The sequence below is a fragment of the Candidatus Pelagibacter sp. HIMB1746 genome, from assembly GCF_052047555.1.
Taxonomy (GTDB): Bacteria; Pseudomonadota; Alphaproteobacteria; order Pelagibacterales; family Pelagibacteraceae; genus Pelagibacter.
Genome location: NZ_JBNAJZ010000001.1, coordinates 56,987 through 172,329, shown reverse-complemented (window position 1 = coordinate 172,329; position 115,343 = coordinate 56,987). Strand labels below are relative to the sequence as shown.

The following is a 115,343-nucleotide window of genomic DNA, read 5'->3' as shown; positions in this document are numbered from 1 at the left end:
ATACTGATTTTTGATCTTTATTAGTTGCTTCAGATAAAACTTTTTTAAATGAAGTTGGTGCATCAGTTAACAAAACTTTATCTTGAGGTCTTTTAGGACCAGAAATAGTTGGTACAACTGTGGACATGTCCAAAGAAATTACATCAGTAAATTCTAAATCATTACTTGCCCATAACCCTTGTTCCTTCGCATATTTTTCAACTACTTCAACGGTGTGCTGATCTCTTCCTGAAAATTTTAGATATTTTAAAGTTTCATCATCTATTGGAAAAAAACCACAAGTAGCACCGTATTCTGGAGCCATGTTTGCAATAGTTGCTCTATCTGCAAGAGTTAGATTTTTTAATCCATCTCCATAAAATTCTACAAATTTTCCAACAACACCTTTATCTCTTAACATTTTAACCACTGTCAAAACAAGATCTGTTGCCGTTGTACCTTCGGGCATTTTATTTTTAACTTCGAAACCAATCACTTCAGGTATCAACATAGATATAGGTTGGCCTAACATTCCTGCTTCTGCTTCAATACCACCTACTCCCCAGCCTAAAACAGAAAGTCCATTAACCATCGTTGTATGGCTGTCTGTGCCGACAAGTGTATCTGGAAATATATATTTCTCACCTTTAAATTCTTCAGACCAAACTACTTTAGATAAGTATTCTAAATTTACCTGATGACAAATTCCTGTTCCTGGAGGGACAATTCTAAAATTATCAAAAGCTTGTTGTCCCCATTTTAAAAATGAATATCTCTCACCATTTCTATTGAATTCTATATCTACATTTTTTTCAAATGAATCTGCTTTTGCAGATTGATCAACTTGAACAGAATGATCAATTACAAGATCAACTGCTGATAATGGGTTGATTGTATTTGGATCTTTATTTTTTTCTTTAACAGCCTCTCTCATTGCAGCTAGATCTGCAACAGCAGGAATTCCTGTATAATCTTGGAGCAAAACTCTAGCTGGTCTATATGCAATTTCAGTTTTTGATTTTTTTGTTTCCAACCAATTTTTAATTGCTTCTATTTGAGATTTTGTAACACTCAAATCATCTTCGTATCTCAACAAATTTTCTAATAAAACTTTTAGAGATTTTGGAAGTTTATTAATTCCATCTAGCCCATTTTTTTCTGCTTCGCTTAATGAATAATAATTATACTCTTTGTTGTTGATGTTAATTTTTTTAAGAGAATTATAAGAATTTTTGTTTCCTGGTGTCATATTTTATAAATAAAAAGTTATTATGCTTGTTAAAAGAAGCAGTGACATAGCATAATTAAAATAATTAATAAATTTCTGATTTGTCGCAAATTTCCTAAAGAATTTACCCAAAAATGTCCAAAGAGTTATACTCGTTACTGAAACTAATAAAGCCATAACAAGAATTTGAGTCGTATAACTCACAAATGTTTCTCCTGGGTTTATATAAGTAGATACAAGAATTATAGATGCAATTACACCTTTTGGATTTAGAAACTGAAAGATAAAAGTTTCATGAAATTTAATTTGATTTTTATTTTTATTTTCTTGATTTGATGGACCTGAAAAAGAAATTTTATAAGCTAAATAAATCAAAAATATAGTTCCTAAATATTTTAATATTTCTTGAATTAAAGGATAAAGCTTAAATATATTTATCAAACCTAAAGCTAGGCATAATAATAAAAATGGAAAACCTAGTGTAACCCCGATTATATGTGGAAGTGTTCTAACTATACCAAAGTTAAAACCAGAATAAAAAGCTACAAAGTTATTAGGACCAGGTGTAAATGCAGCAACAATTCCAAATAAAGTTATCGAAAGAATTTCAGGATGCATTGCTAAGCAATTGGTAAACCATTCTCAGCTTTTTGTGATGGGTGTACTAAAGTAACTTTCCCTTCAGCATCTATTGCTCCTAAAACTAATACTTGTGAAACTACACCAGCAATATTTTTCTCAGGAAAATTACAAACTGCAATGACCTGCTTCCCTTTTAAATTCTCCTCATTATAATAATGAGTAATTTGAGCTGATGATTGTTTGATGCCAATTTCACTTCCAAAATCTACTTCAACTACTAAAGATGGTTTTCTAGCCTTTTCATTTTTTTTAACTGAAATTACAGTACCAACTCTAATATCTACTTTGTCAAAAATGTCATAGGTAATTTGCTCTTTAATCATAATATAATATAGTGTTTTAAGTTTATGAGTATAGATAACAATTTATATGAAAAATCAATCAAGATTTTAACTGACTTAATTGCGTTTAAAACTATCTCAGGCCAAGATAATAGTAATTTGATTGATTATTGTGAAAACATTTTAAATAACATCGGAATAGATACTTTCAAAGTTTACGATGATGATAAAAAAAGAGTTAATCTTTTTGGAACTTTAAAAGCAAAAAATCAAAGCTCAAAAAAACCAATCATATTATCTGGACATACTGATGTGGTTCCAGTTTCTAAAGGTTGGAACACCGATCCATTTGTTGCAACAATTAAAAACGATAAACTTTATGGAAGAGGTTCATGTGACATGAAAGGTTTTATTGCATGTACACTTGCTTATGCACCAATCTTTAAAGAAAGTAATTTAGATAGAGACTTACATTTCTGTTACACGTTTGATGAGGAGACTGCATGTATTGGTGCTCCTTTATTAATAAAGGAATTGAAAAAAAGAGATATCAAAAATGGAATTTGTATAATTGGTGAACCAACTAAAATGAAAATTATAGATGCCCACAAAGGTATGAATGAATACACGGTTCACTTTGGAGGACTTGCAGGACATAGTTCAAAACCACATTTAGGAGTAAATGCTGCAGAATATGCTACTAGATATGTTGGAAAACTTTTAGAAATAAGAGAACAGTTAAAAAAACGAGTTAAAGAAAATAGTATTTTTGATCCTCCACATTCAACATTATCAATTGGAGGCATTAAAGGTGGTATTGCTCATAATGTTATTGCAGACAAATGTAGTGTTGAATGGGAAACAAGGCCAGTTGTCAAAGAAGATGGAGAATTTGTAACAAATGAAATTGATAAATATGCAAATGAAGTACTTCTACCAGAAATGAAAAAAGTATTTCCTGATTCTTATATTAAAAAAGAAACAATTGGTGAAGTGGTTGGTTTTAATAGATTAGATGAATCTGAAGCATGTGAATTTGTATCAAATATAACTGGTGATAATTCAAGGGAAGTAGTTTCTTTTGGAACAGAGGCTGGTTTATTTCAAGAACTAGGAATTAGTACAGTTGTTTGTGGACCTGGATCTATAGAACAAGCTCACAAAATTGATGAGTTCATAGAATTAAATGAAATGAAAAAATGCCTTAAATTTTTAGAAGGTGTAAAAGATAAATCGGTAAATTAACTCCAACCACCTACTGCTTTAACCTCTAAAAATTCTTCTAAGCCATGTTCGCCAGCTTCTCTACCGATACCAGAATGTTTGAAACCTCCAAATGGTGCATCAACAGCAATACCAGCTCCATTAACATCTACCATTCCAGATCTTAATTTTCTGGCAACTCTTTGAACTTTTTCAGAGTCTTGAGTTTGAATATAGTTTGTTAATCCATAAGAAGTGTCATTTGCAATTTTAATTGCTTCTTCCTCTGTTTCAAATGGGATAACTGATAAAACAGGTCCAAAAATTTCAGTTCTTGCAACATCCATATCGTTATTTACATCTGCAAAAACAGTTGGTTTAACAAAGTAACCTTTATCTAATCCATCAGGTTTACCTATTCCTCCAGCGACTAATTTTGCTCCTTCATCAATACCTTTTTGAATTAAAGTTTGAATTTTATTGTATTGAGTTTCTGAAATAACTGGACCTATGTGCTCTCCTTCTTTTTTAGGATCACCCACTTCAAAATTTTCAGTATATTTTTTTAATCTCTCTATAGCTTCATCATACATTGATTTTTCAACCAACATTCTTGTTGGGGCATTACAAGATTGTCCAGAATTTCTAAAACATCTTAAAGCACCTCTTTCAATTGCTTCTGGATCAGCATCTTTGAAAATTATATTTGCGCCTTTACCACCTAATTCTAAGCTTACTCTTTTAAAATCTTTAGCAGCATTTTGAGAAATCAAAGCTCCAGCTCTTGTTGAGCCTGTGAAAGAGATCATATTAATATCTGGATGGCTTGTAAGAGCATCGCCTGTTGTTGCTCCATCGCCATTAACTAAATTAAACACACCTTTTGGAAATTTTACCTCATCAATAATTTCAGCAAGTATCATTGATGAAAGTGGCGCTAATTCTGATGGCTTTAATACCATTGTGCAACCTGCCGCAATTGCTGGCATTACTTTTAAACAAACTTGGTTCATTGGCCAATTCCAAGGTGTTATTAATGCACAAACACCTTTAGGTTCATAAATTAATCTTTGGTTAGGAGCGTGTTCTCCCAATGGTTTTTCAAATTCGAAATTTTTCAAATATCTGATAAATGATTTAATATGACTTGCTCCTGTTCCTGCTTGTAATTTTGTGGCAAAATCTTTTGGTGCACCCATTTCAAGAGTTATGGCTTCTGCAATATCTGCCCATCTTTTCTTATAATTTTCATAAAGTTTTTCTAATAATGCAATTCTTTCTTCTTTAGAGGAAAAAGCCCAAGACTCATAAGCATCTTTTGCTGCACTAACTGCTAGATCAACATCTGCTTTATTTCCCAAAGTAATTACAGCACAGTTATCTTCTGTAGCTGGATCGATTACTTTAATTTCTTCAGCGCTGTTTGGTTTAACCCAAGCACCATTAATATAAAAATTTTTTTTATCTAACATGATTTAAAATTATCCTTTCCTTATGATTTTGCAAATAAATTTGTTAATTCGTAAACTATTGTTGCAGCTGCAAGAGATGTAACTTCAGCATGATCATATGCTGGTGAAACTTCTACTACATCAGCTGAAACTAAATTTAATCCAGACAACCCCCTTAATACATTTACCATTTCTCTAGTTGTCATTCCTGCAATTTCTGGCGTTCCTGTACCAGGTGCAAATGCGGGATCCAAAACATCAATATCTATAGATAAATAAAGTGGATTATCTCCGACTCTTTTTCTAATTCTTTCTGCAATTTTATCTGTTCCTTCAGTTTGAAATTCATCACAGTGAATTATTTTAAAACCAAAACTTTCATCATTTTTTATATCATCTCTGCTGTAAAGAGGTCCTCTTATTCCCACATGCATTGAGGCGTCATCTAAAAATAAACCTTCTTCTCTTGCTCTTCTAAATGGAGTTCCATGTGTATATGGAGCACCGAAATAAGTATCCCAAGTATCTAAGTGAGCATCAAAATGAACTAAAGAAACTGGTCCTTTATTTTTTTTATTAATTGCTCTTAACAATGGCACTGCAATTGTATGATCACCGCCTAGACTAATTATTCCACCTACTTTATTTAATAGATCAGTTGCCCCTTCTTCTATTTGTTTAATAGCTTCATCAATACTAAATGGATTGCATGAAATATCTCCAGCATCAGCAACTTGTTGAATTTTAAAAGGCTCCACATCATAACTTGGATGATAATTTGTTCTTAAATGTCTAGATGCTTGTCTTATACTCTGAGGACCAAATCTCGCCCCTGGTCTGTAACTGGTTCCAGCATCAAACGGAACACCAACAATCGCTACATCACAGCTCTCAACATCTCTCAATTCTGGTAATCTTGCAAAAGTACTTGGGCCAGCATATCGAGGTACTTTTGTTCCACTTACTGGTTGAATAGGATTTTTGTTTCTTTCTTTTGTCATTTTTTAATAATCTAAGATAATATTATCTAATCTAATTCGTCTATAATAAATTAATGAAAATTATTATTTTATTCATCTTAATATTTCAATTTTCACATGTAAATGCTGATGAAATATACAATCTAATCAAAATTCCGAACTTGGAAATCTATAAACTAAAAAATGAGAACAATATCCGTTATTTAAATACAAAAGGAGATTTTAAAATAGGAGTAGATGACAACATTACTTGCAATAAGACAAATCAAGAAAATCTTAATACAAAATTTCCAACAATTGAGAAAAATATTAAAAGATACAATTCTAAATTTCTTAAAAAAATAAATTTAAAATATGTTGTATTTTGTGAAGGTTTATTTATTTCGAACATCAATACTGGCGGAATACCAGATAATAAAAATAGAACTTTAATATTAGACATAAACTTTAACGAAAAATATTTTGAAAGAATGATTCATCATGAAATTTTTCACATGATTCAAAATAGTTATGAGGATGATTTTAATGATCAAAAATTTTCTTTATTTAATAATTCTGATTTTGAATACGCTGAATGTTCCACTTGCTCAGATAGATTGAATTTAGATTTATATAAAAATACTAATGGTTTTTTAACAGAATACTCTAAATCAATTCCATCAGAAGATATGGCTGAAATCTTTTCTTTTTTAATGGTTAATAAAAATTTGATTGAAGAGAAAATAAAAAAAGACTCTATATTAAATAATAAGGTTAATTTTATTAAATTAAATATATCTAAAATCGATGAAAATATTTTATGATTAAAACAATTAAGGCATCAAAATCAGAAAAAATTTTATTTATTTTTTTAATAGTTTTGGCTGTTTCTGCTTTTTCATCTTTTTTTTTATTAAAAAGTAAATGTCTATTTATAGACAGCAATGATTTAAATACATTAAACTTTAAAAACCCAGATAATATTGCGGTAATGAATTTAGAATGTGGAAATGTTATTATTGAGTTATATCCCGAAACCTCTCCTAAAGCTGTTGAAAGATTTAAAATATTAATTAAAAAAAAAATGTATGATGGTTCAGCTTTCTATAAGGTGGTTGAAAATACTTTGGTGCAAGCTGGTGATCTTGAATTTGGGAACATTAAATATTTAGATTACTCAAAAATTGGAAGTGGAAAATCAGGATTAGGATTATTAAAATCAGAACTTAGTGATGATTTTGAATTTACTGAAGGTAGTGTTGGTTTTGCAAGATCAACTGAATTTGACTCTGAAGATAGTGAATTTTTTATTACGTTGAAAGATATTCCAATTTATCAAGGAGAATACACTCCGCTTGGAAAAGTAAAGTTTGGTATAGATATTCTTAAGAAAATTAAAACAGGGAATAAAGCAATCTATGTACTAAGACCTGATTATATAAATACTTTTAGAATGTTAGAGACTAATTAACTAAAGGTTTTCCAGTTGAAAGAGTGTGTTTAATTCTTTCTTGAGTTTGTTTAGTTTCTATTAATCTCATAAAAGAATCTAACTCTAATTTATATAGATCATCTTCTGATAAAGTTTTATCTAAATTTGTATCACCACCACTTAAAACATTTGCAAGTTCTGTTCCAACATGCATTCCATGATCTAATATAATTTTTTCATTATATAATTTCTCTAAAACTTTAATCATCTTCTCTTTCAAAGGTTTGCCTGATAGATTAAATTTGCACTCTTCTGGAGGAACAAAATCGTTGTTTTCATGGATAAGTTTTCTAGCCTCCTCAAAAAGACTGTTTCTATTCATGATTTTTCTATCCTCTGGTTTTAAATATTTTAAAGGCTCTGCTTCTACAGGGGAAGTTGCAGTTTTCGCGTATCCAATGATATCGAAAACTTTTAAAGGTGCATAATCAGGATCAGATTTTGCTTCTTCTGTTTGTGACCATCTCCATAACATTTCTTTACATCCACCTCCAGCTGGCACCAATCCAACAATTGTTTCTACAAGACCAACCACAATATTTGTGTGTGATGCAACAAAGTTACTTTGAACTAAAACTTCAAAACCACCACCTAAAGTAAGACCTGAAGGTGCAGAAACTACTGGATGCTTAGAATACTTTAATGTTTTGCAAGTATCCTGAAAGTATTTAATAAATTTTTCTATAGATTTGAAATCATTCTTGTCTGCAAAATTCATCGTATAACTCAAATTCACACCTGCAGAAAATTGCATACTTTCATTCATAACAATAAGTGGTTTGTCAGTTGCATTTTTTAATGCATCCATTGAATCATAATCTAATGCACAAGCTTTTGTAGTAAATTCGACAATATTAAAATCTTTAAAACGGTGAATTTCAGCAGAATTATTTTTGTCTACTTTTATTGCTGTTGGTCTAATTTTTCCTAGTGTTTCGATATCAGTATATAATTGTCTTTCTCCATAAAAGTTTTCATCTTTTGACTTAGATAAATTTTCTAAAAATTTATTATTTTCAAAATTATCTATCCTTGAAAAAAAGTTTTCAACTCCAATTGATTTTAACATTTCAAAAGGACCCATTGCCCAATTGAAACCAAGTCTCATTGCTTCATCTATATCGTTGAATTTGTCTGTAATTCCTGGAACTAAAGAAGACGCGTATTTAATTATTTTAGAAATTACTTCCCAAGCATATTCTCCATATTTATCTTTTCGATTAATTAAATTATTAATATCTACAGTTTCAACTCCTAAGTCTATTTTTTTGGAGGTTGTATATTCACCTGTTTCTAAATTGATAGCCTCTAATATTTTTTGGTTTCCACTTTTATTCATTCTGTAAAAACCACCTTTTCCTTTTCGTCCAGTGTAACCATTATCAATCAATTTTTTTACAAGTGGTATTTCTTTTGCAACAATTTGAAATTCATCATTGTCAGAAAGTTCTTTAATAAAGCTTTTTAAAACATCAGCCATCAAATCAATTCCAATTAGATCATATAAGCCAAAAACTCCTGTTTTAGGTATACCCATTGGTCTTCCAAAAACTGCATCAGCTTCTTCAATTGATAATTTCATTCTAAATGCTTCTGTCATTGCTACCTGCATTGCATAAACACCTATTCTATTTCCTAAAAAACCAGGAGTATCATTGCAAACAATAGCTCCTTTACCTAATTCAATTTCACAAAATTTTTTAAGAGAATTGATTTTATTTAAATCATTATTTTCATTTTTTACAATTTCTAATAATCCCATGTATCTAACTGGATTAAAGAAGTGAGTTATGCAAAAATCCTTTTTTTCTTCTTCAGTTAATTTTTCAGATAAAACTTTAATTGGGATAGATGATGTGTTTGATGAAACAATTGCCCCCTGTTTTCTGTTCTTAAATATTTTTTCATAAATATTATGCTTTATATCAATTCTTTCAACAACAGCCTCAACAACCCAATCAGCTTCTTTTACTACATCGAAATTGTCATTAATATTTCCAACTTTAATATTTTCAATTTTGGTTTTATCTAAAAGTAATGGAGGTCTTGATTTGTGAATTCTGTCTCTAGCTTTTTCAGATATTTCAGTTGTTAAATCTAAAAGAGTTACAGGTACATTTGCGTTACACAGGTGCGCTGCAATTCCACTACCCATCGTACCAGATCCAATAACAACTACTTTTTTTATATCCATAAATAATAAACTTTTATTGAATTAATCAAAAACTTGAAATAAGACAAATTTCCTGATTAATTAAATTGGTAAGCTATATAAATTAACACAATATTAAAGAGAAAAATGTACAATTCAGTAATAGCTGGTTACTCCAGATCACCTTTTGCAATGGCAAATAAAGGAAAATTAATAGATATAAAACCAGTTAATCTGCTAGCTGAAGTAATAAAAAATCTTGTTTCACAATCAAAAATTAATCCAAAAGAAATTGATGATGTTGTTATTGGTTGCGCTTTTCAGGTTGGTGAACAGTGTTTTAATATTGGAAGATTAGTAACTTTTTTATCAGATCTAGATATGAGAGTTCCTGGTATGTCTGTAGACAGATGGTGTGGATCTTCAATGGAGGCAATTCATATTGCGGCAGGAAAAATAGCAATGGGATCAGGTAAGATATTTATTTGTGGAGGTGTTGAAAGCATGACTAGAGTTAGAACTGGCTTTGATCCTTTACCCTACCCTTATTCTGATGAAGAAAAACAAAATCCACATTTATATTTATCTATGGGAATTACTGCTGAGAATGTTGCAAAAAAATATAATATTTCAAGAACAGAACAACAAGAGTTCTCTTTAGAAAGTCATAGAAAAGCAAATGAAGCCCAACAAAAAGATAAATTCAAAAGTGAAATTACTAAGATAGGTGATTGTGAAACAGACGAAAATATTAGACCTAATAGTACAATGGAAAAACTAGATAGTTTAAAGTTAGTATTTGATCAAAATGGAACGGTAACAGCTGCAACTTCATCTCCTCTAACTGATGGAGCTGCTGCAACACTGATATGTGAAGAAAATTTTGCTATAGAGAATGATTTAGAAATTCTTGGTAGAATAAAATCCACTGCTGTTGAAGGATGTGATCCAAACTATATGGGCTTAGGACCAATTTCAGCAACTAAAAAAGCTTTGGATAGAGCTAAAATTTCAATAAAAGACATTGATATTGTGGAGTTAAATGAAGCTTTCGCATCTCAATCACTAGCTTGTATCAAAGATTTAGAAATAGATATTAATAAAGTAAATTTAGATGGGGGTGCAATTGCTTTAGGACATCCTTTGGGAGCAACAGGTGCAAGGATAACAGGAAAAGCTGCACAACTTTTAAAAAGAGAAAATAAAAAATACGCTCTTGCTACTCAATGTATTGGTTTAGGAATGGGAATTGCAACAATAATTGAAGCAATTTAATTTTATCTATTAATTCCTCTTAATCTTTCAGATCTTCTTCTTAATAATTCTGCACTAATTAAAATTAAAGTTGAAAGAATAATTAAACATGTTGCAACAGCTAAAATTGTTGGACTAAGCTGCTCTCTTAAACCAGTCCACATTTGTACTGGAATTGTAGTATTTTCTAAACCAGCAAGAAATAAAACTACAACCACTTCATCAAATGAAGTTACAAATGCAAATAAACCTCCTGAAATTACACCTGGTAATATCAATGGAAGAGTAATTTTCATAAAAGTGTTTACGGGGTTGCTTCCTAGGCTTGATGCCGCTCTTGTTACACTATGATCAAATCCTGATAATGTTGCAGTTACAGTAATTACAACAAATGGAGTTCCTAGGATTATATGAGCAAAAACTATTCCAGTATGTGTTGCTGCTAAACCAACTTTTGCCATGAAAAAAAATATTGCAACACCTGATATAATTAATGGAACAATCATTGGTGAAATTAAAGTAGCCATTATAATTCCCTTATAAGGCATGTGCCTACTGCTTAAACCTAACGCAGCTAGTGTCCCAAGTATTATCGATCCTATCGTTGCAAATATTGCAATTATAAAACTATTTTTTGCAGCTAGTCCCCATGGGTTTTTGGTTCCATAAACCATATCCTTGTACCATCTTAGAGAAAAGGCATCAGGATCAAGATTTTTCATTCCTTCAGAAAAAACTAAAAATTCTTCAGCATTAAAAGATAATGGAAATATTACGAATAAAGGTGCAACTAAAAAGAAAAATACAAAAGCACAAATAGCTAAATAAACATAATGCCAAATTCTATAACGAGTTTCTGTATAACTTGGTAATGCCATCTTTATCCTAATTTAATATTATCAACTCCAACTAATTTGTTATAAATCCAATACACAACTAAAACTCCAGTTAACAACATCAATCCCATTGCAGATGCAAAGCTCCAGTCTAAAGTTGTTTTCATATGGTATGCAATCTGGTTACTTATCAAAGTTCCAGAGGCGCCTCCTACTAATGCTGGAGTAATGTAATATCCAATTGCCAATATAAATACTAATAAACATCCCGCTCCTATACCTGGAATAGTTAATGGGAAATAAACTTTCCAAAAAGCAACAAAAGGTGTTCCTCCTAAAGATTTTCCAGCTCTCATTAAGCTTGGAGAAATTGTTTTCATAACACTGTAAAGTGGAAGAACCATAAAAGGTAACAATATCTGTGTCATCGCCACATAAGTACCAACTTTGTTGTACATCATTTCAGGCCTCTTATCGTCTGCAACTAATCCTATCATGACAAAGAAATCATTAACGACTCCTTGTTGCTGTAATAAAATCATCCAACTTGCAGTTCTGACCAATAATGAAGTCCAAAATGGGAGAAGAACACAAATCATTAATAGATTTGAGTACTTCATTGGCAATGTTGCTAATAAATGAGCAATAGGATAACCCATTGCAAAGCAAAATAAGGTTACAAAAAATGCAATTTCAAGCGTTCTTAACCATAAAATTCTATGAATTCGTCTATCTTCATCTACTTGAGCGATACTTCCATCGGCAGCATAATACATATCCATACCTTTTAGATATTTAGCTAATGTATATGGTGGCGCTGTCCTTTTTATAGCTTGCCAGTACTCAACTTTACCCCAGTTTTTATGGACCTTCATCATCTGTTCTTTGATACTAGCGCTTTCGTCAATCTTTTTTCGTTTAATATTCCTAAACAATCTTTTAGTTGTTGAATTAAAACCATTTTTTTCTTTATTTAGTCTTTGACCAAGTTTTCCGTGTTCTTGTTTTTCAACAAGAGCTTTGTAGTCATAATAAAAAGCAGAAAAAACTTCTTCGGGAGGTAGTTCTTGTCCATCCCAATTTTCCATTTCCTTAAATGTTTTAGGAAGCATATTTGTAATCATTTTGTCATCAATACTTCTCGTAAACATTTCTCCAATTGGAAATATATAAGTGATGACTAAAAATAATAACAAAGGAGCAACTAGAAGAAAGGCTTTAACCTTATTCTTCCGTTCGGCTTTCTTCAAACTGACCTCTAATGGTATTCCGTCAGTTGTTAAAATTTGTTTTGCTTCAGAGCTCATAAAAAAATAGGGCGGTTAATTAATAACCGCCCTAAATATATTATATAAATTCAGTGATTAAAACTGAAATTATAGGCCTGCTTTGAAAGCTTCCCACTTCTCACCAATCTCTGTTCCATAGTCAGCCCAGAAGAATGGGTCTACTAAGAAATAGTTTTTAGTGTTAGCAGGAGCAGTTGGCATTTGAGGCATCATTTCTGTTTTGCCATCTTTGTACCATGGCTCACCAGCAGTGATTACATCAAGAGAAGATTTTCTCCATGGAGCGTATGCAATGTACTTCGCGCTACCAGCTAACATTTCAGTGTTAGTCATCATAGCTAAAGCTTTTTTAGCATTCGCTTCATCTGGACCACCCTTAACTAAAGCAAAGTATTCGTAGTCAAGACCTTGACCATCCCATACTTGTTTAATTGGAGCACCTTCACCAACTTCAGCATTAAAGAATCTTCCGTTCCAACCAGTTGCCATAACAACTTCACCAGCAACTAATAATTCAGGTGGTTGAGCACCTGCAGACCAGAATACACATCCACCATTTGGATCTGTACAAAGTTTCTTAATTTTGTTTAACGCTCTGTCGATTCCACCGTCTTCTAAAAGTTTTCTGTAAACTCTAGTTCCGCCGTCACCTAACTTCACGCCATCCGCAGCTAAAGCAATTTCTAAATTAGTTAAAGCACTAGTATAGATTGCTCTTTTTCCTGGGAATTTTTTAGTGTTAAAGAAGTCTTTAATTGACTTAGGCTCTTTACCACCGAATGCTCTTGTATCAAAAGCATAGTTCCAAGAATACAAGATGTTTCCTACAGCACATTCACTAGGCATTTCTGTGAAGAAGTCTTCACTTGCAGGAGTTCCATCTGGAGCAGCTGGGAAATCTTTGTCAAAATCAAATTTAACAAATAAACCTTCATCACATCCGTTAATTGTATCGAATGCAAATAAGTCTATGATATCCCAAGTAATAGCACCTGCTTCTTTTTGTGCTTTAATTTCTGATAAACCACCAGAGTAATCAACCCAGTTGATTTCTACTCCTAGTGCCTTAGCAGTTGGATCACCATACCCTAACTTTTGAGACTCTGTATAAGCTCCACCCCAAGATGCAACAGTAACTGCAAATGCTGATGAAGTTATTGAAAGAGCAAAAGAAAGAGCAAGTAATAATTTACTTAATTTTTTCATTATTCCTCCGTTTAAACGTTAATATAAATTAATTTATATAAATAAAGTACACCAAAATGAGCAAGTGAAGTCAACAGCTCATTTTATCTAATGTTATTTTGGATATTTAATTAAAATTATTTAGGATCTAAAGCTCTAGCATCAACACTGTTCCAACCAATATTGATATCTTCTTTTACTTTTAGCTCAAGGTTAGAGGTGCTGTTTGGTACTTTTAAAATGAACTCAGAACTACCAAGTAAGTCTAATCTAACTCTTGTGTGGTCACCATGGTAAATTACTTCCTCAATTTTTCCAGTGAACATATTATCCATTTTATCAGTTGGATTTATCAACGCTCTTTCTGGTCTTAAAGATACTGTAGTTTTTTCACCTTTTGATTTTACTGAAATAGGATTAGCTAATATTTCTGCATTACCTAATTTAACTTTACATTTATCCTTATCTATATCAGAGACCTCGCCATTGAATGTATTATTTTCACCAATAAATTCTGCAACAAAAGAATTTACTGGTTTCTCATATAGTTCTGCTGGATCAGATAACTGTTGAACTTTACCATCATTAAACACAGCTATTCTGTTTGACATCGTAAGAGCTTCACTTTGATCATGAGTAACATATACAACAGTGACACCAATGCTTTCATGGATATGTTTAATTTCATACTGCATGCTCTCTCTTAAATTTTTATCTAATGCACCAAGTGGCTCATCCATTAAAACAACAGCTGGATCAAACACAAGTGCTCTTGCAACTGCAACCCTTTGTTGTTGTCCTCCAGAAAGTTGTGCCGGCATTCTAGATTCAAATCCATTTAAAGAAACCATCGACAAAGCTTTATCTACTTTTTTATCAATTTCATCTTTTTCAACTTTTCTTACTCTTAAAGGAAAGGCTAAATTCTCATAAACTGTCATGTGAGGAAACAGTGCATAATTTTGGAACACCATGCCAATTCCTCTTTTGTGAGGCGGAATGTTTGAAATAATATTTCCGTCTAATAAAATTTCTCCATTAGTTGGAGTTTCAAATCCAGCTAACATCATTAGACAAGTTGTTTTACCTGAACCAGATGGCCCAAGCATCGTTATAAATTCACCTTCAGCAATATCTAATTGAAGATCTTTAACGACGAGTACTTTACCGTCATAACTTTTATCTACTTTATCAAATTTTACGAATTCTGGATTTTTTGACATAAAATTGATTATTAAACATTTGTGAAAGTAGAATTCAATAGTAAATTAACTCTTGATATGAAGCTCTTTTGGAAAATTACAAAATAACTCTGAACCATTTTCTGTAACCCTAATAGCCTCAGACGCCTCAACACCCCAGTCACCAAATTGCATCACAGCAATCATATGAAAACAAACATTTGGCTGAAGAACTGTTTTGTCTCCTTTATATATATTAAGAGTATGCTCTCCCCAATCAGGAGGGTAGCCAATTCCTATAGAATAACCAGTTCTTGATTTTTTTTCGATGCCGTATTTATCAAGTATTTTCCAAAAAGCTTGTGCAACATCATCTACCGTATTTCCTGCTTTAATCGCTTCAATTCCTGAGTTTAAGGCTTCAATAGTTTTATTCATCGTATCGATTTTTAATTGATTGGGTTTTCCAAGTAACACTGTTCTAGCCATTGGCGCATGATATCTTTTATAAACTCCAGAAAGCTCAATAATTGTTGCTTCTCCCTCAACAAATTTATCTTGAGTAGCGGTCAAATGTGAAGCAGAAGTGCCTTTTCCTGTTGGAAGTAGAGTTGCAATACTTGAATATTCTCCTCCAAATTCTTCTGTCCCATAAAAAAGCGCTTTTTGAATTTCACCAACTGCATCACACTGCCTTACACCAGGTTTAATAACTTCCATTGCAGTTTTCATTCCTTGTTCTGAAATTTTTGCAGCAGATTTCATGTAATTTATTTCTGCATCAGATTTTGTAAATCTTGCCCAATTCACCAATCGATCACTGTCTTTGATTTTGGCATTTGGCAAACCTTGTTTTATTTTTTCATAACAAAAAGCTGTAAAATAGTGAGCATCCATTTCTAAGCCGATTGATAGATTGTCCCATTTTCTCTCTTTGATAATTTCAACCAATCTATCGTAAGGATGTTTTGGCCAAGTGTGAATGTACTCTTCGTCATACACTAAAATATTTTCATCTTTTAAATAAGTTTTTATGTAAGCTCCTCCTGCATCTTGAGCTCTAACAAAACATAATGGCTCATCAGCATTTACATGAACAATAGCGCATTGAGCATAATAAAAAGACCAAGCGTCATAACCAGTTAGATAATATAAATTATTTGTGTCATGAGAAATTAAAAGTTCGATGCCTTTTTCTTGCATCATTTTTTGAACTTTTTTTAATCTTTGTTTATATTCTTCTTTAGTAAATGACATTAGTTTGCCTCAAATAGTTTTCCAAATCCCTCAACAGAGTTATTTTTATTTATTTTTACAAGTGTATCCCAAATTAATGCTTGATTACTAGATAAAACTACTGTGTTTAATTTTTTTTCAAGCTTATCAATAATTGGCAACACGGGTAATGCTGTACACGAAACAAACAAAGCCTCTGCCCCATTTAAATCAATTTTAGATAATACTTCATATAAATAATCTTGATCTACTTTACCAATGTCATAATCAGCTTCGATATCAAAGTAAGAATTAGAGGTAATTTCAAATCCCTCTGTTTTAAAATAATCTAAAACCTCATCATTTAGTTTTTTACTATAAGGTGTGAACAAAGAAATTTTATTTATATTTAATTTTTTTAAAGCTTTAATTGCTGCAGTGCTAGGCGTTGTAACATCAGCCATTGGTTTTGCTGCTTTTACTTTTTGTTCAATAGAATTATATCCAGCTGCAATGGTCCCAGAGGTACAACCATAAACAACACAATCAATATCTTGATCTGGTAAAATATCTTTTGCAACTTCAGTTACTTTATTAGACATTTTAATCAGGTTTTCTCGAGTTAATGGATTGTAACACTCAATACGGTTAACAAAAAAATCAATTTCCCTGTCTTTTATGACATTAATGAAATCTCTCTCAATCATAAAATCACTTGCAAGAGCTATTAAGCCAACTCTTGGATTAGATTTACTAATATATTTTGGATCTATTTTTGTTGAATTCATATTTTAAAAGATGAATATATCAGAAGTTCTTTAATAATCATTAATATTAAATTAACGACATGAATTTAAAAGATACCTTCATTGCATCGTTGGTTCCTATTTTTTTAGGCTTTGGATTTGTCATTGCAAAACCAGCATTCGAATCTTTTCCACCAATTTTATTAATGGGTTTAAGATTTGTATTTGCGGCATCAATTTTAGTCTGGTGGTTTCCAGTACCAAGGGGCTACTTGCTAAAAATCTTCATAGCTTCTTTAGTAGCTAATACTCTACAGTACAGTATTACTTACTCAGGTTTAGACTTGATTGATGCATCTTCTGCAGTTTTATTAGTTCAAATGGAAGTACCGTTTGGAGTTATTTTTGCTTACTTTATGCTTAAAGAGAAACCAACAGTTAGAGCTTTAATTGGTATTGGTATAGCGTTTATCGGTGTTTACGTTTTAACTGGATCACCAAATTTAGATGGAAAAATTATTGGTATTGGATTGACGATACTAGGCTCAGCTATTTGGGCTCTTGGGCAAGTGATGGTGAAACCTTTAAGTAAAGAAATAAATCCTTTGGCATTAGTTGCTTGGATGGCATTATTTTCTGGTCCAATTTTAATATTACTATCAGCAATCATTGATGGAAATACTATAAATTATATCACTAATGCAAAAATTGATCATTGGATAATTGCAATCTACATTGGTTTTATAATGCAGCCAGTAACATATGGTTGTTTTTATTATGTCATAAAAAATAATCCTATTTATAAAGTTCTACCAATTGTAACTATGGGAATTCCTCCAACTGGATTGTTGGCTGCAATTTTTCTTTTAGGAGAAGAACCAACCAAAGAACTATTCATTGGTGGAGCAATAATAATTGTTGGTGTCATATTAATAGTTTTTACAAAAAATAAAAAAGAAGAGGTAAAATAATGAAGATAGGTTTTATTGGTTTAGGAAATGTGGGTGCTAAACTTGCAGGAAGTTTATTAAGAAATGGGTTTGACTTAACAGTAAGAGACGTAGATCAAAATTTAACAGATCAATTTAAAAGTTCTGGTGCAAAAGTTGCAAACTCTGGAAAAGAACTTGCAGAACAAGTTGATCTTATAATTACTTCTTTGCCATCTCTAAAAGTAAGCGCAGAAGTTATGGAAGCTGAAGATGGAGTACTTCAAGGCCTTTCTGAAAATAAAATCTGGCTTGAAATGAGCACTACTGATGAAGCTGAAGTAAAGAGAATTGGAGAAAAAGTAATTGTAAAAAATGCTATACCTTTAGATGGCCCTGTAAGTGGTGGTTGTCATAGAGCTGCAACTGGAAATATTGCAATTTTTGTAGGTGGTGAAAGAAAAGCATTTGAAAAAATTTTGCCTGTTTTAACGGTCATGGGAAGAAAAGTGTTACATACTGGTGAATTGGGTACAGCAAGTACTCTCAAAGTAATTACAAATTATTTAGCTTCAGTGCATTTGGTAGCTTTAGGAGAGGCTTGGACAGTTGCTAAAAAATCTAACCTAGATCTTGAAAAAACATTTAAAGGGATTGCTGCATCCTCAGGTAATTCATTTGTTCACGAAACAGAAAGTCAAGTAATCTTAAATGGTTCTTATAATATAAACTTTACAATGGATTTAGTTTTAAAAGATACAGGATTATTTGATGATCTTGCCAAAAAGTTAAATGCTCCATTAGAGATATCTCCAAAAATTGTTGAGATATTTAAAGATGGACAAAAAAAATATGGATCTAGAGCCTGGTCTTCTATGATCGTAAAAAGGATGGAAGATTTAAACAATATTGATTTTAGAGCCAAAGGTTTTCCAGAAGAATTAGTTGATAATGAGCCTGAGGAAAAAGGATATGAAATCTAAATTGTATGCTAAAATAAAATTATGTTAGATAAAAGAAAATTTTATATTGATGGTGAATGGGTAGATCCAATTAAAAAAAATGACTTTGATGTTATCAATCCATGTAATGAAGATCCTTGTGCAGTAATTTCTCTAGGGTCTACAGAAGATACAAATAGAGCAGTAAAAGCTGCAAAAACAGCATTTGAAACTTGGAAAGAAACCTCAAAAGAGGAACGAATTAAATTATTAGAAAAATTATTAACTATTTATAAAAAAAGATTTAATGAAATGGCAGAAGCTATTTCATTGGAAATGGGTGCTCCAATGGATTGGTCAACTGATGTTCAAACAGCATCAGGAAGAGATCATTTAGAAGATTTTATATTAAGACTTAAAAATTTTAACTTTGAAGAACATTTTGATGAAAAATCAAATAACCATATTTGTTATGAACCAATTGGAGTTTGTGGATTAATAACTCCGTGGAATTGGCCAATAAATCAAATTGCTCTTAAAGTTGCTCCAGCATTTGCAACTGGTTGTACAATGATTTTAAAACCCTCAGAAATTGCTCCGTTATCAGGAATGCTATTTGCTGAAATGATTGATGAAGCTGGATTTCCAAAAGGAGTTTTTAATTTAGTAAATGGTGATGGTGCTGGAGTTGGAACAGATATTTCAAGTCATCCTGATATTGATATGGTTTCTTTTACAGGTTCAACAAGGGCTGGGAAATTAATTTCTAAAAATGCTGCTGATACAATTAAAAGGGTTTGTTTAGAACTTGGAGGCAAAGGTGGAAATATTGTTTTTGCTGACAGTTATAAAGATGCAGTTAGAGATGGTATCAGAAATGTAATGAGTAATTCAGGACAATCATGTGATGCACCTACCAGAATGTTGGTTGAAAAATCTATTTATGAAAGAGCAGTAAAAGAAGCCGTTGATGAAGCTAATAAAATTAAAGTTGATCAAGCAACTAAAAAAGGTGATCACATTGGTCCTGTAATTTCAAAAGTTCAGTACGATAAAATTATAAATCTTATTGAAAGTGGAATTTCTGAGGGAGCAACTTTGGCTGCTGGAGGACCAGAATTGCCAAATGGTTTAAATAAAGGATATTTTATCAAACCAACTATTTTCACAGATGTTACTAATGAGATGAGAATTGCAAAGGAAGAAATCTTTGGGCCTGTTTTATCAATTATTCCGTTTGATACTGAAGATGAAGCAGTGAAAATTGTAAACGATACTTCTTATGGTTTAGGAAATTATATTCAAACCGATGATAAAGAAAAAGCACATAGAGTTGCTAAAAAATTAAGATCAGGATGTGTATATATAAACGGTAATGCAGCTGATGTTGGAACTCCTTTTGGTGGTTACAGACAATCTGGAAATGGTAGAGAAGGAGGAGTTTGGGGATTAGAAGAATTTTTAGAGGTAAAAAACGTAACTGGTTGGAATTAATTTGAATTTCTCAAATACCTTAATCTTCCAATAATTTCATCACGATCCATGTAATATCCTTGAAGGTGCCTATGACCTGAATTTGGATCAAATTCAGTTCTCCCATGAAGCAACCTTCTATTGTTGAAAGTAAATATATCTCCTGGCCCTAATCTAAATTTAATTTGAAATTTATCATCGTGTAATAAATTTCCAAATCGATGATGAGCTTTATAAACTTTGTCCATTAAATCAGGATGGCAATCTAAAGCATCCATAGTTGCAACACTAAATCTAATATCATGATAATCATTATCTTTAGTTAAAGAAATTGCTGGAGCGTAATAACTTCTTACTGACTCTTGTGTATAATCCATATCTCTAAATTTAAGGTGAACATTAACTAGTGTATCAAAAATTTCCTTTTCATTTTTTCTTAAATAATCTGCTACTGCAAATCCATCTACAGCTGAGGAATCTCCTCCACTTGCAGAATTAACTAAACAGTGAAGAAATTGATATCCTGGAGGTGTTTCAAACCAAGGTAAATCCATATGATTTCTAAGAGCATGAGCTGTGTAGGCAGAATTATTTGGTTTTGGAATATTAATTACCTCAAATGGAGTTTTAAAAAAAGTTTCTCTAGTATGACTAATTCTATTTAAAACTTTAAACCCAGAGTTCTCATCTGTCGGTGCATTTTTTACAATTGCAATTCCAGTATGATGCAAAAGTTCCAACCATTTTATTAATCCTTCATCTGAATTAATAATCTCATCATGATCAATCTCTACAGTTTTTAAGTGATCTTGAAGAGAATTGTCCCAAAGCTTGTAGGGTGATTTGTATTCTAAATTGTTTTTAATTGTATAACAATTATCTCTCAGCCATTTTTGATCATAATAACTAACATGATCTCCTTCACTCCACTCAATTTGGAGCTTACCATCATTGTTCAAAGAAAATTTTTTAGGATTTATATCTTTAGATACTTTGAGAATGTTAAACATTCTATGACGAGAATCTTTATCATGTGCTGTAGGACAATTGTCTCTTAACCACAAATAATTAAACTTACTTTTTTTTCCATCACTCCAATCAACTTCTAAATTAGTAGAATTTTTAGTTATATTTTCAATTTTATAATTTTGTTCCATCAACTTTTATAATCTGAATTTTCACGATCTAATTTTCTTAATAAAGCAGCCCACTCTGTTTTTCCATCATAATTATAATCATCTGAACTACTCATATTGTCCCAAAAATAAGCAGCTTTTTGTTTGTCTATTTCATGTTTACTTAATCCCATAGATAAGTTTTTAACTTGAACAGTGCATGCTTGTTCTAAATAATAAGCTCTAAAAAATGCTTCTGCAGCAGTTTTACCTACCGTGTAGTATCCATGATTTCTTGTAATTAAAATATCGTGCTTGCCTATAAGATTTTCAAATTTTTTTCCAAAATCTTTGTCCTCAACAAATTCATAATCGATATATCCAATTAAATGATTTAAATAGACTGCTGCTTGTGAAAGATGCATCAAACCTTCTTTAGTTCCTCCAACTGCCATAACATCGTTAGCGTGTCCGTGAACATAAAAGTTAACATCAGAACGTGAATTAAAAATCCATTGTGCAAGATTAATACAACCATCATTTAACCATGGTCCATCTGAATTTATTTTTCTTCCATCTTTATCAATCTTTACTAAAGAGGATGCTGTAATCTCTTCATAAAACATTCCATAAGGATGAACAAAAGAACAATCTTTATCTTCAGCTGATCTAGCTCCTGCACATTGATTAGCTAAATCAGTCATCCCATACATGTGTAAAATTCTATAAAGTGCTGATAGTTCGCATCGAACATCATGATCTGATTTGCTCATAAATTGAATGATTATTTAAATGACTAACAAAATCAAACAAAATCGAATTTAGAAAAATCAATTAAAAGTTGTATAGAAATTGTTTTACATTGTGCGCCATGAACTGTTAGAACTTAATTGATGTCAAAAATCGAAATCAACAACGTTTATAAAATCTTTGGTAATAATCCAAAATCAGTACTTCCAATGGTGAAGGAAGGTTCAACTAAAGACGAAATATTAGAAAAAACTGGGCATACAGTTGGATTAGATAATGTTTCTCTTAAAATTGAAGAAGGTGAAACATTTGTTTGCATGGGTCTTTCGGGCTCAGGAAAATCTACATTAATTAGACATTTAAATAGACTTATAGATCCAACTGATGGTGAAATTTTGGTTGAAGGCACAAATGTGATGTCGCTTGATAAAGAAAAGCTAATTGAGTTTAGAAGACACAAAATGAGTATGGTCTTCCAAAGGTTTGGTTTATTCCCACATAAAACAGTTTTACAAAATGTTGGATATGGTTTGGAAATGCAAGGTAAGTCTGAAGATGAGAGAAATAAAATCTCAATGGAAAAAATTGATGCTGTTGGATTAAATGGATTTGAAAATCAATATCCAAATCAATTATCTGGAGGAATGCAACAGCGAGTTGGTTTGGCAAGAGCATTAGCAACAGATACGGATATAATGTTGATGGATGAAGCTTTTAGTGCTCTAGATCCACTAATAAGAAGTGATATGCAAAAACAACTTATTGATCTTCAATCAGAATTAAAAAAAACAATTGTATTTATTACTCATGATCTTGATGAGTCATTGAGATTAGGTGACCATATTGGAATTTTAAATTCTGGAAAATTAGTACAAGTTGGAACGCCAGAAGAAATTATAATGAACCCTGCAGATGATTACGTAAAAGCTTTTGTTAAAGATGTGAATAGAGCAAAAGTAATCAAAGCAAAAATAATTATGAAAAATTTAAATGAGTCTGAAAATATAGATAAATCAAACGTTATTAAAGTAAATGAAGATCAATTTATTGAAGAATTTTTACCTCAAATAGTTTGTTCAGACTCAAATTGTGAAGTAGTTGATAAGAACGGTAATATTAAGGGTTATATTACTAATCAAGAATTACAATCTTCTTTAACTAAATCTTAAAATAATTTTATTTAGCAAATCTTTTATATTTTGGAAGTTTGTCATTGATTTGATAAAAATCTGATTTTGAACTTACAAATATATTTCTAAAAGTTTTTAGTTTTGTTTTACCATCAAACATTCCTGCAGAAATTGAAACATTGTCAGATTTATCAACTTTAAAAAATATACTTGCTCCACATTTATTGCAAAAACCTCTCTTGGAATTCTTAGATGACTTAAACCATTTTAAAGTAGTTTTGTTTAAAAATTTAAGTTCTTTGTCTTTAATATTTGTATAGGCACCAAATACACCATGAGTTTTCCTACATTGTACACAATGGCAATTTGATACACTTCTTAGTTTATTAAGTGTTTTAAATTTTACACCTTTGCATAAACAACTGGCTGTTAATACTTTTTTCATAAAAACTTTATTATATGATATTAATATTAAATTAAAAAATTAAATGTCAGTTTTTCTTAAAAGCTTCAATATCACAAAGAACTGGGTTGATTATAATAATCATATGAACATGGCTTATTATGTTTTAATATTTGATGAAGCATGGGAAGTGGCACTTGAAAAATTTAAAATGGGAGCAAGTGCAGCAAAAAATCTTAATAGAAGCACTATGGTTGTTGAAACAAACACTAAATATCTTAATGAGGTCAAAGAAGGTGAATCCGTTGATATAAACCTTGCTTATTTTGACCATGATAAAAAACGATTACATTTAAAAATGGAAATGATTACAAAAGAGACAAAAAAAATCTCGGCATCAATGGAATGGATATCTCTATATATTGATCTCAGCAAAAGAAAGGTGACAGAATTCGAAGAAGAAAATTTGAAGTTGATGGCTTCTTTTATAAAGGAAAATAAAGCTGAATTTTCAAATGAAAATCTTTTATTCTCTTCAAAACTGAAGAAATAATTAAATATTATTCATTATCTTATTTTGGTATAGGTGCGAAATGAGTACCGACAATAACTCTAAAGGAATTATTCTTATTATTATTGCAATGACTTTATTTGCAATGCAGGACTCACTAATCAAATTTATATTTGAAAAAGCAGCATTATATGAAATTTTTTTTGGCAGATACTTTGTTGCTGCAATTTTACTGTTTTGCTACATCAAATTTAAAAAGCAAAAGGTTAGTTTAAAAACTCACTATCCAATATTAACTTTGGTAAGGGTAGTTTTACACTTTTTGGCTTTTTCAGCATTTTTTATTTCTCTAACTTACATGCCATTAGCAACAGCTAATGCACTTTTTTTCTCCTGCCCTTTTTTTGTATCAATTTTTGCTAAATTTTTTTTAAAGGAATTTATTGGAATTAGAAGATGGTCTGCAATTGTATTTGGTTTTATTGGTGTGTTTATAGTTTTAGATCCAAATTTTTCAGATTTTGAATACAAAAGTCTACTTCCAGTTGGATGTGCATTTTTTTATGCAGCCTCTATGACAATTACAAAATATACCTCTGACAAAGATGATGTAAACACTCAACTATTTTATTTCTATTTAATTGCGCTCATATTATGTGGAGCTATTTATCTCTTTATGGGCAATGGTCAGTTTAACAATTCTAATTTTGATCCAACAACTCAATTTATTTTTAGAGAATGGTTTTCTAACTTTGATTACACATGGAAATTTATATTATTTTTTGGTGTAGCAGCATCAATTGCTTTTCTTTGTATATTTTCTGCATACATAGTTGCATCTCCATCGGTTGTTTCTTTGTTTGAATACTCTCTAATTATAATGTCGATGATACCAGGGTATTTCCTATTTAACGAGATTCCATCTGGAAGAACATTTTTAGGTGTTGCCTGTATAATAGCGGCTGGAATATACATATATTTAAGAGAGAAAGTCAGAGAGCAGTACATTGCTACAGAAACACCTGTTAGAAGATGACCAAAAATTATATACCCACAATTAATATATCATCACTTATAAAAAATAATTTCGAGACCCTGAGTGCGTTAAAAGCAATTAGAGAAATTGAGAAAGCTTGTGTAAATATAGGTTTTTTTCAAGTGACTGGACATGGTCTTAATTTGAAAGAAATTAATAAAATATGTGGAATAGGAAACAAGTTCTTCAATTTGTCAGACAGTAAAAAAAGGAAATTATCACCAAAAAAATGGAATAAAAAAAATAGCAATCTTTACAGAGGTTATTTTCCAAATGATGTAAATGGAAAAGAAGGTTTGGATATAGGAGATTTAAAAATTACCAAGAAATATTCTTCAAAAACTAGAAACCAATACATTGAATATTTAGATCTAAATAAATGTTTTAACAAAACTTCTATTAAGGCTTTGAATAAATATTTTGAAGATATTTACAATTTAAGTGAAACTTTATTTAAAAGTGTAATTAAATTAAATAAACTTGATCCAAATATTTCAAAAAAAGCTTTTTCAAGGTTAAAAACTTTAAGTACTTTAAGATTTAATTATTATCCAAATCAAACAAGGCCAGTGGAGATATCAAAACAAGATGGAGTTGCACTTGGATGTGAAACGCATGTAGATAGTGGAATATTTACAGTTCTATACCAAGATAAAAAAGGTGGTCTTCAAGTACAGAATAGAAAAACGAAAAAATGGTATGATGTGCCATTTAATAAAAAAGCTTTGGTAGTTAATACAGGAAGAGCTTTAGAGTTTTTAAGTAAAGGTAAATTTAAAGCTACAAATCACAGAGTACTATGGAATAAAAGCAAGAGACTTTCCGTTCCATTCTTCTTTGAGCCCTCTTATGACTTTAAAATGAATAAATCTTTCCTTAATTCAAAAAAATATTCTAACACAGGTATGATTTATGAAAAATTTTTAAATCAATCTTTAAAAAAATTTATCGAATACCAGCGTTAAAATAATTTAAGTCGTTGAAAAATTATTATTACATTTTATAAACAATTCAGTTTGATGTCTAAAGTATTTGATTTATTCATAATAGGTGGCGGTATAAATGGAGCTGGTATAGCAAGAGATGCTGCTGGAAGAGGTTTGTCGGTATGTTTAGTTGATAAAGGTGAGATAGGAGGCGCAACTTCTTCTTGGTCAACAAAATTAATTCATGGTGGCCTTCGTTATTTAGAAAATTATGAATTTAAATTAGTAAGAGAGTCTCTTAAAGAAAGAGAAATTGTTTACAGAATTGCAAAAAACATCTCAAAACCAATTCCATTTATTATTCCTCATACTGATAAAATTAGACCAGCATGGTTAGTTAAATTTGGTTTGCTTTTGTATGATAATTTGGGTGGAAAAACTAGCATTCCAAAATCAAAAAGATTAGATCTTAATAAAAAATTTCCAAATATTCTTAAAGAAAAATACAAAACAGGTTTTCAATATTATGATATTCAAATTGATGATAAAAAGTTAACAAAATTAAACGCTCAAGATGCAAAAAGAAATAAAGCCAAAATTCTAGAATACAACAAGGTTAAAAAAGCTGAAATTATTAACAATGAATGGGTCATTAGTCTTCAAAATAGAAAAAAAATAAAATCGAAAGTTTTAATAAATGCGTCTGGACCATGGATAAATGAAACTTTGCATAAAAATATAAAAATAAAATCTAAAAATAAAATAAGATTAGTTAAAGGAAGTCACATCATTACTAAGAAATTATATAAAGAAGATGTTGCATTTACATTTCAAAATACAGATAAAAGAATAATATTTGTAATTCCTTATAAAAAGCAATTTTCATTAATTGGAACAACTGAGGTGGAAGTTAAATCGCCAGAAAATACTGTAATATCAAAACAAGAAACTCAATACTTAATTCGGTCCGTAAATAATTATTTAAAAAAACAAATTAGTAAAAAAGATATAGTTGATACATATTCAGGAGTAAGACCTTTAATAGAGGATTTTAAAGAGGCCTCAAAAGTTACAAGAGATTATGTTTTTGATTTACAAATTGTAAACAAATTACCACTTTTAAACATTTATGGAGGAAAACTTACTACATACAGAAAGTTATCTGAGAAAGTCCTATTAGACCTTAAAAAGTTTTTACCCAAAACTAAAAAAGGCCCATGGACAGATAAAAAGAAGCTTTTTTAGATTTCCACTGCTATTAAAAAGTGATATCGTTATTTTATAAAGCGATACATAACTCGTCGTTAAAATCAAAGATTTACGAAAGTGGGATCGGTCGAAAATTCTAGACTTCCCTCTATAATCTATACTTTCCCTTTACGCCTGTGTTTACGTGAGTTTTGAAGCATGTTGTGCGATCAGTCTTCTAAACAAATGTAAATTGTAAGGAGAAAAGATATGTCAAAAGTACATAGATCTTTGGTAGCGTTGGATTTTACAAATGCTGCAATTAAAGAAATCAAAGCTGCTGATTTCGACTTTAAAAAATCAAACTGTATTGAATTAAACTTTAAGTTATCTAAAGGTGACATACTGTATGGCTTGAAGCTGCGAATACTTAAAAGTGGTGAAAAATCATTTTATCTTCATGGCAGATTTGACAATAAACGTTTTATGCCAATTAAAATTGGTAACTTCAAAAAGGTACAATGTAAGCAAGTAAGCGCAATTATTGCAGAAGTTGCTAACGGCACCACTTGTATAAAAGATGATAAAGGTCAGGATAAATTTATTCCAAATAAAAGTGATAATAATAAATGGAATATTAATCCTGGTATCTACCTAAAGGAAAAGCACAAAAAAATCACAGAGAGTTTTAAAGAAGTTGTTACAATTCCAACTATCAAAAAGTGCATAATAGAAGCTTATATAGATCACCTTCCTAGAGTATATAGAGAGGGAACACTAAATCTTAGCACTATGCGAGATATTACTAGAGATCTAATTGGCTACAATAAAAGAACTCAGTTTCTAAAATTCTCAGATGATAATGGTAAAGGCAGAATGACCTTTAGAGAAAGACCACATTTGGTAAACGAAGATGTTGGATTTATCAAAAACGTGAAACCCATCACCAACTGGGATCAATTCTTTAAAAAATATCCACCAGGTGATCCAAAACACTTTTGGAAAGTAGATCCTAAACAAAGACCAAATTATTCTGGTGCTAGGTCACTTATAGATGACAAGTTGTCAGAACACTTAGTGACAGACCTAAGTTATGGCCTGATGCGTAAATTTCTAAATAGATTTAACAGTTTTGGTAGAAAACGAAGTGCAAAAAGATCACTAGGTTGGCTTCATAATTATGCAAAAGAAAAAGGATATCTTGGAGATAATCCTGGTATTAACCCAGCGCAACTAATAGTTATTAAGCGACCTGAAGTTAGTGCCTGTAGATCTACGCAATATAATCAATTTATTTTTACCATTGATGAATGCAGAAAAATTGAAGAAGCTTGTATGCAACTTCGTGAGTATTTTCCTATTGCAGCAGAGTTAATACTATTTCTTATGAAAACTGGCAGAAGGTTTAGAGAAGTTAGTAGACTTAGATTGAGCTACATAAAAGAGAGAAAAATCATAATGCCTAGTTCAATTACTAAAACAAATAATGAGTCTTTTATTAGTAAAACCAAAGTAGTGCAGCAGATAATAAATTTGATCCAGCAGCAAAAGCACAGAATTGGTATGGAGAGGATGCAAGAAGTGCCTTGGTTGTTTCCATCTATAATGGTTACAAAAAATAACAATGATGCACCAGATTATTTAGATTCTTATGAAACAAGAATTAAAACTGTAACTAGAGCTTGGAATGCCATCAAAGAAGAAGCTGGTATTGCTAAAGGTGCAATAAAATCATTTAGAAAAACTTATGCAACACTTGCAGAAACTAAACTGGGTAACAAAAAAGCTGCAATGGCATTAACTGGTCATGAAGATGAGGACGTATTTGATGAAGCTTACTCACACCAGTATGAAAACGAAGTTATCCACAATGCTGATCAAGTAAGTGATTTGTTTGACTTTACTGGTAAGACTTTAAATTGAATGTTATCTTGTTTTAATGATTTGGATAGTATTAATTATTTTAGCAGTAATTGGGTTTGCACTAAAAAAATCAGATTTAGATAGAAAAGAAAAGTTATTAGTTGTGTTTGGTGTTGCTGGTGTACTACTAGTTATCGCTTGGTCAGGAGGCCATATATAATGGCGTGGCCTGTAATAATAGTTTTTGCTATTTTCTTCATAGGAATTGCTTGGCTTGCTTTTGTCGATAATAAATCTGGCGAAGAAAAAGAAAAATTAGAAAATAGCTCAACACACAAAATAGTAATAGGTATTGCAATTCTTATTGGAATTATTTTTGTTCTAGGAACAGCATTTGGGTAATAATGGCCTGGTATAATATTAATAGCTCTGATGGTATTGCAAAAGAATTTGATAAAAAAAATAGAATAGCCCGTTGTGGTTTTTGTGGAAATGAGAAAAAGATTAAAACAGACAAGAAGATCTATTTTTCAGAATTCGAAGTAGAAGATCAGCCCATTTGTTTTGACTGTTATCACCAACACAGCAAAAAGGCCGTTGCTAAATGATACTAGTTGAATTGCCTTTTGCTTTTGCATCAATGGTTTTTTTAGTTGGTATATACATGTTTCTTGTGAGTTTGTTTGTTCATAAGAAATTTGATCGTGATGCTATTTTTATGAGTATAGGTGGTTTTATATTTGGAGTGATTTATCTTCACATAATTAAATATACTTTTATTGAAGGTATCTTTTTCAGATGTCCTGATATTCGATTTTTCTGTAGCTAGAACATGAGAAAAAAGAAAGAAAATTACTGGAAAATTTTATTAGTATTTTGTTTATCATTTTTCTTTGGATTAAATTTTCCTGATATTGATTTGTCATTAATGTTTATACTAAGTCACAGGTCAATACTTACTCATGGAATAATTCTACCTTTAATTTTTTACATTTACTTAGTGAAAAAATCAAAAATAGATAAAACACTCATAGATATTTTTTATGCAGGTATTCTTTTGGGAATTACAATTCATTTATTGGCTGACTTAGTGCCTAAAGCTTATATTGGATATGCTTTAATTAAACTGCCATTCAATATTAGTATTGGTAAGGAATTATCAATTTTATGGATGAGCTCTAATGTTTTGGCAGCGCTAATAATTACAACTGATTTAGTTTCGAAAATTGAAGTAAATAAATTGATGAAAATATTTATCTACATTTTACCGTTAATCGTTGGAGGTGCTTATATGCTAAATGAAAATGATCCTTATTTTAAGTTATCTATTTTATTTGTTGCTTCAGCCTTTACAGGTTACAGAGTTTATAAAAAATGATTTTTGAGTTATAATTAAATAAATGTCTTTGGAATCTATTTTTATTCTTTTAGGAGTAAAGTTTTTTATTATTACTTTAATTTATCTTTTTATTAATAGAAAAAATAAAGAGGATCTAAAAAAACATCGTGACTAAGGTTACATATTTAAATAGTCATCTAGATAAATTTAGACCAAAAAAAGGTCCTCCAAAAATTACAATAAGATATGAAGAGATAGATGGAATATTTCATACAGGAGGCAGATTTGGAATGACCAAAGAAGTTCAAAAAATTCTAATTAAATCGTTTAAAGAGAAAAAAGATTTTAGAGAAGTTCAAAAATTAATTTCTGATAAAACTGATAAAGTTTTATTATACTCTCTGATAACTCTGTATTGGACTATGTTTAATATTTATTATTACAACGATCAATTTGAAGATGTGATAAGTGATTGTCTAAACGCAATTGATGAAAATATGCCATTATTAGAAAGTCCAAGATACTGTAAGAAAGTATATTTTTATATTAACTCCTTAGATTTAGTAAAATAAATGGGATTTTTTGATTTTTTTAAAACCGACAAAAAAAGAAATTTACGAAAAATTAGAGAGAAGATTGAGCAGAAAAAAAACTTACAGCTAACAGAGTGGATTGATGATGTAAGAAAAATCTGCAGTGAAAAAGAAACAATTGAAATTGTTAGATATTACAATTTAGTATTCACTCAATTAAAGATTTCAGTATTTACACTTTTAGCTCCTGTTAATTTAAAGGATAAAAATAAGCTGGAAGAATTTTATTCTCATAAATTTTCAATTGGATATTTATACAGTTTTCTTCTCTCACTACTGCAGTTTGAAGATTTTATGAGCAAAAAGGATGATCAATTACTTGAGATAATATTACCTGCCATGATGTGTCAGATATTTGAATTCAATAAAGAGAAATCTCTTAAAATTTACCACTCAACAGTTGAAGAAGTGAATAATAACCAATCTTCTGAAAATGATTTTTTTTCTAAAGGAGTTGATGCAGCAATCAAAGATTGGGAAAAGTTTGTAAAAGAAGATTTCAAAGGTGTAATAGGTGTTAATTTTTCCTACCATGTTGATGAATTGAAGAAAGATTTGGAGTAATATACTATTGATTAAATTCAATTTTGTTTGATATATTTAGATTATGGACATAACAAAATTACCTAAAGATCTTAAGAAAAAATACGAAGACAAGGTAATAGACAAAGCTATCGAAAAAACTGATTACGATTTAAGCGTTAATAATAAATCACCAGAAGATATTTCAGAAAAGAAATACGAAGCAATGGTAGCAAGAAACGTTGAAGTAATTAAAGCTAGTCATAAAGAAAAAGGATGGAAATATTTGTCAACTTTTATGGGAATAACTTTTCTTGGTAATATTCTTAAAGGAAATATTGCGGGAGCATTTGGATTTGGTGACGATGAAGATGATCTAGATGCTTAAATCTTTTAGAGATTTATTTATTTTAAAGAAACTTTATGATTTATATAATTGGATAAAACCAAGATTATTAAGTTTAATAGTTTTAATATTTTCAATAATTCTAATTACATATTTACATTCCGAATATATCTCTTGGGTAGAACTGTCAGAAAATAAAAAATTTCTAACATTATCTTACATAATTAAAAACATTTTAATTTTACTAGCTGTAATTATTTTTATTTTTTTGAATAGAAGCAAAAAAGTAATTGAAGTAAAAAAAGACTATAAACAATTAAAAGCTGAAAAAGCTCAAATGGAAAAAAAGAGAGACCATATAAAATCTATCAAAGAAAAAGGTGAGCTAAAAACTGAATATCAAAGAATCTTAGAGGGAACTGACGAAAAAGATTAAATGAAAAAACTTCTATCGATCCTGGTTCTTAGTTTGTTGTTTGGGGGGAGTGCTTATGCAAAAATTGGAAAAGGGGAAATACAACTTAGTGAAAAAGTGACAAATGACTTTATAAAATTTCTAAGAAATGAATATGCAAACTATTTCATGGTAACCCCTGATGGTAACAATTCTCTATATACAATTTGTGGTGCCGAGTTTTGCAAAGGTGGAATGGGTAAAGCTCTGAAATGGTGTAAGGAAGATTATGGTCAAAAATGTTTAATTTTTGCACAAAGAAAAAAACAAACTAAAATTATAAGATGGAACAAAGCAGACTATTCATTTCCTAAAGATGATTGGAATTATAATGTCATGGTTAATGTAGAATATTTAAAATCTGACAATAAAGGAATTAAACAAAATATTTCAGACGATCAAATTAAAGGAGTTTTGAATAATTTAGGCTTTATAAATTTTAATAAGGCAGTTGCTTCAATAGATACTAGTAGTTCAACACAAAATAAAAAAAGAAACAAGGGGGATGAATATTTTTGTGTATGGACAGGAACAGGACAATATACAAATAAAATCTGGTTCACTCATAGTTCAGATTATAAGAATTATACCAAATATTATGGTAGCAATGATGACTGTAGAGATGCAGCTATTTATATAATTTACAAAAAACAAAATGAAAAATTATACAAAAAGTTAATGTGGAAATTTAAAAGTGCAGCCGAATTAACTCATCCAGCAAAAAAATTAAGTAAGAAGCTATATGCTCAAGTAAAAAATGAAATTCCAGTGAATGACATTAAAGAAAAAGAAGATGTTCAAAAAACAACTGTAAATGAAGATGTAATCATAAAACCTAAAACAGAAAAAACAATTACTCAGCAACAACAAAATCAGATTGATCAAATAAAAGAAATGTTTGATATTGGAGCATTAACCAAAGACGAGTATGATGCTGCTGTAAAAAGAGTTTTGAATTGATGATTAAAATTTTCAAAAATATTATTATGTGGGGAATTTGTTTTACCCTGTTAGCTCATAATAGTGCTTGTGTAAGTATTGCAACTGGAGCACTAGATGGAGCAATTGAAAAACAGGAGAGAACAAATCGAATTAATACCACTTCTAAAGCTCTAGGATTTGATCAAAGAGAATTTAACGATTATCATAGTAAATTAACTCGTGCGTATGAATGCATGGAAAAAGTGGATGCAAGTCCTAAATATTATTCATTATTTTTAAAAAGCCCTGAAAATAAATCTTATAAAAATTATTCAGATAAAAGTTTTATAACCAATAATGAAAGAGTTGCGCTATCAAGCTATGTTTCATCGACAGAGATTTGTTACGATTTAGCAAGGCAAGATAGATACCAATCTCCATTAGTAGTCGAATTTAAAACCATAATAGATAGAGCAGTTACTCAGATGCTTATTATTTATTCACGTTTAGACAATGGTGAAATAAATTGGGGGGAATTTAATAGACAAGCAGTGGAAATTTCAAACCAAACAGATCGACAAACTGATTTGTGGAACTCCAAAATGCAATCTACTTCATATCAAGTAGCAAACCTAGTTGCCTTACAAGAGGAACAAATAGCTTTAAATAGATATAGGCAAGATATCAAAAATGAATTCAGGAAAAATCGACAAGAACTTCAGGCTATGCGTAATGATATTAGAAGAATGAATAATAGAAACAGATTATTAGAAATGTGTTCGAGGTATCCTGGTACTTATATGAACTGTCCATAATTAATATTTCACAATTAGACTCTCTGTTCAGGATTTGTTATTATAAACAATGTCTAATCCTTTTATTTTAATAGCTAGAATACGTGTCAAAGAAGGTAAGGTTGAAGAATATCTTAAGATAGCAAAAGAAGCAGATGACGCCGTTAATGAGTCAGAACCAGATATGCTTATTCATACTTTTGATCAAGATCCAACAGATCCTTTAGAATTTACGTGGAGTGAAGTTTACCGAAACAGTGAAGCTATGGTGCATCACCTTAATAATCCTCCCGTTCAAGCCTATGTTGAAAAACATCAAGAGATTGCTGACAGATTTGAAATAGAAGTTTATGGGAATATTACAGAAGAGACTATAAAAGCAATTGAAGATACAAATGTACCTTTCAAGCATTTTAAAACTACTGAAGTAGGATATATTAGAAAAAAATTTTTTGATAAGTGAAAAAACTTCTATCGATCCTGGTTCTTAGTTTGTTGTTTAGTGAGACTGGTTATGCAAACATTGTTGATCTTTACTGTAAATATACTGAGGGTCATATCACTGGAAAAATACCTTATCCATTTCATGAGGATACTGAGAAAAACACACAATATTTATCCATAAGCCAAAGTGGTTTTGAAGATTACAAAATCAAGTTAGATGCGAAGAAGGAAAAAATTGTTGAAGCACCAAAATATAGCTCAGACGGATCCACATATATGTTTGGTGATGATTTAATTTTTTGGTACGCTGTACCTTCATCGGAGTCCAGACTTGAAATAAAATTTACATTAAATCGTTACACAGGACGATTAACAGAAGATCACAAAAATTATAAATATGGGGATACAGAGAATAACTATTGGATGAGTCTTATCTACGACTGCTCGCTAACTAAAAAATTATTTTAAAATGAAAAAATTTAGATTTATTTTTATTATTTTTTTACTGTTCTTGTATGGGTGTGGTGATAGCGACGAAGTTAAAGTAAAAAAACATAACTGTAATAATTTTTCACAAAATTTAACAATTGATATTCAAAAATGTATTGAGGATCAAAAATATTATGAGGAACTTACATTTGAAAACAATGTATTTCTTACAAAAAAAAGACTAGATGAATTTAATAATAAAGTAGATGAGTTTAATTCAATCAATATTGGAGTTAAACATAAAGAGTATAAATTATTAAATATACAAGAATTTTTAGAGAAAAATAAAATACAATCCGACAAGGATAGAATATTCATAAAAAACATAGAAAGAAAAAAAATAAAATTTAATACATATTTTGAAGTATCTATGCTTGAGGATGAAAAAAAATATATTATTTATTTTTATGATTATTTTAGAAATCTAATTTCAATAATCAAGAAAGAGGATAAAAATTTAAAAGAACCTTTATTAAAATTTGGTAATTTTCAAAATATTGAAATAGAAAGAAAATTTGAAACCCTGTTAGATAATAAATTTCGAATAGGAAGTACTATATATTCAATTCCTTTAAAAAAAAATAATGCAACAATTTATGGTTATTTTCTTAACACTGAATACACAGGCTTTGATGCTGCAATTAAAGACTTAAACTTAATTATAAATAAAAATAAAAATAGCGATAACAAAATAGAAGATTTAAAAATCACAGCTTCAGAATTTTTTATAACTGATATAGAATTGAATAAAATTACTTACACTGAAGAAGAAGTGCGAAAAATAATTAAAGATAATGAATTAGCAAGCTCACTTTTAATTAATCAATTGTAATATAATGAAAAAAAATAGTTACTTGAAAGATCAATTAGATGACGTGAAGCAATATGGTTATTTAAATCATATAGTTGGAATTCTTTTTACAATTTTCTATTTACATGTTTCAAAAAAATTACAGTTAGAATTAAGTATTTTTGCCTGTGTGTATTGGTATGTTGCTTGTTTAATGATGGGTCATTTTGCTGTTCACAACGTAAACATGCATAAAGGGAAAAAATGGAAGTATAAAAAAACTAAGAATGATACTTATTTTGCTATTCCTGTTGCAGGTGGAATTAACCTTATCACTTATGGAATACCAATTATGATATTAGATTATCTTTTTAAATTTTTATAAAAATGAAAAATAATACTTGGTTAGATTTTTTTAAAAAAACATTAAAAGTTTCAGGAATTATTTTGCTTATTTTATTAATAATAATTGGATATCTAATTTATAGAGGAGCTACACATGACTCCAAGACTTATTTGGAATGTACCAACAATGAAAGTAATGCTATTTCTTACTTGGCATTTAATGATTATAGAATGTTTATGTCTTGGGATGAATTAAACGAAGAGTTTAAACATTCCTATACTATAGAAGAAATTAATAAAAAATATATTAAAGCAAGAGCTTATGCCTCAATTGATGATAATAAAAAAACTCTATCTCTATCTAATGATAGTAATAAAGTAGAGTATGTTTACAAAATGATTTGGCAACTAGATAGAGAAACAGGTTTGTTGGAGGCTTATTTTGAAAACACTACAGAGGAAAAGGTAAAAGATGGTAGGCAATGTAAAAAAATAAATAAGAAAGATTTACCTATAACAAAAGTTGATCAAAAATTTTAATATGAAAAAATTCATATCAATCATTGCTTTTTATTTGTTTTTTTACGTATCCGCATATGCAGAAAATATTACAATCAAATGTATTGATGAAAAGAGAAGTGTAGAAGAAAATAGAGCAGTAAGTTTAATTTTAAACTTTGATGAAGGTGGAGATTGGATAATTTTTAACGGTAATTCAAAAGAATTTTCTGGTAGACAAGATAATGGATTAGGTACGGAGTTAACATCTATAGAAATAACTAAAGATAAAATTTCTTATTTCAATAGCGTAGAAAGTATGGATACACACATGCAAATTATTATTAATAGATTTGATGGAAGTATGTATCAATATGGCAAATTAAAAGGTGAAAAATATGATTTCAATTATATGTGTGAAAAAACTGAAAGGAAATTTTAATTGCTAGAAGTGATTGTAGCCATAGAACTTGTAGCCTTGGCTTATGCAATATATTCTAGTAGCCAATGAAAATAATATTTTTAATGTTTATTTGTATGTTTTTAACAAATGAAAGTTTTGCCAATGAAATTAAAATTCCTAAATTTAAATCTAAAGAAGATGTTTTTTTTTGTAAACATGATAGTGGAATTGAATCAATGTTAGCAATCACAAGAGATAAAATGATCATGTATTATCAAGCTAAAGGTGAGAGATCAGCTATAGTCATAGATCAGGGAGATCGATATACCGCTACTTTTGAAGATTTTAAAATGATCTTTTTTAAAAAAACAAGCACGTGGGCTAGAACATATAATGATGGAATTCAAAGTTTTGGTGTTTGCAGGAAATTGAATTAATAAAAAAAGTGAAGAACAAAAACTAACAGCCACAATCCTATCATAATTAATAGTGCTAACGACATTCCAATTTTTTTATAGATAGGCCATTTTTTAAAATTTTCTGAGAAATGCTTTACACCCATAAAAATTATATATGGATAAAAGAGAAAAAACCCAAATATGATTAGTCCATAAAATAGTAGGTCGCTTATTAGAGTTAAATCAAAGTCTAAAACTTTATTAAATATTTCTCTTAGTGTCATAACATAGGATTGGTTTAAATTCTTTTATCTGTGTCATCAAATTTACCTTTAGCTACGATTAAATCATACAATTCCTCAGCATTTGGACCAATTTCACTTGTGATGGTTTTTGATAAATTGAATGCTTTGTTAAAATCAACTAAAGAAATATTTTTCTTTTTACTTTCATGGTCAAACATCAACATTAGTCCTTTCAAATCTTGTGAACAGGAAACTATAAATTTAAATTTTTTAAAATCAGAATTACGATATTCTTCAGCTTCAATAATTGGTAAACATTTATGGTTTCCTATTTCTAATACAACCTGGTTTTTAAAATCAAAAGCACCTTCGTTTTGCTTTGCAAAACTTGCATCTAGTTCAATTTTATTTTTTTTCAAAAGATCAACTAATTGTGAAGTTGTAGTCTTCTTTTTTATTTTTTTTAAAATATCACAAACTTTATGAAACTTTTTATGTATATCATTTGCAAGTTCTTCCATTTCGCTTGAAGCAGTTTTCTTTTTTTTAGAGTTCTCTGGTTTTGGATCAAATTTTTTATTGTATTTTAGATCGCTACCACCATAAATATTTGCAAATACCCTCCTGCACTCCATATCCAGATCCAATAGTTTAGACATATTGTGTTGACTATAACCAAATGTCCATAATCTCATGTTTTCTGTTTCTAGCGAATAAATTATTTCATTAACTTCTCTAGGATTATTATTGAATGATTTAGCAAATTCTAAAAAATTAGTATTTCTATCTAATCCCTTTTCAAATTCTTCTTCTGAGCCTTTTATTAATTTATTTCTCAACCACTTAAACATTTTAAAATAAACCCATCTTCCATATGATTATTGTGTAAATTATTAAAACAACAATTCCCCCACCTCTCAGTCTCCAAAAAGGATTTTTTATTCCAAGAAGTCCACCAACAAACCAGAATACTTTATTGTAAAAAAATATTATTAGCGCGGCTATAGGTAAAAAAATTATTACACCTGCTGTTGTCGAAAATATTAATTCTATCCACTCCATCTATCTGACTTAATCTTTCTATAATAGTATATAGGAAAATATAGGATCAATAGAATTTTTTGAAAAATATTTTTTTTACAAGTCCTCTCCACTTCAGCAAGTTTTGAAGGTTTATCTATATCCAAATCTTAGTATTTAGAGCTTATATTAGGTACCCTAATTTCAGTTTTTCCCCCTCCCCCTCTTTTAAAAAGTTGATTTTCTGAAACCAATGGGGCCCGATACAGTTGACATTGACTACGTCAAACTATACTGACGATCTATGAAAGATATAGATGAACTTATTAAATATCTAAAAGAAAACGATATTGATCCGAAGGTTGCACTTAATGTAATAAAACGAGAGTTTGCTACTGATAAAGCTGGTCATAAAAAGACAGTCTGGAAGATGATTAAGTTCCAACTTTATATCTGGCAGAGAATGAAAGATCCAAATACTACTAGAATTAATACAGTAACTAATCTAGTGAATTCAGGTCAGTATAAGAAAGCTTATGAACAGTTTCCAAACCCCCCTTTTGATGCAGAAAAAGAAGTACATAATTTAACTAAATTAATCTCTGATAAGAGACAGGATAAATTCTTTATATCTAAGAATTTCACACACTACGGAAGACCAAATCAAAAGCTACCTCAAGCTCTTATAGATAAACTCAGGTAAACTGAGTCAATTTTGTTGATAATCTTTACACCTGTTCAGGGAATGTTCCCTTTCTTTATTTTTTTAAAATGATAGCTACTCCGATAGAAAAAGATTGACGTCTTTTTTTAAATAACTATATTAGAAGACGTTGAACTAAGATCAACGAATAAGTAAGTAAATATGATAAGTGTACAATCTATACCTATAAAATTCAAAAAACCTTTTCTGACAATGAAGCAGTTATGCTCTGAGTTGTCTATTCAATATAAAACTTGTGAAAGGTGGATTAAAGAAGAAAAAGAAAAAGGGTTTGGAGAATTTTTTATTGAAGGTGTGAAATATAGTGTAGTGCCAGGTCGAATTAAAATTCCTGGTGTTAGAAATTATATATGGAACGCTAACGTATTTTACCTCTACTATTTTTTACCTAAGATTAACGGACTAGACAAACCACAATTAAAAGATGGTGAGTTAATCTTTATATCTAAACCAGAAAACAGAATAGGAGTAAATTAATGAACGTAAAAGATCTAATAACACCTGTAGGTATCGCAAACTATCCATACGTAACAGGTCAAGGTGATACAGCTTTTAGTAGTGAAGGTCAGTACCATGTTAAAGTTACAATTACAAAAGATGCTGCTGAACCTTTAGTGCAAAAAATAAAAAGTTGTATTGCTGCAGAAGTTGCAGATGAGCACAAAAGAAAACCTGGTATTGAAAAAATTAAAAGAGCACCATTACCATTTAGAGAAATTGGAGATGATCAAATAGAGTTCAAATTCAAATCTAAATTTAAACCTAAAATTATTGACAAGAAGAAGTTACCACTAGGTGAAGATAAAACTGTTTGGTCTGGTACTACAATGGCTGTTAAGTTTGATGCTAGTAGTTACAATTCAGCTTCACTTGGAGTTGGCTGCACTCTTCGATTAAAAGGTATTCAAGTTGTTGACCTGGTCGAAGGATCTACAGCAACAGAGGGGTTTGAGGAGATAGCATAATGGAAAAAATGATATTTAATAAAACCAAAAATATTTGGAAACACAATGACGGAGGTTTAAAAGAAAGTAGATTTAAATCTAAGAGACAAAGAGGTGATTGTGTAATTAGATCAATAGCACTAGCAACTGATCAACCTTATGATCAAGTGTTTGATGCATTATGTGATATCGCAAAAGAGACTGGATTTTTACCAAATCAAGAAGATACTTATGAAACTTATCTAAGAAGATTAGGCTGGAAAAAACATAAGCCGCAAAGAACCTTTGGTGGCAGCCTAAAAAGATTAGAGAATTTTAATTCTGAAGGTAAGACATGTATTGTAAGAGTTCCACGTCACCTAGTAACAATTAAAGATAATTTAATCTTAGATAGCTGGGACTGTAAGTTCTATTCAGCATGTTCGTATTATACAAAGGAGTTGGATGCCTAAAGCTATCCTCCCAACAACCCATCACAAAATTGTAGAGAAGATCCGTAAGGAACTTCGTAAGCAACCAAAGTTGGTTGACTACAATCCATTGACTGATGACAAAACCAAATGGATCGTCCTCAATGGTAAATTTCACAAGTTGTTCGATTATGGAATTGAAAGATTCTTTTTGGAACGAATAAAAAAGGAGACAAACTAATGAAGGAAACATTAAACCAAATAGATAAAAAGATGGAAGCTAAGAGTGATGGATCAGTTGCCAAAATATTAAATAAACTAGCTGAATCAAAACTAGTAGCATCAAAACTGGATGATTTAACACCTGAGGGACTATTCCTATCTGTAAGACAAAACTTGAAACAGCGATATGAGGAAGCTGTTGAAGGTGGCTTTGAAGGAACTGAAGAGGAATTTATAAAAACTATACCTTTAGATGAGCTTAGACAGATGCTTAGTGATGGAGGAAAAGTCATTGATTTTGCTAAAGCAATAAAAATGAGAGGTGAAAAGCCAATACGTAAATTAGATCTAGCTGGTCAGTTTACGCCTGGTCGAACTTTGGAAAGTTTAAGTCCAGCTGAAAGAGAAACTGTAAACATGCTGCTGAAGATGACACTAGGTAAAGATAAGGATTAACATGAGTAAAGAAAAAGATGAACCTGTTGTAACATCTAAAGTTGACAAAAAGAAAACTGAAGGTGCACTAAATGCATTTGGTAAAGAGTTAATAAAAAATGCAGTTATTTATGATGGTATTAATCCAGCAGATATGATCGTGCATTATGATCCAGCATTGTCTAAACCAAATTCACCAGTATTTAGAAATAATAAAAGAGACATTGTTTATGGAAATATAAATGAAGCTCGTCAACACAATGCTATTTGGGAAACTTATGATGATAAAACTCAAAGTATTAAAAGACAACTAAATGAAAGACCAGGTGTTAAAAGACCATCCCCTACTACACCAAAACCTTTTGTAAAAAAACCTGTTGCCGCATCAACTGCAACATTTAAATCAAACTCATTTGAAAAACCTAACGTCAGCTATCAGTTAGCAGAGTTAAAAGAAATGTTTAAAGAAACACCAGAACAGAAATCACAGAGAGAAAATTTTGAACGAATTCAAGAGCAAAACAAAAGAGAGAAACTTAGACTGGCAAATAGTGGCATAAGTTATCTTTTAGGTGGTGCTCAGAATATAGAAAGACATGAAAGAATGAATGCAATGTTTAATCCAAAAAAAAATAAGGAGAAGTAAGTGGCTTGTAAGTACAACTTTCATAGTATTTCTTTGAAGAATAAAACTTATTCTGAATTAAATGAGATTGCTGCAGAGATTGCACCAGGTGAAAATCTGAGTCAGTCGAAGACAGTAGAAAGTCTGGTTTTCTTTTATAGATCACTTCATCCTAAAACGAAGGAGTCTATAAATGACAGTAAGTCAGAACAAAAAACCAGCTGCTAAAATTGAAAATTCTAAATTAGCCAAATTTTTTAGAAAATATTTTAATAAACAGCAGCAACATATAAATCAAATCTACTTAGATAATGAGCTATTGGCTAAAATGCTTATGGAATATGCGGATGCATATCTCAGACTGTATAATGAGTATCAGGAGAACCTATCAGTCTACAAAAAAAATCAGAAATTATTCCAAAAGCAACTAAGAGACTTTGACACCATGATGTCTTTTGCATGGTCAGCTGATGAAATGGGTATCGATACTAAGTCAGATGTCATCACCTTTACTAAAAAAGAAAAGCTTAAATATATACAAGACTACACCATAGAGTTTGACCAGACACTGATGGAGAGTGGCAAGAAAATTGAAAAATTGAAGCTTATCAAAAAAAAGAAGGAGGCCAATGACTGAAGCATTTTGGACACCTGAAAAAAAAGCTGACTACAGAAAACTCTTAGAAAGAAGAGAAAAAAGAAGAAAATATCATCGTGATTACATGAACCATCACCGAAGAAACGGAAGGTATATCGTTAAGTATATCAAAGGTGAAGGTAAGCGATATTTCAAAACTACAGATGACTACATCAAATATTTAAAAAGTAAAAGGAGACGTAAGTAATGCCTAATCTAGAAGAAGTAAAAAAATTTTCAGAAATATTTAAAGGTGCAATAAATAAACATGGCACCTTAGATTATATCGACAAAGTAACTGGAAAAAAGAATGCTCATGAAGAGTCTCAACCTTTTCCTTATGAAGCACACCTAAGTGGTCAACTTAAAGGTTTGTCACCTGTTAATGAAGAGACTTTGATGTGTAGCTGGGGTGGTATCGATATAGATCTTCCATTGTCAGTAGATAAATTTCCAGGTGAAATTTGGAGTAAAATTGGAACTAGATTTTTTTGTTTTTTAACACCTAGTAAAAGATGGAGAGTTTTAGATTTCTTTGATGAACCAATGCCAGTGGAACAGGCTAACGAATACGTTAAAAATTTAGAGGCAGAAGTTGCCAAAAAACTTAATATTAAAGTAGATACTGTTTCAACAGCACCTACAATTCCTAGTGAAAAAGGTGCAGTCGGCAGATGGTTCTTCCTACCCTATTCATTTGATTATGACGTTTGTTATTCACCAGGTGGAAATCCATTATCATTACAGCAATTCTTCTTTAGGTATAAATACAGAAGTCATCCAATTGTAGTCGCTGCAGTTGGCATGACAGGTAAAGGAGAAGTAGGAAGCAGATCAAAAGCATTATTCAATGTTGCACTCTATAAAAAACATTTTGAATGTGACGTATCTTTAGAAGAGCTGAACCTGCAATTTGCTACTAAGCTTAATGAAAGAGATTTCTTAAAAGAAGAAAAACATGTTTTAAAAACCTGTGAAAAATATGACCAGAAATATTTTATCAATGGTCAAAGTAAATGGATAAAAGAAATGACGGGTCATAGACCTTGTTTAGACGCAAAAGGTCTTGTCGTCATTCCTGATGGACTTGTTGCTGCACACATTTATATTTTAAGCAGAACAGGTTGGTATGAAACTAGTGATCAACAATTTCTTTCAAAAGAACAACTGAACGACTGGTATAAATCTGAATACAAAGATTTTTCAGGTGAGCTGTTAAAAAACTCAGCTACAACAAAAGTTAAAAGTTACTTCACCCATCCTGGTCTACCACCAGGAGTCGTTTATATTGAACCAGGTGAAATCAAGGGATTTAAACCAGGTGAATATTTAAATATTTATCAAAAGCCTGATTTAAAAGCAGTGAAAGGTGAATACCAGCAGTTTGATGACTACTATTGTTACCTGTTAGGTGAAGACAATTGGAAAATAGAGAAACAAAAACTGGCATTTAATTTAAATGCTGAAAGTGAGCACCAGCACTACTTAGAGACTGGCTATGGTGGACTTAAAACTCAATGGTTCTCTATCTGGCACTCAAAAGCTCATGGCGTTGGTAAAGGTCTGTTCGCACTATTTGTACAAGCTATGTTCGGCCCCGCTAATGTTAGAACCAATGTAAAATTTGATCAGTTAATAGATGGTCACTCTACTATTATCGATGGCGCACAAACCATCTTTTTAAATGAAGTTGCTCTGAACAACACATCTAAAATGAAAGATAAATCTGAAAAAATAAAAGACATAATTACTGAGCCAGAAATAATGGTAAATCCTAAATTTAAAGATCCTGTCCATATACCTAATTTAGCTAACTTCTACATGTTTTCTAACTCAGATAAACCAATGCATATTGCTGGAGAAGACAGACGAACATTTGTCATTGATATTGATAAACCTAAAGAGCAAATAGTGCAGCGTCTTGCGCAAGATAAAGATGCAATTCTTAAAGCTATTCAAGATCCTTCAGCGTTTAAATACCATCTTTTAAATGACATCACTTACGACAGAAAAATGTTTTTTGAAGATGCACCAATGAACAAAGCTAAAGAGAATATTATCTATGCTAATAAAGATGACTTCGTCAAAGTAATGGATGAGTGTTTTGCAGATAAAACATTTCCTTTTTGCTCTGAATGGACAAAAAAATACAATGGTGATCTTGATGAATACTGGTCTTATGAAGGTTTTCTAAATACTAAAAAAACCTTCTTTGCTCTAAAAAAACATCAAGATTTTAAAAATCTATATTTCAATCTCGAGAGTGTTGAATCTTATTTAAAAGATAATTGCTGCAAGTGGCCTAATGGTAAGCTGACAGTGCAACTTAGATGCGCTAACGGAAGTAGACCTCGAGTTTACCTAATGGAACATCGAGAACATGAAGGTAAACTTATTACTGACATGACTGATAGAGAGCTTGGAATTCTTTATGAAACTAGGAAAGGATTTGATGTTTGTTAATGACACCTACTAGTAAAAAAAGAAAATCAGCTCTGCTGCAGAATATGGTTAGAGATAAAATTCTCAAAAGTTTTCCGCATTTAAAAAAGAAGGATGTTCTAACAGCAGCTACAGGTCAAAATGGACCTGATATTGTGTTGTCTAAGGTTGCTAAAAAGCTGGTTGGTGTACAGTTCGAATGTAAGAACCAGAACAAGATGAAAACTATCTATGACTGGTACAAACAGTCAGCTAAAGGTAACCATAAGTTGATGCCTTGTGTGGTTATGAAGATGAACACAAGAGAACCTATTGTAGTAATATCAATGGAAGATTTTTTTGATCTCATAAAATAATTTCTCATGTCTCACTCACTCACCCACTTTTAGAAAACCTCTTTGTTTTGTGAGGGATGCATGAAATATATAATCCTATTAATGAAAAACCCTTGAGACAGTTGAGACAGCTGAGACAAGTACGTGAAATAAAGCTTAATGGATCAATGTTTACTCACATGTCTCAGAAGATATTTTTAAAGGACTAATAGAGTTAGTAAAAATGGTGCACGTCCAGTAAGATGGGGATGTAATTCAAGGTAACCAAAATAACTAAATAAATGACTACAAATAAGAAGTACAACTTAACAAGATCAGACTTTGCGAAAAAGCTAGGTATTACAAGGGATACTTTAAAGAAGAGAATGAAGCGAGGTCACTATGCAGACGTCTATATCGTAAAAGAGGGGAAATATTTTTTTAACGGGGATACAGGAGGCTGTCCTATTAAAGTTAATTCCCCAACTTTAAATCGTCCCCACGTACCCAGAAAACGGAACAGAGGTAATCACTTTACAAGTACAAATCCAAAATATTCAAACCAACTAAGACAACATAATGAAATGAAGATGTTGGCTAAACTAAAACATAATGTTGATCCTGAAGTACAAGACTTAATTCCTGAAGCAGTGGAACTGGCTAAACAGAAAAAAAGAGAGAGGCTGCAGAAGCAGCTAAACACACCTATAGTCAGACCTTACAGTAATGGTATTGAAAATATGAGTAAGACACATATTCAAACACTTGGTCTTGAGCCTATTAGCTCACAGCCTCGAGGTACAATTCCATTTAAAACTGATTATAAAGAATTATTTCCACAACCAAAAAATGAGTATGACAGCTACCTAGAAGAGAACGATGTTCAGCCTACCAGGAAGCTCTATTGGTGACACTTTAGGTTGACCTATAGTTTAAAGCAAAATTCCAGGACTTATATTCGTTGAATTTCCAGCTGCTATTTCTATATTGAATTTACTTACAATTTACTTACGTTTGCTGCAGCTGATGCCAGTTGGTTGCAGCAGACCTTCAAAACGTCATAAAAAAGAACATAGAATCATGGTGAAACACCCTTGGTCGACCTCCAGATAACTATTTGTCTTCCTAGAGATCTCTAAAAGTGTTATGGTTATTGAAGAAGAACGTACACATAACTCAGCGCTAGACATAGCGAAAGCGGGATCGGTCGTCTTTAAATTAACTTTTAAAGGAGGCTTTATGAAATTTGGTTATTTTTGCAACACCACTAACTGGACACACAAACCGTATCATCAATTATTAGACGAAACTAAGGAAATCACAGAATATTGTGATCAAAATAATTGGAACTCTATTTGGTTTACTGAACACCACTTTAATCATGAAGGAATGGAGTCATGCACTAACCCAATAATGATGGGGGTAGATGCAGCTGCAAGAACAAAAAATATTAGAATAGGACAAGCCGCAAATGTAATTACATTTCATAATCCTATAAGACTAGCAGAGGATATTGCTACACTAGATCAACTTTCAAAAGGAAGAGTTGAGGTAGGTGTTGCTAGAGGAATTTACGGTAGAGAAGCAATCAATTTGAACAAAGAAGCTGATCTTAAAGACCAGGCAAAAAACTTCAGATTGTTTGCTGAAACACTTGAAGTTCTAAAAAAAGCATGGAGTGAAAAGTTTTTTAGTCATCAAGGTGAGTTTTATACATATCCTTCTCCAAATTATGTTTGGCAACATGACATGAGTCCACCAAGTGAAGAATTTATGAATATGGAAGATAACACGATGAAAAAAATTAGTGTTTTACCACAACCTTTTCAGAAACCTTATCCTCCTATTCATCAAGTAGTTGATGGAATTAGATCAATTGAGTGGGCAGCTGAGAATAATATAAATATTATAATGTGGATACCAACAGTTAAAGCTCTAAAGGCAAAATTTGAAGCTTATAAAAATAAAAGATCTGAGGTAACCAAAAAAAATATTCCTTTAGGTGAAGGTGTATCTCTTGTTAGAGACATGTTTGTAGCTGATACAATGGAAGAAGCTAAAGAAAAAGCTGGTGAACACATGGTAAATTATATGCGTTGGGTTTGTCATTGGCGTGGTCTAGGCAATCATATGGATCCAGGTGAAGAACTTCCAGAGACCAAAGGTAAGCTGGATTTATTAAATTATGAATTTTTACACAAAAGAAATATGTTATTTGGAACGCCTGAATATGTTATTGATAAAATTCATGAATTAAAATCTGAATTAAATTTACAAAACTTGCAAGTTTGGTCAAACTTTCCTGGTGTTAAACATAAAGATTGTATGAAAAGTATTAAACTTTTTACAGAAAAAGTGATGCCTCATTTTCAAGATAATTTAGGTACTGAAGTTAAAAAAGTTTCGTGATCAATTCCAAAAAAAAAATAAGCGGTGGTCAAGCTGCCGTTAGAGCTCTTAAGAGAGAAAAAACTAAACATGTTTTTGGTTTAATTGGTTCTGCAACAATGGAAATGTTTGATGCTCTTTATCATGAAAAAAGTATAAAATTTATTGGAGTTAGAGACGAAAGAACAGGCACTCATATGGCTGATGGATATGCAAGAGCGTCTAATAAGCATGGTGTAATTATTGCAGGCCAAAATGGACCAGGTGCAACAAATTTAGTGACCGGGGTAGCGCAAGCAAAAGCCGCTTTCTCTCCTGTAGTTGCGATTGCAGGTTCTTACTCAACAAAAGATAAAATGGAAGATGCTTTTCAAGGCTTAGATCAACAATCCTTGTTTGCTCCAATTACAAAAAAGACTTGGACTATAAAAAATTCTAAGATTGTTCCTAAAGTAATTGGCGATGCATTTGATTTATCAATGAAACCAAGAAGAGGACCTGTTTGTATCAATCTTCCAAGAAATATATTAGCGGAAAAAAATACTTACAATATTAGTTTAAATAAACCTTCGTTCTCAAGTGAAAGTAATCTTAAAGCAAATAAAGAGAGGATAAATAAAGCAACTAAATTGCTACTGAAATCAAAAAATCCAACAATAATTGTTGGGGCTGGAATAAAATATAACTCAAAATATAGAGAAGTTATTAAATTGGCAGAATTGCTTAATATTCCAATTGTTACAGCCGCAGGTCATGGAGATGCCATACCATTTAGTCATAAATTAAATGCAGGGCAAATGGGACCAAGAGGCAATCCTGTTGCATCAAGATTAGTCAAGGAAGCAGATATTATTTTGGCAATCGGTACTCGACTAGGATTTAATTCAACATTTTACTCTTATGAAAATATAAATAAAAAAGCAAAAATAATTCAAATTGAATTAGAAAAAAAAATGATTGGAAAGTATTTTCCAGTATCAATAGGAATTCATGCAGATGCTGCAACAGCCACTGTTCAATTATATAAAGAAATTAAAAAAGAAAAAATAAAATTAGATGTAAAAAAATGGACTGATTTGTATTTTAAAGAAAGAAAAGAATTTTTAAATAAGAGAGAAAATGAAAATTTAGGAAAAAATTTTCCAATCCAACCAAAAGGTTTGTTTAAACAACTAAGAAAAGTATTACCTAAAAATTCAGCGATCACTTTAGATGCAGGAACCTTGTGCTTACAAGCAACAGACGCTTTAGAATACTATGATCCCCCTTCTCTATTTACACCTTTAGATTTTGGCCTAGTTGGTTTCTCTTTCGCTTGTGGACTTGGAGTTAAAGTTGCAAAACCCAAAAAAACAGTTGTAAGTTTGATGGGCGATGGTGGTTTTGGAATGACTATTTCTGAATTAAGCACAGCTGTTGAATATGGAATAAATACAACAACTATAGTGATGAATAATCAAAGTTGGGGAGCCGAAAAAGCTTATCAAAAAGATTTTTTTGGTAAAAGATATTTAGGTGCTGATATAACAAGTCCATCTTTTGATAAAGTTGCCGAATTATATGGGGCAAAAGGATTTAAAGTTAAAAAAGTTTCTGAAATAAATGAAGCAGTTAGAGCAGCAATTAAAAGCAATAAACCTTCTGTGATTGATGTTGATGTAGATCCGAAAGCATTATACAGTTTTAGAAGAGATAGTTTTCAACATAGAATTAAAAAATGAAATTAGAACTAAGAAAATTTACAAAATTTGTAGACAAAACTTTTATTGAAGGAAGCAAGGAAGCAAAAGAGCCTGTATTATTAGTATCTGTTGCTGCAGTTTTTAAAAATCCATGGCATGGTCAAGGATTCGTTGAGGACTTAAGACCAACTATTTTAGATCTAGCTCCTAAGTTAGGTGATTTACTTGTTCCAGAATTAATAAAAGAAATAGGATCTCCAGAAAAAATACTAGCATATGGTAAAGCAGGAGTAGTTGGACTGGATGGAGAAATTGAGCATGCATCAGCTTTTATTCACACTTTGAGATTTGGAAATAAATTTAGAGACGCTGTGGGAGGCACATCTTATTTAAGTTTTACAAATACAAGGGGACCAGCTGGATCAAAAATTTCTATTCCAATGATGCATAAAACAGACTCTGGGTTAAGACCTTATTATCTAACACATGAATTTACTATACATGATGCACCATTTAATGATGAGGTGGTAATTGCGATAGGTGGAGCATCTAGTGGAAGGGCACACGCTAGAACAGGTGATCGATATCAAGATATGAAAGAAATGGGAATTGAACCCAAATAAATCTTGATGACCACTGGAACTACTACTTCTGGAACTTTTTACTCATACATAAAAAAAGACCAAGAAATTCCAATTGTATTTGTTCATGGTGTAGGTTTAACCCACGAGATTTGGAAACCTCAATTAGATTTTTTTAATGATTATAGTACTCTTGCATATGATATTCTTGGTCATGGAAAATCATCTTTAGATAAGGAAATAATTTCATTTGATGACTTTTCTGATCAATTAATTGATTTAATTAACCACCTTAATATAAAAAAAATTCATTTGGTTGGTTTTTCAATAGGTTCTTTGATTGCGAGAAATTTTGCTATCAATCACAGTTCACATTTACAATCACTAACTCTTTTATGCTCAATATATAAAAGGACCGAAGAGCAACAAAAAATTGTAAATCAAAGATTTGAACAAGCAAAGAAAGATCTTAAATTGTCAAGACAAGCTCTTAAAAGATGGTTTACAGACAAGTATATTGAAAACCATCCAAGTATTTATGATAAAATTAGCTCTATTTTAGCAGCTAATAATATGGATCATTTTCTGAAAGTTTATGAGCTGTTTGCAAAACATCAAAATGATGAAGATTTTAATAAAATTCAAAATCACACTTTAGTTATGACTGGAGAATATGACATTGGCTCTACAGTTAAAATGTCTCAAGAATTAAATGCTTTAATACCAAAAAGCCAATTAAAGATAATCAGGGATGGAAAACATCTTTGTGGTATTGAGTGTGCCGATGATGTAAATTCAACTCTTAACAATTTTATCAAAGAAAATGAGTAAACTTAAAAAATATCAAATGTATATTGATGGACAGTGGGTCGATGCTGAAAACAATAAAACATTTGAAACTTTAAACCCTGAAAATAACGAACCTTGGGCAATTGTTCCCGAAGCAAGTGCTAATGATACTGATAAAGCAGTTAAAGCTGCGCAAAAAGCATTCGAAGGTGAATGGCCTAAATTACTTCCTAAGGAAAGAGCAAAATTTTTAAGAGCTATTGGAGACCAGTTAAGAGAAAATGCAGAAATGCTTGGGGAAATAGAAACAATAGATACAGGAAAATTGTTTAGAGAAACAAAAAAACAAGCAATCTATATTGCAGAATACTATGATTACTACGCAGGTTTAGCTGATAAAGTTGAGGGTACAGTTTTGCCAATTGATAAACCGAATATTCAAGCAATAACCACTAGAATACCTATAGGTGTGGTAGCAGCCATTATCCCTTGGAACTCACAAATGTTTTTAACTGCTACTAAATTAGCTCCAGCACTAGCAATGGGAAATACTGTTGTAATTAAATCATCAGAACTAGCACCTGCGGTATTATTTGAATTTGCCAAATTAATTGAAAAAACTGGGATACCCAAAGGAGTGATAAATATCATAACTGGATTTGGAGACCCATGTGGAAAAACTTTAACAACGCATGATTTAGTTGAAAAAATTGCTTTCACAGGTGGACCAGAAACCGCAAGACATATAATTAAAAATTCAGCAGAAAATCTTTCTGAAGTGAGTTTAGAACTTGGAGGAAAAAGTCCAGTGGCTGTTTTTGATGATGCTGAGCAAGAAAATGCAATAAATGGAATTACAGCAGGAATTTTTGGAGCAAGTGGTCAAAGTTGTATAGCTGGTTCAAGACTTTATATTCAAAAAGGTATCTATGAAGAATTTTTAAACAAACTTTCTGAAAGAGCTTCTAAAATAAAAATAGGAGCACCTATGGATCCTGAAACTGAAATGGGCCCTTTGAGTAATTTTAAACAATTAGAAACAATAGAAAAAAATATTAAAGAAACAATTGATCAAGGTGGAAAAATTAAATGTGGTGGTGAGAGACATTCTTTTTCAAATAAAGGTTATTATTTTCCACCGACTATAATTGAATGTGATAATCATAATTTACCTGTTGCAGAAAATGAATTATTTGGACCTGTTTTATCAGTAATGAAATTTGATACTGAAGAAGAGGTTATCTCAAAAATGAATGACAATCAGTATGGATTATCTTCCGGAGTATATACCAGCAATTTATCAAGAGGTATGAGAGTATCCAAAGCAATTAGAGCTGGAATAACATTTGTTAATACTTACAGATTAATTTCACCGTCAGCTCCATTTGGAGGTATCAAGGATAGTGGATATGGTAAAGAGGCAGGAATTGACTCAATTAAAGATTACACAAGAGTAAAAACAACTTGGTTCTACACATCAGATGAACCATCTTTAGACCCATTCTCTATTAGATAATAGTTTAAAATAAGCCAATTTTGTCATTGAATATTCAGATTATTCATACTTAAATTAGATTTTATAAATTGTTAACAATAAAGAGGAAGATAATGAGAAAACTATTTATCGCTGCATTTATGTTTGTATCAAGCTTTGGTTCAAACGTTATTGCAGACGGACATTCGATCAAAATGGGAATCATTTTAGGATTTACAGGTCCTATTGAATCTCTAACTCCAGCTATGGCTGCATCTGCAGAGCTTGCATTTAAAGAGGCTTCAGATTCAGGTTCATTACTTGGTGGAAAAAAAATTGAAGCAATGAGAGCAGACTCAACTTGTGTTGACTCAGCAGCAGCAACAGCAGCAGCTGAAGGTTTAATTTCAGGTGGTGTAGCTGCAATTATGGGAGCTGACTGTTCAGGTGTAACAGGTGCTATTGCAACAAATGTTGCTGTACCAAATGGTGTTGTAATGATTTCACCTTCAGCAACTTCTCCAGGATTAACAACTCTAGATGATAATGGATATTTCTTTAGAACAGCTCCATCAGATGCTAGAGGTGGTCAAATCTTAGCTGACATTACAAAAGACAGAAAAGTAAAAAGTGTTGCAATCACTTATACTAACAATGACTATGGAAAAGGTTTAGCTGATGTTTATAAAGCAGCAGTTGAAGCTCATGGTATTAAAGTTACAACTGTAACTGCCCATGAAGATGGTAAAGCAGATTACTCATCAGAAGTAGCAACTCTTGCTTCTGCTGGTGGTGATGCTGTAGCAGTTATTGGTTATCTTGACCAAGGAGGAAAAGGAATTATTCAGGCTTCTTTAGACTCTGGTGCATTTGATACTTTCGTTTTATCAGATGGTATGATTGGTCAATCATTAGTTGATGCATTTGGTAAAGACTTGAGTAAATCATTTGGATCTCTACCAGGTTCTACTGGTAAAGGTGCTGGTGTATTTGCAGAAGTTGCAAAAGCTGGTGGTATAGATTCATCTGGTCCTTACACAGGAGAGTCTTACGATGCAGCTGCTTTAATCGTTCTTGCAATGCAAGCGGGTAATTCTGCTGACAGAGCATCTATTGCAAAAAATGTAATGGATGTTGCTAACGCTCCTGGTACTAAAATCTACCCAGGTGAATTAAAGAAAGGTTTAGACTTACTAGCAAAAGGTAAAAAGATAAATTACGAAGGTGCTACCGGAGTATCTTTTACTGAAGTTGGTGAAGCTGAAGGTTCTTTCTTAGAGCAAGAAGTTAAAGGTGGAAAATTCAAAACTAAAAAACAAAGATAATTTAAATCTTATTTTAAAAAGCCCTGGTAAATTAGTTTGCTGGGGCTTTTTTAATATCTGCTCTTAAAATTACAAATAAAATAATTATCAAAAAAGGAATACACATAAAATTTACTATTTTCCAACTCAACAATGAAATTAAAATTCCTGCTGATAAACTTCCAATTGCTGTAGCAGAAAAAACTATTAGATCATTAAATCCTTGGGCTTTAAATTTTTCTTGCTCATTGTAAGTGGTTACTAATAAGCTGGTTCCTGAAATATATAGAAAATTCCATCCTATTCCTAAAAATATCAATGAGGTAAAATAATTTATAAAAGTCGGCTCAAATAAACTTAATGATATTGTCAAAGCATAAAAAAAAACTCCCATGTACATTATATTTGAAAAACCAAATCTCTTTATTAGGTTACCTGTGAACAATGATGGAAGAAACATTCCAAGTACGTGAAATTGGATAACCAGTCCAACTTTGTCTACACTTAATTTATGGACATAATGCATACTAATTGGAGTAGCTGTCATTAAAAATGCCATAACCACATAACCAAAAGTAGCAGCTACAATTGCTTGTAGAAATTTTGGATCAGAAATAAATTCTTTGTAAGTCCTAACATTAGTATTTGTTAAATTGTTATTGTTAGTAATTTTTGAATTTTTATAAAAACTTAAAAAAATTGCAGGCATAATAGTAAGACATGCTAATGCGATATACGATCCAACATAAACATGATCACTAATTAAATCTTTTGTTTTATTTGCTAAAGTAATTCCTATGAATGCAGAGACAATTCCAGCTAACAAAAGCATAGAAACTGCCTTAGGTGCTTTATCTTTTTCAACTGTTTCAGCTGCTGCAAATCTATACTGATGAATGAAAGCCATTCCAGTACCAAGTAAAAAACAAGAAAATGAAAATATTATGAAGCTATTAATAAAGATTGAGTATGCAGCAAGTAAACAAGCTAAAGAGCTACCTATAGATGCCAAAACAAAACCTAAACGTCTGCCAATTATTGACATAACTTTTGCAGCAAAAATTGTAGAGATTGCTATACCAACTACATAAATTGAAGGAGGAAAAGTGGCTAATGATTTAATAGTTGAAAGCTGACTTCCGATTATTCCACTTAAAAAAACTGTTACATTGGCTGCTGTGAAACCAAAAACTTGGCTTGAAATAAGAAGTGAAAGATTTCTGTTCATTAAAACATATACTTGTCAGCCATATACATAGCCCAAGCAATAGCAGCACCTAAAATAATATATTTCATGTTTAATTATTTTATTTCTATTTTTTCTGGAAGTATACCTTTAGGTCGGTACCTCATTATGAATAACAAACCTAAACCCATCAATAAAAATCTAAAATAAGGAACACTTTCAATAAGATGAGCTTTGATAGCGTTTGTTTCAGGAATACCTGCTGTAAAGAAGTTAATTAAAAACATTGAAATTGGTGCTGCTTCGATCCATAAAAACCATACAACAAAGCCACCTAAAATTGCACCAAAGTTGTTTCCACTTCCTCCAACAATTACCATGACCCAAATTAAGAATGTATATCTCATTGGTCTATAACTTCCTGGTGTAAATAATCCATCCTGAGTTACTAGCATTGCACCTGCAATTCCAACAATTGCTGAACCTAAAATAAATATTAGCAAATGTTGTTTTACAACATTTTTACCCATAGCATTTGCTGCTTCTTCATTATCTCTTATTGCTCTCATCATTCTTCCCCATGGAGAATAAAGAGCTTTCTGAGTAAGAATTAAAAGTACTATAACAACAACTAAAAACAAACCTGAGTAGCATAGTTTAACAAATATTGAAGAACCTTCGATTACAAATTGATTTAACGCTGCTTGTCTTTCGGATAAATCAGTAATTAGATCTAACTTACTAGATTTAAACTTTTCTACTAAATTTATAAACCAATCAGTGGTCTGCAGATCGACCTCATATGGAGCTGGCCTCTTTAAGCCAATAACATTTTTAACACCTCTAGTTAACCAGTCCTCATGCTTAATTATTGCTATTACAATTTCTGAAATCAATAAAGTTGCGATTGCTAGATAATCAGCTCTCAAACCTAAAGCAACTTTTCCAACTATAAAGGCTAAACCTCCAGCAAATAATGCACCTACGATCCAGGAGAAAATGATAGGTAAACCAAACCCACCGAGAAAACCAGTAGTTGCAGGATTTACAGCTTCAATTTTTTCAATACCTGGTTCTGCTGTAACTCTGATAATTATGATAGCTGCAATAATTAAAGCTGCAATACTGTAAGTTCTTAATTTTGATTTTTCAAAATTTTTCAAAATAAATCTGATAACTAAAACCATTACAATGATGAGCCATAAGCACATTAAAATATCAAATCCACCAGCTCTCCATGCTTCTTGAACAGGATCAACTGAAATTATTACTGCAGCGAGACCCCCTAAAGCAGTGTATCCCATTATTCCAAAATTTATTAAACCAGCATAACCCCATTGTATGTTTGCACCCATGGTCATGACTGCTGAAATTAAGCAAAGATTAAATATTGATAATGCAATATTCCATGATTGAAAAATTCCAACTAATAGAATTAGAACCATCATGATACTGTATGCTGCAATAACGTTTAGATTTTTTCTCACAATACTTTTCCTTTGAATATCCCTGATGGTCTATAAAGTAATACAATCACCAAGATTGAAAATGAAACCGCAAATTTGTAATCTGTTGAAAGTAATTGGACTAAGCCCTCTGGCTCCATACTTTCAGGTAATATGTACATAAAAAATTTCTTATATGCATATGTTAATAAAATTTCTGAAAAAGCAATCACATAGCCTCCTAAAAATGCACCGAAAGGATTTCCAATTCCTCCAACGATTGCTGCGGCAAAAATAGGAAGCATATTATTAAAGTAAGTGAAAGGTTTAAAACTTTTATCTAAACCATACAAAGCTCCTCCAATAGTGGCTAAAATTCCTGCAATTACCCAGGTTACCAATACTATTTTCTTTGGATCTATTCCTGAAAGCAAAGCAAGATCTTCGTTATCAGAGTAAGCTTTCATGCTTTTTCCTGTTTTAGTTTTATTTAAAAACCAGAACAATAAAGAGACTAAAACTATTGTAACAAAAATAGTAATGACCTGAGTAGATTTAAGTGCAAGTCCTTCATTTAAACCTGTCATTTCTTTAAATTCTCTAGCCTTGATAATAAATTTTTCTCCATCGAAAAACCTTCTATCTCCTGGACCTATTATAATTCTAACAACTGCTTGGGTAACAAACATCACACCAATACTAACCATAGCAAACTGAACTGGCGGACTTTTTTGAGTTCTGTAATACTTAAAAACAAATTTATCAATTGTAAGCATGTATAAGATCATAAAAAAAATACCAAATGGAAGTGCAATTAATGCTGTAGGCAGAACTCCAAGAGAAATACCTAAAGATTGAAAATACCAAGTGAATAAAATTGTCATCATGGTTCCAAATGACATCATGTCTCCAGTTGCAAAATTAGCAAATCTTAGAATTCCATAAATTAAAGTAACAAAAATTGCACCCAAAGCTAATTGAGAACCGTAAGTAAGTCCTGGAATAAAAATATAATTTAGTAAAAGAATTATTGCATTAATAAGATCCATACTATCCTCCTAAGAAAGAGCTTCTTACTCTTGGATCGTTCAATAATTCTTTGCCAGTCCCTGAATAACGATTTTCTCCAGTAACTAAAACATAGCCTCTATCAGAAATATTTAATGCTTGTTTAGCATTTTGTTCTACCATTAAAATAGCAACATTAGTTCTTTTTACTTTAACTATATGATCAAATAATTCATCCATAACAATTGGTGATACCCCTGCGGTAGGTTCATCCAGCATTAGTACTGTTGGCTTAATCATTAATGCTCTTCCGAGTGCAACTTGTTGTCTTTGACCACCAGACAATTCACCTACCATTTGATTTCTTTTTTCTCTAAGGATTGGAAATAGTTCATAAATTTCCTCAACAATATGTTTTATCTCAGAGTTTACTAAAAAGGCTCCCATTTCTAAATTTTCCTGAACAGTCATTCCTGCAAAAACATTTTTAGTTTGAGGAACAAATGAAATTCCTTGTTTAACTCGATCTTGTGGAGAAAGTTTAGAAATATCCTTACCATCAATTTTAACTGATCCAGATTTTAAATTTAATAAACCTAACATTGCTTTCATAGCTGTAGACTTTCCAGCACCATTAGGTCCTAGGATAGAAACAATTTCGCCTTTGTTTACTTCAACAGAACAAGAATTAATTATATCTGGTCCATTTCCATAACCACCGGTCATCTCTATTCCTTCAAAATATGCCATTAAACTTCATCCTTTAATTTCGATCCTCTACCAAGGTAACTTTCGATTACCTTTTCATCCTTTTTTGCATCATCAACCGTACCCTCAAATAAAACCGAACCTTCAGCCATAACAATTACGGGATCACATAATCTTCCTATAAAATCCATATCATGCTCAATCATACAAAAAGTATAACCTTTTTCTTTATTTAGCTTTTCGATTGCAGTACCCAGATCTTTTAATAAAGTTCTATTTACTCCTGCCCCTACTTCATCCAATAATACTAATTTTGCATCAACCATCATAGTTCTTCCAAGTTCTAACAATTTTTTTTGACCTCCAGAAAGATTTCCTGCAAGCTCATTTGACAAATGCCCTAGATTTAAGAATTCAACTACTTCTTTTGCTTTTTCTTTAACTTCTGCTTCCTCTTTTGCAACTAACCCTGGCTTAAATAATGCTGTCATTAGCTTTTCACCTGATTGATTTCCTGGAACCATCATCAAGTTTTCTAGAACAGACAAATTTGAAAACTCGTGAGCTATTTGAAAAGTTCTAAGTAATCCTTTTGAAAATAATTCATAAGATGGAACATCTGTGATATTTTCTTCATCAAATGTTACACTCCCACCTGAAGATTTTAAATTTCCTGCAATTAAATTAAATAAAGTTGTTTTGCCAGATCCGTTTGGTCCAATTATACCTGTGATAGTTCCTCTTTTAACTTTTATAGAACAATCAGAAACTGCAGCAAGTCCTCCAAAATACTTTGATAAATTATTTATCTCTAAAATATTATCAGACATTTATTTATCTAATCTTTTGTAAATGCTATTTAAAGTTTTCTCTAATGATTTATAAAAACCAGATTTTGACAATTCATTGACACCCTGCTCATTTAATCCCTTAGGTGTTTGCGACTCTTTAACTAACTCTCTTAAGTTTTCTTTAGAATGTATAACTGCATCTTCTGACAAAGCTAAAAACAAAGAAGTTATATATTTTTGAGCATTATTTCTTTTTACTCCTTTTTTAACTAACCAATCAGACATTACTCTTTGCATTTCATAAAAAGGTGCCATCATTCCAGAAGTAGACCAAAAGTTTATTGAAGATTTTTCATTTTTGATTTCTACAGTAGTTCCTAAATGATTAAAAAAAGCTTTCACTTTTGAATTTGGAGGACAAATTGGAACTGGTCCTTTCTTTAATGATATTGGTGGCAAAGGAATTGCTCTTACTATTTTTGCTTTTACTTTAACGGCTTTTTTTAACTGTGATAGAGTTATTGTAGATATAAAGCTAACAATTGTTTGACTAGACTTAAATTTTAAATCTTTAATTATCTTCTCTCCCACCGTAGGTGTAATAGATAAAAATACCCAAGTAGATTGATCAACAATTTGTTGATTATCTTTAGCAATAACTATTTTTTTGAACTTTTTTTTTAAACTTTTGGCAATCTGCTTATTCCTTGGAGAAATTATTATTTTTTTATATTTAAGGTTAGATTTACATATTCCAGTTATTACTGAAGATGCAATTTTACCCGTACCAATAAAACCTAAAATCATAATATTTTGGTTACTTTATATTGATTATATTGAATTAATTAACAAAAAAAGATCCTCTAATTCTCAACAATTCTCTGCTTAATTCTTTATTTTCTTTGAAAGGTTTTCTTCCATGAAGCCAAAAATAATTATTTGCAATTATAGAGCAACCAACCGGTAACTTTGTAATTACTTTATTTTCACTTCCTTCAAGAGCATCAGATAATCTCTGTAAAAAATTGCCTTGTTCCATGTTTTTTGGTTCGGGAAATTGGTCAATATATGAAATATGTGGTCTTCCTTTATCATCTGAAGAAAAAACTGGATGCTCAACTTTATAATCTACATTTTTACTCTTAGGTGAGCTCCAAAGAAAATCTTGTTTACCCACAGGATCATTTGATAGTTCTTTGCAATGTTCCCAATCATCTAAATGCAACATCGCAGTCTCTCCACCCTCTACATTTTCTTCTTCTAACTTTGTCATAATTAACCAATCAGTAATTTCTTTAACATAAGTTCCATCTGTATGAAGATCCATATTACGGTAAGCTTTTCTTAAATAAGAGTCACTCGCGTCTTCGTGTTTAACATGAAAACGAGCATAGTATTTTCCTGCCATTGAATCATGGTTAGGATTTCCAATTAAATAGGCAATAGCTGTTGATAATTTTACTAAAAATTTATCATTAATTTTTGGTGAAATATTTTTTGGTCCAATTATAAAACAACCAGTTGAACGATCTCTAATTATTGAGTTCATTAGTTTACTAAGTTTATTTTCTGTTAAATCATCTAAACTTTTTGCTATTGTAAACCTTGTAAAAGGCTTTAGTTCTAAAGCTGTTAAGTCAAATTTATTAAATGGAAAAACTAATTTCTTAATAATCTCATCAGTAATTTTAATATTCAAAATTCTTTTTGATTTATCATGTTCTTGAATTTCTAAACCAGGTATTTTTTCCATAAGAAACCTTAAGTTAAGTTTTTTAATAAATCAATTTTATTTAGAAATAATTAACTAATATTGCCATACTTATGGCAGAGAAAATTGTGGGATAAACATAATTTTTTTTAGAAATAAAAAAAACAGTTAAGGATAGTACAACAACAACAAATCTTACTAAGTAGCTTGAGTCATCCATTACACCAACTGGAAAAATTATTGTTCTTGCAATTAGGGCTGCTAAAGTTGCATAAGCTAAACAGTTAAACCATTTAAATATCTTAGAAGTTTCTTTTATACCTTCTGAGCTTATTGCTCCAAGAAATCTTGATAAAAAAGTTGCAAGGGATGTCACCAAAATTGCTAAAACGATACTAGTTGACATTTTTTTCTCCTATTAAGTAAGCAATAGTGCCACCAACTACTCCACCTAATAAAATAGACCATTCAGGTGAAAAAAAATAAAAAACAGGTCCCAAAATAATTCCAAGTAAAACTGATAAAGTTACTTGTCTTGTTTTTGACGCTCCTACCATCATGCATAAAAAATATACAGGATTTAAAATAGCTAAACCCATCATCATTTCTTTGTTTAAATATTCTGAAAAATAAAAACCTATTAAAGTCCCAATTACAGCAACACCCCAAGTAGCGCTTCCAATCCCTATCCAATAATCAATTCTATATTTTTCTGGAATAGTCTTATAATTACTCTTCATAATCAACCAAGCTGATACAGCTATGAAATGGCATGAAAAATAATATTTCCACTTTGGTTGATCTTCATGCATCATTAATGGAAACAAAGAAACAGCCATTGGATATAAACGAGCATTAACAAACCAAACTGCTAAAAAAATATTTAATAAAGAAGCACCAACCAATAAAGACTCTGCCATAACTAGAGATCCTGGCAATGCATAAGTCAGCATGGTAGAAAAAATGCTTTCTTGAATATTGAAGCCAAGATTTTTTAAAAGAGCTCCTATAGCAATAAAACAACAACCTAAAGCTATTGCTGGGCTATCGTGAGCTAGTATTGATTTGTAGCCTTTAAAAAAGAAATCTTTATTTATCATTAGCCACCAAGGAATAGTCTACCAACATCAGGGTTTTGCAATAACTCATCCCCTTTGCCAGCAATTGCAGTTTGTCCAGATACTAATACATATCCAATGTCTGCAAATTCTAGTCCTTTTTTGGCATTTTGTTCAACTAATATAATAGTTTTCTTTTCATTTTGTTGAAGATCTCTCAAAATTTCAAAAACCATGTCAATATATCTTGGTTCTAAACCAATTGAAGGTTCATCAACTAATAGAACAGATGGTTTCATAACTAAAGCTCTAGAGATTTCTAACAATCTTCTTTCACCACCTGATAAAACTTTAGCAGGCTGATTTCTTCTATTTCTTAATCTCTCGTATTTTTCTAAAATTCTTTCAGCTTCTTCAAAAGACTCTTCGGTTTTATCTTTAATATATCCGCCCATTAATAAGTTTTCTTCAACTGTCATATCTGGGAATACAGAATTGTCTTGTAAGATATATGCAATTCCAACTGATTTTAATTTTTCAGCTGGTGTAAGATTTGTAATTTCTTTTCCTTCTATTTCAATTTGACCAGAGAAGATGTTTGTAAATCCATAAATTGAGTGAAGAATTGTAGATTTACCTGCTCCGTTTGGTCCAATCAAACACAATGATTGTGCTTTGTTCACGAATAAATCAAAATTATGTAAAATTTCCATTTTACCATACCCAGCATTTAAATTTTTAATTGTCAGATGTATTTCATTTGGAGATAGTTTTTTTAAATCTTTTGGTGTTGGAGCTTTTCCTAAAACTTCATATTGATTTGACATTATTGGGCTCCTAGGTATGCATCGATAACACGCTTATCGTTTTTAATTTCATCTGGTGAACCATTTGCTAACATTTTACCGTGAGCTAAACAAAATATATTCTCCGCTAATTGCATGATCACTCTCATATTATGTTCAATAACTAAAAGAGTGATACCAAAATCTTGATTTACTTTTATCAATCTATCAATAATTCCATTGATTAAAGTTGGATTTATTCCTGCTGTTGGTTCATCTAGTAAAAGCATTTCTGGTTCATTCATTAATGCCATAGCAAGTTCTAAAAGTTTTTGTTGTCCAAAAGATAAATCACCTGCTCTAAGTTTTCTCTTTTGATATAAACCAACAAAATTTAGTAAATTTTCTGCTTTTTCTGTAAGCTCTTGAGGTATTTTTGAAAACAGTTTTAATATATTTTCATCACTACCCTTATGGCTAATTAGCATATTATCAATGCAGTTCAGTTTTCCATATATTCTTGTTTGTTGAAAAGTTCTTAATAAACCTAGCTTTGCTATTACGGGAACAGGAAGTTCAGAAACTTCTTTTCCATTAAATTTAATTGAACCCTGGTCTATTGGATAAGTGCCTACAATTGAATTAAATAAAGTTGTTTTTCCTGATCCATTTGGGCCAATTAATCCCACTATTTTACCTTTTTCAACTGACATGGAGATATCAACATTAGCTTTTACTCCTCCAAAAGATTTACTAACATTATTAACTTCTAAAATACTCATTTTATCTCTACCTGAGCCTTTCGATCAGCTTCATCAACTACCTCCCCAAATCTGTGAGGATATTTTTCTCTTAACCATCCCATTAATCCCTCAGGGAAATAAATGACAATCACTACAATTAATACGCCCAAGGCTACATACTGCCAGCCTAGGAAGAATGTCCAAAATCCTTCTTTAAAAATATGGAATATTGTTGCACCGATAACTGGTCCCCAAAGAGTTCCTTTACCACCTAATATTGCCATTAAAACCATGAACACTCCCATTTCTCTTCCATCAAAAGCAACATCTGTTGAGTCGATATATCCAACTAGTCCACCCATTATTCCTCCAGCTAAACCACAGAAAAATGCAGAAATCATCCAACCAATAATTTTATATTTCATTGTTGCAATTCCCATAGCTTCAGCCTTGTCTTCATTGTCTCTGATTGCATTAAGGATTAACTTAAATCTAGTAGAGTAAATCGCTTTCACAGTTATAAATGTCAAAACTAAAACTATAAAACTTAAAAAGTAAAAGAATTCTCCTCTAGCTTCTAAGCCTCCTACATTAGGAAATGGTGGAGTTGTAAAACCTTGTCCTGCTCCAATAATTTCAATTCCTCCAGAAATTTCACCAGCAGCTACTCCTAATCCTAGAGTACAAATAGCAAAATAGTGGCCTCTCAATCCTAATATTGCATAACCAATTAAACCAGCAACAATAGTTGGAACCACTGCGGCAACAACAAGTCCCATTGCCATACCTTGGAAAAATTGGGTAGGAGTATGTACAAATGTTTTTTCACCACCACTTTCTGTCCACTCTGCTAATGGAAAAAACATTCCAACTTGAACTGAAGCACACAAATACATACCCAGTCCATAGAACAAAATATTTCCAAATGTATTGTATCCCATCTCCCCTCCTTGGATATTCCAAGTAGTTGCAAGAACAATTAGAATGCAAAGAATTGATAATTGTACTTTAAATGCTGGAAATATAAATGGTGCTGCTAAACCAAATATTAAAATTCCTATATAAAGTATTAAATTATTTTTGTTCATATAGACTATTAATTTTTTCTCTGAAATTTTGATCTACTGTAAAATAATGACCATCTTCATCATGTACACTTGAGCCTGATGAATGATATTCATCTAAGTGTTTTTTAAATTTATCTATGTCAACTTCAACTGTTTGACCTTGATTATCATTGATTTTAACTTTTCTCATTTTAAGTACTCTCTCTTTCTTGAAAGTTTAAATCTTCGATAAACTAAAATTAAGACTAGTAATAAAAATACTGATCCAATTCTAAATTCTGTTCCTAAAATATAATCTGCAAATTCCTCAAAAACTCCTAATCCCATACCTGACATTGCAACACCTGGTAAATTTCCTAAACCAGCAACAATAACAATCATAAAAGATCTAATCGTATAAGGTAATCCCATATAAGGGTGAATAGTGAATGTTATAGAGATTAAAGCTCCAGCTACACCACATAAAGCAGCATTAATTCCAAAAGTTGCTGCGTATACTTTTTCAGTATCTACTCCTAAAATTTTTGCAGCACGTGCGTTTTGAGCAGTTGCTCTAATTGCTCGTCCAAGCTTAGATTTTTTCATATAAATCACTAAGCAAACTGCAAATAAAATACTGATAAATGCTGAAAATATTTTTGAATTAGGAAGAACAACATTATTATCAAACAACATTGTTGTACCATAATGCGAATTTGCAAGCACAACATCTGCACCAAATGCAAAGTTCATTAATTGCATGAATAAAATACTTATTCCAAATGTAGCTAAAATTGAGATAAATAAATCTCTATCGACAACTTTATTTATAACCAGTTTATAGATCGCAATACCTACGAAATACATTATAATTGGAGCAACAATTACTCCCCATGCTGGATGAATACCATAAAGATACATAAAGTACGCAATGTATCCTCCTAAAATAACAAGATCTCCTTGAGCAATATTAATTATATTCATAACACCCCATTGAAGAGCCATTCCATAAGCAATTAATGCGAACAATACTCCTAAAAGAATACCGTCCAAGCAAGCTTGAACAGTTATCATTGGGTATTGAAATACAAGAAAATCCATAAAATCTTTTTTGGTTTATATAAAAAAAAGCCCCCTATTACCAGGGGGCTAAATTTTTAATTATTATCTTTCAGACCACTTAGGCATTGGGTGAATTAACTTAGCAGATGCCCATTTTAATGGAGCAACAACTTTGTTTTCACACTTACCAGCATCATCACACATTACTTGGAAAAGTACCATTGGCTTATCAACGTTCTGACCGCCAGGTGCAAATTTAATATTTCCATAGAATGTTTGCATGTTAGTAGCTGCAAGAGCATCTCTTACTTTCTTTTGATCAAAAGAATTGGCTCTTTCAAATGCATCTTTGAACACCAATAACGCAGCTGAAGACTCAGCAGATTGGTATGGTGGATCATATCCAAACTCTTTCTCAAAGTCTGCAGCATAGGTCATTCCATCTTTAAAGAAATCATCTTTATAAGTCAGAGATTTATGCCATTGAGAAGCACATAGTGCATACTGAGAATTAGCACCATGTTGTTTTGACAATTTCGCTGCATCACAGTGAGTCATAGCCAACATTGGAACATCAACCTTCATTTCAGCAATTTGTCTTACTGCAGTCAATGCACCTTTAGTATGACCTGATACAACTAAAACATCTGGTTTCATTTGTTTAACTTTAACCAAAGTTGCAGCCATATCATTTAACTCTTTAGGCAGTTTGTCATCGATGATGATTTCAGATCCAGTTCTTTCTGCAGCATCTAAAATACCTAATCTAACATCCTGTGAAAAAGCATCTTGTTCAAATGCTTGAGCAATTCTTACTGGTTTTCCACCATTTAGCTCAACTGCAGTTTCAATTGCTACATCAAGATATAAGTTTGCCGGAGCTAATACTGCAAATAGATATTTGTAACCTTTGGTAAACAAAGATCTAGAAGCACCATTCGCCTCTACCATTGGAACACCATATTTTTCAGTTACAGGTGCAATAGCTTTTGTAAGACCTGAACTGTATGGGCCAAGCATAAACTCAACACCATCTTGTGAAATTAATCTTTCTGCAAGCTGTGCAGCTCTCTTAGGGTTTGATTCATCATCGTAATAGATAATGTCAAACTTATAAGTTTTTCCACCAACTTTTACACCACCCATGCTATTAATTCTGTCAACGGCCATGTTATAACCATTTTGAGTATGAACACCATTTGATGAGTACTTACCAGTTAAGGAAATTGCAGCACCTAAAATAATTTTGTCACCAACTACTTTTGCAAAAGATGCAACAGAAGTTGAAAATAAAATTACTAATGCAGAAACAAAACTTAAAATTATTTTATTTAACTTCATTTTATTTCCCCTTTAATTAATTAATGACTAATTAAATAAACAATTTTCACACAATGCAAGTAGGAATAAAGTCTTAGTATGAGTTTAATACTGTTGTGTAATAACAATAATTCCAGCAATAATGACTAAAACACTCGCTGAAATTGTATTAATAGTTTTCGGATTTGCAGTAATCCATTTAATCAATTTTTGTGCAAGTATTGCATAACCAATCAAGGATAAAAAATCTAATACAATGTAAGTTGTAATTAAAATTATAAATTGACTTAAAAGATTAGAACTAAAATCAATAAATTGTGGAAATATAAAAGGAAAAAACATCCAAGCCTTAGGACTGGTTCCTGCAACTAAAAACCCATCTCTAAAAAAAGATAAATTACTTTTTGTAATTTCTTCCTTATCTTTTAAGTTTTTTGGGCGAGACTTATAGATATCATAAGCAAGATATAAAATGTAAAGAACTCCAATCCATTTGAAAATATTAAGAATTAATGAATTTTCTGAAAAAAAAGAACCTATTACAAAAATTACCAAAGTCGCTTGAATTAAATTTGCAGTAACATCACCAAGTGCTGACCAAACACATTTCCCTACACCATAATTCATTGAATAGGAAATTATAACTATTCTTGGAGTACCCGGTGTAATGAACAAAAAAATAATGATTTGTAAGTAGAGTATAAATTCTAAAGGAAGCATATTCGTAAAGAGAAGATAGTCCTTAAAAACCGGGAGCTAAAGATGGCTAAGAAGGACTATCTGGGCGATAATATCAGAGGGTAAAAAAAATGCATTAAATTTTTTTTTCAAATATAAAGGGTTTATGAAAAAAAAAGGGTACACCCCGGTTACCAAAGTTAAAAATCCTGAACCCAGCATTGACGACCCAGACTGGGTAATTTGGGCGGCATGGGCAGACAGAATTACTTTTGAGGAAATTGAGAAAAAAACAGGGAAGCGAGAATCTGATGTAATTAAAATTATGAGAAGATCTTTAAAACCATCATCATTTAGATTGTGGAGAAAAAGAGTAAATCAAAAAAGTATCAAACATAGAAAAAAATTTGAATATTCTAGAAAAGAAATCACTAGTAAAATTAAAAAAGGTGACTATCTATAAGTTATGAAAAAAATTACTATGTATACTGGCCCCCTATGTAACTATTGTGAGGCTGCAAAAAGATTATTAACAAGAAACAATGCTCCATATAATGAAATTGATATTTCAAAAGTTGAAGGCGCAATGGATGAAATGATTAAGAAAGCAAATGGAAAAAGAACAATTCCACAAATTTTTTTTGATGAGCAGCATATAGGTGGCTATGATGAAGTAAGGGCTCTAGAAAAAGAAAACAAACTCCAAGACTTACTAAAAAATTAAAACTATACTTAAGTTTTTGGTTTAAAAACTAAACAGACACCATTATTGCAATATCTTTTTCCAGTTGGCTCTGGACCGTCATCGAATATATGTCCATGGTGACCACCACATTTTTTACAATGATACTCTGTTCTTCCATAACCTAAATGATAATCTGTTTTTGTTTCAAAAACATCTGGTAAAGATTCATAAAAAGATGGCCAACCAGATCCACTTTCATATTTAGTATTTGAGTCAAATAACTTCTCACCACAATTTGCACAATGAAAACTTCCTTCTCTTTTTTCATTATTAAGTTCACTTGATCCAGCAAGTTCTGTGCCTTCTTCAAATAAAATTAATTTCTGTTCAGCGGTTAGGTTGGGGTTAATTTTTTTTGTCATATTCAAATATACTTAGCACAAGTTTGATGCAACAAAGAGTGCAATTCTACTAATTTTTCAAAATCTTTATTGTATCCTCCTCCTAAAACTCCACAAAAAGGTATTCTTTTTGAATAAAAATTTTCAATTACTAGCTCATCTCTCAATTTTACACCTTGATCGGAAATTTTTAATTTACCTAATCGATCATTAAAATGAATGTCTACTCCTGCAATATAAAAAACAAAATCAAAATTTTCTTGATTTAACTCTGTTAAATAGTGCTTTAAAGTTTTGATGTAAGTATCATCCTCTGTGTTTTCTTCTAGCTCTACATCTAAATCACTAATAGATTTTTTTGCAGGATAATTAGTTTTTGAATGCATGCTAAATGTAAAAACATTTCTATTTTCTTTAAAAATATCTGAATTTCCATTTCCTTGATGAACATCAAGATCTACAATTAAAATTTTATTTGCAAGGCCCCTGTTAAGTAAATAATGAGCTGCAACTGCTACATCATTAAATACACAGTAACCGGCACCACCATTGTAATTAGCGTGGTGGCTCCCTCCAGCCGTATTGCAAGAAATTCCATAATTTATAGCAAGTTTTGATGCCAATACAGTCCCCCCTGTTGCAACCAAAGATCTCTTAACAACACTGTCTACCAAAGGAAAACCTATTTTTTTAACACCATCTTTGTCTAAAGTTTTATTTGTGATGTCTCTTATATATTTTTCAGAATGAGCAAATTTTAATGTTTCAGATGAGCATGGATAAGGTTTATGAAACTTTTTGACTACATTTTTTTTAATTAAATAATTTGCAAGTTCACTAAATTTATTTATTGGAAATTTATGATCATCTCCAATTTTTGCAAAATAATCTTCGTGATTTACAACTGGTAACTCCATGGTTACTCTAAAACTCTGATTGGCTTTCCATTAACACAAGCCTCTAATCCCTCGATCATTTGATTGTAAAAAATACTGTAATTTTCTGCTGTTACATATCCTATATGCGGAGTTAACAAAGCGTTAGGTAAAAATCTTAATTTATTATTTTCAGGCAGAGGTTCTTTTTCATAAACATCAATGCCAGCTCCAGCAATTACATTAGTTGATAATGCTATAATCAAATCATCTTCATTAACTATTGGACCTCTTGAAGTATTAATTAAAAAAGCTGTCTTCTTCATATTGTCTAACTCTTTTAATGTTATGCAATCTTTGTATCTCTCTCCACCTTGCACATGAACGGATAAAACATCTGAGTTCTTAATTAAATCATCTTTGCTACATGGCAAGACATCGAGCTCTTTGCATTTATCTAAACTTAAATTTTCACTCCAAGCCATAACTTGCATTCCAAAAGCTTTTCCAATTTTTGCAACTTCACTTCCTACTCTTCCCAATCCTATTAATCCTAATATTTTTCCTTTTAGCTCAACACCAATAGTAGTTTGCCAATATCCTTGATACATATTATCAAATTCTTCTTTAAAGTTTCTAGCTAAACCAAGAATTAGTGCCCAAGTAAGTTCAGGAGTAGGATTGATATTAATATCTGTCCCACAAACTATAATTTTTCTTTTTTTAGCAGCTTCTAGGTCTATAGATCTATTTCTTAATCCACTCGTGATAACAAATTTTAAATCACTTAAATTATCAATAAGATTTTTTGTAATTGGAGTTCTTTCTCTCATTATTAGAAGAGCTTCAAAATCAGCTAATTGTTCAATAGCGTCCGCCTCATCTACAAAAGGTTCGCTGAAAATTTTAAATTCATATTTTCCAGATAATTTTTCTAAATCAACAAATTGTTGAGCAACATTTTGGTAATCATCTAATATAGCAACTTTAAGCATTTTTAATTTTTTTGTTTGATAAAAATAGACCTAATATAATTAAAATAGACCCAATTAAATGAAAAAATAAAAATTTTTCATTAAAAAGTATGATTGCAAAAATTGTACTGAATAAAGGAATTAATGATAAAAAAATTCCTGCTCGATTAGCTCCAATAACCGCAACAGCACCTGCCCAACAATAGTAAGAGCCAATACTTGGAAACAAAGCAATATAAAATAAAATGTAAAAAAAGTTGCTATTTATCTCTACAACTTTATCTTGAATTACATCGAAAAAAAATAAAGGCAAAAGAAATATTAGGCCAAACGTGCATATGATTTGTACAAGGGCAAGTAGAGAAACATCAAAATTTCTTTTTCTTAAATATGCTGAATAAACTCCCCATGCAATTATCGCACCTATCATAAATAAATCTCCTTTATTAAAATTTAAAGAAAGCAAAATATTAAGATCCAATCTTGTGATAATAGCTAAAATACCTAATACAGAAATAAACAGGCCTGATAATTGAAAAATATTTGTTTTTTCAATTTTCAACAAAAAACAAACTAAAATTATTGTAACTGGTATTGCAGTATTAAAAAGAGATGCATTGATTACTTGGGTATGATTTAAAGCATTATAAGTAAATGAAGTAAATATACAAACACTGGTAAAACCAAGGATAAAAAATAAAGATAAATTTTCTTTAATTTTATACTTTAATTTAAATATTTCCTGATACGTAAAGGGAAATAAAATTATCCATACAAAACACCATCTTAAAAATGAAAGAGTATTTGGTGGTATGTTTTGCAAGTATGCAAACTTAGCAATTGTAAAATTGCCTGCCCAAAATAATGTTGCACAAACCAACATTAAATATGCTTTGGCGTTCTGACCCACTTAGCTAAATCTTAACGAACTATAAGGTTTTAAATCTAAGTTTGTATTTTCGTTCGCAATCATTCCTGAAACAATCTTTCCAGAAATTGGGCCTAAAGTCCATCCTAAATGATGATGTCCAAAACAATAATAAACATTTTTATAATTTTTTGATGGTCCCATGACAGGTAAAAAGTCTGGTAAAGTTGGTCTAAATCCTAACCACTCATCCTCATGCTCGGGTAAATCACCAAGCATATATTTTGCATTATTAATTAAATTTTTAACTCTAGATTTTGACAAAGGATTTTCTAATCCACCAAATTCAACTGTACCAACTACTCTTAATCCTTGTTCCATTGGTGTAATTCCAAAACCACGGTTTGAAAATATTACTGGTCGGCTTAATAAATGATCACAGTTTTTAAAATGAACATGATATCCTCTTTCAGTATCTAGAGGAATTTGTTCATTTAAATTGTCAGTCAATTTTTTAGAAAAAGCGCCACAAGCAATAACTGCTTTATCAAAAACATAATTTTGTGTTTCAGTTTTAAAAATAGGTTTTTCATCATCAAATTTTATATCTTTAATATTTACTTTGTTAAACTTTCCACCTTTTTGCAAAAATAGATCAAATAATTTTAAAAGGATTCTTTTTGGATTTCGAGCATGTCTTGCATAAGGATAGTAAACTCCAGCATGATAGAAAGGTTTAATATGGGGTTCTAAATCATGAATTTCAGCTTTATTTACTAGTTGTTGTTTAACTCCTAATTCATCTCTAACTCTAATTTCTAATTCCCTACTTTTTAGATCTTGATCATTCCAGATATAAAGTATTCCTTTGTTTTCCACTAATCCTTCAAGATCTATTTCATCAAATAATTCATCATACGCCGGTAGAGCTAAATCTAAAATTTGATGCATATTTTTTGCAGTATGCATCATCTTAGTTTTTGTAGTGTTCATGATAAATTTCATGAACCATGGAATCATTTTTGGAACATAATTCCATTTTAAAGCTAGAGGACCAGTTGAACTTAATAACATAGCCGGAACATCCGCTAAGACATCTGTTCTATTTAAAGAAAGTGAAGCATAAGGCGAAAAATGTCCTGCATTTCCATAAGAAGCTGCTTGGCTTCCTGGATTATCTCTATCAAATATTGTTACATTAAATCCCTTTTTTTGAAGGAACAAAGCATTTGAAACACCTTGGATACCTGCACCAACTATTCCAACCTTAATGTTCTTATTCATAAGGACTTTATACAATTAAAAAATTAAAGTTTCATAGTGACAAATTATGCTTAATTAAATTAAATATTTTAAGCAATCATCTGTTTGTGATTTATCTTGGCGCTAAGAACAATACCAAATCCGATCATAGTTGCCAACATAGAGGAACCTCCGTAGGACATTATCGGTAATGGAGAACCAACAATTGGCAATAAACCTAAGACCATTGAAAGATTTACAACAATGTAAATGAATATTGCAAAAGCAAATCCAAAACAGAATAACCTTGAAAAATTACTTCTTGAGATAGCACCTATTCTCAAAATTCTGATAATAATAATTGAATACAAAATTAATAATCCTACTGATCCTATAAATCCAAACTCTTCAGAAAATAAAGTGAATATAAAATCAGTATGTTTTTCAGGTAAAAAATCCAAATAACTTTGTGTGCCTTTTAAAAAACCTTTGCCCTCTAAGCCACCAGAACCTATTGCTATTTTTGACTGAATTATTTGATAACCAGCGCCCAATGGATCTCTATCAGGGTCTAAAAAAGTCAATATTCTCAATTTTTGATAAGGCTTTAAGAAAGAAATTACAAAAGGTAGTGATATTAAAAAAACTATAAAAGAATAAATAAAATATTTTATCTTAACGCCTCCCAACCATAAAACAATTAGTCCACTTGATGCAATGAGAATTGAAGTTCCTAAATCTGGTTGTGAGAGCACCATAATAATTGGTATTAAAATTATAGTAACAACTGTCATGATACTTGTAACTGAGTTTACATTTTCAATTTTAACTCTGTGATAATATTTTGCTAAGCAAAGTATAATTGCTATCTTCATTAACTCTGAAGGCTGTAAATTAAATAAATATAAATCCATCCATCTTCTTGAGCCTGATGATTTTATTCCAAAAAAAGAAACATAAATTAGTAGAAGAATTACAGCTATATAAAACAAGTATGATAAGTTGTGCCACCATCTAATATTAAAAAACGCAATTAAAATCATTAAAGGGAAAAAAACTACTATTTTACTAAAATGACTTTTTGTATGAAATAGAATTTCTCCTCCATCTGTTGAGTACATCACAAATAAACTTAATATTGAAAGTAAAAATATACTTATCAGTAAAATATAGTCTAACTCTTTAATCTTTTGCCAGAAAGTAAGTTCGTTATTTAATCTATCGTGTTGAAACATCAAATTTCTATTTCCTCAAAATTTTTTTGTTTATTTCTTAGATCGTTTCTATCAATTATTAATTTGAACAATTCTTTTGCAATTGGTGCTGCAGTTTTACTTCCTGAGCCACCATGCTCAACTATAATACTTAATGCGTATCTTGGATTAATATACGGACCATACGCAACGAATAATGCGTGATCTCGATCTTTATAAGGGATTTGCTCAATTTTAAGATCAAGTTCTCTTTCTCGCATACTAATTCTCTTAACCTGCGCAGTTCCAGTTTTACCAGCAAATTGATATTTTGGATCGTCTATTCTAGATTTGTATGATGTGCCGTATAATTCATTAGTTGAACTAAACATGGCCTCTTGAACAATTTTTATATTTTTAGGATTCTCAAATAATTTTTTTTCTTCAGAAAATAAAGGCCCTTCTTCAAATTTATTTTTAGCTTCTTCGAAAGAAACAGCATTATTATCAACTATTATTCTTGGTTTTATAGAGTAGCCTCCATTAGCAATCTGAGCTGTCATAAGGCATAATTGAAGTGGAGTTGTTTGAGTGTAACCTTGACCTATTCCAGTTATTAATGTTTCACCAAGAACCCAACCTTTTCCAAGATTATTTTTTTTCCATTTAGTGTTTGGAAATAAACCTGATTTTTCAAAATCAAAATAATCTCCTAACACTTTTTTACCAAGGCCAAATTTTTCAGCTGTAACATTTAATCGATCTACTCCTAGTAATCTTGCAACTTCATAAAAATAGGTATCACATGATTGTTTCATTGCATTTTTTAAACTTACAAATCCATGACCTTTTTCTTTCCAACAGTGAAAAGTCTGTCCATAGAGTTCCATCTTACCAGTGCATTTAACTTTAAAATTTGGACTAACAATTTTATTTTCTAAAGCAGATAAAGCTACAATTGGTTTTATTGTAGATCCTGGAGAATAAAGTCCTGCAAGTGTCTTATTTACTAGTGGTTTTAATGGATTATTTCTAATTAATGCCCAATCATCATTGCTTATACCAAATAAAAATTTGTTTGGGTCGTAGGATGGAGAAGAGTACATTGCTATGATATCACCCGTATAAATATCCATTACACTTATTGATCCAGCTCGGTCATTTAAAAGTTTTCCACAAGCTTTCTGAACCTCAGTATCAACAGTTAATCTTACTCTTAAACCTTGTTTTCCTTTTTGATGCTCAAGTTGATTAATTCTTTTCCCATAAGCGTTTACTTCATATCTTTGGATAGCATTTGTACCAATCAAGTAATTTTCTAAAGTTTTTTCTAAACCTAATTTTCCAATTTTCATACCTGGAACAAATCTTTCTTGAACAGTTTCATTAGCTAAAATCTCTTCCTCATTAGGTTGACTGACATAGCCTAGAATATGAGTATAAGTTTCGCTAAAAGGGTAATTTCTTGAAATGGTCATAACTGGTTTAACACCAACTAAGTCATATAAATAATTATTTATTTTTAAAAAATCACTCCAAGATAAATTTTCAGAAACAATAATACTTTCCCAAGGTTTTAATTTATTTTTTGATTTTACAATTTTTTCTATTTTTTTATCACTCAGGTTAAGTAGAGTTTTTAATCGAGTTAACAAATAATTGAAGTTTTCAACTTGTTCTGGAATTATATGAAGTTGATATACTTTTAAATTTCCAGCTATAACATTGCCAAAGTAATCCACTATATCACCTCTTATTGGTGGCAACTTCCACTCTCTAATTCTATTTTTATCTGAAAGAGTAAGATATTTTTTATTTTCGTTAACTTGCAGAGAAAAAAGTCTGGCTATAATTCCTGTAAAAATAATTATTTTTGCAGCACCAATAATAAACATCCGTCTATTAATTACGTCTGTTTTTCTAATACTTGAATTACCACTAATCATTCTGTTTATTTGAAATATTGTTATTTAAAATGTTAAATAAAATAAAAAATAATGGGTAAAGTAGAAAAGTAAAACCAGAATTTATTAAGTAGTCCATATAATCTACCTGATATAAAAATACTAAGTCTAAAATTATTACTTGAATTGAATTGATAAGCAAAACAGCAATAATAAAAGAAAGCCAATCATTTATGAATTTTGGACTTAGTGTAATTTGTCTAATATACGAGGTAATGGCACAGATTAGTAAATAACAAAAACTGCTTATTCCAATTGGAATACCAATTACTACGTCGTTAATAATTCCTGCTAAGAAAATTGAGAAATATCCTAAGTAATCTGGATTTCTTAAGGTCCAAAAAAAGATTAAAATGAAAACGAAGTTGAATGAAAAATAATCTAACTTTAAATAATTAAAGTCAAATTCATTAAACACTGAAAAAAACAAAATAATAATCGGCAAATAAGAGAGGAATGATCTAAAAAATGTACTTTTGTTCAATGAAGCCATTATTGACGCTCCCCTATTTTAAATTCTACAATCTTTACAAAACTTAATTGTCCAAAATCAGAAAAAAAACTTAGTTGCTTTGAACTATTTGTTATTTTACCAACTGGAATACCTGGTTTAAAAATACCTGCAAGACCAGAAGTGTATACAACAGCCTCATTTTCAATCTGATTTTCTTTGTACTCATCTTTGGTATATTCAATTATTCCATGATCCTTACCAGTTCCAGAGGCTACAGCTTGCAGAAATGGGGGCTGAATTACTACTGGTATTTTGCTATTTAAATCTGACAGAAGTAGAGCTCTTGAATTTGAATAATTTACCTCAATAATCTGACCGACCAAATAATTTCGATCCATTACTGCCATTCCCATTTTTACATTGTCTTTAGTTCCTCTATTCAAAACTATTGATTTTAAGTATGGACTTTCTCTGTCAATTAAAACTCTTGCAAATATATCTTCTGAATTTATGCTTTCATCAATCAACTCTCTAAGTCTTTTATTTTCAGCAGTTAAAATAGTATTTAATACTTTAATCTCATCTGTATTCTCTATTTTAATTAATTGGTTTTGATGATTTTTATAAAAATCAAAGTGTGATTTAATTTTAGATATTACCTCTTCAATTTTATTTTCTGGTACAGATACAACATAGGAAGATCTATATATTACTTCGTTAATTCCTAACTTAACAAGTTGAATTGGTTTAAAATTAAAATTGCTTAAAATTATTATAACAACAGATAAAATAATTAAGCTTATAAGCGAAAACTTTTGTTGATCTTTCTTTTTTAAAAAAACAGATCTTAAGGCAATTACAAAGTCCTCTCTGCCTTTTACCATCTTTTAATATTCAGATAACATAGTAGAAAAAGTTTCTTCTTGATCCAAAGCTTTACCAGTTCCAACTGCAACACAAGACAATGGATCATCAGCAACATGCACTGGTAAACCTGTTTCTTTTGAGAATCTTTTGTCAATATTTTTTAATAAAGCTCCACCACCTGTTAAAGTAAGACCCATATCTACTAAGTCAGCAGATAATTCTGGAGGAGTATTTTCCAAAGCATCTTTGATTGCATTAACCATTTCTTTCAAAATATCATTAAGCGCTTCAGCAGTATCTTCTTCGGTAATGTTTACTTCTTTTGGAGTACCTGATCTTAAATCTCTACCTTTTACAGGATAAGTATTAGTTCCTGTTGGAATAGCTGTACCCATTTCTTTCTTAATTTTTTCAGCAGTAGTGTCTCCAATCAGTAAATTGTATTCTTTTCTCATGTAATTTACTATTGCTGTATCCATAGCATCACCAGCAACCCTTAGGGATTTAGAATAAACCAGTCCACCTAATGACATGACTGCAATCTCACTTGTACCACCACCTATATCAACAATCATTGATCCTGTGGCTTCAGAAATTGGAAGTCCGGCTCCAATAGCTGCAGCGATTGGTTCTTCAATTAATTGAACTCTTCTTGCTCCCGCAGCTAATGCGCTGTCTTGAATTGCTTTTCTTTCAACTGGTGTTGAACCAGTTGGTACACATATTAAAATTCTAGGATTAGCAAAAGTACTTCCTTTATGAACTTTTTTTATAAAGTGTTTGATCATCTCCTCTGTAACTATAAAGTCTGCTATAACACCATCTCTTAAAGGTCTGATAGCACTAATATTCCCAGGTGTTCTTCCAAGCATTGTTTTGGCTTCATCTCCAACAGCTAAAACATTTTTCTTTCCACCTTGATCAACAATTGCAACGACAGATGGTTCGTTAAGAACAACACCTTTTCCTTTTAATACCACTAGTGTATTTGCTGTTCCAAGATCAATTGCCATATCTTGGCTCCATACTTTTTTAACGCTATCGAATAACCCCATTATATTCCCCTTACCTTTTGACTTTCTTGCTCCATTGGAGCTGTTTTATCTCGTTTAATTATCATTTTATTTAATGCATTTATGTATGCATTTGCAGAAGCAACTAAAGTATCAGTATCTGCTGCTTGACCAACAGTTGTTTTTCCATTTTCCTCAATTTTTACACTAACAGTAGCTTGAGCATCGGTACCTTCGGTTACAGCATGTACTTGATAAAGCTGTAAATTTACATCATGAGGATAAAGGGTTTTTATACATTTAAATATTGCATCAACTGGTCCATCCCCAGTTTCTGTAGCTTGTTTTACATCTCCATATACATCTAAAGTCATCTCTGCTTTTTGAGGTTCACCTGTACCAGCAAATACTTTTAATGATTTTAAGTTAATTGCGCTAACTTTATTATCAACAATTAAACTATCATCAACAAGTGCAATAATATCTTCGTCATAAACATGTTTTTTCTTGTCTGCTAAAACCTTAAACTTTGCAAATGCATTTCCTACTACATCATCTGTTAAATCTGGATAACCCAAACTGTTTAATTTATCTTTAAAAGCATGACGTCCAGAATGTTTACCCATTACCAATGAAGTTTGTTTAACTCCGACACTCTCCGGCGTCATAATTTCATAAGTCTGTCTATTTTTTAACATTCCGTCTTGATGAATACCTGCCTCATGTGCGAATGCATTTTTTCCAACAATTGCTTTGTTATATTGGACTGGAAATCCAGTTGCATTTGAAACTATCTTTGATGCTTTGCTTAATAAAGTTGTGTTAATTCCAGTTTCGTAAGGCATCAAATCTGGTCTTGTCTTAATTGCCATAACAACTTCTTCTAATGCAGCATTTCCTGCTCTCTCACCTAAACCATTTATAGTACATTCAATTTGTCTTGCTCCTGCTTGAACACCAGCTAAAGAATTAGCTACTGCTAAACCTAAATCATTGTGGCAATGAGTAGATAAAATTGCTTTATCAATATTAGGAACTTTATTTAAAAGTGTTTCAATGATCGTTGTAAACTCAGAAGGTATTGTATAACCGACAGTATCAGGGATGTTAATTGTTGTTGCTCCATTTTTTATTGCAAGCTCAACTGTTTTACACATATAATCCATATCAGTTCTTGTCCCATCTTCACATGACCACTCAACATCATCAGTAAATTTTCTTGCATAAGAAACGTGTTTACCAATTGACTCATAAACATCTTCAGGTGACATATTTAATTTATGCTTCATATGTAATGGACTTGTAGAAATAAAAGTATGTATTCTAAATCTAGGAGCATGCTTTAGTGCTTCATAAGCTCTATCAATATCTTTTACTGAATGTCTAGATAATCCTGCTGGTATAGAATTTTTTAAAATCTTACTAACTTCAGAAACTGCCTCAAAATCTCCTGGTGATGCTATAGGAAAACCTGCTTCGATAATATCAATTCCCAGTTCATCAAACACTCGAGCAATCTGAATTTTTTCTTCCAAACTCATTGATGCGCCAGGTGATTGCTCACCATCACGCATAGTTGTATCAAATATAAAGACTCTATCTTTGTCGCTCATAATAAAAATTTTTGGAAAATCTATAATACAATCTATAAGAGAGATTGCAAAATAATTAGTATAAATAGCTAAATTTTTTCGTCCATTTTAGGTGATACAAAAATTAATTATAAATAGACTCAATTTTAGGCATCAAGTGCAAAAGTTCCTTTGTGTATTCATGGCTAGGGTTCAAAAATAAATCTTCAGTATTTGAAACTTCACATAACTTGCCATCTTTTAGAACTCCAATTCTATCACACATTTGTCTTACAACTGGTAAGTCATGGCTAATAAATAAAATAGTCAAATTTAATTGCTCTTGAAGATCTTTTAACAAATTTAATATTTGTGCTTGAATACTAACGTCTAGTGCAGATGTGGGTTCATCACAAACTAAGAGCCTTGGCTGAGTTGCTAAAGCTCTTGCAATCGAAATTCTTTGTCGTTGACCGCCTGAAAATTCATGTGGATATCTATCTGCTGATTTTTGAGACATTTCAACAGAGTCTAATAAATCGTAGACATAATTATTTAGATCAGAATTAGATATCGAAGGATTGTGAAGCGTAATAGGCTCAGCAATAATATCTTTTACTTTCAATCTACCATTTAATGATGAATAGGGATCTTGAAAAATCATTTGTATTTGTTTTCTAAATTTCATTAGTTCTGACCTATTTTTTATCTTTGTAATACAAGTGCTGTCAAAAAATATATCTCCTGATGAAGGTTTAAATAAATTTACAATCATTTTTGCAATAGTAGATTTTCCGCTACCACTTTCACCTACTAATCCAAATGACTCACCTTCTTTTATTTCGAATGAAACATTATTTACAGCTAACACAGAATTTTTAGAATTTTCTGTAAAAAAATTGTCATCAAAACTTTTATTAAGATTTTTAACTTGAACTAAATCTTGGTTGGTAATTTCTTTTTTAGTCCATCTATTCAAAATTTTGATATTATTTTCTTTATTTTTATTTTCTTTTTCTACTATCACAAATCTTGAAATTTTCTTGTTAGTGGGTGGAACTGAGCTTACAAGACTTTTAGTATAACTTTGTTGAGGAGTTGTTAATATTTTTTTTGTTTCACCAATTTCAACTAAATTTCCACTTTTCATCACAGCTACACGATTGGCAGTTTCAGCAATAACACCCATATCATGAGTGATTAAAATCACAGCTAAGTTTCTTTCTTTTGTAAGTTTTTTAATTAAATCTAAAATCTGTGATTGAATAGAAACATCTAAAGCAGTAGTGGGTTCATCAGCTATTAATAATTCTGGTTCACAGCATAAGGCTAAAGAAATAACCACTCTTTGTCTCATTCCTCCTGAAAACTGATGAGGATAGTCATTAAATCTTTTTTCAGCATCCTTAATACCAACTTCTTTTAATAAATTAATGGATTTACTTTTTGCTTCCTCTTTGTTTAAATTTAGATGAGTTTGAATAGTTTCAATTAATTGTTCACCAACTGTTAATATTGGATTTAAAGATGTTTGTGGGTCTTGAAATATTAATCCAATTTTATTGCCTCGATATTTAATTATACTCTCTGAGTTTTCATGAATATTTAAGTCTCCCAAAATTACTGAGCCACTTGAAACCTTTCCTGGCTCATCAATTAAATTAATTATAGCATTTCCAACAGTACTTTTTCCAGAACCAGACTCTCCAACCAATCCTAAAATTTCACCCTTATTTACTTCAATATTAACGTTTTTGGCTGCGTAAACAGTCTCTTTACGCATTTTATAATCAACACTTAAATTATTTATTTTTAAAAAACTCATTTTTTTAATTTTGGATTTAAAGTGTCTCTCATCCAATCTCCTAATAAATTAATTGAAAAAGCTAAAATCACCAAAAAAATTGCTGGGAAAAATGTAATCCACCATTCTCCCGAAAATAAAAAATCATTACCTAATCTTATCAATGTACCTAAAGAAGGGGTTGTTGGTGGAACCCCAACGCCCAAAAAACTTAAAGTCGACTCTGCCAAGATAGCAAGGGCTAGACCAATTGTACCGATGACCAAGACTGGTCTCATAATATTTGGTAGAATATGTTTAAACATAATTACTATATTTGAAACACCAATTATCGTTGAGGCAGAAACATAGTCTTTATTTTTTTCTACCAAAGTTGCTGCCCTAGATACTCTTGCAAACTGTGGCCATTCGGAAATTCCAATAGCAAAAATCAAAACATAGATTGCCATTTCATCATGCATTTCTCTTGAAATTAGTCCTCTTGCTATTCCATCAACCAAGAGTGCCATCAATATACTTGGTACAGTCAACTGAACATCTGTAAGCCTCATTACTACCATTTCATATTTGCCGCCAAAATATCCAGCTGTTAATCCTAAACCAACACCAAGAACTAGACTAAATATAATTGCAGCAAAACCAACAATAAGAGATATTCTACATCCATATAATATGGTTGATAACATATCTCTTCCTTGGCCATCTGTTCCTAGAATAAATTGTGCTAAACCATCTTCTGTCCAAGATGGTGGTGTAAATGCATCCATCAAAGACAAAGATGATGGATCGAAAGGTGTATAAGGTGTTAAAAATTCGATAAAAAAAGAACAGAAAAAAATAACAAATAAAATTGCTGAAGATATAATTGCTGTCGGAGACTTTATAAAGCTATGATAGATGTCGCTATCCTTAATTCTTTCCCATCTTGTTAAATTTAAATTATTATCCACTTGCGGCATCTCCTTTAACTCTAATCCTTGGATCAATAAAATAATAAAGAATATCAACTATAAAATTTATCATCACAAAAACAAATGCAATGAATACTAAATAAGCCGACATAATTGGTATATCTACAAACTGAACAGCTTGAATAAACAAGAAACCCATTCCAGGCCATTGAAAAACCGTTTCGGTTATTATTGAAAACGCGATTAATGTTCCAATATTAATCCCAGCGATTGTTATTACGGGTATCAAACCATTTTTTAAAGCATGTTTGTATTTTATACTGTCTTCACTAATTCCACGTGCTCTGGCAAATTTTATATAATCAGTTTGTAAAATTTCCATCATTTCAGCTCTTACTAGCCTGATTATATATGTCATTTGAAAAAGACTTAATGTAACTGATGGAAGAATTATCGCTTTAAGACCTGAAACTGTTAAAAAACCTGTTGTCCAAAATCCTAAATCAACAACTTCTCCTCTACCAAACGAGGGGAGCACTCCTAGAATTACAGCAAATAAGTAAATAAATAATATCCCAATTACAAATGTGGGTAGTGACACTCCAAGCAATGAAATTGCTAAAACAAAGTCGCTCAAAAAACCCTTTCTATTTATACCTGTATAAACTCCTAAAAGAGTTCCTGTCACTAATGCTATCAAAGCAGAAATTACAACAAGTTCAATAGTAGCTGGTAATCTCTCAACAATCAGTTCAGACACTGGTCTTCTTAATTGATAAGAAATACCAAACTCTCCTTTAGACGCATTAATTACAAATCTTGAGAATTGAACATGAATTGGATCCATTAAACCCAATGTTTCTCTTAATTCAGCTCTTTCTTCGTCTGAAGTTTCTTCTCCTACCATGTTGTTTATTGGGTCTCCAACAAAATTGAACAAGGAAAAAGAGACAAAGGCAACAACTAGCATTACCAAAGCTGATTGAAATAATCTTTTAAAAAAATACTTTATCAATTTATGAGGATTTTAAATTTATAAGCCCCTTATAAATTTAAGGGGCTTATAATAATTTTAATTTAATTTACGCTAGCAGCTCTAAATAACGGTTCGTTATTAGGTCTGATAGGAACGTTCACGTTACTTTTAGATGCCCAAGAAATAACTTGGTGGTGCAAAGGAAGATAAGCAATATCATCTTTTACAATTTTCCAAGCATTTGCAATTGCAGCGTTTCTTTTATCTAAATCAACTTCACCTTCCATAACTCTAATTGCAGCATCTACATCAGGGTTACTGAAGTTAACTTTGTTCCAACTAGCACCTGTTTCATATAAATAATGAAATACGTAATGACTGTCTAAAGTTGGTACACCCCATCCAAGCATATAAAAATCACCTTGGTCATCTTTTAGCTCTTTGAAGTGTTTACTTTTTGTTTGAGCAAACAAGTTAACATTAACTCCAATTTTACCCAACATACCAACAACAGCTGTACAAATTGCTTCATCGTTTACATATCTATCGTTTGGACATCTTAGTTCTACATCGAACCCGTTAGGATAACCTGCGCTAGCTAAAAGTTTTTTTGCTGCATCAACATCATAAGGTAATCTTTTATCAAGTTCTGCTGTGTAACCATTTACTCCTGGGAATGTAATTATTCCAGCTGGTTCACTTAGACCTCTCATTACTTTTTTCTTGATAGCCTCAATGTCAATTGCTTGATAAAGTGCTTGTCTAACTTCTTTTTTCTTGAAAGGATTATCACCAGTGTTTCCAGTTCTTAATTTATCTGCTGCTTGATCCATTCCTAAAAAGATTGTTCTCATCTGCGGTGTACTTACAACTTGGTGTCCTGAAGAAGAACCAATTCTTTTTAAATCTTGAACAGGTGCATCAGTCACTAAATCAATCTCACCGGATAGTAAGGCAGCTACTCTTGTTGCAGCATTTTTAATTGGAAGTAACTCAATTTGCTTTATGCCATCATCTTCCATATCACCCCACCAATGCTTATTTCTTTTAAACACTGTTTTTGTGTTCGGTTCTCTCAAAGTAATTTTAAATGGACCCGTTCCCAAAGCATTAGTTGCTGAAAAAGTTTCTTGTCCTGCATCCCAATTCTGAGGAGACATTGCAAAGTTTGCCTCTGACCAAGCTCTAGACATTATAAAAATGTTTGACAGTTGATTTAAAAGTATAGGATTAGGTTTGCTTGTTGTAATTTTAACAGCATATTCCCCAACCGCTTTAACATCAGATATTGTGCTTATATATTCTTTGAAATCAGATGTTCTTTGTTTAGCTCTTAATATACTAAATACAACATCAGCTGATGTCATTTTAGAACCATCAGAAAATTTTACATCTTCTCTTAAATTAAAGATCCAAGTATTAGGATCTGTAGCTGTCCATTTTCTTGCTAACGCTGGTTCAATTTTCATATCTACTGCTCTTTGAACAAGAGCTTCATAAACTTGTCTAGATACTTGAGTAGTTGGACCTTCGTTTTGTGCGTGTGGATCTAGTGTAAGACTGTCTCCTTGCATTGACCATTTGATAGTTTTTGCCCATGCTGAAGAAAATCCAAATACTAGAACTAATGATAGTAATATTCTTACTAAATTTTTAGCCTTCATAATTAACCTCTTTTTTAAATTTATAAAAAAATTATAAGTGAAAAAAAAAGATTATTACAGATATAAAATTCTATTAATAATTAACTTTTATCGCTATCAACTAATTTTTTCTTACTTATCCAAGGCATCATGGCTCTTAGCTCTGCCCCAACTTTTTCTACAGAATGTTCAGCCAATTTCGCTCTAGTTGCTAAAAAGTTTTTTTGACCAGTTTTGCACTCATCCATCCACTCTTTGGTAAATTTACCTGATTGAATATCTGCCAAAACTTCTTTCATTCTTTTCTTTGTTTCTTCCTTATTGATAATTCTTGGACCAGATTGATACTCACCATATTCTGCAGTATTTGAAATTGAATAATTCATATTTGCAATTCCACCTTCATAGATCAAATCAACAATTAATTTAACTTCATGAACTGTTTCGAAATATGCCATCTCTGGTTCATACCCAGCTTCAACTAAAGTTTCATATCCATTTTTAATTAGTTCAACTAAACCACCACATAAAACAGTTTGTTCGCCAAATAAGTCTGTTTCAACTTCGTCTTTGAAAGTAGTTTCAATAATACCTGATCTTCCTCCACCAACTGCTGAAGCATAGGAAAGAGCTAAATCTCTTGCTTTACCAGATCCATCTTGATGAACTGCAAACAAACATGGAACTCCACCACCTTTTTCATATTCGCTTCTTACTAAATGACCAGGTCCTTTTGGAGCAACCATAAATACATCTAAATCTTTTCTTGCTTTAATTAAGTCATAGTGAACATTTAAACCATGAGCAAAAGCAATACTTGTTCCTTCTCTTACTCTTTGTTCAATATGATTTTTATATATTTCAGCTTGTAATTCGTCTGGAGTTAATATCATAACAACATCTGCCCAAGCAGCTGCGTCAGATAAATTCATCACTTTTAAACCTTTTGATTCAGCTTTAGCAACACTTGATGAACCTTCTCTTAACGCAACAACAATTTCTTTAACTCCACTATCCTTTAGATTAAGTGCATGAGCATGACCTTGGCTCCCATAACCAAAAATCGCAATTTTTTTATTTTTAATTAAATCTACATCTGCATCTTTTTCATAAAACATTTTCATAATTTATCTCCTATTAATTAGTTAAAAATTTTTGCACCTCTAGTCATTGCAACAGCCCCTGTTCTTGAAGTGCTTATAAGTCCCAAGGGTTTTAATTTTTTATTCATTTTATCAATTTCTCTTCTAAGTGCTGTTATTTGAATAACTGCTGATGATTTTGTTTCATCCAATACTACTGGGTTAAATTTTTTACAAGCATTTAAACATTTTTCAATTTTATTTTTTTTACCCACAATTTTAAATAGAGCCATCTCTTTAAAAATCACGTCTTTATCATCTCTTTTAAATTCAGCAACTTTGTGTACAGGTACTAATTTAGTTAATTGAAGTCTAATCTGGTCAATTACTTGTGGTGTTCCAGTTGTTACAATTGTTATTCTGGATATGTTTTTGATAGCATCAATTTCTGCTACTGCCAAAGACTCAATATTATAACCTCTACCAGAAAACAGGCCAACCACTCTTGCAAGAACACCCGCTTCATTATCTACCCAAACTACAAAAATATAGGTATCTGATTTTTGTTTTATAGATGGGGTGCTATAAGCTGACTTTGATTTTGGCATTTTGATTAAACTAAGGCTTTGCCTTTTCCTTTTATTTTATTCTCTTCTTGATCGTTTGGTCCTAAGATCATTTGATTGTGAGGTTTTCCTGAAGGTATCATTGGAAAACAATTTTTATTTGGATCCACATGACAATCAAAAATAACAGGACCATTATAGTCTATCATTTCTTGAATTTTTTCATCTAGCTCTAATGGATTATCAGCCTTAATTCCTTTACAGCCATAAGCATCAGCCATTTTCATAAAATCTGGTAATGCTTCTGAATAACTTTCAGAATAATTCTTTTCATGAAGCAGCTCTTGCCACTGTCTTACCATTCCCATGTACTGGTTGTTCAAAATAAATATTTTTATTGGCAAATTGTATTGAACAGCCGTGGACATCTCTTGCATTGTCATTAAAACTGATGCTTCTCCTGCAATATCAATAACTAATTTTTCTGGATGAGCTACTTGAACTCCAACAGCTGCTGGTAATCCATAACCCATAGTTCCTAATCCACCTGAAGTCATCCATCTATTGGGTTTATTAAATTTATAATGTTGAGCAGCCCACATTTGATGCTGACCTACTTCTGTTGTTACATAAGTATCTTTATTTTTTGTTAACTCATAAAGTCTTTGAACAGCATGCTGAGGTTTTATGCTATCTTCACTGTTAATGAAATTTAAAGAGTCTTTACTTCTCCATTTTTGAATTTGTTCCCACCATTTTGCAATATTTGGTTTATTTGATTTACCATTACCATTTTTCTTTTTAACAATTGTTTTGTTTACTTTATCAATTACTTTCGTTACATCACCTACGATTGCAAGATCTACTTTAATAATTTTATTAATTGATGATGGATCAATATCAATATGAACTTTTTTTGAATTAGGAGAGAACTCATCAATTTTTCCAGTAATACGGTCATCAAATCTTGCGCCAATGTTTATTAATAAATCACAGTCATGCATTGCATTGTTTGCTTCATACGTTCCGTGCATTCCTAGCATTCCTAAAAACTGATTATCGTCTCCAGGATAAGCACCTAGACCTTGCAAAGTTGAAGTAATTGGAAATCCTGTTAGCTCAACAAATTTTCTAAGAGCTTCACTTGCTTTTGGTCCTGAATTAATTACACCTCCACCACTATAAATTATTGGCTTCTTTGCTTTACTAATTAAATAAATTAATTGATCAATTTCATCAGCTGAAAACTTGTTGTGAGATTTACCATTTAAACTTTTTTCTTTTTTTGGTTTTTTATATTTTGCTTTTGCAAATTGAATATCTTTTGGAATATCAATTAATACAGGACCTGGTCTTCCAGTTGTTGCAACTTTAAATGCTTCATGCATAACATCTGAAAGATCGTTTATATCTTTTACTAACCAGTTATGCTTTGTACATGGTCGTGTAATTCCTGTTGTGTCACATTCTTGAAATGCATCCGTACCAATAAGATGTGTTGGAACTTGACCCGAAATACAAACCATTGGAACTGAGTCCATGTATGCATCAGTTAAAGCTGTAACGACGTTAGTGGCACCAGGGCCTGAAGTAACTAAAACAACACCAGGTTTTCCAGATGATCTTGCATAACCTTCAGCTGCATGACCTGCACCTTGCTCGTGTCTTACAAGAATATGTTTAATAGACGGATGATTTTTTAACTCATCATATATTGGCAGTACAGCACCACCAGGATAACCAAAGATATGATTTACCTTTTGGTCTTCAAGACACTTAAATACGATTTCAGCTCCAGTTAATAATTTTGGCATTTCGCAATCTAGCTGAAGTTGTGCTGATTGGTCAAGGTTAAGTATGGAAAAATTAAATTTTTTTTAAAAAATTATTAATCTCAGATGGCTTAAGCTTAACCCAATCACTCATGTTTCCTCGAGCCCATGTGCTTTGTCTTTTAGCGTATTGTCTAGTTTTTATTGATATTTTTTCTTTGATTTCATCAATTTTTTTTTCTTTTGCTAAATATTCATGAATTTCATTTATTCCAATTGCTTTACATGCAGTCATTTGTTGATTAATTTTTAGTTTTAAAAATCTTTTAACCTCATTCACGGCACCCATTTTAATCATTTTTCCAGTTCTTTGATGAATTCTTTCAACCAACTCATCACGTGGATAATCAATATAAATTTTTAAAAAATCTTCTTCTAAATAGTTTGATTTAGTATTTTTAAACCATTCATGAAGAGATTTCTTTGTAAACTTTTTAACTTCAAAAGCTCTTATTGATCTTTGGGTATCCGTTGAATTAATTTTATTTTTTGAAAGAGGATCCAGTTTTAATAATTGCTTGTAAAATTTATTTTGGCCAATTTTTTTATTTAGATTTCTAATTTTATTTCTAAACCTTACTGGAATGTTCGGAATTTGAACCAAACCATCAGTTAATGCTTTGAAGTAAAGCCCAGTTCCTCCTACAAGAATTGGAGCTTTTTTTCTATTTTTAACTTCAATTATTTTTTTATTTACAATTTTAAGCCAATCACCAGTTGAAAAACTTTTCTTTGCATCTTGGAAACCATATAAATGATGTTTTATTGACTGATAATTTTTTGGGCTAGGTCTTGCTGACAAAATTTTAAGTTGCTTATAAACTTGCATACTATCTGCATTAATAATTTCTCCATTAATTTTTTTTGCAAGTTTAATTGCAAAACTTGATTTTCCAGATGCTGTAGGTCCTGAAATTAAAATTATCTTGGATTTCAAATCCATTACTAATCTAATTTAACGCCAATATATCTTCGTTGATTTTGATTGTTATAAATTGCAATTAAAATAGTTTTTTGATTTGAGTTTATTGCTTTCTGAGTGATATCTCTTAAATCATCTGCTGATTTAATTTTTTTCTTCTGAGCTTCAATAATAATGCTATTGATCTCGATTGAGTTTACTAAAGGACTGTTATTAGCCATATTGGTAATTACTAATCCTGTAGTTTGGTTTGGTAATTTACGGTTTTTTATATCCTCTTTAGTTAAAGGTCTTACCGATATTCTTAAACTCTCTACAATTTCATCTAAATTATTTTCATCTTGTTTTGGATTTTCACTTACTTTGAAGTCATCAGAGGTTTCTAATCTTCCCAGCAAAACCTTTTTAGTTATTTCTTTTTTATTTCTCCAAATTTTTACATCTACATTTTTTCCAACTTCTGTTCTTGCAACAATTGCTGGCAACTCTTTCATTTGCTTAATCTCAACTCCATTAAACTCTAAAATAATATCTCCAGCCTGAATTCCTGCTTTTTCAGAGGGACTATTTTCCGCAACACTTGCAACTAAAGCACCTCTTGGTTTATCTAGTTCTTCAACCTCAGCAATTTCTTTTGTTACATCTTGAATTCTTACACCTAGCCAACCTCTTTTTGTTTCACCAAACTCAATTAATTGTTTAATTACTTGTTGAGCACTATTGGATGGAATTGAAAATCCTATACCAATAGAACCATTTCTTCCTAAGATGGCTGTATTAATTCCAATTACATTTCCTTCCATGTCAAATAAAGGTCCACCTGAATTTCCTGAATTTATTGATGCATCTGTTTGAATAAAATCTTCATATCTTGATAACCCAATAGATCTGTTCCTTGCTGAAATAATTCCAGCAGTTACTGTCCCACCAAGACCAAATGGATTTCCAATTGCTAAAACCCAATCACCAATTCTTGCTTTATCAGAGTCTCCAAAGCCAACTGGTTTAAATTTATCTTCTGTATCTAATTGTAACACTGCTATATCCATCAAAGGGTCGGCACCAAGCACTTTTGCTTTATATTCTTGGTCTCCGTTTACTCTAACAATAATATCATCAGCATCCTGAATTACGTGATTATTTGTAACTACTACTCCCTTCTCATCAATAATAAATCCAGAACCCAAAGCTGCTGATTTTCTCTCCTGGGGAGTTCCAAATTCTTTAAACATGTCTTCAAATGGAGAGCCTGGAGGGAATTGAAATGGAAAAGAGTTATTGTTTGTAACTACAGTAGTTGATGTAGAAATATTTACCACAGAAGGCATTAATTTTTCTGCAAGGTCTGCAAATGATGCTGGAACAGGCCTAGAGTTTGATTGTAATGAAAAACTTAAAGAAAATATAATTGTTAAAATAATAAATTTTAATTTTTTCATATTAACTTTTAATAAAATAAATAATCACAAAACCTATAACTGCAAAAATAAGTCCACCTGATCTTAATTGACTATCTTTAACAAGTTCAAGTTTTTTAAGCATACTTTTCATTTTTGCTGGAAATAAGGCATATAAAATTCCCTCTATAAATAAAAAAAGACCAAAAGCTATGACTAGCTCATTCATCTAAAAATTATTGTTTAATATCGGGAGTTGTATTTCCAAAAAATTTAAAAAATTCACTATCTGGAGACAAGATCATTGAGGTTTCACCTGCAGTAAACGCTTTACTATAAGATTGCATTGATCTGTAGAAAGAAAAGAATTCAGGGTCTTGTCCGAAAGCATCTGCAAAGATTTTATTTCTTTCACCGTCACCTTCTCCCTTCATAATTTCTGATTGTTTTTGAGCATCTGCTAATATCACGGTTACTTCTTTGTCAGCAGTCGAAGTAATTGTTACTGCCATCTCAGCACCTTTTGCTCTAAATTCCTTCGCTTCTCTTTCCCTCTCAGTCTGCATTCTTCTGTAAATTGCATCACTGTTTGCTGTAGGAAGATCAGCTCTTTTTATTCTTACATCTACAATATTTATTCCAAAATTTTGCGCTTCGTTATTAACTCCATCTTTAATCAAAGACATTTGTTTTGATCTATCTTGTGATAGCAAAGTTTGTAATTCTTCTTGACCCAAAACATTTCTAATTCTTGAGTTTATAATCGTAGATAATCTTGATCTTGCAACCCTTTCGTCTCCAACAGAAATATAAAATTTCAAAGGATCAACTATTTGAAATCTCGCAAAAGCATCAACAATCAATCTTTTTTGGTCAGATGCAATTACTTCTTCTGGTGGGGTATCTAAATTTAAAATCCTTTTATCTAAATAAACAACGTTTTGAATAAATGGAATCTTAAAGTTCAAGCCTGGTTTCATTATAATTCTTTTTGGATCACCAAATTGAAGAATTATCGCTTGATTTACTTCTTTAACTATAATTACTGATAGGAATGCTACAACACCAATTAAAACTAATATTCCAGCTACTATTTTTCCAGCTTTCATTTAATTTGTCTCTTTCTTTTTAAGCTCTGGTAACGGTAAGTAAGGAACCACACCTGAACCAGATTCTTTATCTATGATAATTTTATTTATATCTGCTAAAACCGTTTCCATTGTCTCTAAAAACATTCTTTCTTGAGTCACTTCTTTTGCTTTAGCATACTCATTGTAAATTGCTAAAAATCTACTAGCTTCACCTTCAGCTTTAGCAACAACTTCTTTTTTATAAGCTTCTGCCGCTTGTAAAATTTTCTGTGCTTCCCCTCTTGCTCTTGGGATCACATCGTTTGCATAAGCTTCAGCTTCGTTTTTAGATCTTTCCATATCTGCTCTTGCAGCTTGAACATCTCTAAACGCGTCAATTACTTGATCAGGTGGATCAGCTTTTTGCGTTTGTACTTGAGTAATTTGTACTCCACTTTCATAATCATCTAAAATGCTTTGAATAATTTCTTGGGTTTCAATCTCAATACTTGACCTACCTTCTGTTAATATTGGTTGAATATCACTTTTAGCAATTACTTCTCTCATTGCTGTTTCTGCGGCTGCTTTAACAGTTCCCACAGGGTCCTGAATTTTAAATAAAAAATTTCCAGCATCTTTGATAACCCAGAATACCGAAAAATCGATATTTACAATGTTTTCATCACCAGTAAGCATTAAACTTTCTTGAGGAACATCTGCAACTCCTCCACCTGTAGAAAAACCACTATCTCTTTCAGACCTAAATCCAATATCGATTCTATTTACTTTTGTTACTTTTGGAGTTTGAACAGTCTCAACTGGAAAAGGAATATGATAGTTCAATCCAGGTTGAGTAGTTTTAACAAATTTTCCAAATCTAAGAACAACTCCTTGTTCATCAGGTAATACTCTATAAAGCCCACTTGCAAGCCATACAAAGGCTAAGACTAATAAAATTAATCCAATAGACTTTCCACCTGAAGATTTTCCACCAGGTAAAAACTTTCTTATTTTATCTTGAAACTCTTTAATGATTTCATCTACGTTTGGTGGTGTTGGCCCTCTTCCTGAACCATTTCCTCCACTTCCACCTCCTGGAGGTGTTCCCCATGGGCTTCCGCCTCTGCCTCTGAAATCATCTGACATATGTCAAAGTATATAGTGTCTTTATCGCAAAAAACAAGTAAGGATAGTTTTATGTCAGATAAAAAGCCAGAACTAAGTGACGCAATGAAAAAGAAGGTGGAGCCTAGAGTTTTTACAAAAAATCCAATTCTAGGAACTAAGTTTACTATTGCTATATCAAGTGCAAAAGGTGGTGTAGGTAAATCTACATTTGCAACGAATCTTGCTTTGGCTTTAAAAAAAGTTGGATGCAAAGTTGGATTGTTAGATGCTGATATTTATGGCCCTTCAATTCCAAAAATGTTTGATATTAATGAAAAGCCAAAAAGTGACGGTCAAAAATTAGATCCCATAACAAAATATGACATTCAATGTATGTCAATTGGATTTTTAGCAGATCAGCAAACTCCGATGATTTGGCGTGGTCCAATGGTGACGAGTGCAATTAAAACTTTTACTCAGAAGGTTAATTGGAAAGATTTAGATTTTATAATTGTTGATATGCCTCCAGGAACTGGTGACACTCAATTAACTTTTTCACAAGAAATTAAAATGGATGGTGCAATCATAGTATCAACTCCACAAGAAGTTGCTCTTTTGGATGTAAAAAGAGGGATTAAAATGTTTGATAAGCTTGGAGTTAAAATTTTAGGTTTAGTTGATAACATGAGTTTTTTTATTGGAGATGATGGAAAGAAGTACAAAATTTTTGGAGAAGGTGGAGTAAAAAAAACAGCAGAAGAATTTCAGAAAGAATTTTTGGGAGAAATACCAATCAATCCCGAAGTTGGAAATTCTGGTGATCAAGGAAAACCAATAGTTGAGTCGAACCCAGAACATGAGATTTCAAAAATATATCTAGATTTTGCTGAGAAGATTAAATCAACTTATCTTTAAGATCAAAAGCAGCCATTAATTCATTCCATTCTCTTTTAGATAGACCTGAGCTTTCAACATCTACATTTTCACCTTTAATAAGTTTTTGAATTATAACTTTTCCCTTAGCAGAAACCTCTGTTCCTCCTACTCTGTAATCCATAAATGCATCATAAGTTATCGGTACCCATTTTTTAACTGTATCTAACATTATGTCTGCATAAACTCTAATTTCATATTGAGCGTGACTATCAGCTCTTAACCTTAAAAAATTCATTAAATTTAATAAATCAGTTTTCCAATACCACTGGGTATAAGTATTTAATGTTAGGTTCATTCTTGCAAGTTCTCTTGCTAATCCTTTTTTATTATCGTCAATTGTTGAACCATCATATCTTTCATTAAGCATTGTCTCATAATTATCATAAGTCCTCTCTGCATCACTTTTTAAAAGTTCTAAAACTTCTTCTGCTTGTTTTCCTTCAAGGACGTCCCCTCTTCCTTGTCGGTTACTAGTCGATTGCGCTGCTAAATTTTCTTTAGTTGGTAAATAAAATTCCTTATCTAGAATTGAATATCTTGCAGAGTATTCATTTACGTTGGCAGTCCTATGTCTGATCCACTGCCTTGCAATAAATATTGGAAGTTTAATATGATATTTTATTTCACACATTTCAAATGGCGTGCTGTGCCAATGTCTCATCAAGTATTTTATTAAACCTTTATCTGTTGAAACTTGCTTTGTCCCTTTTCCATAAGATACTCTTGCTGACTGAACTATAGACGTGTCATCACCCATATAATCAACTACTCTTACAAATCCATGATCTAATGCTGGCAGCGCTTCATAGAGTATTTTTTCAAGCTCTGGAGCGGTAACTCTTTTAGTTTGATTGCTTTGAGATTGCTGGTTTTTTATTTCTTCTGATTGTTCTTTTGTTAATTTCATGATTGTTATTGAATCTGTTGTAATTACTTTTATATTATTAATGTTGGATTTCCAACTACGACGATAAACGAATTTCGTAATAACCATTGCGGACGTGGGGGCAGTACCCACCACCTCCACCATTACAACTTACGGGGGTGAACTAGAATCGACGGGTGACTAAAGGCTATTCTTTCGTTCGGGATTGTTCCACCGTAACGGGCTAATTTATAATTGCTAACGAAAGTTACGCACTTGCTGCATAATTAACTTAGTTAATTAAGCACGGGGTCCGGGGCACCTGGCAACAGAACGCCCCTAAAAATTAAATTCTCTTTAATCCACACAACAAATTGTGATTTACATAACTAAGAACTCTACTAAGAACTACTAAGAACTATTATTTATTTTTTTTGGTAAATAATTCCAACGCTTCTTTTGCTGAAAGTTTTTCACTTGCAGGTCCAACTCTAATATATATGTCTTGGTCGTTTAAATATGCTTGTTTCCCTTTCTCTAGTTTTTTACAATCAACAATAACAATAGTTTTTTCCTTCACCCAATAGAATTTGAAACTAATATTATTTTGTAAGAAAGTTAAACCAATGTGGGTTTTTACTTTATCTTTAAAAAATTTTGACCAATCATCTTTTGATTTAAATTCATCTTCCTCAATTCCAGTTATTTCCTTATTATCTTTTTGACCTATGATTAGTTTGCCACCCTTACTATTCAAAAATGCTACAATAGTTTTCAAAACAGAGTCCGTTATATAACTCTGAAATTGTTTTTTTTTTGTATCTTTTCTTAATGTTTGTTTTCTTTCTAGAAACTCAGACTCATCTAAATTAGTTAATTTATCCACTTCATAATTTGGCATTTTTTTGAGTATATTTTCTGGATCAAATTCGTAATTTTCTCCCTGTTCCTCTAACTCACTAAATAATCCTTCTGAGGCACTTAAAAAATCTTTTATTTTTTTTCTTGTTTCCGATATTTTTTTTTGTGCAGAAAGAGTTTTAAAAATTATCCCAATATTTAGAAGTGACTCTGAATTAATTGTTTTGATAGTTGAACCAATTGCATGATTCATTAACTGTTCTTTACCCAAATCTGAATTCAAATAATTCATTGCAAACTCATTATTTATTTTTGTAGGGTCAAGGATAACTAACCAATACGCCCAAGATTTTAATTTTTTTACACTTACTTCAACTTTGTTAGTTTTGCTTGGAATAGTTGGAATAAAAATACCATTCTCAATTTTATCTAATTCTTTTATTAACTTAAGTCTATTAGGGTTAGATTTTGTTAAATCACATCTATACCTATTAATCAAAAGAGAATGGAGTTGTTTAAATTCCTTATTTTTATTTTTTTCTTTTAATAAACTTTGGTTAATAGTATTTCGAGCATCAAAAAAATCTTCTGGTGAACTGGTATAAATTTTTGTTTCTTTATATGTTTGTTTTCCATTTATAACTTTTGATAGATCAACACATTCAATTTTAGGATTAGAATAAACAGGATGATTTATAGATTTATTATTTTGTTTAATGAATTCATATAAGGAAATATCAATATTTGTTTCTGGTAAAAAAACAGGACCAAGAATATTTTGTCTTACTCTGATGCTGTTATTATGTTTTTTTATCTTACTACCAAACGATGAAACTACGGAAATATTGAGCGCAACTCCAACATCGCTTAAATATTTTTTTATAATCTCATGAATTACATCATCGGCATCCTTGGGTTTAAAATCGTGTGATTTAATAACATCTTTATGTATTCTAACTCCTAATGGTAATTGAAAAAAAATTAAGTCATATTTTTTTTTAATTAAACTATCGATATTAATTATTAACTCTTCTAAATTTGATTTTTTAATTGCTTCAACAGAGCAATTATTTTCTATTAAAGTTTCCTCTAATAATAAATTTTCATACCAGGTACAATTAATGATCAAAACTTTGGCATTAAGTCCCAGTTTCTTTATAATTTCTTTTATCCTCTCAGAAATTATTTTTTTTGTTTTTTCAATATTTGTTAAATTTGGTCTTTTTATATAAGGACTTGATCTTTCTAAATCTGCTTTTTTCCATTTTTCAAAATCAATTTTGTTCATAAATAAATTTAACCTTTAAAATCAGTCAAGTCGATAGGTAGTATTATAAGTAAATTATATACATAGTTTAAATGAGAATTATGAAAAGTGCGTAAATATTTTTTTAAAAATAATTCAGTTGCGTAAGTCAAAACTCTTATAAATACTTTTAGATAGATTTAATGAGTATTTAAAAAATAGTATTTAAATGCGTATGCTGAAGTTATCTTAAACTTCTATCTATCGGTAAATACCATGTTTGATGACAACAATTATGGGTCACCGAAGTAATGAAAAGAAAACATTACGGGATATTTATGATGTTTTGATACCAAGTGAGCAATGACTTACCTGTCAACTCACAATAAATTTAAATGCAACTATATTTGTATTTAAGTGATGCGTTGTTTTACGAAAGTAAAAGAGAACTGAATAGAGATTATCGCACAACTGGGTCTCGTAGTAATTCAGAATATAGGTCTATGCAATACGATACACGCAAGGCAAAACCTCTTGTTCTGTGAGGCAAGAGGTATGTCTAAACAAAAACAATTCCGCAAGAAAGAGGTGCCAGATGAATAAGATTAAACAACTAATCCAGAAACTAGAAAGAGAAAAAGAACCAATAGATAAACTAATGTTACTCCAACAGATGAATAAAGAACTAGAGTTAATTAAAAAAGACTTGCTAAAGAAAATTAAATGAAACTAGATAATACAATTAAAAACATATTAAGTTCAAAAGAAGCAGAAACTGAATATGAAGAACTATTATCTCAATCAGGACTATTAAATAATGACGAATTAAAAGATGTAAGAACTGCTATTTTAGGTGATTATATCAACTCTAGTTTTCATATTAGAAGAGTTACTAAATATGCAAATGCAATTATTAATCAGTTAATGAATAATAAAGATTATAAAGTCAAAAAAACTAAAGTTGAATTCTTTTAAATATGCATAAGGAGTGGTGATTTATTTAAATACGATAGATATTACTTATTTTTCATATTCATTAAAATTTTAATAGTCCTAGTCAGTTTGCCAACTATAACAAACACACTTTTAAAAAGGAAAATACAATGTGGTCAGTTACAAGAGAAAATTTAGACAAAACTCGTAAAGTCAATGTCAATTTTACAATTGATAAACATCTATATGAACAGTTTAAAAGAGTTGCACAAAAAGATATGCGTAAATACTCAAATATAGTGGAAGGTAGTATTCGTAGATATATTCAATCTAAAACATAATATTACCATATTTAAATATTATATCTTTAATTGTTAATCTTCTTAAAAAATAAAAAACTCTTTAACATTTATGGACAAAACTAATCTGCCGAAAGGTAGGAAATACGAAGTATTTGATAAAACAGAAAATCCAATAGCAAAATACTATTCAGCACTAACTGATTATGGAGAAATGATGAAATTCTCCGATATAACACACCCTAAGACTAGTAATATGTTTGCAGAATTTGATGACTACATAAACATCAAAAAGGAAGACTTAAAAGGAATTACTTTTGAACAACTATTGTTCTATTTAAAAAATATAGAACCAAAAGAGAAACAATCAAAGAAAGATTGTTTAATTAAATTATTAGAAAAAAAACAAATCAAATATGAGGAAGGACTTTGGGATGAAGCAGTTTAATATGGTGGATTGTAATCTTGAGAAAAGTACAGATTTAAAAATCTTAAACTTTAACTCTAATTATATAAGCATGTTAATTGTTACTGATAAATCTTATGTCTATGCAGAAAAGTACTACAAAAATCGTGAACTACAATCTTGTTTAACAATAGAAATATTTAAAGAACAAAGAAGAACAGAAGTAAATTATGATCATGTTAAATATTTAATATTTTCAAATCTTGTTGAATATAATGAATTTGATGAAGCAGAATTTCTAAACACTTTAAGAAAAAATAGAATTTACTTTCATAGATGGTATGAAAAAGGTGGAGTTATTAATACGAGCACCTTTATCTAATGAAATTTATTTATTTTTGCTCTCTCTATAGTCTTTATAAATCTTATCAAAAATAAGATTTTTTAATCCTGAGTTTTCATCAAGTTTTTTATAGAAATCAAATCTATCTTTAAGAAGAGACAAAATCACATTATCAAATTGTTTTTTAAAGTAATCTTGTTTGTTTTGTTCTGAATTTGCTCCATTCATATATTTTTCAATTTCTTCGTCTTCAAATATCTTTTGTCTTACAGTGTCAATATTCACTTTATCATCATCAGTTAAATTTATTCCATATCTTGAGTTAATCGTTTCAATTATTTCTGAAAGTAAGTCTTTAGCAGGAGGAGTAAATGTACCTACAGTAGTGCTGATACCCTCATATTCATGATCTGTTTTTTCTAAAGGATCAATATGATCATGCAATTTCTGTATTCTTAATGACTCAAGATCAATTAAATGTTCGATGTTAACTTTTTCTTTTGTTTTTGGTTTCAATTTTTTAGATAAGTATCTATAAAAAATATAATGTTTTTCTAATTCAACATCTGAGAAATTAATAATTTGAGATAAGTAACTATACAATCTTATATAAGACGCAACTTTAAGTCTGAAATCTTCTCTTTGTTCATCATCATCTAATGCATTCCAACTATCAACTACTTCATCTAATGCTGGATGAAGATTCCCTTCATCCCTATCTTTATCAAAAAATATTGAACAAAACTTTTCAACTTGTTCACTAGAAAATATTTTGAATTCATTAATTGAAGTTTGAATATTATAAAGTGTATTGGGATCAGTTTCTTCTTCAAGTCCAACTTCTTGATAGAATTTTTGAAATGAAAATCTGACTGCCTCTGGGTCATTTGCAAAATCTAATACAAAAGTTGATGCCTTACCTGACATTGTTCGATTTAAACGAGATAATGTTTGAACACATTGAACATCTTTTAAAGTTTTGTCTATATACATAGATTGAAGCATGGGTTCATCAAATCCAGTTTGAAATTTATTTGCAACAACAAGTAATCTATATTTTGGATTTTTTAGACCTAATGGAACATCACCATCATGACCAATTGTTAAATTTAAACCTTTTTCAGTATACCTTTCAGGATCACCTTTAAATTTAACCTCACCAGAAAAACCAACAAGACATTTAAATTTTGATTTTCTCTCATCAAGTTGTCTGTTGATCTCTTTAAAATATTGAACACAAAGTTTTCTTGTTTTTACAACAATCATTCCTCTACTTTTACCTTGTATTTCTTTTGATGATTTGTTGAAAAAGTGATCAAGAATTATCTTAACTTTATTTTCAATAGTAATTTGATGCGAGTCTACATAGTTAAAAATTTCCTTAGTTCCTTGTGCAGTATCAATCTCAATTTCATCTTCTTTAACTTCTTTAACTTTGAAATATCTCTTATATGTCGAGTAATTCTGCAGAACATCGAGGGTATATCCTTCATGTATAGACTGTCTCATTGAGTAAACATGGAAAGGTTTGAATTTATTATTAGTTTGCTTTGTTCCAAATATTTCTAAAGTTTTCTCTTTAGGTGTTCCTGTAAAACCAAAGAAAGAAATATGTTTTTGTCTTCCTCTTGTTTGAATTTGTTCTTCTAGGTATGATTCTAGTGTAAAATCTTCTTCTTCATCATCTTCATTTCTAGTTAATGTTCTTTTTAATTCTTTTGATAGTTCTCCGTTTTGACTAGAGTGAACTTCATCAATAATAACTGCAAATTTTTTATCACCTAACGCAACTATATCTTCGGAAATATAAGGAAACTTTTGTATTGTTGTAATTATAATATCCTTACCTTTTTCAAGAAATTCTCTTAGTTCTCTTGATCCTCTTTCTGCACCAAATACTACTCCATCTACTTTAGATAAAGATTTAACAGTTCCTCTTAATTGATCATCTAAATTAGTTCTATCAGTTACAATAATAATACTGTCAAATATTCTTTTCTTATCATCTTTAGATTTGTACAAAGAAGTGAGAAGATGAGATAACCAACCAATAGAATAAGATTTACCTGATCCAGTAGTGTGTTGAATTAGATAATTATTACCTTCACCATCATCTTTAATTTGTTCTTTAAGATTTCTAATTAATTCTAGTTGATGGTAACGAGGAAAAATTTGCACATCAAATTTCTTTGTATCGACTGTTTGTTTTGTTTCATTGAAGTAATACTCTTTTTCATTTGAAACATGAGCAAAATTCTCAATTATATCTAAAAGTGAATTGGGATTTAAAACTTCTTTCCATAGATAAGAAGATCTGTAATCATTTTCAACAGGTGGATTTTCTATATCTTTATTGTATGGAAAAAATCTTGTCTTTCCTCCTTTTAGATTTGTTGTCATTGAAACTTGATTGTTGTCAACACAGAAATGAACAAGAACTCTTTTAAACTGTAAAAGAGGTTCATTTGGATCACGATCAAAACGATATTGATTTTCAGAATGTTTAAAATTTTGACCTGTTAATTGATTTTTTAATTCCATGGTCACAATTGGAATTCCATTCAAAAATAAACCCATATCAATTGAGTTTTCATTTTTTGTAGAGTAATGAAGTTGACGAACCAAACTAAATTTATTTGATTTAAATAAACTTAAATGGTCTGGATTTAATTCACTTTTAGGTTCAAAATAACAAAGATCTAAGTAAACTCCACGATCTGAAACTTGATTACGAAGAACATCAATAACACCTCTTCTGGAAATTTCTGATGAGATTCGATCAAGAATCTTTCTCTCAACTTCCTCACCGTAAGCATCTTTCAATTTATTCCATTTTTCTTCTTGAGTTCTTTTAATAAAATCTAAAACTTCATCTTTAATTAAACACAAAGTACGATCATATTTTTCGAAATGAATTGATTTATACTCGATTGAGTTTAGATATTTTTCAATATAAGTCTCAAACTTCTTTTCAGTAGGACTTAGGTTGTTCATATCATATCCTCACTTATTCTAAATTTTCCAGTCACAGCAGAAAAAATGAGTGATTGACGATATTCTTGAAGACGTTTCAGTCTCAACGTTTCTAAGTCTAAACATTTTTGTATTTGTAAAAGTTTTTTTTCTAGTTTTTTAACAATATTCATTTGTTCATTATGATTTGGTACTGGTAAATAAACATCTCCAACTGTGTCAGTATTCAGATTAAGTTGAGTTCCTAATTTACCAAGACCTTGAAAACAAGTACCTTGAAGAAAAACATAAAAGAGAAAATCAATATTAACTTTCAGATCTTCAAACCAAACAAAACCGTCATGTATACAACACTTTATACTTGTTATAATTGGTTTACCAACACTACCAGCAATACTTAAAAAAATGTCACCTTTTTCTATTTTTGTGCTCAGAGATGAACCTAATTCTGATAATTTTTCTTTTGTTTTTTCTAAATATTTACCACTAGCAGTAACATCTGATATTCTTACCCAAGAATATTCTCCATTATTATCAAAATACTTTGGGTCGTCTATTGGTCTGGGTGATGAACCTCTTTTAACTATTGAAAGATGTTTAATTTTTTTTACTTTCCAATTTTTTGGAACCTTGCCAATCCATTCAACTCCACTTTCTTTCATCTCGACAGTTGGATAGAGACCTTTGGTTATGCTCTTATTGATCAATGATATACGTTGTTCTTTAAGAAGTTCAGTTTTTTTCTGAATTTGCTCTACCAAACGATCGATCTGCATAGTTTTTTTATCAAGATAACAAGAAATTAGTTTTTGTTCTTCAAGAGGGGGCGAAAATAGTTCAATGCCCATAAATGTTTCAGATCTAACAACCTTTCTAAGTCCAGTGTAGAATGGACGAAGACCTTTTTGGTCATCAAGCATTTGATAGAAATATGTCCAAAAATTTGGATCATTACTTTCGGTAGTTGAAAAAACATCATATGCTGATGTTATCATTCCATAGTCTTTTGATATTCCTATAGTTCTGGGTGTTTCGTCTAAATCAAAAAGACAAAAAATCAACTGATTTGGTTCAACAGTTTGATAATTTTCAAAACTTGCTGGAAACTTACCACCATCATCCATGTTTCGTGGTTTTACACCTGACTTACCCATAGTTAAAAGTGTTAAACTCTTCCAATTCTCTCCAACAACATGTTTGTTCTGATTAAATACATATTTATTTTTAGTTTTTTTCCAGTGGGAAGGGACTTTGTCATACCAATATGAATCAACTGCCTGATACATTTTCAAACTATTAGTCATTCATCCCCTTTAATAAATTTTTTATAGAATCGTCGAGTGATTTTAATTCATGAGAAATATCTTCTAAACTTCTTAGTGGAGTAAATTTATAAAAATATTTATTGAAATTTATTTCATACCCAATTTTATCTTTTGATCGATCCATCCATGAGTCAGGTAAATGGGGTTTCACTTCACGATTATAATATTCATCAATACTTTCAGACAATAAAACCCTCTCACTGTCACGTTTTGAAGTATCTGGTTTTGCATTTCCTTGTTTATCGGTCTTAACCACCCCATCTTCGATTAATGGTTGTTCAACAACAACCTTAGTGTATCCAAAGAAACTATTTGGGTAAATTTTACAGAACTCATTTTCTTCATTGTTCTGATATATCTCAAACAATTGTTGAATTTGTTCTTCAGAAATGATTTTACTTTTGGCACCAAGATTTTTTCTCATTGGGATTGAGAACGAGGTTCCATCAATCAATTGAACCTTACCCTTACGATCAGGTGATTTTTTATTCGTTACAATCCAAACGTAAGTCGTAATCCCCGTATTAAAGAACATCCGGTCAGGAAGAGATACAATGCATTCCAACCAATCATTCTCGATAATCCATTTACGGATTTCAGACTCACCACTTCCCGCATCACCTGTAAATAGTGGAGAACCATTAAAAACTATACCTATTCTAGAACTTGATACTTCCATCTTATGAATTAAATGTTGTAAAAATAACAATGATCCATCCGATGTTCGTGGAGTTCCAACTGAAAATCTTCCATTAGAGTCTTTTGCTTCTTGTTTTACAAAATCCTCATCTGACTTCCAACTTACTCCAAATGGAGGATTTGTTATCATATAGTCAAATTTTCTTTCAGGAAATTGATCCTCCGATAAAGAGGAAAGTGGACCTTGAATATTTTCAGGATTTTCATCAGACATTAAAAAATCTGATTTACATATTGCATAAGTTACATCATTTAATTCTTGCCCAAATAATTCTACTTTTAAGTCTTTATTGATATTTTCTTTAATCCATTCTTTTCCAATAGTTAACATTCCACCAGTTCCACAACAGCAGTCATAAACAGAACGTATTTTACCTTTTCCTTGAAGATTTTCTTTATCTCCTCCAAACACAAAAGAGACTAAAAGTTTTACAATATCTCTTGGTGTGAAATGATCTCCACTTTCTTCATTAGAAATTTCTGAAAATTTACGAAGTAATTCTTCATAGAGTGAACCCATTTGATGATTATCAATTTTACTTGGATGTAAATCAAACTCTGTGAATTTATCTATAAGAAGATAAAGTTTTTTATTTTTGTTTAATTTTGTTACTAAAGGATCAATTTGAAAATTTTCAATTATATCTAAAACATTTTTAGAAAAACCTTGAATGTAATTATTAAAATTTTTGTAAACGTTATTTGGGTCACTTTTAATTCTCAATAAATCAAATTTTGAAACATTGAAAAAAGGTAAATTTAATTGACTCTGAATTACTTGATTAAAATCTTTAAGTTTTTTTTTGTACTTTTCATGCAGTTCAAATGCTTTATCCTTTTGAGGTTCTAATACACAGTCTAGTCTTCTTAAAACAACAAAGGGTAAAATTATCCTGCCATATTCGCTTGGTTTGAACATGCCTCTAAGAACATCATCTGCTGTAGACCAAATTAATGATGAGAGATTTTGTTTTTCCATAATTTAATAGTAGCAAACTAAAGACTAAATTTGAATTTAAACTGTTACTCTTGCAAATGCGTCTATAACAATTCTCTAGTTTATTAATGTTTTTAAGTATTATCTAAAATAAGGTCTTAAAAAATCAATTATAGCGCCATCAAACAAATTGTCTAAACCAAAGACAATCATAAAACCAATCAACAATACAATAAATAACAAAACACCAAAAACAACTAACCCTGAAATTATTTGAACATAATGATATAGAAAATGAATTTGAAATTTATCTTTATTCCATAACATATAAATTGATAGAAAGAATAAGTAAGTGCCATAAATCTCTCCCCACAAATCTAAGTTAAGTAATGATAATATTATTTGAATAGAAAATGGAATTAAAACATAAAATAAGAATAAAATTTTACTAATTTTATTAATAGTACTTTTTTCACTCATTATTTTTTTTTGTTCTTATAAAAAATATAAATTGTAATTAAATTAACCACTACCCAGATAAATTTTTCATAAAGATAAATTGGTATTATAGGATTATAAAGAACTACAAGAAAACCATATATCCAAGTGTATGTTGTGTTATTTCTTTTATGAAATTGAATTGCGTAATACAAAGCACAAGCACTAACAACTAATCTTGAAAGAGTATAATATCCTATTGGCAATGGAAATAGTGCGATAACCAATACTACAATTGGTGCTATCCAAAATATATCCTTTTCTTTTGCTTTCTTCATTTTCTTATTTTTTCTATTATTAAAGTATTCACTAATTTTAAAAAAGAAATCATCAAAAACTTTTTGATAATCAATTTTGTCTTTAGAAAGTTTTTTCTGAAGTTTTGCTCTTTCGGCAGCAGTAGTTTTAAATGCCCAATCAAAATAACTGACTATACTAAAAAATAAAGCACCTACAGGAATGATATAAAACCAAATTATAAATATTCCTAAAATTTTATATTCTTCTGAAAAAGATAGAGCAAATATTGATAATGAAATTATTATAAAACTATAAAATGCTAGTTTTAAAGATGACCAACTTGTTTGTTTTGTTTCTTGATTAGTCTTTTTTAAAATTTGTGGAGATTGTTTTTTTTCTTTAATAAAAAAACTCTTAATTAAAAATGGTAAATACCCCGCTATTAATCCACCCATAACTATCAGTACTAAATTTAAAGTTTTATCTTTAACTTCTATTCCTAAAATTATGTAAGTAAAAAAAAGTTCTATTAAAGAGAACAAAAAAATTGAAGTTAATAGATATTTTTGTTTTTTAAATATTAATCCAGAGGCAAAAGAACCTATCCCAACAATACTTGTTATTTTTCCAAATAACTGACCCCACAGATAATAGTTCATTTTTAGATTTTAAAAGAAAACTTAGAAATGTCTATTATGGTCTCTATTTAAAATCTTATGAACTTGTGGAAAATATATTCTTTTTCCATACTTGTTCTTTATTTCATCAGATATTTGACGATACCCTAGTCCTGATTTTCTTAAACTTATCATAGACTGCAACATCTTAAATTCTTTATCATCTGGGATTAATTTATTGTTTTTATCTACTTTATAACCAAACTCAGAATAACCCCCTAAGTACCGTCTTTCTTGTTTTGCTATTTCTTTACTTGCTTTAATTCTTTCAGAAATATTAGTTCTTTCTATTTCTGCTAATGAAGCAAGAATAGTAATAAACACCTTAGAAACTCCATCTGTATGCACATTACCAATATCAGTAATACAAAGTTGATTATGTGATTTTTTAAAGTCTTCTACTAACTGCAATGTTTGTAGAACTGACCTTGATAATCTGTCTAATCTACTAACTATTAATCTTCCATTAGAACCAAGTTCTTTTAAAACTTTTTGAAATACTTTTCTTTTTCTAAACTCTACTCCACCAGAAACTATTTCAGAATAAACTTTATCAATTTTAAAACCATGAAGTTCTGAAAATGCTCTGCATCTTTTTTCTTGTGTGTCTAAAGATGTACCGTTTAAACTTTCAATATGTGAAACACGGATGTAAGCAATGTTCATGGTTGGAATGGTAGTGATGAAAATTAAAATGGCAAAAAAAATTTCTGAAGTTCAAACCAGCATTGACTTTTTTGATGCTTTGTGATATATTAATAATATAGAGAAACACTACAAAAACCTTAAATCTCTATAAGACTTCACACTATGACAGACATAAACACAAGTGCTTAAGCATTTGTAAATTTAAACCAATTAACTTTGGTAACAGGATAGGTGTGTCTGATGTTCTGTTACTAGAAAATGTGAAGGAAAAAATGAAAACATTAAAAAGAAAAAAGTTTCCATTTATTGAACATGTAAGTGAAAACAATGATAACGGTCATTTATTAGAAGATATAATGGCACTAGAAAATGAACAACAAAGATTAGTTGAAGGAGTAAGACATTACAGAATTTCACTAAGTATTTCTGCTAATTACTCTCACTTTATGAATGCTGAATACAAAGGCAAAAAGATAGGTTGTTTAAATGCAATGTGTTTAGAATATTTTAAGAATAAGAACCGTCTAAAAAACTTATTGTCAAAATGGATTAATGAAATTGAAGAAGAAACTTTAGTCTATGTTCCATATAAAGAACCTGTAAAAACTTATAAAGAAACCTTAATCTATTCTGATGATTGTGAATTAAAAACTGAAGAAGAATTAAAAGATTATATAGAAAATTCTGAACCAGTTAATACTCTACATTATAATAATTACCTTTCTGACAAAAAAGAAAGAATTTTAGGTTCTAATTCAGAACAAAGGTTTAAACATTCTAAAACTAAAATAGCATTAACAATTTAATTTTAATAATAATTTAATTGGTTCCTGCTTGAAAATGGGTGGGAACTAATTAGCATAAAATTTCAAAATGCCAAAAATCCTTGAACAAAAGAAACTAAACAAATACCCAATAAAACTTTTTAAATATGTAAGAAGTCCTTATTGGTGGTTTAGTTTCTTTGTTAATAAATCATATTCTGCAAATGGTATGGAGTATCAATCTTCAAAACTAAAAGATGTAAAAAAAGCAGAAGCATATTCAATTTCATATTTTAAGAAATTTAACTTTGAAAAATATGAAAATTTTAAAACAAAACTAATACAAGATTTTCACAAAGATATAGCAGTTCCATATTTTAATGTCAGAAAACTAACTAATGAAAAAAGATATAAAAAAGAACTGGGTCAATATAACAATGAAATACTACCTCTATTTAAAGACATAGATTATTCAAATACTAGTGAAGTAGAAGAAAAAGTCAGTCAGTTATTTTATAATCTTAAAATAAAAGGTTTAGCAGTTGCAACTTGTAGAAATTACAAAATCATCATTTCTAACATGTTTAAAAAAGCACTTATGAATAATAATATCCCATTTGATGTAATGCCAGAGTTTCCCAAACTTACAGGCAATTCAATAAGAAGACTTGCTTACTCTCCAAAAGAAACCAAACAAATAATCAATGCATTTAGAGATGAATACAAAACTAGAGAAGATATGTTTTATGATGAAGTGGCAGATTTTCTTTGTATGTTAAAGTCTGCAGGTTTTAGACCTGGATTAGAACTATTGAGAATTAAAAGAAATCATATTGGTTTTATTAATGACCCGCTAAATCCTAATAAACCAATTATGAAAGTGACTTTATTAGAAACCAAAAAAGATAGACATACTCAAACCGTAGCAGATTGGTTTAGAGATGATGTGTATCCAAGAATAGTAAATAGATACCCTAATGCTACAGAACTTGATTATTTGTTTTTCCCAAATGAGGAAAATAGAGAAAAACTATTTAATAGAATAAGAAAGAACTTTATTAGAATATCAGACAAGATTGGTCTCTATGATGTGAATGGTCAAAAAAGACCTATCTATACTTTTAGACATTCATTTATCTCAAATAGAAGAAGTAAAGAAGTTGACCCTAATATTGTTGCAATTCACTCAAACACTAGTGTCGCAATGATTAATAAACACTATCAAGATTTATCAGATGATAATCTAGTGAATATCCATAATCAGTTATATCCTGAAAGAACCAGAAAACAGAAAACTACTAAGAACTACTAAGAACAAAGTTTCAAAAAGTCTTATTTTCTAATATATTCCTTAAAAGATGTGGGAAACAGAACGCCCCCTACTTTAAATTGATGATAAATTAATTTTTTTTGAGTATTTTTTTTTAGGTGAATTTTTTATTACTGCTTGTCCACAACGCATAACACCTCTCTTTTTATCAAATTTCATTTTTGGCTCTCCATATAAAGTCCAACCATTTGACAATGCTTCAGTAACACGGTGACAAAATTTTGATGTGTCATCATCTGTAATAAATCTATATCCCTTCATAAAATTCTCTCTATTTATGTTTTAATTCGGCTTGTGCAGCAGCCAATCTTGCTACAGGAACTCTGTACGGAGAACAAGAAACGTAATTTAATCCAGCTTTTGAGCAAAATAAAATACTGTTAGGATCACCACCGTGTTCTCCACAAATTCCAAGTTTAATATTTTTATTTTGACTTTTTCCCTTTTCAACAGCAATTTTGATTAAATCTCCAACTCCATCATCTATCGAAATAAACGGATCAATTGAAAAAATTTTATTATCTATATAATCATTTAAAAATTTCCCACTATCATCTCTGCTTATTCCAAATGTAGTTTGAGTTAAATCATTAGTTCCAAAACTAAAAAATTCAGCATGTTTTGCAATATCTTTGGCTTTTATTGCTGCTCTAGGAAGCTCAATCATCGTACCTACAATAAACTCAATTTTTAATTTATGCTCTTTTTGAACTTCACTTGCAATTCTTATCACTAAATCTTTCATAATTTTTATTTCTGCTTCAGTAGATACTAATGGGATCATAATTTCTGGAAAAGCAGATTTAATTTTTTCTTTTTTGAGCTCTGCTAGAGCTTCAAATATTGCTCTACATTGCATTTCATATATTTCAGGAAAAGATATTCCAAGTCTACATCCCCTATGACCCAACATGGGATTTTGTTCATGCAATTCATCAATTCTAGATTCTACTTCTTTTACTGGAAGATTAACAATATTTGCAACTTCATTAATCTCTTTATCTGTTCGAGGCAAAAACTCATGAAGAGGTGGATCTAACAATCTTACTGTAACTGGCAATCCACTCATAATTTTAAATATTTCTATAAAATCCTTTTTTTGATGAGGTAAAAGTTTTTTTAATGCAATTGATCTATCTTCTTTAGTCTTTGATAAAATCATTTCCCTTACTGATAAAATTCTCTCTTCATCAAAAAACATATGTTCTGTTCTGCAAAGACCAATTCCTTCAGCTCCAAAATCTTTTGCTGTTTTAGTATCCTTAGGTGTTTCAGAATTTGTTCTAATATTTAATTTTCGAAAACTATCTGCCCAAGTCATTATCTTGGAAAAATCTCCAGATATCTCTGGTTTAACTGTTGCCACACTTCCTGATATAATTCTACCAGTTGATCCATCTATAGTAATTACATCCCCTTCTTTAATTTCCATTGAAGATGTTTTAAATGACTTCATTTCATAATTTATATCAATTTCACTTGAACCAGATACGCATGGTCTTCCCATGCCCCTTGCAACTACTGCGGCATGACTCGTCATTCCTCCTCTAGCCGTCAAAATTCCTTTTGCAGCATGCATTCCTTGTATATCTTCAGGTGAGGTTTCTACTCTTACTAAGATAGTATCTTGCATCATCGAAGTTAATCTTTCTGCTTCCTCTGAAGTAAATACCACTTTCCCACTCGCTGCACCCGGTGAAGCAGGTAAACCATTTGCTATTACATTGATTGTAGTCTTTTCATCAAGTGTAGGGTGCAAAAGTGTATCTAAAGAATTTGGATCAATTCTTAATACTGCTTCTTTTTTTGATATTAATTTTTCCTTAACCATATCAACTGCAATCTTTACTGCAGATTTTGCAGTTCGTTTTCCTGATCTAGTTTGAAGCATCCACAGTTTATTATTCTCAACTGTAAATTCTACATCTTGCATATCTTTGTAATGTTTTTCCAATTTTTTTAAAATTTTTTTTAATTCTTTAAAAACTTTTGGCAAAGACTCCTCCATTGAAGGTTCTTCAACTTTAGCATTTTTTCTTGCCTTCTTAGTTATATATTGAGGTGTTCTTGTACCAGCAACAACGTCCTCACCTTGTGCATTAATTAAGTACTCACCATAGATTTCATTTGATCCATCTGATGGATTTCTTGTAAATACAACTCCGGTAGCACAATCATCACCCATATTACCAAAAACCATTGATTGAACGTTGACTGCTGTTCCCCATTCTGCTGGTATTTGATTTAATTTTCTGTAGACTTTTGCTCTATTACTTTCCCATGATAAAAATACAGCACTAATTGCTCCAAATAGTTGTTGAAATACATCTTGAGGAAATTCTTTTTTTGTTTTTTCTTTTACTGTTCTTTTAAAATCTTCAATTAAACCATCCCAATCATTTTCATCTAAGTCCGTGTCTAACAAAACACCTTTTGTTAATTTATAATTTTCGATTAACTCTTCAAAATGATAGCTCTCTACACCCATCACAACGTTTCCATACATTTGAATAAATCGTCTGTAACTGTCTTTGGCAAATCGCCCATTAGAAGTTTTCAAAGCTAATGCATTTACTGTTTTATCATTCAAACCTAAATTAAGAATTGTATCCATCATTCCTGGCATAGATACTCTGGCGCCTGATCTAACAGATAATAACAAAGGATTTTTTAAGTCTCCAAATTTTTTAGAAACCTCTTTTTCTATATTTTTTAATTCTTTTTTAATTTGAGAAATTAAATTGTTATTCAATTTTTTCTTATCTTTATAAAAAATCTCACAAACTTTAGTGGATATTGTAAAACCAGGAGGAACTGGCAAACCCATTCTTCCCATTTCAGAAAGGTTAGCACCTTTTCCACCTAAAAAATTTTTAGGATTTTTAATACTTTTAGATCGTTTTGAATTGAAGTTTAATATGAGTTTTGTCATTGGTTAGACTCGATCAAAGAAAAATTAACATAATTGTCGAATGTTTTACACAAGATCTGAATTAGTTCTAGCCTATTTTTCTTAATTACCAGATCATTCTCATTCACGATTACATTATCAAAAAAATCAAATACTTCTCTTTTAATACTTGCTAAATTGTCCAGAGTTTGAACAAAATTTTCATCATTATTAATACTTGAAAAATATTTCCTCAATTCATTAATTTTTTTAAATAAATTTTTTTCAAGCTCAGTTTTAAAAATACCAGGGTCAGTTGTATTAGATAATTCGATTTTATCCTTTTTTATCTCACTTTCTAGAATATTTGATGCTCTTTTATAGCTTGAAATAATATCTATTCCATTTTGTTGATTTATTATTTTGTTTAAATTTTTTGCTTTATTAAAAATAATTACAGATTGATCTAAGTTAAAAGAACTTATTGAAGCTTGTATTATATCGTTTCGGATATTTTCCTCCTTCATATAATATTTCAATCTCTCTAATAAAAAATCTGCTAATTCTTTTTGTAAAGATTTATTCTCAAATTTAAATCCTTGATCCTGATACAGACTTGAGGAATAATTTATTAAATCTCTAATTTTAAAGTCTTTTTTATTTTCAATCACAATTCTAACAATCCCTAATGCCAATCTTCTTAAGGCAAAAGGATCCTTAGAACTTGTTGGTTTTTGGTTTACACCAAAAAATCCAACTAAAGTATCAATCTTGTCGGCTAAAGATAAAGCAATGCTATAAGGTTTTTTTGGAATTTTTGTTCCAGATCCAACTGGCAAATATTGCTCACTAACAGCAAGTGATATTTCTTTATCAAAACCTTGCACATTTGCAAAATAACCTCCCATAATCCCTTGAAGTTCTGGAAATTCACCAACCAATTCAGATAATAAATCTACTTTGCTTATCGATGCTGATAATTCTACCTTTTCTTTACTAATTAATAACTCATCAGAAATAATAGCACCAAGCTTTCTCATTCTTTGAGCTTTGTCAAAATAATTTCCAAGACCTTTGAAATAATTCATTAATTTTAAATCTGAAATTTTTTTGACCATATTTTGAGCTTTATCTTTCTGCCAGAAAAATTCTGCATCACTTAATCTTGCCTCAACTACTCTTTCATTTCCTAATTTAATTAATCCTTTTTTATCTTTATTGTTTGCTACTACCAAAAATTGATTTGTAATGTTTCCTTTTTTATCAAAAGTAGGAAAATACTTTTGATGATGCTGCATGGTTAGTATTAAAATCTCTTTAGGTATATTTAAAAATTTTTTATCAAATTCACAAACAATTACGTTAGGTTGGTCAGTTAAATCGACTACTTCCTGAAGAAGCTTGGGATTGCTCTGAATATTTATATTTCTTTTTTTTAATATAATTTCGAATTTTTTTTCTATTAAATCTTTTCTCTCAGCGTGATCAATAAGTATATCCATTTTTTTAAAAAAATTTTTATATGTTTTAAAGTCTGAAAATAGTTTTTTCTTTTCTTCAAATTCTTTATCTATAAATGTCGAGTTAGATGAAATGAAATGATGAAATTTAAAATTTAGTTTTTTTTTATCAAAAATGGATAAGATAGATTTTAACGGCCTACCCCATAATAGTTCATAATTTGACCATTTCATTGATTTTTTCCATTGAATTTTATTCAGTATTTGAGGTATGGCTCCTTCTAATAAAGTATGAGTATCTAATTTTTTTGATCTAGTTTTGTAAAAATAGAACTCACCTTTATCTGTTTTTTTTATAAACAATTCTTTTTTTGAAACAGCATTTGATCTCGCAAATCCCTCCAGCGCAGCATCCGGAGACTTTGTACTCGGACCTTTTATTTCCTCAGATTTTAAAACTATTTTCTTTTCAACCCCCTCAAACAAAATTAACAACCTATTGGGTGTTGAGTAAGACGAACTTTTTTTAAATTTAATAGATTTTTCTAAAAAAAATTCATTAAAACTTTTTAGTAAATTTTCTCTTAAATTTTTTTGTAAATTTGAAGGTATTTCCTCGCTAAACAATTCTAAGAAAAATTCAGACATTATTTTTGACTATCTAACCAAATACTAGCAGCTGATTTTGTAATATCTCTTATTCTTGCAATATATCCTGCTCTTTGAGCAACGCTAATTGCTCCACGTGCATCTAATATATTAAATACATGACTTGCTTTTAAACATTGATCATAAGCTGGTAGTGAAATTTTTTTTTCAACTAGCGACTTTGCTTCCAACTCGTGCATATCAAACATTTTAAAAAGTGACTCTACATTTGCATGTTCAAAATTATATGCCGAAAATTCTCTTTCAGCTTGATGAAATACTTCTTTATATTTTACACCATCATCATTCCATAACAGATCGTAGACATTTTTTTGCTGCTGAATAAACATGCATATTCTTTCTAATCCATATGTAATTTCTACAGAAACAGGTTTGCACTCAAATCCTGCCATCTGTTGAAAATAAGTAAATTGAGTAATTTCCATACCATCACACCATACTTCCCAACCAAGACCAGCAGCACCCAATGTTGGACTTTCCCAGTCGTCTTCTACAAATCTAATGTCATGATCCGAATGATCAATTCCTATAGATGATAAACTATTGAGGTAAAGTTTTTTAATATTTTCAGGCGAAGGTTTTATAAGAACTTGAAATTGATAATAATGCTGAAGTCTATTTGGATTATCTCCATACCTTCCATCTGTGGGTCTTCTTGATGGCTGCACATATGCTGTCTTCCAAGGTTTAGCCCCTAATGACCTCAATGTCGTTGCTGGATGAAATGTGCCTGCTCCTACTTCCATGTCATAAGGTTGGAGAACTACACATCCTTTTTTACTCCAAAACTTTTGAAGATTTAAAATTGTATCTTGAAATGTAAGAATTTTCTCTTTTGATTTAGAAACCATATCTTTGCCAGATTGATCTTTCATCTAAAATATTTGCAAATTGGTCAATATGATTTGAAGATGAAAGTTTTTGACTTAACCACCCTTTTGTTTTTTCAAATTTTTTAATTACAACATCTTCACCATACTTTTCTTTTAAGATTTCATGTGCATCTCCTATGCCATCTATTAATCCTAATTTCTTAGCTCTTGAACCTGACCAAAATTCACCAGAAAATAATTCTACTTCTGTTTTATTTAATTTTGCTCCACGACTTTTTTCAACAACATTTATAAAATCTTGGTGTAAATCTAATTGAATATTTTTAAGTCTTTGAATATCTTCTTCCTTTTCTTCCATAAAAGGATCTAGCGTGCTCTTGTTCTTTCCAGCTGTATGAACCCTTCTCTCAACACCTATTTTCTTAATTAGTTCAGTAAAACCAAATGATGAATATATAACCCCTATAGACCCAATAATTGAACTTGAATTTGCATAAATTTCATCTCCAGCACATGAGATAAGATATCCCCCAGATGCAGCAACATCTTCTGCAAAAAAAATAACTTTCTTATTACTTTTTTTAGCTTGCTGACGAATAAAACTATAAATTAAATGTGACTGT

125 protein-coding genes and 1 other RNA gene (2 of these 126 running past the window's edge) are annotated in these 115,343 nt (G+C 30.7%); 57 read left to right on the top strand and 69 right to left on the bottom strand.

Annotated features, from left to right (window positions below):
• The 3 genes in view from acnA to ACTTBM_RS00960 are tightly spaced (at most 3 nt apart) and all read right to left on the bottom strand, a layout consistent with a single transcriptional unit that may run on beyond the window.
• Positions 1-1,228, bottom strand: the beginning of a protein-coding gene (acnA, locus tag ACTTBM_RS00970) for an aconitate hydratase AcnA (protein ID WP_440634346.1). 1,442 nt of this gene lie to the left of the window's left edge; the window shows 1,228 of its 2,670 coding nt (coding positions 1-1,228); the start codon lies at positions 1,226-1,228; its stop codon lies off the left edge, out of view.
• 3 nt (positions 1,229-1,231) lie between these two features.
• Entirely contained in the window at positions 1,232-1,825 is a 594-nt protein-coding gene (locus ACTTBM_RS00965; protein WP_440634345.1) for a LysE family translocator, read from the bottom strand.
• A 2-nt stretch (positions 1,826-1,827) separates the two neighbouring features.
• Positions 1,828-2,169 carry a tRNA-binding protein gene (locus ACTTBM_RS00960; RefSeq protein ID WP_440634613.1) on the bottom strand — a complete coding sequence of 114 codons (342 nt, stop codon included), beginning with the start codon at positions 2,167-2,169 and terminating at the stop codon, positions 1,828-1,830.
• A gap of 27 nt (positions 2,170-2,196) precedes the next feature.
• Between ACTTBM_RS00960 and argE the strand changes: the two genes are divergently transcribed.
• Positions 2,197-3,375 carry an acetylornithine deacetylase gene (argE, locus tag ACTTBM_RS00955; RefSeq protein ID WP_440634344.1) on the top strand — a complete coding sequence of 393 codons (1,179 nt, stop codon included), beginning with the start codon at positions 2,197-2,199 and terminating at the stop codon, positions 3,373-3,375.
• Here argE and ACTTBM_RS00950 read toward each other — a convergent pair.
• Both ACTTBM_RS00950 and speB read right to left on the bottom strand, forming a co-directional pair.
• On the bottom strand, positions 3,372-4,805 hold the full coding sequence (locus ACTTBM_RS00950; protein ID WP_440634343.1) for an aldehyde dehydrogenase family protein: 1,434 nt from the start codon (positions 4,803-4,805) through the stop codon (positions 3,372-3,374). The genes argE and ACTTBM_RS00950 overlap by 4 nt on opposite strands.
• Before the next feature lie 20 nt (positions 4,806-4,825).
• The gene (gene speB, locus ACTTBM_RS00945; RefSeq protein ID WP_440614075.1) at positions 4,826-5,785 is read right to left on the bottom strand and encodes an agmatinase; all 960 of its coding nucleotides are present in this window, start codon (positions 5,783-5,785) and stop codon (positions 4,826-4,828) included.
• A 53-nt stretch (positions 5,786-5,838) separates the two neighbouring features.
• Between speB and ACTTBM_RS00940 the strand changes: the two genes are divergently transcribed.
• Together ACTTBM_RS00940 and ACTTBM_RS00935 are read left to right on the top strand one after the other, a co-directional pair.
• Entirely contained in the window at positions 5,839-6,567 is a 729-nt protein-coding gene (locus ACTTBM_RS00940) for a putative zinc-binding metallopeptidase (protein WP_440634342.1), read from the top strand.
• Complete coding sequence (locus ACTTBM_RS00935; protein ID WP_440634341.1) at positions 6,564-7,214, top strand: peptidylprolyl isomerase; 651 nt, start codon at positions 6,564-6,566, stop codon at positions 7,212-7,214. The genes ACTTBM_RS00940 and ACTTBM_RS00935 overlap by 4 nt, the downstream gene beginning before the upstream one ends.
• Here the strand turns inward: ACTTBM_RS00935 and ACTTBM_RS00930 are convergent.
• On the bottom strand, positions 7,207-9,429 hold the full coding sequence (locus ACTTBM_RS00930; RefSeq protein ID WP_440634340.1) for a 3-hydroxyacyl-CoA dehydrogenase NAD-binding domain-containing protein: 2,223 nt from the start codon (positions 9,427-9,429) through the stop codon (positions 7,207-7,209). The two genes, ACTTBM_RS00935 and ACTTBM_RS00930, sit on opposite strands and share 8 nt — an antisense overlap.
• Before the next feature lie 105 nt (positions 9,430-9,534).
• Here ACTTBM_RS00930 and ACTTBM_RS00925 point away from each other — a divergent pair, with 105 nt between their 5' ends.
• The gene (locus ACTTBM_RS00925; protein WP_440634339.1) at positions 9,535-10,662 is read left to right on the top strand and encodes a thiolase family protein; all 1,128 of its coding nucleotides are present in this window, start codon (positions 9,535-9,537) and stop codon (positions 10,660-10,662) included.
• Between the two features lie 2 nt (positions 10,663-10,664).
• On the opposite strand, the gene ACTTBM_RS00920 is transcribed toward ACTTBM_RS00925, so the two are convergent.
• The 6 genes from ACTTBM_RS00920 to ACTTBM_RS00895 form a co-directional block, all read right to left on the bottom strand.
• Complete coding sequence (locus ACTTBM_RS00920; protein WP_262590369.1) at positions 10,665-11,519, bottom strand: ABC transporter permease; 855 nt, start codon at positions 11,517-11,519, stop codon at positions 10,665-10,667.
• Positions 11,520-11,521: 2 nt separating this feature from the next.
• Complete coding sequence (locus ACTTBM_RS00915) at positions 11,522-12,784, bottom strand: ABC transporter permease (RefSeq protein WP_440634338.1); 1,263 nt, start codon at positions 12,782-12,784, stop codon at positions 11,522-11,524.
• Positions 12,785-12,853: 69 nt separating this feature from the next.
• On the bottom strand, positions 12,854-13,972 hold the full coding sequence (locus tag ACTTBM_RS00910; protein WP_440634337.1) for an extracellular solute-binding protein: 1,119 nt from the start codon (positions 13,970-13,972) through the stop codon (positions 12,854-12,856).
• Positions 13,973-14,088: 116 nt separating this feature from the next.
• A complete protein-coding gene (locus ACTTBM_RS00905) occupies positions 14,089-15,174 on the bottom strand; it encodes an ABC transporter ATP-binding protein (RefSeq protein WP_440618131.1) in 1,086 nt (361 codons plus the stop codon).
• Between the two features lie 45 nt (positions 15,175-15,219).
• A complete protein-coding gene (locus ACTTBM_RS00900) occupies positions 15,220-16,389 on the bottom strand; it encodes a M24 family metallopeptidase (protein WP_440634336.1) in 1,170 nt (389 codons plus the stop codon).
• Complete coding sequence (locus ACTTBM_RS00895; protein ID WP_440634335.1) at positions 16,389-17,135, bottom strand: maleate cis-trans isomerase family protein; 747 nt, start codon at positions 17,133-17,135, stop codon at positions 16,389-16,391. The genes ACTTBM_RS00900 and ACTTBM_RS00895 overlap by 1 nt, the downstream gene beginning before the upstream one ends.
• A gap of 59 nt (positions 17,136-17,194) precedes the next feature.
• Between ACTTBM_RS00895 and ACTTBM_RS00890 the strand changes: the two genes are divergently transcribed.
• Genes ACTTBM_RS00890 through ACTTBM_RS00880 form a run of 3 tightly spaced genes read left to right on the top strand, consistent with a single transcriptional unit; the run spans position 17,195 to position 20,457 of the window.
• Positions 17,195-18,064 (top strand): DMT family transporter, encoded by an 870-nt coding sequence (locus tag ACTTBM_RS00890; protein WP_440634334.1) that lies wholly within the window; start codon positions 17,195-17,197, stop codon positions 18,062-18,064.
• A complete protein-coding gene (locus tag ACTTBM_RS00885) occupies positions 18,064-19,005 on the top strand; it encodes an NAD(P)-dependent oxidoreductase (protein WP_440634333.1) in 942 nt (313 codons plus the stop codon). The genes ACTTBM_RS00890 and ACTTBM_RS00885 overlap by 1 nt, the downstream gene beginning before the upstream one ends.
• 21 nt (positions 19,006-19,026) lie before the next feature.
• Positions 19,027-20,457 (top strand): aldehyde dehydrogenase family protein, encoded by a 1,431-nt coding sequence (locus tag ACTTBM_RS00880; RefSeq protein ID WP_440634332.1) that lies wholly within the window; start codon positions 19,027-19,029, stop codon positions 20,455-20,457.
• On the opposite strand, the gene ACTTBM_RS00875 is transcribed toward ACTTBM_RS00880, so the two are convergent.
• Both ACTTBM_RS00875 and ACTTBM_RS00870 read right to left on the bottom strand, forming a co-directional pair.
• A complete protein-coding gene (locus ACTTBM_RS00875; RefSeq protein WP_440634331.1) occupies positions 20,454-21,593 on the bottom strand; it encodes a TauD/TfdA family dioxygenase in 1,140 nt (379 codons plus the stop codon). The genes ACTTBM_RS00880 and ACTTBM_RS00875 overlap by 4 nt on opposite strands.
• Positions 21,593-22,324: a class II aldolase/adducin family protein gene (locus ACTTBM_RS00870; protein ID WP_440634330.1), complete on the bottom strand. Its 732-nt coding sequence runs from the start codon at positions 22,322-22,324 to the stop codon at positions 21,593-21,595. Before ACTTBM_RS00870 ends, ACTTBM_RS00875 begins: the two co-directional genes overlap by 1 nt.
• 120 nt (positions 22,325-22,444) lie before the next feature.
• On the opposite strand from ACTTBM_RS00870, the gene ACTTBM_RS00865 reads away from it, so the two are divergent.
• The gene (locus tag ACTTBM_RS00865) at positions 22,445-23,470 is read left to right on the top strand and encodes a quaternary amine ABC transporter ATP-binding protein (protein WP_440634329.1); all 1,026 of its coding nucleotides are present in this window, start codon (positions 22,445-22,447) and stop codon (positions 23,468-23,470) included.
• 7 nt (positions 23,471-23,477) lie between these two features.
• Here ACTTBM_RS00865 and ACTTBM_RS00860 read toward each other — a convergent pair whose 3' ends face one another.
• Positions 23,478-23,876 carry a GFA family protein gene (locus ACTTBM_RS00860; RefSeq protein WP_440634328.1) on the bottom strand — a complete coding sequence of 133 codons (399 nt, stop codon included), beginning with the start codon at positions 23,874-23,876 and terminating at the stop codon, positions 23,478-23,480.
• Positions 23,877-23,919: 43 nt separating this feature from the next.
• Between ACTTBM_RS00860 and ACTTBM_RS00855 the strand changes: the two genes are divergently transcribed.
• From ACTTBM_RS00855 to ACTTBM_RS00745, 23 genes are all read left to right on the top strand, one after another.
• The gene (locus ACTTBM_RS00855; RefSeq protein WP_440634327.1) at positions 23,920-24,387 is read left to right on the top strand and encodes a thioesterase family protein; all 468 of its coding nucleotides are present in this window, start codon (positions 23,920-23,922) and stop codon (positions 24,385-24,387) included.
• 40 nt (positions 24,388-24,427) lie between these two features.
• Positions 24,428-25,381, top strand: coding sequence for a DMT family transporter (locus tag ACTTBM_RS00850; RefSeq protein WP_440634326.1), 954 nt, complete (start codon positions 24,428-24,430; stop codon positions 25,379-25,381).
• Positions 25,378-26,346 (top strand): 2OG-Fe(II) oxygenase family protein, encoded by a 969-nt coding sequence (locus ACTTBM_RS00845; protein WP_440634325.1) that lies wholly within the window; start codon positions 25,378-25,380, stop codon positions 26,344-26,346. Before ACTTBM_RS00850 ends, ACTTBM_RS00845 begins: the two co-directional genes overlap by 4 nt.
• Positions 26,347-26,400: 54 nt before the next feature.
• The gene (gene glpD, locus ACTTBM_RS00840) at positions 26,401-27,552 is read left to right on the top strand and encodes a glycerol-3-phosphate dehydrogenase (RefSeq protein ID WP_440634324.1); all 1,152 of its coding nucleotides are present in this window, start codon (positions 26,401-26,403) and stop codon (positions 27,550-27,552) included.
• 213 nt (positions 27,553-27,765) lie between these two features.
• Positions 27,766-29,418 carry a tyrosine-type recombinase/integrase gene (locus ACTTBM_RS00835; protein WP_440634323.1) on the top strand — a complete coding sequence of 551 codons (1,653 nt, stop codon included), beginning with the start codon at positions 27,766-27,768 and terminating at the stop codon, positions 29,416-29,418.
• Between the two features lie 16 nt (positions 29,419-29,434).
• Positions 29,435-29,578: a hypothetical protein gene (locus tag ACTTBM_RS00830; protein WP_440634322.1), complete on the top strand. Its 144-nt coding sequence runs from the start codon at positions 29,435-29,437 to the stop codon at positions 29,576-29,578.
• A complete protein-coding gene (locus tag ACTTBM_RS00825) occupies positions 29,578-29,760 on the top strand; it encodes a hypothetical protein (protein ID WP_440634321.1) in 183 nt (60 codons plus the stop codon). Before ACTTBM_RS00830 ends, ACTTBM_RS00825 begins: the two co-directional genes overlap by 1 nt.
• Before the next feature lie 2 nt (positions 29,761-29,762).
• Positions 29,763-29,966: a hypothetical protein gene (locus ACTTBM_RS00820; protein WP_440634320.1), complete on the top strand. Its 204-nt coding sequence runs from the start codon at positions 29,763-29,765 to the stop codon at positions 29,964-29,966.
• Positions 29,963-30,187 carry a hypothetical protein gene (locus ACTTBM_RS00815; RefSeq protein WP_440634319.1) on the top strand — a complete coding sequence of 75 codons (225 nt, stop codon included), beginning with the start codon at positions 29,963-29,965 and terminating at the stop codon, positions 30,185-30,187. The genes ACTTBM_RS00820 and ACTTBM_RS00815 overlap by 4 nt, the downstream gene beginning before the upstream one ends.
• 3 nt (positions 30,188-30,190) lie before the next feature.
• Positions 30,191-30,736, top strand: a complete 546-nt coding sequence (locus ACTTBM_RS00810; protein WP_440634318.1) for a hypothetical protein — start codon at positions 30,191-30,193, stop codon at positions 30,734-30,736.
• 128 nt (positions 30,737-30,864) lie between these two features.
• Entirely contained in the window at positions 30,865-31,269 is a 405-nt protein-coding gene (locus ACTTBM_RS00805; RefSeq protein ID WP_440634317.1) for a hypothetical protein, read from the top strand.
• Entirely contained in the window at positions 31,270-31,854 is a 585-nt protein-coding gene (locus ACTTBM_RS00800; protein WP_440634316.1) for a hypothetical protein, read from the top strand.
• Positions 31,855-31,897: 43 nt separating this feature from the next.
• On the top strand, positions 31,898-32,200 hold the full coding sequence (locus ACTTBM_RS00795) for a hypothetical protein (protein WP_440634315.1): 303 nt from the start codon (positions 31,898-31,900) through the stop codon (positions 32,198-32,200).
• Complete coding sequence (locus tag ACTTBM_RS00790; protein WP_440634314.1) at positions 32,193-32,594, top strand: hypothetical protein; 402 nt, start codon at positions 32,193-32,195, stop codon at positions 32,592-32,594. The genes ACTTBM_RS00795 and ACTTBM_RS00790 overlap by 8 nt, the downstream gene beginning before the upstream one ends.
• Positions 32,595-33,572 carry a hypothetical protein gene (locus ACTTBM_RS00785; RefSeq protein WP_440634313.1) on the top strand — a complete coding sequence of 326 codons (978 nt, stop codon included), beginning with the start codon at positions 32,595-32,597 and terminating at the stop codon, positions 33,570-33,572.
• Positions 33,572-34,348, top strand: coding sequence for a hypothetical protein (locus tag ACTTBM_RS00780; protein WP_440634312.1), 777 nt, complete (start codon positions 33,572-33,574; stop codon positions 34,346-34,348). Before ACTTBM_RS00785 ends, ACTTBM_RS00780 begins: the two co-directional genes overlap by 1 nt.
• A 49-nt stretch (positions 34,349-34,397) precedes the next feature.
• The gene (locus ACTTBM_RS00775) at positions 34,398-34,790 is read left to right on the top strand and encodes an antibiotic biosynthesis monooxygenase (protein WP_440634311.1); all 393 of its coding nucleotides are present in this window, start codon (positions 34,398-34,400) and stop codon (positions 34,788-34,790) included.
• The gene (locus ACTTBM_RS00770; RefSeq protein ID WP_440634310.1) at positions 34,787-35,239 is read left to right on the top strand and encodes a hypothetical protein; all 453 of its coding nucleotides are present in this window, start codon (positions 34,787-34,789) and stop codon (positions 35,237-35,239) included. Before ACTTBM_RS00775 ends, ACTTBM_RS00770 begins: the two co-directional genes overlap by 4 nt.
• Position 35,240: 1 nt before the next feature.
• Positions 35,241-36,092, top strand: a complete 852-nt coding sequence (locus ACTTBM_RS00765; RefSeq protein WP_440634309.1) for a hypothetical protein — start codon at positions 35,241-35,243, stop codon at positions 36,090-36,092.
• A gap of 4 nt (positions 36,093-36,096) precedes the next feature.
• Positions 36,097-36,435: a hypothetical protein gene (locus ACTTBM_RS00760; RefSeq protein ID WP_440634308.1), complete on the top strand. Its 339-nt coding sequence runs from the start codon at positions 36,097-36,099 to the stop codon at positions 36,433-36,435.
• A 2-nt stretch (positions 36,436-36,437) separates the two neighbouring features.
• Positions 36,438-36,935: a hypothetical protein gene (locus tag ACTTBM_RS00755; protein ID WP_440634307.1), complete on the top strand. Its 498-nt coding sequence runs from the start codon at positions 36,438-36,440 to the stop codon at positions 36,933-36,935.
• A gap of 1 nt (position 36,936) precedes the next feature.
• Positions 36,937-37,335 carry a hypothetical protein gene (locus ACTTBM_RS00750; protein ID WP_440634306.1) on the top strand — a complete coding sequence of 133 codons (399 nt, stop codon included), beginning with the start codon at positions 36,937-36,939 and terminating at the stop codon, positions 37,333-37,335.
• A 65-nt stretch (positions 37,336-37,400) separates the two neighbouring features.
• Positions 37,401-37,733, top strand: a complete 333-nt coding sequence (locus ACTTBM_RS00745) for a hypothetical protein (RefSeq protein WP_440634305.1) — start codon at positions 37,401-37,403, stop codon at positions 37,731-37,733.
• A 259-nt stretch (positions 37,734-37,992) separates the two neighbouring features.
• On the opposite strand, the gene ACTTBM_RS00740 is transcribed toward ACTTBM_RS00745, so the two are convergent.
• Both ACTTBM_RS00740 and ACTTBM_RS00735 read right to left on the bottom strand, forming a co-directional pair.
• The gene (locus ACTTBM_RS00740) at positions 37,993-38,790 is read right to left on the bottom strand and encodes a hypothetical protein (RefSeq protein ID WP_440634304.1); all 798 of its coding nucleotides are present in this window, start codon (positions 38,788-38,790) and stop codon (positions 37,993-37,995) included.
• Between the two features lies 1 nt (position 38,791).
• A complete protein-coding gene (locus tag ACTTBM_RS00735; RefSeq protein WP_440634303.1) occupies positions 38,792-39,001 on the bottom strand; it encodes a hypothetical protein in 210 nt (69 codons plus the stop codon).
• Between the two features lie 262 nt (positions 39,002-39,263).
• Between ACTTBM_RS00735 and ACTTBM_RS00730 the strand changes: the two genes are divergently transcribed.
• The 17 genes from ACTTBM_RS00730 to ACTTBM_RS00650 all read left to right on the top strand — a co-directional run bounded on the left by ACTTBM_RS00730 (position 39,264) and on the right by ACTTBM_RS00650 (position 53,951).
• Positions 39,264-39,662 (top strand): hypothetical protein, encoded by a 399-nt coding sequence (locus ACTTBM_RS00730; RefSeq protein ID WP_440634302.1) that lies wholly within the window; start codon positions 39,264-39,266, stop codon positions 39,660-39,662.
• Positions 39,663-39,875: 213 nt separating this feature from the next.
• A complete protein-coding gene (locus ACTTBM_RS00725) occupies positions 39,876-40,160 on the top strand; it encodes a hypothetical protein (RefSeq protein ID WP_440634301.1) in 285 nt (94 codons plus the stop codon).
• On the top strand, positions 40,160-40,648 hold the full coding sequence (locus tag ACTTBM_RS00720; RefSeq protein WP_440634300.1) for an ssDNA-binding protein: 489 nt from the start codon (positions 40,160-40,162) through the stop codon (positions 40,646-40,648). The genes ACTTBM_RS00725 and ACTTBM_RS00720 overlap by 1 nt, the downstream gene beginning before the upstream one ends.
• Complete coding sequence (locus tag ACTTBM_RS00715; protein WP_440634299.1) at positions 40,648-41,079, top strand: hypothetical protein; 432 nt, start codon at positions 40,648-40,650, stop codon at positions 41,077-41,079. The genes ACTTBM_RS00720 and ACTTBM_RS00715 overlap by 1 nt, the downstream gene beginning before the upstream one ends.
• 198 nt (positions 41,080-41,277) lie before the next feature.
• Complete coding sequence (locus tag ACTTBM_RS00710) at positions 41,278-41,715, top strand: hypothetical protein (protein ID WP_440634298.1); 438 nt, start codon at positions 41,278-41,280, stop codon at positions 41,713-41,715.
• 1 nt (position 41,716) lies between these two features.
• Positions 41,717-42,340: a hypothetical protein gene (locus ACTTBM_RS00705; RefSeq protein WP_440634297.1), complete on the top strand. Its 624-nt coding sequence runs from the start codon at positions 41,717-41,719 to the stop codon at positions 42,338-42,340.
• Between the two features lie 172 nt (positions 42,341-42,512).
• Complete coding sequence (locus tag ACTTBM_RS00700) at positions 42,513-42,956, top strand: hypothetical protein (RefSeq protein ID WP_440634296.1); 444 nt, start codon at positions 42,513-42,515, stop codon at positions 42,954-42,956.
• A complete protein-coding gene (locus ACTTBM_RS00695) occupies positions 42,949-43,164 on the top strand; it encodes a hypothetical protein (protein ID WP_440634295.1) in 216 nt (71 codons plus the stop codon). The genes ACTTBM_RS00700 and ACTTBM_RS00695 overlap by 8 nt, the downstream gene beginning before the upstream one ends.
• Positions 43,164-45,419 carry a primase-helicase family protein gene (locus tag ACTTBM_RS00690; protein WP_440634294.1) on the top strand — a complete coding sequence of 752 codons (2,256 nt, stop codon included), beginning with the start codon at positions 43,164-43,166 and terminating at the stop codon, positions 45,417-45,419. Before ACTTBM_RS00695 ends, ACTTBM_RS00690 begins: the two co-directional genes overlap by 1 nt.
• The gene (locus tag ACTTBM_RS00685) at positions 45,419-45,754 is read left to right on the top strand and encodes a hypothetical protein (protein WP_440634293.1); all 336 of its coding nucleotides are present in this window, start codon (positions 45,419-45,421) and stop codon (positions 45,752-45,754) included. The genes ACTTBM_RS00690 and ACTTBM_RS00685 overlap by 1 nt, the downstream gene beginning before the upstream one ends.
• A gap of 260 nt (positions 45,755-46,014) precedes the next feature.
• The gene (locus ACTTBM_RS00680; RefSeq protein WP_440634292.1) at positions 46,015-46,623 is read left to right on the top strand and encodes a hypothetical protein; all 609 of its coding nucleotides are present in this window, start codon (positions 46,015-46,017) and stop codon (positions 46,621-46,623) included.
• A gap of 328 nt (positions 46,624-46,951) precedes the next feature.
• On the top strand, positions 46,952-48,121 hold the full coding sequence (locus ACTTBM_RS00675) for an LLM class flavin-dependent oxidoreductase (RefSeq protein ID WP_440634291.1): 1,170 nt from the start codon (positions 46,952-46,954) through the stop codon (positions 48,119-48,121).
• Positions 48,118-49,821: a thiamine pyrophosphate-binding protein gene (locus tag ACTTBM_RS00670; protein WP_440634290.1), complete on the top strand. Its 1,704-nt coding sequence runs from the start codon at positions 48,118-48,120 to the stop codon at positions 49,819-49,821. The genes ACTTBM_RS00675 and ACTTBM_RS00670 overlap by 4 nt, the downstream gene beginning before the upstream one ends.
• On the top strand, positions 49,818-50,405 hold the full coding sequence (locus ACTTBM_RS00665) for an amino acid synthesis family protein (RefSeq protein ID WP_440634289.1): 588 nt from the start codon (positions 49,818-49,820) through the stop codon (positions 50,403-50,405). The genes ACTTBM_RS00670 and ACTTBM_RS00665 overlap by 4 nt, the downstream gene beginning before the upstream one ends.
• Positions 50,406-50,411: 6 nt before the next feature.
• A complete protein-coding gene (locus tag ACTTBM_RS00660; RefSeq protein WP_440634288.1) occupies positions 50,412-51,194 on the top strand; it encodes an alpha/beta fold hydrolase in 783 nt (260 codons plus the stop codon).
• The gene (locus ACTTBM_RS00655; RefSeq protein ID WP_440634287.1) at positions 51,187-52,668 is read left to right on the top strand and encodes an aldehyde dehydrogenase; all 1,482 of its coding nucleotides are present in this window, start codon (positions 51,187-51,189) and stop codon (positions 52,666-52,668) included. Before ACTTBM_RS00660 ends, ACTTBM_RS00655 begins: the two co-directional genes overlap by 8 nt.
• Positions 52,669-52,760: 92 nt before the next feature.
• A complete protein-coding gene (locus ACTTBM_RS00650; protein WP_440634286.1) occupies positions 52,761-53,951 on the top strand; it encodes an ABC transporter substrate-binding protein in 1,191 nt (396 codons plus the stop codon).
• Between the two features lie 31 nt (positions 53,952-53,982).
• On the opposite strand, the gene ACTTBM_RS00645 is transcribed toward ACTTBM_RS00650, so the two are convergent.
• From ACTTBM_RS00645 to ACTTBM_RS00570, 16 genes are all read right to left on the bottom strand, one after another.
• Positions 53,983-55,158 carry an MFS transporter gene (locus ACTTBM_RS00645; RefSeq protein WP_440634285.1) on the bottom strand — a complete coding sequence of 392 codons (1,176 nt, stop codon included), beginning with the start codon at positions 55,156-55,158 and terminating at the stop codon, positions 53,983-53,985.
• Between the two features lie 74 nt (positions 55,159-55,232).
• The gene (locus ACTTBM_RS00640) at positions 55,233-56,564 is read right to left on the bottom strand and encodes a branched-chain amino acid ABC transporter permease (RefSeq protein WP_440634612.1); all 1,332 of its coding nucleotides are present in this window, start codon (positions 56,562-56,564) and stop codon (positions 55,233-55,235) included.
• A 35-nt stretch (positions 56,565-56,599) separates the two neighbouring features.
• The gene (locus ACTTBM_RS00635) at positions 56,600-57,610 is read right to left on the bottom strand and encodes a branched-chain amino acid ABC transporter permease (protein WP_075506237.1); all 1,011 of its coding nucleotides are present in this window, start codon (positions 57,608-57,610) and stop codon (positions 56,600-56,602) included.
• 1 nt (position 57,611) lies between these two features.
• Entirely contained in the window at positions 57,612-58,319 is a 708-nt protein-coding gene (locus tag ACTTBM_RS00630) for an ABC transporter ATP-binding protein (RefSeq protein ID WP_440634284.1), read from the bottom strand.
• Positions 58,319-59,107 (bottom strand): ABC transporter ATP-binding protein, encoded by a 789-nt coding sequence (locus ACTTBM_RS00625; RefSeq protein WP_440634283.1) that lies wholly within the window; start codon positions 59,105-59,107, stop codon positions 58,319-58,321. Before ACTTBM_RS00625 ends, ACTTBM_RS00630 begins: the two co-directional genes overlap by 1 nt.
• Positions 59,108-59,875: a pyrroline-5-carboxylate reductase gene (locus ACTTBM_RS00620; protein WP_440634282.1), complete on the bottom strand. Its 768-nt coding sequence runs from the start codon at positions 59,873-59,875 to the stop codon at positions 59,108-59,110.
• A 34-nt stretch (positions 59,876-59,909) separates the two neighbouring features.
• Positions 59,910-60,821 carry a glutarate dioxygenase GlaH gene (gene glaH / locus ACTTBM_RS00615; protein WP_075506239.1) on the bottom strand — a complete coding sequence of 304 codons (912 nt, stop codon included), beginning with the start codon at positions 60,819-60,821 and terminating at the stop codon, positions 59,910-59,912.
• Positions 60,822-60,861: 40 nt separating this feature from the next.
• A complete protein-coding gene (locus tag ACTTBM_RS00610; RefSeq protein WP_440634281.1) occupies positions 60,862-61,185 on the bottom strand; it encodes an AzlD domain-containing protein in 324 nt (107 codons plus the stop codon).
• Positions 61,175-61,879, bottom strand: a complete 705-nt coding sequence (locus ACTTBM_RS00605) for an AzlC family ABC transporter permease (RefSeq protein WP_440634280.1) — start codon at positions 61,877-61,879, stop codon at positions 61,175-61,177. Before ACTTBM_RS00605 ends, ACTTBM_RS00610 begins: the two co-directional genes overlap by 11 nt.
• Positions 61,879-62,664, bottom strand: coding sequence for an ABC transporter ATP-binding protein (locus ACTTBM_RS00600; protein ID WP_075506242.1), 786 nt, complete (start codon positions 62,662-62,664; stop codon positions 61,879-61,881). Before ACTTBM_RS00600 ends, ACTTBM_RS00605 begins: the two co-directional genes overlap by 1 nt.
• A complete protein-coding gene (locus tag ACTTBM_RS00595; protein ID WP_023854239.1) occupies positions 62,664-63,404 on the bottom strand; it encodes an ABC transporter ATP-binding protein in 741 nt (246 codons plus the stop codon). The genes ACTTBM_RS00600 and ACTTBM_RS00595 overlap by 1 nt, the downstream gene beginning before the upstream one ends.
• Positions 63,401-64,453 carry a branched-chain amino acid ABC transporter permease gene (locus tag ACTTBM_RS00590; RefSeq protein WP_075506244.1) on the bottom strand — a complete coding sequence of 351 codons (1,053 nt, stop codon included), beginning with the start codon at positions 64,451-64,453 and terminating at the stop codon, positions 63,401-63,403. Before ACTTBM_RS00590 ends, ACTTBM_RS00595 begins: the two co-directional genes overlap by 4 nt.
• The gene (locus ACTTBM_RS00585; RefSeq protein WP_075506245.1) at positions 64,440-64,622 is read right to left on the bottom strand and encodes a hypothetical protein; all 183 of its coding nucleotides are present in this window, start codon (positions 64,620-64,622) and stop codon (positions 64,440-64,442) included. The genes ACTTBM_RS00590 and ACTTBM_RS00585 overlap by 14 nt, the downstream gene beginning before the upstream one ends.
• Positions 64,619-65,512 carry a branched-chain amino acid ABC transporter permease gene (locus ACTTBM_RS00580; RefSeq protein ID WP_075506246.1) on the bottom strand — a complete coding sequence of 298 codons (894 nt, stop codon included), beginning with the start codon at positions 65,510-65,512 and terminating at the stop codon, positions 64,619-64,621. The genes ACTTBM_RS00585 and ACTTBM_RS00580 overlap by 4 nt, the downstream gene beginning before the upstream one ends.
• A 63-nt stretch (positions 65,513-65,575) precedes the next feature.
• Positions 65,576-66,814 (bottom strand): amino acid ABC transporter substrate-binding protein, encoded by a 1,239-nt coding sequence (locus ACTTBM_RS00575; protein ID WP_075506247.1) that lies wholly within the window; start codon positions 66,812-66,814, stop codon positions 65,576-65,578.
• A gap of 84 nt (positions 66,815-66,898) precedes the next feature.
• Positions 66,899-67,513 (bottom strand): LysE family translocator, encoded by a 615-nt coding sequence (locus tag ACTTBM_RS00570; protein ID WP_440634279.1) that lies wholly within the window; start codon positions 67,511-67,513, stop codon positions 66,899-66,901.
• A 124-nt stretch (positions 67,514-67,637) separates the two neighbouring features.
• Between ACTTBM_RS00570 and ACTTBM_RS00565 the strand changes: the two genes are divergently transcribed.
• A complete protein-coding gene (locus tag ACTTBM_RS00565; protein ID WP_075506249.1) occupies positions 67,638-67,934 on the top strand; it encodes a TIGR03643 family protein in 297 nt (98 codons plus the stop codon).
• 3 nt (positions 67,935-67,937) lie between these two features.
• Positions 67,938-68,195: a glutaredoxin 3 gene (gene grxC / locus ACTTBM_RS00560; RefSeq protein ID WP_075506250.1), complete on the top strand. Its 258-nt coding sequence runs from the start codon at positions 67,938-67,940 to the stop codon at positions 68,193-68,195.
• A gap of 8 nt (positions 68,196-68,203) precedes the next feature.
• Here the strand turns inward: grxC and msrB are convergent, their stop codons facing one another.
• The 23 genes from msrB to hflK form a co-directional block, all read right to left on the bottom strand.
• Positions 68,204-68,578, bottom strand: coding sequence for a peptide-methionine (R)-S-oxide reductase MsrB (msrB, locus tag ACTTBM_RS00555; protein WP_440634278.1), 375 nt, complete (start codon positions 68,576-68,578; stop codon positions 68,204-68,206).
• Positions 68,579-68,580: 2 nt separating this feature from the next.
• Positions 68,581-69,474 carry a histone deacetylase family protein gene (locus ACTTBM_RS00550; protein ID WP_440634277.1) on the bottom strand — a complete coding sequence of 298 codons (894 nt, stop codon included), beginning with the start codon at positions 69,472-69,474 and terminating at the stop codon, positions 68,581-68,583.
• A gap of 2 nt (positions 69,475-69,476) precedes the next feature.
• Positions 69,477-70,427: a D-2-hydroxyacid dehydrogenase family protein gene (locus ACTTBM_RS00545; RefSeq protein WP_440634276.1), complete on the bottom strand. Its 951-nt coding sequence runs from the start codon at positions 70,425-70,427 to the stop codon at positions 69,477-69,479.
• A complete protein-coding gene (locus tag ACTTBM_RS00540; protein WP_440634275.1) occupies positions 70,420-71,316 on the bottom strand; it encodes a DMT family transporter in 897 nt (298 codons plus the stop codon). The genes ACTTBM_RS00545 and ACTTBM_RS00540 overlap by 8 nt, the downstream gene beginning before the upstream one ends.
• Entirely contained in the window at positions 71,317-72,558 is a 1,242-nt protein-coding gene (locus tag ACTTBM_RS00535) for an NAD(P)/FAD-dependent oxidoreductase (protein ID WP_440634274.1), read from the bottom strand.
• 68 nt (positions 72,559-72,626) lie between these two features.
• Positions 72,627-73,751, bottom strand: coding sequence for a rod shape-determining protein RodA (rodA, locus tag ACTTBM_RS00530; protein ID WP_440634273.1), 1,125 nt, complete (start codon positions 73,749-73,751; stop codon positions 72,627-72,629).
• Positions 73,751-75,655, bottom strand: a complete 1,905-nt coding sequence (gene mrdA, locus ACTTBM_RS00525; RefSeq protein WP_440634272.1) for a penicillin-binding protein 2 — start codon at positions 75,653-75,655, stop codon at positions 73,751-73,753. The genes rodA and mrdA overlap by 1 nt, the downstream gene beginning before the upstream one ends.
• Positions 75,648-76,166: a rod shape-determining protein MreD gene (gene mreD, locus ACTTBM_RS00520; RefSeq protein ID WP_440634271.1), complete on the bottom strand. Its 519-nt coding sequence runs from the start codon at positions 76,164-76,166 to the stop codon at positions 75,648-75,650. The genes mrdA and mreD overlap by 8 nt, the downstream gene beginning before the upstream one ends.
• Positions 76,166-77,011: a rod shape-determining protein MreC gene (gene mreC / locus ACTTBM_RS00515; protein ID WP_440634270.1), complete on the bottom strand. Its 846-nt coding sequence runs from the start codon at positions 77,009-77,011 to the stop codon at positions 76,166-76,168. The genes mreD and mreC overlap by 1 nt, the downstream gene beginning before the upstream one ends.
• 3 nt (positions 77,012-77,014) lie before the next feature.
• The gene (locus tag ACTTBM_RS00510; protein WP_440634269.1) at positions 77,015-78,049 is read right to left on the bottom strand and encodes a rod shape-determining protein; all 1,035 of its coding nucleotides are present in this window, start codon (positions 78,047-78,049) and stop codon (positions 77,015-77,017) included.
• Positions 78,049-79,620 (bottom strand): 2-isopropylmalate synthase, encoded by a 1,572-nt coding sequence (locus tag ACTTBM_RS00505; RefSeq protein WP_440633691.1) that lies wholly within the window; start codon positions 79,618-79,620, stop codon positions 78,049-78,051. Before ACTTBM_RS00505 ends, ACTTBM_RS00510 begins: the two co-directional genes overlap by 1 nt.
• Positions 79,621-79,723: 103 nt before the next feature.
• Complete coding sequence (locus ACTTBM_RS00500; protein ID WP_440634268.1) at positions 79,724-81,403, bottom strand: dipeptide ABC transporter ATP-binding protein; 1,680 nt, start codon at positions 81,401-81,403, stop codon at positions 79,724-79,726.
• The gene (locus tag ACTTBM_RS00495) at positions 81,400-82,332 is read right to left on the bottom strand and encodes an ABC transporter permease (protein WP_440634267.1); all 933 of its coding nucleotides are present in this window, start codon (positions 82,330-82,332) and stop codon (positions 81,400-81,402) included. Before ACTTBM_RS00495 ends, ACTTBM_RS00500 begins: the two co-directional genes overlap by 4 nt.
• A complete protein-coding gene (locus ACTTBM_RS00490; protein WP_440634266.1) occupies positions 82,325-83,308 on the bottom strand; it encodes an ABC transporter permease in 984 nt (327 codons plus the stop codon). The genes ACTTBM_RS00495 and ACTTBM_RS00490 overlap by 8 nt, the downstream gene beginning before the upstream one ends.
• Before the next feature lie 62 nt (positions 83,309-83,370).
• Entirely contained in the window at positions 83,371-84,933 is a 1,563-nt protein-coding gene (locus tag ACTTBM_RS00485; RefSeq protein WP_262590316.1) for an ABC transporter substrate-binding protein, read from the bottom strand.
• Between the two features lie 80 nt (positions 84,934-85,013).
• On the bottom strand, positions 85,014-86,036 hold the full coding sequence (gene ilvC / locus ACTTBM_RS00480) for a ketol-acid reductoisomerase (protein WP_075506263.1): 1,023 nt from the start codon (positions 86,034-86,036) through the stop codon (positions 85,014-85,016).
• 17 nt (positions 86,037-86,053) lie between these two features.
• The gene (ilvN, locus tag ACTTBM_RS00475) at positions 86,054-86,602 is read right to left on the bottom strand and encodes an acetolactate synthase small subunit (protein WP_440634265.1); all 549 of its coding nucleotides are present in this window, start codon (positions 86,600-86,602) and stop codon (positions 86,054-86,056) included.
• Between the two features lie 5 nt (positions 86,603-86,607).
• On the bottom strand, positions 86,608-88,374 hold the full coding sequence (locus ACTTBM_RS00470; RefSeq protein ID WP_440634264.1) for an acetolactate synthase 3 large subunit: 1,767 nt from the start codon (positions 88,372-88,374) through the stop codon (positions 86,608-86,610).
• A gap of 52 nt (positions 88,375-88,426) precedes the next feature.
• Entirely contained in the window at positions 88,427-89,335 is a 909-nt protein-coding gene (gene miaA / locus ACTTBM_RS00465; protein ID WP_440634263.1) for a tRNA (adenosine(37)-N6)-dimethylallyltransferase MiaA, read from the bottom strand.
• 2 nt (positions 89,336-89,337) lie between these two features.
• Positions 89,338-90,753, bottom strand: coding sequence for a Do family serine endopeptidase (locus ACTTBM_RS00460; RefSeq protein WP_440634262.1), 1,416 nt, complete (start codon positions 90,751-90,753; stop codon positions 89,338-89,340).
• 1 nt (position 90,754) lies between these two features.
• Complete coding sequence (locus ACTTBM_RS00455) at positions 90,755-90,940, bottom strand: DUF2065 domain-containing protein (protein WP_075506268.1); 186 nt, start codon at positions 90,938-90,940, stop codon at positions 90,755-90,757.
• Between the two features lie 7 nt (positions 90,941-90,947).
• Positions 90,948-91,820, bottom strand: coding sequence for a protease modulator HflC (gene hflC / locus ACTTBM_RS00450; RefSeq protein ID WP_262590310.1), 873 nt, complete (start codon positions 91,818-91,820; stop codon positions 90,948-90,950).
• Positions 91,821-92,927 carry an FtsH protease activity modulator HflK gene (hflK, locus tag ACTTBM_RS00445; RefSeq protein ID WP_440634261.1) on the bottom strand — a complete coding sequence of 369 codons (1,107 nt, stop codon included), beginning with the start codon at positions 92,925-92,927 and terminating at the stop codon, positions 91,821-91,823. It lies immediately after the preceding gene.
• A 51-nt stretch (positions 92,928-92,978) separates the two neighbouring features.
• Here hflK and ACTTBM_RS00440 point away from each other — a divergent pair, with 51 nt between their 5' ends.
• A complete protein-coding gene (locus ACTTBM_RS00440; RefSeq protein ID WP_440634260.1) occupies positions 92,979-93,803 on the top strand; it encodes an Mrp/NBP35 family ATP-binding protein in 825 nt (274 codons plus the stop codon).
• Here ACTTBM_RS00440 and thyX read toward each other — a convergent pair.
• On the bottom strand, positions 93,784-94,731 hold the full coding sequence (thyX, locus tag ACTTBM_RS00435) for an FAD-dependent thymidylate synthase (protein ID WP_440634259.1): 948 nt from the start codon (positions 94,729-94,731) through the stop codon (positions 93,784-93,786). The two genes, ACTTBM_RS00440 and thyX, sit on opposite strands and share 20 nt — an antisense overlap.
• A 4-nt stretch (positions 94,732-94,735) precedes the next feature.
• Here thyX and ssrA point away from each other — a divergent pair.
• Positions 94,736-95,033: a transfer-messenger RNA gene (ssrA, locus tag ACTTBM_RS00430) on the top strand.
• A gap of 77 nt (positions 95,034-95,110) precedes the next feature.
• Here the strand turns inward: ssrA and ACTTBM_RS00425 are convergent.
• Positions 95,111-96,838, bottom strand: a complete 1,728-nt coding sequence (locus ACTTBM_RS00425) for an RNA-binding domain-containing protein (protein ID WP_440634258.1) — start codon at positions 96,836-96,838, stop codon at positions 95,111-95,113.
• A gap of 681 nt (positions 96,839-97,519) precedes the next feature.
• On the opposite strand from ACTTBM_RS00425, the gene ACTTBM_RS00420 reads away from it, so the two are divergent.
• From ACTTBM_RS00420 to ACTTBM_RS00410, 3 genes are all read left to right on the top strand, one after another.
• Positions 97,520-97,771 carry a hypothetical protein gene (locus ACTTBM_RS00420; protein ID WP_440634257.1) on the top strand — a complete coding sequence of 84 codons (252 nt, stop codon included), beginning with the start codon at positions 97,520-97,522 and terminating at the stop codon, positions 97,769-97,771.
• A gap of 369 nt (positions 97,772-98,140) precedes the next feature.
• Positions 98,141-98,476 carry a hypothetical protein gene (locus ACTTBM_RS00415; RefSeq protein WP_440634256.1) on the top strand — a complete coding sequence of 112 codons (336 nt, stop codon included), beginning with the start codon at positions 98,141-98,143 and terminating at the stop codon, positions 98,474-98,476.
• On the top strand, positions 98,463-98,816 hold the full coding sequence (locus ACTTBM_RS00410; protein ID WP_440634255.1) for a hypothetical protein: 354 nt from the start codon (positions 98,463-98,465) through the stop codon (positions 98,814-98,816). Before ACTTBM_RS00415 ends, ACTTBM_RS00410 begins: the two co-directional genes overlap by 14 nt.
• Before the next feature lie 6 nt (positions 98,817-98,822).
• On the opposite strand, the gene ACTTBM_RS00405 is transcribed toward ACTTBM_RS00410, so the two are convergent.
• The 6 genes from ACTTBM_RS00405 to ACTTBM_RS00380 form a co-directional block, all read right to left on the bottom strand.
• Entirely contained in the window at positions 98,823-101,771 is a 2,949-nt protein-coding gene (locus tag ACTTBM_RS00405) for a type I restriction endonuclease subunit R (protein WP_440634254.1), read from the bottom strand.
• Positions 101,768-103,054 (bottom strand): restriction endonuclease subunit S, encoded by a 1,287-nt coding sequence (locus ACTTBM_RS00400; protein ID WP_440634253.1) that lies wholly within the window; start codon positions 103,052-103,054, stop codon positions 101,768-101,770. The genes ACTTBM_RS00405 and ACTTBM_RS00400 overlap by 4 nt, the downstream gene beginning before the upstream one ends.
• A complete protein-coding gene (locus tag ACTTBM_RS00395) occupies positions 103,047-104,753 on the bottom strand; it encodes a type I restriction-modification system subunit M (RefSeq protein ID WP_440634252.1) in 1,707 nt (568 codons plus the stop codon). Before ACTTBM_RS00395 ends, ACTTBM_RS00400 begins: the two co-directional genes overlap by 8 nt.
• A gap of 99 nt (positions 104,754-104,852) precedes the next feature.
• Positions 104,853-105,191, bottom strand: a complete 339-nt coding sequence (locus ACTTBM_RS00390; RefSeq protein WP_440634251.1) for a hypothetical protein — start codon at positions 105,189-105,191, stop codon at positions 104,853-104,855.
• Positions 105,191-106,108 carry a DUF6804 family protein gene (locus ACTTBM_RS00385; protein WP_440634250.1) on the bottom strand — a complete coding sequence of 306 codons (918 nt, stop codon included), beginning with the start codon at positions 106,106-106,108 and terminating at the stop codon, positions 105,191-105,193. The genes ACTTBM_RS00390 and ACTTBM_RS00385 overlap by 1 nt, the downstream gene beginning before the upstream one ends.
• Before the next feature lie 21 nt (positions 106,109-106,129).
• Positions 106,130-106,792 carry a recombinase family protein gene (locus ACTTBM_RS00380; RefSeq protein WP_440634249.1) on the bottom strand — a complete coding sequence of 221 codons (663 nt, stop codon included), beginning with the start codon at positions 106,790-106,792 and terminating at the stop codon, positions 106,130-106,132.
• Positions 106,793-107,046: 254 nt separating this feature from the next.
• Here ACTTBM_RS00380 and ACTTBM_RS00375 point away from each other — a divergent pair, with 254 nt between their 5' ends.
• Both ACTTBM_RS00375 and ACTTBM_RS00370 read left to right on the top strand, forming a co-directional pair.
• Positions 107,047-107,580 (top strand): hypothetical protein, encoded by a 534-nt coding sequence (locus ACTTBM_RS00375; RefSeq protein ID WP_440634248.1) that lies wholly within the window; start codon positions 107,047-107,049, stop codon positions 107,578-107,580.
• 67 nt (positions 107,581-107,647) lie between these two features.
• Positions 107,648-108,850 carry a hypothetical protein gene (locus ACTTBM_RS00370; protein WP_440634247.1) on the top strand — a complete coding sequence of 401 codons (1,203 nt, stop codon included), beginning with the start codon at positions 107,648-107,650 and terminating at the stop codon, positions 108,848-108,850.
• Between the two features lie 72 nt (positions 108,851-108,922).
• Here the strand turns inward: ACTTBM_RS00370 and ACTTBM_RS00365 are convergent, their stop codons facing one another.
• The 5 genes in view from ACTTBM_RS00365 to ACTTBM_RS00345 are tightly spaced (at most 10 nt apart) and all read right to left on the bottom strand, a layout consistent with a single transcriptional unit that may run on beyond the window.
• Positions 108,923-109,129: a DUF1737 domain-containing protein gene (locus ACTTBM_RS00365; RefSeq protein WP_440634246.1), complete on the bottom strand. Its 207-nt coding sequence runs from the start codon at positions 109,127-109,129 to the stop codon at positions 108,923-108,925.
• A gap of 10 nt (positions 109,130-109,139) precedes the next feature.
• Positions 109,140-111,800 carry a pyruvate, phosphate dikinase gene (gene ppdK, locus ACTTBM_RS00360; RefSeq protein ID WP_440634245.1) on the bottom strand — a complete coding sequence of 887 codons (2,661 nt, stop codon included), beginning with the start codon at positions 111,798-111,800 and terminating at the stop codon, positions 109,140-109,142.
• Complete coding sequence (gene glyS / locus ACTTBM_RS00355; protein WP_440634244.1) at positions 111,797-113,866, bottom strand: glycine--tRNA ligase subunit beta; 2,070 nt, start codon at positions 113,864-113,866, stop codon at positions 111,797-111,799. Before glyS ends, ppdK begins: the two co-directional genes overlap by 4 nt.
• On the bottom strand, positions 113,866-114,762 hold the full coding sequence (locus ACTTBM_RS00350) for a glycine--tRNA ligase subunit alpha (RefSeq protein WP_440618083.1): 897 nt from the start codon (positions 114,760-114,762) through the stop codon (positions 113,866-113,868). Before ACTTBM_RS00350 ends, glyS begins: the two co-directional genes overlap by 1 nt.
• On the bottom strand, positions 114,728-115,343 hold the 3' portion of the coding sequence (locus ACTTBM_RS00345; protein WP_440634243.1) for a S49 family peptidase. 188 nt of this gene lie beyond the right edge of the window; the window shows 616 of its 804 coding nt (coding positions 189-804); its start codon lies beyond the right edge, outside the window — the gene reads right to left on this strand; it ends in the stop codon at positions 114,728-114,730. The genes ACTTBM_RS00350 and ACTTBM_RS00345 overlap by 35 nt, the downstream gene beginning before the upstream one ends.

Coding starts and splice junctions, on each gene's coding strand:
- ACTTBM_RS00625 (WP_440634283.1), bottom strand. CDS start 59,107: ATGTCTGATAATATTTTAGAGATAAATAATTTATCAAAGTATTTTGGA.
- ACTTBM_RS00915 (WP_440634338.1), bottom strand. CDS start 12,784: ATGAGCTCTGAAGCAAAACAAATTTTAACAACTGACGGAATACCATTA.
- ACTTBM_RS00455 (WP_075506268.1), bottom strand. CDS start 90,940: ATGAATGAGCTAGTCATAGCTTTTGGTCTTTTTTTATTTATAGAGGGA.
- ACTTBM_RS00750 (WP_440634306.1), top strand. CDS start 36,937: ATGAAAAAATTCATATCAATCATTGCTTTTTATTTGTTTTTTTACGTA.
- ACTTBM_RS00410 (WP_440634255.1), top strand. CDS start 98,463: ATGAAGCAGTTTAATATGGTGGATTGTAATCTTGAGAAAAGTACAGAT.
- ACTTBM_RS00875 (WP_440634331.1), bottom strand. CDS start 21,593: ATGGAACAAAATTATAAAATTGAAAATATAACTAAAAATTCTACTAAT.
- ACTTBM_RS00405 (WP_440634254.1), bottom strand. CDS start 101,771: ATGAACAACCTAAGTCCTACTGAAAAGAAGTTTGAGACTTATATTGAA.
- ACTTBM_RS00565 (WP_075506249.1), top strand. CDS start 67,638: ATGAAAAAAAAAGGGTACACCCCGGTTACCAAAGTTAAAAATCCTGAA.
- ACTTBM_RS00705 (WP_440634297.1), top strand. CDS start 41,717: ATGAGTAAAGAAAAAGATGAACCTGTTGTAACATCTAAAGTTGACAAA.
- glaH (WP_075506239.1), bottom strand. CDS start 60,821: ATGGAAAAAATACCTGGTTTAGAAATTCAAGAACATGATAAATCAAAA.
- ACTTBM_RS00845 (WP_440634325.1), top strand. CDS start 25,378: ATGACCAAAAATTATATACCCACAATTAATATATCATCACTTATAAAA.
- ACTTBM_RS00870 (WP_440634330.1), bottom strand. CDS start 22,324: ATGAGCAAATCAGATCATGATGTTCGATGCGAACTATCAGCACTTTAT.
- ACTTBM_RS00780 (WP_440634312.1), top strand. CDS start 33,572: ATGATTAAAATTTTCAAAAATATTATTATGTGGGGAATTTGTTTTACC.
- ACTTBM_RS00910 (WP_440634337.1), bottom strand. CDS start 13,972: ATGAAAAAATTAAGTAAATTATTACTTGCTCTTTCTTTTGCTCTTTCA.
- ACTTBM_RS00815 (WP_440634319.1), top strand. CDS start 29,963: ATGATACTAGTTGAATTGCCTTTTGCTTTTGCATCAATGGTTTTTTTA.
- ACTTBM_RS00835 (WP_440634323.1), top strand. CDS start 27,766: ATGTCAAAAGTACATAGATCTTTGGTAGCGTTGGATTTTACAAATGCT.
- ACTTBM_RS00640 (WP_440634612.1), bottom strand. CDS start 56,564: ATGATGGTTCTAATTCTATTAGTTGGAATTTTTCAATCATGGAATATT.
- ACTTBM_RS00660 (WP_440634288.1), top strand. CDS start 50,412: ATGACCACTGGAACTACTACTTCTGGAACTTTTTACTCATACATAAAA.
- ACTTBM_RS00370 (WP_440634247.1), top strand. CDS start 107,648: ATGCCAAAAATCCTTGAACAAAAGAAACTAAACAAATACCCAATAAAA.
- ACTTBM_RS00855 (WP_440634327.1), top strand. CDS start 23,920: ATGTCAGTTTTTCTTAAAAGCTTCAATATCACAAAGAACTGGGTTGAT.
- ACTTBM_RS00715 (WP_440634299.1), top strand. CDS start 40,648: ATGGAAAAAATGATATTTAATAAAACCAAAAATATTTGGAAACACAAT.
- ACTTBM_RS00385 (WP_440634250.1), bottom strand. CDS start 106,108: ATGAACTATTATCTGTGGGGTCAGTTATTTGGAAAAATAACAAGTATT.
- ACTTBM_RS00635 (WP_075506237.1), bottom strand. CDS start 57,610: ATGGATCTTATTAATGCAATAATTCTTTTACTAAATTATATTTTTATT.
- ACTTBM_RS00685 (WP_440634293.1), top strand. CDS start 45,419: ATGACACCTACTAGTAAAAAAAGAAAATCAGCTCTGCTGCAGAATATG.
- ACTTBM_RS00860 (WP_440634328.1), bottom strand. CDS start 23,876: ATGAAAAAAGTATTAACAGCCAGTTGTTTATGCAAAGGTGTAAAATTT.
- miaA (WP_440634263.1), bottom strand. CDS start 89,335: ATGGATTTGAAATCCAAGATAATTTTAATTTCAGGACCTACAGCATCT.
- hflK (WP_440634261.1), bottom strand. CDS start 92,927: ATGTCAGATGATTTCAGAGGCAGAGGCGGAAGCCCATGGGGAACACCT.
- ACTTBM_RS00865 (WP_440634329.1), top strand. CDS start 22,445: ATGTCAAAAATCGAAATCAACAACGTTTATAAAATCTTTGGTAATAAT.
- mreC (WP_440634270.1), bottom strand. CDS start 77,011: ATGGTAAAAGGCAGAGAGGACTTTGTAATTGCCTTAAGATCTGTTTTT.
- ACTTBM_RS00925 (WP_440634339.1), top strand. CDS start 9,535: ATGTACAATTCAGTAATAGCTGGTTACTCCAGATCACCTTTTGCAATG.
- ACTTBM_RS00570 (WP_440634279.1), bottom strand. CDS start 67,513: ATGCTTCCTTTAGAATTTATACTCTACTTACAAATCATTATTTTTTTG.
- ilvN (WP_440634265.1), bottom strand. CDS start 86,602: ATGCCAAAATCAAAGTCAGCTTATAGCACCCCATCTATAAAACAAAAA.
- ACTTBM_RS00760 (WP_440634308.1), top strand. CDS start 36,097: ATGAAAAAAAATAGTTACTTGAAAGATCAATTAGATGACGTGAAGCAA.
- ACTTBM_RS00810 (WP_440634318.1), top strand. CDS start 30,191: ATGAGAAAAAAGAAAGAAAATTACTGGAAAATTTTATTAGTATTTTGT.
- grxC (WP_075506250.1), top strand. CDS start 67,938: ATGAAAAAAATTACTATGTATACTGGCCCCCTATGTAACTATTGTGAG.
- ACTTBM_RS00610 (WP_440634281.1), bottom strand. CDS start 61,185: ATGTCAACTAGTATCGTTTTAGCAATTTTGGTGACATCCCTTGCAACT.
- ACTTBM_RS00740 (WP_440634304.1), bottom strand. CDS start 38,790: ATGTTTAAGTGGTTGAGAAATAAATTAATAAAAGGCTCAGAAGAAGAA.
- ACTTBM_RS00885 (WP_440634333.1), top strand. CDS start 18,064: ATGAAGATAGGTTTTATTGGTTTAGGAAATGTGGGTGCTAAACTTGCA.
- hflC (WP_262590310.1), bottom strand. CDS start 91,820: ATGAAAGCTGGAAAAATAGTAGCTGGAATATTAGTTTTAATTGGTGTT.
- ACTTBM_RS00590 (WP_075506244.1), bottom strand. CDS start 64,453: ATGAACAAAAATAATTTAATACTTTATATAGGAATTTTAATATTTGGT.
- ACTTBM_RS00545 (WP_440634276.1), bottom strand. CDS start 70,427: ATGCTTAAAGTTGCTATATTAGATGATTACCAAAATGTTGCTCAACAA.
- ACTTBM_RS00400 (WP_440634253.1), bottom strand. CDS start 103,054: ATGACTAATAGTTTGAAAATGTATCAGGCAGTTGATTCATATTGGTAT.
- ilvC (WP_075506263.1), bottom strand. CDS start 86,036: ATGAAAATGTTTTATGAAAAAGATGCAGATGTAGATTTAATTAAAAAT.
- ACTTBM_RS00500 (WP_440634268.1), bottom strand. CDS start 81,403: ATGAGTTTTTTAAAAATAAATAATTTAAGTGTTGATTATAAAATGCGT.
- ACTTBM_RS00535 (WP_440634274.1), bottom strand. CDS start 72,558: ATGAATAAGAACATTAAGGTTGGAATAGTTGGTGCAGGTATCCAAGGT.
- ACTTBM_RS00890 (WP_440634334.1), top strand. CDS start 17,195: ATGAATTTAAAAGATACCTTCATTGCATCGTTGGTTCCTATTTTTTTA.
- ACTTBM_RS00575 (WP_075506247.1), bottom strand. CDS start 66,814: ATGAAGTTAAATAAAATAATTTTAAGTTTTGTTTCTGCATTAGTAATT.
- ACTTBM_RS00730 (WP_440634302.1), top strand. CDS start 39,264: ATGAAAGATATAGATGAACTTATTAAATATCTAAAAGAAAACGATATT.
- ACTTBM_RS00460 (WP_440634262.1), bottom strand. CDS start 90,753: ATGAAAAAATTAAAATTTATTATTTTAACAATTATATTTTCTTTAAGT.
- mrdA (WP_440634272.1), bottom strand. CDS start 75,655: ATGATTAGTGGTAATTCAAGTATTAGAAAAACAGACGTAATTAATAGA.
- ACTTBM_RS00550 (WP_440634277.1), bottom strand. CDS start 69,474: ATGGAGTTACCAGTTGTAAATCACGAAGATTATTTTGCAAAAATTGGA.
- ACTTBM_RS00900 (WP_440634336.1), bottom strand. CDS start 16,389: ATGTCATTTACTAAAGAAGAATATAAACAAAGATTAAAAAAAGTTCAA.
- ACTTBM_RS00365 (WP_440634246.1), bottom strand. CDS start 109,129: ATGAAGGGATATAGATTTATTACAGATGATGACACATCAAAATTTTGT.
- ACTTBM_RS00720 (WP_440634300.1), top strand. CDS start 40,160: ATGAACGTAAAAGATCTAATAACACCTGTAGGTATCGCAAACTATCCA.
- ACTTBM_RS00645 (WP_440634285.1), bottom strand. CDS start 55,158: ATGAACAGAAATCTTTCACTTCTTATTTCAAGCCAAGTTTTTGGTTTC.
- ACTTBM_RS00380 (WP_440634249.1), bottom strand. CDS start 106,792: ATGAACATTGCTTACATCCGTGTTTCACATATTGAAAGTTTAAACGGT.
- ACTTBM_RS00630 (WP_440634284.1), bottom strand. CDS start 58,319: ATGGCATATTTTGAAGGAATAGAGATGACCGGTGGTTATGGAAATGGA.
- ppdK (WP_440634245.1), bottom strand. CDS start 111,800: ATGACAAAACTCATATTAAACTTCAATTCAAAACGATCTAAAAGTATT.
- ACTTBM_RS00620 (WP_440634282.1), bottom strand. CDS start 59,875: ATGATTTTAGGTTTTATTGGTACGGGTAAAATTGCATCTTCAGTAATA.
- ACTTBM_RS00700 (WP_440634296.1), top strand. CDS start 42,513: ATGACAGTAAGTCAGAACAAAAAACCAGCTGCTAAAATTGAAAATTCT.
- ACTTBM_RS00420 (WP_440634257.1), top strand. CDS start 97,520: ATGAAACTAGATAATACAATTAAAAACATATTAAGTTCAAAAGAAGCA.
- ACTTBM_RS00585 (WP_075506245.1), bottom strand. CDS start 64,622: ATGAGAAAAGTTAAAATCAATGATAATCAAGGTCAAACAGTTGAAGTT.
- ACTTBM_RS00375 (WP_440634248.1), top strand. CDS start 107,047: ATGAAAACATTAAAAAGAAAAAAGTTTCCATTTATTGAACATGTAAGT.
- ACTTBM_RS00440 (WP_440634260.1), top strand. CDS start 92,979: ATGTCAGATAAAAAGCCAGAACTAAGTGACGCAATGAAAAAGAAGGTG.
- ACTTBM_RS00470 (WP_440634264.1), bottom strand. CDS start 88,374: ATGCCAAAATTATTAACTGGAGCTGAAATCGTATTTAAGTGTCTTGAA.
- ACTTBM_RS00725 (WP_440634301.1), top strand. CDS start 39,876: ATGAAGCAGTTATGCTCTGAGTTGTCTATTCAATATAAAACTTGTGAA.
- ACTTBM_RS00800 (WP_440634316.1), top strand. CDS start 31,270: ATGGGATTTTTTGATTTTTTTAAAACCGACAAAAAAAGAAATTTACGA.
- ACTTBM_RS00905 (WP_440618131.1), bottom strand. CDS start 15,174: ATGTCAAAAAATCCAGAATTCGTAAAATTTGATAAAGTAGATAAAAGT.
- ACTTBM_RS00920 (WP_262590369.1), bottom strand. CDS start 11,519: ATGGCATTACCAAGTTATACAGAAACTCGTTATAGAATTTGGCATTAT.
- ACTTBM_RS00415 (WP_440634256.1), top strand. CDS start 98,141: ATGGACAAAACTAATCTGCCGAAAGGTAGGAAATACGAAGTATTTGAT.
- ACTTBM_RS00600 (WP_075506242.1), bottom strand. CDS start 62,664: ATGTCAAATCAATATGAAGTTTTAGGAAAAGCTCCAACACCAAAAGAT.
- ACTTBM_RS00595 (WP_023854239.1), bottom strand. CDS start 63,404: ATGAGTATTTTAGAAGTTAATAATGTTAGTAAATCTTTTGGAGGAGTA.
- ACTTBM_RS00755 (WP_440634307.1), top strand. CDS start 36,438: ATGAAAAATAATACTTGGTTAGATTTTTTTAAAAAAACATTAAAAGTT.
- ACTTBM_RS00895 (WP_440634335.1), bottom strand. CDS start 17,135: ATGAATTCAACAAAAATAGATCCAAAATATATTAGTAAATCTAATCCA.
- ACTTBM_RS00675 (WP_440634291.1), top strand. CDS start 46,952: ATGAAATTTGGTTATTTTTGCAACACCACTAACTGGACACACAAACCG.
- ACTTBM_RS00395 (WP_440634252.1), bottom strand. CDS start 104,753: ATGGAAAAACAAAATCTCTCATCATTAATTTGGTCTACAGCAGATGAT.
- ACTTBM_RS00935 (WP_440634341.1), top strand. CDS start 6,564: ATGATTAAAACAATTAAGGCATCAAAATCAGAAAAAATTTTATTTATT.
- ACTTBM_RS00880 (WP_440634332.1), top strand. CDS start 19,027: ATGTTAGATAAAAGAAAATTTTATATTGATGGTGAATGGGTAGATCCA.
- ACTTBM_RS00790 (WP_440634314.1), top strand. CDS start 32,193: ATGCTTAAATCTTTTAGAGATTTATTTATTTTAAAGAAACTTTATGAT.
- ACTTBM_RS00830 (WP_440634322.1), top strand. CDS start 29,435: ATGATTTGGATAGTATTAATTATTTTAGCAGTAATTGGGTTTGCACTA.
- ACTTBM_RS00680 (WP_440634292.1), top strand. CDS start 46,015: ATGACTACAAATAAGAAGTACAACTTAACAAGATCAGACTTTGCGAAA.
- ACTTBM_RS00710 (WP_440634298.1), top strand. CDS start 41,278: ATGAAGGAAACATTAAACCAAATAGATAAAAAGATGGAAGCTAAGAGT.
- speB (WP_440614075.1), bottom strand. CDS start 5,785: ATGACAAAAGAAAGAAACAAAAATCCTATTCAACCAGTAAGTGGAACA.
- rodA (WP_440634273.1), bottom strand. CDS start 73,751: ATGTTTCAACACGATAGATTAAATAACGAACTTACTTTCTGGCAAAAG.
- ACTTBM_RS00485 (WP_262590316.1), bottom strand. CDS start 84,933: ATGAAGGCTAAAAATTTAGTAAGAATATTACTATCATTAGTTCTAGTA.
- ACTTBM_RS00745 (WP_440634305.1), top strand. CDS start 37,401: ATGAAAATAATATTTTTAATGTTTATTTGTATGTTTTTAACAAATGAA.
- ACTTBM_RS00850 (WP_440634326.1), top strand. CDS start 24,428: ATGAGTACCGACAATAACTCTAAAGGAATTATTCTTATTATTATTGCA.
- ACTTBM_RS00965 (WP_440634345.1), bottom strand. CDS start 1,825: ATGCATCCTGAAATTCTTTCGATAACTTTATTTGGAATTGTTGCTGCA.
- glyS (WP_440634244.1), bottom strand. CDS start 113,866: ATGTCTGAATTTTTCTTAGAATTGTTTAGCGAGGAAATACCTTCAAAT.
- ACTTBM_RS00735 (WP_440634303.1), bottom strand. CDS start 39,001: ATGGAGTGGATAGAATTAATATTTTCGACAACAGCAGGTGTAATAATT.
- ACTTBM_RS00510 (WP_440634269.1), bottom strand. CDS start 78,049: ATGGGGTTATTCGATAGCGTTAAAAAAGTATGGAGCCAAGATATGGCA.
- ACTTBM_RS00950 (WP_440634343.1), bottom strand. CDS start 4,805: ATGTTAGATAAAAAAAATTTTTATATTAATGGTGCTTGGGTTAAACCA.
- ACTTBM_RS00665 (WP_440634289.1), top strand. CDS start 49,818: ATGAAATTAGAACTAAGAAAATTTACAAAATTTGTAGACAAAACTTTT.
- ACTTBM_RS00695 (WP_440634295.1), top strand. CDS start 42,949: ATGACTGAAGCATTTTGGACACCTGAAAAAAAAGCTGACTACAGAAAA.
- ACTTBM_RS00825 (WP_440634321.1), top strand. CDS start 29,578: ATGGCGTGGCCTGTAATAATAGTTTTTGCTATTTTCTTCATAGGAATT.
- ACTTBM_RS00505 (WP_440633691.1), bottom strand. CDS start 79,620: ATGAGCGACAAAGATAGAGTCTTTATATTTGATACAACTATGCGTGAT.
- ACTTBM_RS00690 (WP_440634294.1), top strand. CDS start 43,164: ATGCCTAATCTAGAAGAAGTAAAAAAATTTTCAGAAATATTTAAAGGT.
- ACTTBM_RS00605 (WP_440634280.1), bottom strand. CDS start 61,879: ATGATAAATAAAGATTTCTTTTTTAAAGGCTACAAATCAATACTAGCT.
- ACTTBM_RS00785 (WP_440634313.1), top strand. CDS start 32,595: ATGAAAAAACTTCTATCGATCCTGGTTCTTAGTTTGTTGTTTGGGGGG.
- ACTTBM_RS00650 (WP_440634286.1), top strand. CDS start 52,761: ATGAGAAAACTATTTATCGCTGCATTTATGTTTGTATCAAGCTTTGGT.
- glpD (WP_440634324.1), top strand. CDS start 26,401: ATGTCTAAAGTATTTGATTTATTCATAATAGGTGGCGGTATAAATGGA.
- ACTTBM_RS00580 (WP_075506246.1), bottom strand. CDS start 65,512: ATGGATTTTCTTGTATTTCAATACCCAATGATAACTGTTCAAGCTTGC.
- ACTTBM_RS00350 (WP_440618083.1), bottom strand. CDS start 114,762: ATGAAAGATCAATCTGGCAAAGATATGGTTTCTAAATCAAAAGAGAAA.
- ACTTBM_RS00765 (WP_440634309.1), top strand. CDS start 35,241: ATGAAAAAATTTAGATTTATTTTTATTATTTTTTTACTGTTCTTGTAT.
- ACTTBM_RS00775 (WP_440634311.1), top strand. CDS start 34,398: ATGTCTAATCCTTTTATTTTAATAGCTAGAATACGTGTCAAAGAAGGT.
- msrB (WP_440634278.1), bottom strand. CDS start 68,578: ATGACAAAAAAAATTAACCCCAACCTAACCGCTGAACAGAAATTAATT.
- thyX (WP_440634259.1), bottom strand. CDS start 94,731: ATGAAATTAACAAAAGAACAATCAGAAGAAATAAAAAACCAGCAATCT.
- argE (WP_440634344.1), top strand. CDS start 2,197: ATGAGTATAGATAACAATTTATATGAAAAATCAATCAAGATTTTAACT.
- ACTTBM_RS00930 (WP_440634340.1), bottom strand. CDS start 9,429: ATGGATATAAAAAAAGTAGTTGTTATTGGATCTGGTACGATGGGTAGT.
- mreD (WP_440634271.1), bottom strand. CDS start 76,166: ATGGCTTCATTGAACAAAAGTACATTTTTTAGATCATTCCTCTCTTAT.
- ACTTBM_RS00655 (WP_440634287.1), top strand. CDS start 51,187: ATGAGTAAACTTAAAAAATATCAAATGTATATTGATGGACAGTGGGTC.
- ACTTBM_RS00390 (WP_440634251.1), bottom strand. CDS start 105,191: ATGAGTGAAAAAAGTACTATTAATAAAATTAGTAAAATTTTATTCTTA.
- ACTTBM_RS00795 (WP_440634315.1), top strand. CDS start 31,898: ATGGACATAACAAAATTACCTAAAGATCTTAAGAAAAAATACGAAGAC.
- ACTTBM_RS00425 (WP_440634258.1), bottom strand. CDS start 96,838: ATGAACAAAATTGATTTTGAAAAATGGAAAAAAGCAGATTTAGAAAGA.
- ACTTBM_RS00940 (WP_440634342.1), top strand. CDS start 5,839: ATGAAAATTATTATTTTATTCATCTTAATATTTCAATTTTCACATGTA.
- ACTTBM_RS00820 (WP_440634320.1), top strand. CDS start 29,763: ATGGCCTGGTATAATATTAATAGCTCTGATGGTATTGCAAAAGAATTT.